Source organism: Serratia sp. CY84636 (assembly GCF_052166245.1).
In the GTDB taxonomy this organism is placed as follows: domain Bacteria; phylum Pseudomonadota; class Gammaproteobacteria; order Enterobacterales; family Enterobacteriaceae; genus Serratia; species Serratia nevei.
Genome location: NZ_JBJNOX010000007.1, coordinates 56,449 through 171,791 on the forward strand (window position 1 = coordinate 56,449; position 115,343 = coordinate 171,791).

Annotated in this window: 96 protein-coding genes, 6 tRNA genes, 3 other RNA genes and 1 pseudogene (2 of these 106 only partly in view); 27 read left to right on the forward strand and 79 right to left on the reverse strand. The window is 60.6% G+C overall.

Annotation, left to right across the window (positions count from 1 at the left end):
* Positions 1-1,533, forward strand: partial view of a zinc/cadmium/mercury/lead-transporting ATPase gene (locus ACJ8QI_RS19200; RefSeq protein ID WP_308381372.1) — the 3' portion only. It extends 786 nt beyond the left edge of the window; the window shows 1,533 of its 2,319 coding nt (coding positions 787-2,319); the start codon falls outside the window, past its left edge; the stop codon is at positions 1,531-1,533.
* Between the two features lie 88 nt (positions 1,534-1,621).
* Here ACJ8QI_RS19200 and tusA read toward each other — a convergent pair whose 3' ends face one another.
* Positions 1,622-1,867: a sulfurtransferase TusA gene (tusA, locus tag ACJ8QI_RS19205; RefSeq protein WP_025304890.1), complete on the reverse strand. Its 246-nt coding sequence runs from the start codon at positions 1,865-1,867 to the stop codon at positions 1,622-1,624.
* A gap of 220 nt (positions 1,868-2,087) precedes the next feature.
* On the opposite strand from tusA, the gene ACJ8QI_RS19210 reads away from it, so the two are divergent.
* The 3 genes from ACJ8QI_RS19210 (at position 2,088) to ACJ8QI_RS19220 (ending at position 3,866) form a co-directional block, all read left to right on the forward strand.
* Complete coding sequence (locus ACJ8QI_RS19210) at positions 2,088-2,747, forward strand: 7-cyano-7-deazaguanine/7-aminomethyl-7-deazaguanine transporter (protein ID WP_308381371.1); 660 nt, start codon at positions 2,088-2,090, stop codon at positions 2,745-2,747.
* A 40-nt stretch (positions 2,748-2,787) separates the two neighbouring features.
* Positions 2,788-3,222, forward strand: a complete 435-nt coding sequence (locus ACJ8QI_RS19215) for a GNAT family N-acetyltransferase (RefSeq protein ID WP_442532948.1) — start codon at positions 2,788-2,790, stop codon at positions 3,220-3,222.
* A gap of 80 nt (positions 3,223-3,302) precedes the next feature.
* Positions 3,303-3,866: a DcrB family lipoprotein gene (locus ACJ8QI_RS19220; protein WP_025304887.1), complete on the forward strand. Its 564-nt coding sequence runs from the start codon at positions 3,303-3,305 to the stop codon at positions 3,864-3,866.
* A gap of 35 nt (positions 3,867-3,901) precedes the next feature.
* Here the strand turns inward: ACJ8QI_RS19220 and glpC are convergent, their stop codons facing one another.
* Genes glpC through glpA form a run of 3 tightly spaced genes read right to left on the reverse strand, consistent with a single transcriptional unit; the run spans position 3,902 to position 8,005 of the window.
* A complete protein-coding gene (gene glpC / locus ACJ8QI_RS19225) occupies positions 3,902-5,101 on the reverse strand; it encodes an anaerobic glycerol-3-phosphate dehydrogenase subunit GlpC (protein WP_060441205.1) in 1,200 nt (399 codons plus the stop codon).
* Positions 5,098-6,366: a glycerol-3-phosphate dehydrogenase subunit GlpB gene (gene glpB, locus ACJ8QI_RS19230; protein ID WP_202670259.1), complete on the reverse strand. Its 1,269-nt coding sequence runs from the start codon at positions 6,364-6,366 to the stop codon at positions 5,098-5,100. Before glpB ends, glpC begins: the two co-directional genes overlap by 4 nt.
* Positions 6,356-8,005, reverse strand: a complete 1,650-nt coding sequence (gene glpA, locus ACJ8QI_RS19235) for an anaerobic glycerol-3-phosphate dehydrogenase subunit A (protein ID WP_147823500.1) — start codon at positions 8,003-8,005, stop codon at positions 6,356-6,358. The genes glpB and glpA overlap by 11 nt, the downstream gene beginning before the upstream one ends.
* Before the next feature lie 364 nt (positions 8,006-8,369).
* Between glpA and glpT the strand changes: the two genes are divergently transcribed.
* Together glpT and glpQ are read left to right on the forward strand one after the other, a co-directional pair.
* On the forward strand, positions 8,370-9,725 hold the full coding sequence (gene glpT, locus ACJ8QI_RS19240; RefSeq protein ID WP_025304883.1) for a glycerol-3-phosphate transporter: 1,356 nt from the start codon (positions 8,370-8,372) through the stop codon (positions 9,723-9,725).
* A gap of 82 nt (positions 9,726-9,807) precedes the next feature.
* Positions 9,808-10,887: a glycerophosphodiester phosphodiesterase gene (gene glpQ, locus ACJ8QI_RS19245; RefSeq protein WP_033636662.1), complete on the forward strand. Its 1,080-nt coding sequence runs from the start codon at positions 9,808-9,810 to the stop codon at positions 10,885-10,887.
* Positions 10,888-10,941: 54 nt separating this feature from the next.
* On the opposite strand, the gene yigL is transcribed toward glpQ, so the two are convergent.
* Positions 10,942-11,739, reverse strand: a complete 798-nt coding sequence (gene yigL, locus ACJ8QI_RS19250) for a sugar/pyridoxal phosphate phosphatase YigL (RefSeq protein ID WP_019452532.1) — start codon at positions 11,737-11,739, stop codon at positions 10,942-10,944.
* A gap of 4 nt (positions 11,740-11,743) precedes the next feature.
* Positions 11,744-12,787 (reverse strand): lysophospholipase L2, encoded by a 1,044-nt coding sequence (gene pldB, locus ACJ8QI_RS19255; protein ID WP_442532949.1) that lies wholly within the window; start codon positions 12,785-12,787, stop codon positions 11,744-11,746.
* A 147-nt stretch (positions 12,788-12,934) separates the two neighbouring features.
* Between pldB and rhtB the strand changes: the two genes are divergently transcribed.
* Positions 12,935-13,555 (forward strand): homoserine/homoserine lactone efflux protein, encoded by a 621-nt coding sequence (gene rhtB, locus ACJ8QI_RS19260; RefSeq protein ID WP_025304879.1) that lies wholly within the window; start codon positions 12,935-12,937, stop codon positions 13,553-13,555.
* Between the two features lie 48 nt (positions 13,556-13,603).
* Here the strand turns inward: rhtB and rhtC are convergent, their stop codons facing one another.
* Genes rhtC through pldA form a run of 3 tightly spaced genes read right to left on the reverse strand, consistent with a single transcriptional unit; the run spans position 13,604 to position 16,991 of the window.
* Complete coding sequence (gene rhtC, locus ACJ8QI_RS19265) at positions 13,604-14,224, reverse strand: threonine export protein RhtC (RefSeq protein ID WP_142109126.1); 621 nt, start codon at positions 14,222-14,224, stop codon at positions 13,604-13,606.
* Positions 14,225-14,236: 12 nt separating this feature from the next.
* Positions 14,237-16,069 (reverse strand): ATP-dependent DNA helicase RecQ, encoded by a 1,833-nt coding sequence (recQ, locus tag ACJ8QI_RS19270; RefSeq protein WP_033649642.1) that lies wholly within the window; start codon positions 16,067-16,069, stop codon positions 14,237-14,239.
* A 43-nt stretch (positions 16,070-16,112) separates the two neighbouring features.
* Positions 16,113-16,991 (reverse strand): phospholipase A, encoded by an 879-nt coding sequence (gene pldA / locus ACJ8QI_RS19275; RefSeq protein ID WP_004934270.1) that lies wholly within the window; start codon positions 16,989-16,991, stop codon positions 16,113-16,115.
* A 203-nt stretch (positions 16,992-17,194) separates the two neighbouring features.
* Between pldA and ACJ8QI_RS19280 the strand changes: the two genes are divergently transcribed.
* A complete protein-coding gene (locus tag ACJ8QI_RS19280; protein ID WP_033649641.1) occupies positions 17,195-17,665 on the forward strand; it encodes a thioesterase family protein in 471 nt (156 codons plus the stop codon).
* Between the two features lie 66 nt (positions 17,666-17,731).
* The gene (rarD, locus tag ACJ8QI_RS19285; protein ID WP_060424204.1) at positions 17,732-18,619 is read left to right on the forward strand and encodes an EamA family transporter RarD; all 888 of its coding nucleotides are present in this window, start codon (positions 17,732-17,734) and stop codon (positions 18,617-18,619) included.
* Positions 18,620-18,635: 16 nt separating this feature from the next.
* Here the strand turns inward: rarD and corA are convergent, their stop codons facing one another.
* The gene (gene corA / locus ACJ8QI_RS19290) at positions 18,636-19,586 is read right to left on the reverse strand and encodes a magnesium/cobalt transporter CorA (RefSeq protein ID WP_004934262.1); all 951 of its coding nucleotides are present in this window, start codon (positions 19,584-19,586) and stop codon (positions 18,636-18,638) included.
* A 445-nt stretch (positions 19,587-20,031) separates the two neighbouring features.
* Here corA and ACJ8QI_RS19295 point away from each other — a divergent pair, with 445 nt between their 5' ends.
* Positions 20,032-20,505: a WbuC family cupin fold metalloprotein gene (locus ACJ8QI_RS19295; protein WP_025160392.1), complete on the forward strand. Its 474-nt coding sequence runs from the start codon at positions 20,032-20,034 to the stop codon at positions 20,503-20,505.
* Positions 20,506-20,550: 45 nt separating this feature from the next.
* Here ACJ8QI_RS19295 and uvrD read toward each other — a convergent pair whose 3' ends face one another.
* The 6 genes from uvrD to lptM form a co-directional block, all read right to left on the reverse strand.
* Complete coding sequence (gene uvrD, locus ACJ8QI_RS19300; RefSeq protein ID WP_038874108.1) at positions 20,551-22,713, reverse strand: DNA helicase II; 2,163 nt, start codon at positions 22,711-22,713, stop codon at positions 20,551-20,553.
* A 78-nt stretch (positions 22,714-22,791) separates the two neighbouring features.
* On the reverse strand, positions 22,792-23,508 hold the full coding sequence (yigB, locus tag ACJ8QI_RS19305) for a 5-amino-6-(5-phospho-D-ribitylamino)uracil phosphatase YigB (protein ID WP_100396582.1): 717 nt from the start codon (positions 23,506-23,508) through the stop codon (positions 22,792-22,794).
* Positions 23,508-24,419, reverse strand: coding sequence for a tyrosine recombinase XerC (gene xerC / locus ACJ8QI_RS19310; protein ID WP_442532950.1), 912 nt, complete (start codon positions 24,417-24,419; stop codon positions 23,508-23,510). The genes yigB and xerC overlap by 1 nt, the downstream gene beginning before the upstream one ends.
* On the reverse strand, positions 24,416-25,129 hold the full coding sequence (locus ACJ8QI_RS19315) for a DUF484 domain-containing protein (RefSeq protein WP_060424209.1): 714 nt from the start codon (positions 25,127-25,129) through the stop codon (positions 24,416-24,418). The genes xerC and ACJ8QI_RS19315 overlap by 4 nt, the downstream gene beginning before the upstream one ends.
* A complete protein-coding gene (gene dapF / locus ACJ8QI_RS19320) occupies positions 25,126-25,950 on the reverse strand; it encodes a diaminopimelate epimerase (RefSeq protein ID WP_049200051.1) in 825 nt (274 codons plus the stop codon). The genes ACJ8QI_RS19315 and dapF overlap by 4 nt, the downstream gene beginning before the upstream one ends.
* A gap of 71 nt (positions 25,951-26,021) precedes the next feature.
* Complete coding sequence (gene lptM, locus ACJ8QI_RS19325; protein WP_048232385.1) at positions 26,022-26,228, reverse strand: LPS translocon maturation chaperone LptM; 207 nt, start codon at positions 26,226-26,228, stop codon at positions 26,022-26,024.
* 78 nt (positions 26,229-26,306) lie between these two features.
* Between lptM and cyaY the strand changes: the two genes are divergently transcribed.
* Positions 26,307-26,627 (forward strand): iron donor protein CyaY, encoded by a 321-nt coding sequence (gene cyaY, locus ACJ8QI_RS19330; RefSeq protein ID WP_049200053.1) that lies wholly within the window; start codon positions 26,307-26,309, stop codon positions 26,625-26,627.
* Between the two features lie 36 nt (positions 26,628-26,663).
* Here cyaY and ACJ8QI_RS19335 read toward each other — a convergent pair whose 3' ends face one another.
* Positions 26,664-29,216 (reverse strand): class I adenylate cyclase, encoded by a 2,553-nt coding sequence (locus ACJ8QI_RS19335; RefSeq protein WP_019452546.1) that lies wholly within the window; start codon positions 29,214-29,216, stop codon positions 26,664-26,666.
* A gap of 316 nt (positions 29,217-29,532) precedes the next feature.
* On the opposite strand from ACJ8QI_RS19335, the gene hemC reads away from it, so the two are divergent.
* The 4 genes from hemC to hemY are packed head-to-tail and all read left to right on the forward strand — an operon-like array spanning position 29,533 to position 33,558.
* Complete coding sequence (hemC, locus tag ACJ8QI_RS19340) at positions 29,533-30,474, forward strand: hydroxymethylbilane synthase (protein WP_038874089.1); 942 nt, start codon at positions 29,533-29,535, stop codon at positions 30,472-30,474.
* Complete coding sequence (hemD, locus tag ACJ8QI_RS19345) at positions 30,471-31,211, forward strand: uroporphyrinogen-III synthase (protein ID WP_049200055.1); 741 nt, start codon at positions 30,471-30,473, stop codon at positions 31,209-31,211. The genes hemC and hemD overlap by 4 nt, the downstream gene beginning before the upstream one ends.
* A 22-nt stretch (positions 31,212-31,233) precedes the next feature.
* Positions 31,234-32,358, forward strand: coding sequence for a uroporphyrinogen-III C-methyltransferase (gene hemX, locus ACJ8QI_RS19350; RefSeq protein WP_442532951.1), 1,125 nt, complete (start codon positions 31,234-31,236; stop codon positions 32,356-32,358).
* A 3-nt stretch (positions 32,359-32,361) separates the two neighbouring features.
* Positions 32,362-33,558, forward strand: a complete 1,197-nt coding sequence (gene hemY / locus ACJ8QI_RS19355) for a protoheme IX biogenesis protein HemY (protein ID WP_442532952.1) — start codon at positions 32,362-32,364, stop codon at positions 33,556-33,558.
* A gap of 708 nt (positions 33,559-34,266) precedes the next feature.
* On the opposite strand, the gene ACJ8QI_RS19360 is transcribed toward hemY, so the two are convergent.
* From ACJ8QI_RS19360 to trxA, 20 genes are all read right to left on the reverse strand, one after another.
* Positions 34,267-34,395: non-coding RNA, RtT sRNA (locus ACJ8QI_RS19360), on the reverse strand.
* Between the two features lie 32 nt (positions 34,396-34,427).
* A tRNA-Pro gene (locus ACJ8QI_RS19365) sits at positions 34,428-34,504 on the reverse strand.
* A 74-nt stretch (positions 34,505-34,578) separates the two neighbouring features.
* Positions 34,579-34,665 (reverse strand) — tRNA-Leu (locus ACJ8QI_RS19370).
* Positions 34,666-34,706: 41 nt separating this feature from the next.
* Positions 34,707-34,782, reverse strand: a tRNA-His gene (locus ACJ8QI_RS19375).
* Positions 34,783-34,845: 63 nt separating this feature from the next.
* A tRNA-Arg gene (locus tag ACJ8QI_RS19380) sits at positions 34,846-34,922 on the reverse strand.
* 135 nt (positions 34,923-35,057) lie between these two features.
* Entirely contained in the window at positions 35,058-36,461 is a 1,404-nt protein-coding gene (gene thrP, locus ACJ8QI_RS19385) for a bifunctional threonine/serine APC transporter ThrP (RefSeq protein WP_038874078.1), read from the reverse strand.
* 366 nt (positions 36,462-36,827) lie between these two features.
* Complete coding sequence (gene wecG / locus ACJ8QI_RS19390) at positions 36,828-37,568, reverse strand: lipopolysaccharide N-acetylmannosaminouronosyltransferase (protein WP_060424217.1); 741 nt, start codon at positions 37,566-37,568, stop codon at positions 36,828-36,830.
* 14 nt (positions 37,569-37,582) lie between these two features.
* Positions 37,583-38,950, reverse strand: a complete 1,368-nt coding sequence (wzyE, locus tag ACJ8QI_RS19395) for an ECA oligosaccharide polymerase (protein WP_087762624.1) — start codon at positions 38,948-38,950, stop codon at positions 37,583-37,585.
* Positions 38,947-40,032 (reverse strand): TDP-N-acetylfucosamine:lipid II N-acetylfucosaminyltransferase, encoded by a 1,086-nt coding sequence (locus tag ACJ8QI_RS19400; RefSeq protein WP_100396584.1) that lies wholly within the window; start codon positions 40,030-40,032, stop codon positions 38,947-38,949. Before ACJ8QI_RS19400 ends, wzyE begins: the two co-directional genes overlap by 4 nt.
* Entirely contained in the window at positions 40,029-41,279 is a 1,251-nt protein-coding gene (wzxE, locus tag ACJ8QI_RS19405; protein ID WP_049198179.1) for a lipid III flippase WzxE, read from the reverse strand. The genes ACJ8QI_RS19400 and wzxE overlap by 4 nt, the downstream gene beginning before the upstream one ends.
* Before the next feature lies 1 nt (position 41,280).
* On the reverse strand, positions 41,281-42,411 hold the full coding sequence (gene rffA, locus ACJ8QI_RS19410) for a dTDP-4-amino-4,6-dideoxygalactose transaminase (protein ID WP_060441216.1): 1,131 nt from the start codon (positions 42,409-42,411) through the stop codon (positions 41,281-41,283).
* Entirely contained in the window at positions 42,398-43,129 is a 732-nt protein-coding gene (gene rffC, locus ACJ8QI_RS19415) for a dTDP-4-amino-4,6-dideoxy-D-galactose acyltransferase (RefSeq protein WP_159318821.1), read from the reverse strand. Before rffC ends, rffA begins: the two co-directional genes overlap by 14 nt.
* Complete coding sequence (gene rfbA, locus ACJ8QI_RS19420; protein ID WP_442532953.1) at positions 43,107-43,988, reverse strand: glucose-1-phosphate thymidylyltransferase RfbA; 882 nt, start codon at positions 43,986-43,988, stop codon at positions 43,107-43,109. The genes rffC and rfbA overlap by 23 nt, the downstream gene beginning before the upstream one ends.
* A 48-nt stretch (positions 43,989-44,036) precedes the next feature.
* A complete protein-coding gene (gene rffG, locus ACJ8QI_RS19425; protein ID WP_183907057.1) occupies positions 44,037-45,110 on the reverse strand; it encodes a dTDP-glucose 4,6-dehydratase in 1,074 nt (357 codons plus the stop codon).
* Complete coding sequence (wecC, locus tag ACJ8QI_RS19430) at positions 45,101-46,363, reverse strand: UDP-N-acetyl-D-mannosamine dehydrogenase (RefSeq protein WP_060441219.1); 1,263 nt, start codon at positions 46,361-46,363, stop codon at positions 45,101-45,103. The genes rffG and wecC overlap by 10 nt, the downstream gene beginning before the upstream one ends.
* Positions 46,360-47,490, reverse strand: a complete 1,131-nt coding sequence (wecB, locus tag ACJ8QI_RS19435) for a non-hydrolyzing UDP-N-acetylglucosamine 2-epimerase (protein WP_060424231.1) — start codon at positions 47,488-47,490, stop codon at positions 46,360-46,362. The genes wecC and wecB overlap by 4 nt, the downstream gene beginning before the upstream one ends.
* 85 nt (positions 47,491-47,575) lie before the next feature.
* On the reverse strand, positions 47,576-48,628 hold the full coding sequence (gene wzzE, locus ACJ8QI_RS19440; RefSeq protein ID WP_442532985.1) for an ECA polysaccharide chain length modulation protein: 1,053 nt from the start codon (positions 48,626-48,628) through the stop codon (positions 47,576-47,578).
* A 20-nt stretch (positions 48,629-48,648) separates the two neighbouring features.
* Positions 48,649-49,746: a UDP-N-acetylglucosamine--undecaprenyl-phosphate N-acetylglucosaminephosphotransferase gene (gene wecA / locus ACJ8QI_RS19445; RefSeq protein WP_004934192.1), complete on the reverse strand. Its 1,098-nt coding sequence runs from the start codon at positions 49,744-49,746 to the stop codon at positions 48,649-48,651.
* Between the two features lie 296 nt (positions 49,747-50,042).
* The gene (gene rho, locus ACJ8QI_RS19450; RefSeq protein ID WP_004934188.1) at positions 50,043-51,302 is read right to left on the reverse strand and encodes a transcription termination factor Rho; all 1,260 of its coding nucleotides are present in this window, start codon (positions 51,300-51,302) and stop codon (positions 50,043-50,045) included.
* 400 nt (positions 51,303-51,702) lie between these two features.
* Positions 51,703-52,029: a thioredoxin TrxA gene (gene trxA, locus ACJ8QI_RS19455; RefSeq protein WP_004934187.1), complete on the reverse strand. Its 327-nt coding sequence runs from the start codon at positions 52,027-52,029 to the stop codon at positions 51,703-51,705.
* Between the two features lie 131 nt (positions 52,030-52,160).
* Here trxA and rhlB point away from each other — a divergent pair, with 131 nt between their 5' ends.
* Together rhlB and ppx are read left to right on the forward strand one after the other, a co-directional pair.
* Positions 52,161-53,447 (forward strand): ATP-dependent RNA helicase RhlB, encoded by a 1,287-nt coding sequence (gene rhlB, locus ACJ8QI_RS19460; RefSeq protein WP_060424233.1) that lies wholly within the window; start codon positions 52,161-52,163, stop codon positions 53,445-53,447.
* 5 nt (positions 53,448-53,452) lie between these two features.
* Positions 53,453-54,949, forward strand: coding sequence for an exopolyphosphatase (ppx, locus tag ACJ8QI_RS19465; RefSeq protein WP_442532954.1), 1,497 nt, complete (start codon positions 53,453-53,455; stop codon positions 54,947-54,949).
* A 178-nt stretch (positions 54,950-55,127) separates the two neighbouring features.
* Here the strand turns inward: ppx and rep are convergent, their stop codons facing one another.
* Positions 55,128-57,152, reverse strand: a complete 2,025-nt coding sequence (rep, locus tag ACJ8QI_RS19470) for a DNA helicase Rep (RefSeq protein ID WP_004934177.1) — start codon at positions 57,150-57,152, stop codon at positions 55,128-55,130.
* Between the two features lie 109 nt (positions 57,153-57,261).
* Here rep and ppiC point away from each other — a divergent pair, with 109 nt between their 5' ends.
* Complete coding sequence (gene ppiC, locus ACJ8QI_RS19475) at positions 57,262-57,543, forward strand: peptidylprolyl isomerase PpiC (RefSeq protein ID WP_442532955.1); 282 nt, start codon at positions 57,262-57,264, stop codon at positions 57,541-57,543.
* A 25-nt stretch (positions 57,544-57,568) separates the two neighbouring features.
* Here ppiC and ACJ8QI_RS19480 read toward each other — a convergent pair whose 3' ends face one another.
* The 9 genes from ACJ8QI_RS19480 to bcsR form a co-directional block, all read right to left on the reverse strand.
* The gene (locus ACJ8QI_RS19480; protein WP_060424235.1) at positions 57,569-59,071 is read right to left on the reverse strand and encodes a M16 family metallopeptidase; all 1,503 of its coding nucleotides are present in this window, start codon (positions 59,069-59,071) and stop codon (positions 57,569-57,571) included.
* Positions 59,072-59,331: 260 nt separating this feature from the next.
* Complete coding sequence (locus tag ACJ8QI_RS19485; RefSeq protein WP_038874048.1) at positions 59,332-60,618, reverse strand: dicarboxylate/amino acid:cation symporter; 1,287 nt, start codon at positions 60,616-60,618, stop codon at positions 59,332-59,334.
* Between the two features lie 273 nt (positions 60,619-60,891).
* Entirely contained in the window at positions 60,892-62,898 is a 2,007-nt protein-coding gene (gene hmsP / locus ACJ8QI_RS19490) for a biofilm formation regulator HmsP (RefSeq protein ID WP_060424237.1), read from the reverse strand.
* Between the two features lie 228 nt (positions 62,899-63,126).
* Positions 63,127-66,600: a cellulose synthase complex outer membrane protein BcsC gene (gene bcsC, locus ACJ8QI_RS19495; RefSeq protein WP_442532956.1), complete on the reverse strand. Its 3,474-nt coding sequence runs from the start codon at positions 66,598-66,600 to the stop codon at positions 63,127-63,129.
* On the reverse strand, positions 66,582-67,694 hold the full coding sequence (gene bcsZ / locus ACJ8QI_RS19500) for a cellulose synthase complex periplasmic endoglucanase BcsZ (protein ID WP_080213330.1): 1,113 nt from the start codon (positions 67,692-67,694) through the stop codon (positions 66,582-66,584). Before bcsZ ends, bcsC begins: the two co-directional genes overlap by 19 nt.
* Positions 67,695-67,699: 5 nt before the next feature.
* On the reverse strand, positions 67,700-70,006 hold the full coding sequence (gene bcsB / locus ACJ8QI_RS19505) for a cellulose biosynthesis cyclic di-GMP-binding regulatory protein BcsB (RefSeq protein ID WP_197786441.1): 2,307 nt from the start codon (positions 70,004-70,006) through the stop codon (positions 67,700-67,702).
* 62 nt (positions 70,007-70,068) lie between these two features.
* Positions 70,069-72,672: a UDP-forming cellulose synthase catalytic subunit gene (bcsA, locus tag ACJ8QI_RS19510; protein ID WP_060424243.1), complete on the reverse strand. Its 2,604-nt coding sequence runs from the start codon at positions 72,670-72,672 to the stop codon at positions 70,069-70,071.
* Positions 72,669-73,409, reverse strand: a complete 741-nt coding sequence (gene bcsQ, locus ACJ8QI_RS19515; protein WP_060424245.1) for a cellulose biosynthesis protein BcsQ — start codon at positions 73,407-73,409, stop codon at positions 72,669-72,671. Before bcsQ ends, bcsA begins: the two co-directional genes overlap by 4 nt.
* 3 nt (positions 73,410-73,412) lie before the next feature.
* Entirely contained in the window at positions 73,413-73,604 is a 192-nt protein-coding gene (gene bcsR / locus ACJ8QI_RS19520) for a cellulose biosynthesis protein BcsR (protein WP_033649881.1), read from the reverse strand.
* A 189-nt stretch (positions 73,605-73,793) separates the two neighbouring features.
* Here bcsR and bcsE point away from each other — a divergent pair, with 189 nt between their 5' ends.
* From bcsE to bcsG, 3 genes are read left to right on the forward strand one after another with little or no spacing between them, the layout of a single operon-like run.
* Complete coding sequence (gene bcsE / locus ACJ8QI_RS19525; protein WP_100396589.1) at positions 73,794-75,362, forward strand: cellulose biosynthesis protein BcsE; 1,569 nt, start codon at positions 73,794-73,796, stop codon at positions 75,360-75,362.
* The gene (bcsF, locus tag ACJ8QI_RS19530) at positions 75,349-75,552 is read left to right on the forward strand and encodes a cellulose biosynthesis protein BcsF (protein ID WP_004934139.1); all 204 of its coding nucleotides are present in this window, start codon (positions 75,349-75,351) and stop codon (positions 75,550-75,552) included. Before bcsE ends, bcsF begins: the two co-directional genes overlap by 14 nt.
* Complete coding sequence (gene bcsG, locus ACJ8QI_RS19535) at positions 75,549-77,204, forward strand: cellulose biosynthesis protein BcsG (protein WP_180547989.1); 1,656 nt, start codon at positions 75,549-75,551, stop codon at positions 77,202-77,204. Before bcsF ends, bcsG begins: the two co-directional genes overlap by 4 nt.
* Before the next feature lie 298 nt (positions 77,205-77,502).
* On the opposite strand, the gene dppF is transcribed toward bcsG, so the two are convergent.
* The 15 genes from dppF to ACJ8QI_RS19610 all read right to left on the reverse strand — a co-directional run bounded on the left by dppF (position 77,503) and on the right by ACJ8QI_RS19610 (position 93,089).
* Entirely contained in the window at positions 77,503-78,492 is a 990-nt protein-coding gene (gene dppF, locus ACJ8QI_RS19540; RefSeq protein ID WP_060424251.1) for a dipeptide ABC transporter ATP-binding subunit DppF, read from the reverse strand.
* A complete protein-coding gene (gene dppD / locus ACJ8QI_RS19545; protein ID WP_038874024.1) occupies positions 78,489-79,469 on the reverse strand; it encodes a dipeptide ABC transporter ATP-binding protein in 981 nt (326 codons plus the stop codon). The genes dppF and dppD overlap by 4 nt, the downstream gene beginning before the upstream one ends.
* Before the next feature lie 15 nt (positions 79,470-79,484).
* Positions 79,485-80,387 (reverse strand): dipeptide ABC transporter permease DppC, encoded by a 903-nt coding sequence (dppC, locus tag ACJ8QI_RS19550; RefSeq protein ID WP_141971733.1) that lies wholly within the window; start codon positions 80,385-80,387, stop codon positions 79,485-79,487.
* A gap of 11 nt (positions 80,388-80,398) precedes the next feature.
* Complete coding sequence (gene dppB, locus ACJ8QI_RS19555) at positions 80,399-81,418, reverse strand: dipeptide ABC transporter permease DppB (RefSeq protein WP_043129106.1); 1,020 nt, start codon at positions 81,416-81,418, stop codon at positions 80,399-80,401.
* Positions 81,419-81,588: 170 nt separating this feature from the next.
* On the reverse strand, positions 81,589-83,196 hold the full coding sequence (gene dppA, locus ACJ8QI_RS19560) for a dipeptide ABC transporter periplasmic-binding protein DppA (RefSeq protein ID WP_107227504.1): 1,608 nt from the start codon (positions 83,194-83,196) through the stop codon (positions 81,589-81,591).
* Between the two features lie 601 nt (positions 83,197-83,797).
* Positions 83,798-85,489, reverse strand: coding sequence for a glycosyl hydrolase family 18 protein (locus ACJ8QI_RS19565; RefSeq protein ID WP_442532957.1), 1,692 nt, complete (start codon positions 85,487-85,489; stop codon positions 83,798-83,800).
* A 424-nt stretch (positions 85,490-85,913) separates the two neighbouring features.
* A non-coding RNA gene (locus ACJ8QI_RS19570) (RtT sRNA) lies at positions 85,914-86,042 on the reverse strand.
* A gap of 36 nt (positions 86,043-86,078) precedes the next feature.
* Positions 86,079-86,207: non-coding RNA, RtT sRNA (locus tag ACJ8QI_RS19575), on the reverse strand.
* Positions 86,208-86,244: 37 nt separating this feature from the next.
* A tRNA-Pro gene (locus ACJ8QI_RS19580) sits at positions 86,245-86,321 on the reverse strand.
* Between the two features lie 119 nt (positions 86,322-86,440).
* Positions 86,441-87,772: an MFS transporter gene (locus tag ACJ8QI_RS19585; RefSeq protein ID WP_089181519.1), complete on the reverse strand. Its 1,332-nt coding sequence runs from the start codon at positions 87,770-87,772 to the stop codon at positions 86,441-86,443.
* Positions 87,773-87,867: 95 nt separating this feature from the next.
* A complete protein-coding gene (gene uhpB, locus ACJ8QI_RS19590) occupies positions 87,868-89,412 on the reverse strand; it encodes a signal transduction histidine-protein kinase/phosphatase UhpB (protein ID WP_141971737.1) in 1,545 nt (514 codons plus the stop codon).
* Entirely contained in the window at positions 89,409-89,999 is a 591-nt protein-coding gene (gene uhpA, locus ACJ8QI_RS19595; RefSeq protein ID WP_141971739.1) for a transcriptional regulator UhpA, read from the reverse strand. The genes uhpB and uhpA overlap by 4 nt, the downstream gene beginning before the upstream one ends.
* Positions 90,000-90,118: 119 nt before the next feature.
* Positions 90,119-91,813, reverse strand: a complete 1,695-nt coding sequence (eptB, locus tag ACJ8QI_RS19600) for a kdo(2)-lipid A phosphoethanolamine 7''-transferase (RefSeq protein ID WP_141971741.1) — start codon at positions 91,811-91,813, stop codon at positions 90,119-90,121.
* A 225-nt stretch (positions 91,814-92,038) separates the two neighbouring features.
* Positions 92,039-92,464, reverse strand: a complete 426-nt coding sequence (locus tag ACJ8QI_RS19605) for an organic hydroperoxide resistance protein (RefSeq protein ID WP_004934114.1) — start codon at positions 92,462-92,464, stop codon at positions 92,039-92,041.
* Positions 92,465-92,624: 160 nt separating this feature from the next.
* A complete protein-coding gene (locus ACJ8QI_RS19610; RefSeq protein WP_049202597.1) occupies positions 92,625-93,089 on the reverse strand; it encodes a MarR family winged helix-turn-helix transcriptional regulator in 465 nt (154 codons plus the stop codon).
* 95 nt (positions 93,090-93,184) lie between these two features.
* Between ACJ8QI_RS19610 and ACJ8QI_RS19615 the strand changes: the two genes are divergently transcribed.
* Positions 93,185-93,784 carry an HD domain-containing protein gene (locus tag ACJ8QI_RS19615; protein ID WP_025304829.1) on the forward strand — a complete coding sequence of 200 codons (600 nt, stop codon included), beginning with the start codon at positions 93,185-93,187 and terminating at the stop codon, positions 93,782-93,784.
* Here ACJ8QI_RS19615 and ACJ8QI_RS19620 read toward each other — a convergent pair whose 3' ends face one another.
* The 4 genes from ACJ8QI_RS19620 to ACJ8QI_RS19635 all read right to left on the reverse strand — a co-directional run bounded on the left by ACJ8QI_RS19620 (position 93,785) and on the right by ACJ8QI_RS19635 (position 99,609).
* Complete coding sequence (locus tag ACJ8QI_RS19620) at positions 93,785-95,107, reverse strand: carbohydrate porin (RefSeq protein ID WP_442532986.1); 1,323 nt, start codon at positions 95,105-95,107, stop codon at positions 93,785-93,787.
* A gap of 199 nt (positions 95,108-95,306) precedes the next feature.
* Entirely contained in the window at positions 95,307-96,710 is a 1,404-nt protein-coding gene (locus ACJ8QI_RS19625; RefSeq protein ID WP_442532958.1) for a glycoside hydrolase family 1 protein, read from the reverse strand.
* A gap of 14 nt (positions 96,711-96,724) precedes the next feature.
* The gene (bglF, locus tag ACJ8QI_RS19630; protein WP_141971745.1) at positions 96,725-98,587 is read right to left on the reverse strand and encodes a PTS beta-glucoside transporter subunit IIABC; all 1,863 of its coding nucleotides are present in this window, start codon (positions 98,585-98,587) and stop codon (positions 96,725-96,727) included.
* 263 nt (positions 98,588-98,850) lie between these two features.
* Positions 98,851-99,609, reverse strand: coding sequence for an SDR family NAD(P)-dependent oxidoreductase (locus ACJ8QI_RS19635; RefSeq protein ID WP_442532959.1), 759 nt, complete (start codon positions 99,607-99,609; stop codon positions 98,851-98,853).
* Positions 99,610-99,723: 114 nt separating this feature from the next.
* Here ACJ8QI_RS19635 and ACJ8QI_RS19640 point away from each other — a divergent pair, with 114 nt between their 5' ends.
* Positions 99,724-100,587 (forward strand): LysR family transcriptional regulator, encoded by an 864-nt coding sequence (locus ACJ8QI_RS19640; RefSeq protein ID WP_288399891.1) that lies wholly within the window; start codon positions 99,724-99,726, stop codon positions 100,585-100,587.
* Between the two features lie 93 nt (positions 100,588-100,680).
* Positions 100,681-101,430, forward strand: a complete 750-nt coding sequence (locus ACJ8QI_RS19645) for an NAD-dependent epimerase/dehydratase family protein (RefSeq protein WP_141973057.1) — start codon at positions 100,681-100,683, stop codon at positions 101,428-101,430.
* 51 nt (positions 101,431-101,481) lie between these two features.
* On the opposite strand, the gene ACJ8QI_RS19650 is transcribed toward ACJ8QI_RS19645, so the two are convergent.
* The 9 genes from ACJ8QI_RS19650 to ACJ8QI_RS19690 form a co-directional block, all read right to left on the reverse strand.
* Entirely contained in the window at positions 101,482-101,718 is a 237-nt protein-coding gene (locus ACJ8QI_RS19650; protein ID WP_019452598.1) for a DUF4282 domain-containing protein, read from the reverse strand.
* A 184-nt stretch (positions 101,719-101,902) separates the two neighbouring features.
* On the reverse strand, positions 101,903-103,069 hold the full coding sequence (locus tag ACJ8QI_RS19655; RefSeq protein WP_442532960.1) for an MFS transporter: 1,167 nt from the start codon (positions 103,067-103,069) through the stop codon (positions 101,903-101,905).
* Positions 103,070-103,243: 174 nt separating this feature from the next.
* The gene (locus ACJ8QI_RS19660) at positions 103,244-103,987 is read right to left on the reverse strand and encodes a nucleotidyltransferase domain-containing protein (RefSeq protein WP_149571864.1); all 744 of its coding nucleotides are present in this window, start codon (positions 103,985-103,987) and stop codon (positions 103,244-103,246) included.
* Between the two features lies 1 nt (position 103,988).
* Complete coding sequence (locus ACJ8QI_RS19665; protein WP_442532961.1) at positions 103,989-104,501, reverse strand: Mpo1 family 2-hydroxy fatty acid dioxygenase; 513 nt, start codon at positions 104,499-104,501, stop codon at positions 103,989-103,991.
* A 71-nt stretch (positions 104,502-104,572) separates the two neighbouring features.
* Positions 104,573-105,016, reverse strand: a complete 444-nt coding sequence (locus tag ACJ8QI_RS19670; protein ID WP_442532962.1) for a universal stress protein — start codon at positions 105,014-105,016, stop codon at positions 104,573-104,575.
* A gap of 21 nt (positions 105,017-105,037) precedes the next feature.
* A complete protein-coding gene (locus tag ACJ8QI_RS19675; protein ID WP_060423466.1) occupies positions 105,038-105,811 on the reverse strand; it encodes a siderophore-interacting protein in 774 nt (257 codons plus the stop codon).
* Positions 105,792-107,237 (reverse strand): efflux transporter outer membrane subunit, encoded by a 1,446-nt coding sequence (locus ACJ8QI_RS19680; RefSeq protein ID WP_442532963.1) that lies wholly within the window; start codon positions 107,235-107,237, stop codon positions 105,792-105,794. The genes ACJ8QI_RS19675 and ACJ8QI_RS19680 overlap by 20 nt, the downstream gene beginning before the upstream one ends.
* Positions 107,234-108,277 carry an HlyD family secretion protein gene (locus ACJ8QI_RS19685; protein ID WP_060424277.1) on the reverse strand — a complete coding sequence of 348 codons (1,044 nt, stop codon included), beginning with the start codon at positions 108,275-108,277 and terminating at the stop codon, positions 107,234-107,236. Before ACJ8QI_RS19685 ends, ACJ8QI_RS19680 begins: the two co-directional genes overlap by 4 nt.
* Before the next feature lie 41 nt (positions 108,278-108,318).
* Positions 108,319-109,854, reverse strand: coding sequence for an MFS transporter (locus ACJ8QI_RS19690; protein WP_089186643.1), 1,536 nt, complete (start codon positions 109,852-109,854; stop codon positions 108,319-108,321).
* Between the two features lie 140 nt (positions 109,855-109,994).
* Between ACJ8QI_RS19690 and ACJ8QI_RS19695 the strand changes: the two genes are divergently transcribed.
* The gene (locus tag ACJ8QI_RS19695; protein ID WP_070915673.1) at positions 109,995-110,897 is read left to right on the forward strand and encodes a LysR family transcriptional regulator; all 903 of its coding nucleotides are present in this window, start codon (positions 109,995-109,997) and stop codon (positions 110,895-110,897) included.
* A 245-nt stretch (positions 110,898-111,142) separates the two neighbouring features.
* Positions 111,143-111,880 carry a DUF6216 family protein gene (locus ACJ8QI_RS19700; RefSeq protein ID WP_176326443.1) on the forward strand — a complete coding sequence of 246 codons (738 nt, stop codon included), beginning with the start codon at positions 111,143-111,145 and terminating at the stop codon, positions 111,878-111,880.
* A 35-nt stretch (positions 111,881-111,915) separates the two neighbouring features.
* Here the strand turns inward: ACJ8QI_RS19700 and ACJ8QI_RS19705 are convergent.
* The 4 genes and pseudogenes from ACJ8QI_RS19705 to ACJ8QI_RS19720 all read right to left on the reverse strand — a co-directional run.
* A pseudogene (locus ACJ8QI_RS19705) lies at positions 111,916-112,159 on the reverse strand (hydroxyacid dehydrogenase); the annotation flags it as partial.
* Positions 112,160-112,328: 169 nt separating this feature from the next.
* Positions 112,329-112,423 (reverse strand) — tRNA-Sec (locus tag ACJ8QI_RS19710).
* A 98-nt stretch (positions 112,424-112,521) separates the two neighbouring features.
* Entirely contained in the window at positions 112,522-113,865 is a 1,344-nt protein-coding gene (locus ACJ8QI_RS19715; RefSeq protein ID WP_197757519.1) for an esterase-like activity of phytase family protein, read from the reverse strand.
* Between the two features lie 75 nt (positions 113,866-113,940).
* Positions 113,941-115,140, reverse strand: a complete 1,200-nt coding sequence (locus ACJ8QI_RS19720; RefSeq protein ID WP_072270056.1) for a cyanate transporter — start codon at positions 115,138-115,140, stop codon at positions 113,941-113,943.
* A gap of 126 nt (positions 115,141-115,266) precedes the next feature.
* Here ACJ8QI_RS19720 and ACJ8QI_RS19725 point away from each other — a divergent pair, with 126 nt between their 5' ends.
* On the forward strand, positions 115,267-115,343 hold the start of the coding sequence (locus ACJ8QI_RS19725) for a LysR family transcriptional regulator (protein WP_070914487.1). It continues 778 nt past the right edge of the window; 77 of the gene's 855 nt are visible here — the first part of the coding sequence; its start codon is at positions 115,267-115,269; its stop codon lies off the right edge, out of view.

Here is a 115,343-nt window from a genome sequence, read left to right on the forward strand (position 1 = left end):
GTGACGGCGCTGATGGAGCTGGTGCCGGAAGATGCGCTGCTGCTGCAAGGCGCGGAGCGCAAACGCGTGCCGGTCGCCAGCCTGCGTCCGGGCGATGTGATTGAAATCGCACCCGGCGGGCGCCTGCCGGCCGACGCCGAGCTGCTCAATCCGTTCGCCAGCTTCGACGAAAGCGCCCTGACCGGCGAATCGGTGCCGGTCGAGCGCCAACAGGGTGAGAAAGTGGCCGCCGGCAGTCTGTCCGTCGATCAGGCGGCACAGATGAAGGTGATCTCCGAGCCCGGCAAAAACGCCATCGACCGCATTCTGCAACTGATTGAAGAGGCCGAAGAGCGCCGCGCGCCGATCGAACGCTTCCTCGATCGGTTCAGCCGTTATTACACCCCGGCCATTATGCTGCTGGCCGTCGCGGTGATCCTGGTGCCGCCGCTGCTGTTCTCACAGCCGTGGGATACCTGGATCTATCGCGGCCTGACGCTGCTGCTGATCGGCTGTCCATGCGCGCTGGTGATCTCGACCCCGGCGGCCATTACCTCCGGACTCGCGGCCGCCACGCGGCGCGGCGCGCTGATTAAAGGCGGTGCGGCGCTGGAGCAACTGGGCCAGATACAAACTATCGCCTTCGATAAAACCGGCACCTTGACCGAAGGCAAGCCGACGGTGACCGACGTGCTGCCCATCGGCGCGCTGACCGAACAACGGCTGCTGCAGCTTGCCGCAGCGGTAGAGGCCGGATCACATCACCCGCTGGCGCAAGCGATCATCAACCGCGCCGCCGAAAGCGGGGCTGAGCTGCCGCTGGCACAGGCGCGCCGCGCGCTGGCCGGCGTCGGCGTGGAAGGGATCGTAGATGGCAAGACCGTGCTGATCAGCGCGCCGGGCAAGTTGACACCGGGCCTGCTCGACGCCCAATGGCAGAGCCAGGTGGATAAGTTGGAAAACGCCGGTAAAACGGCAGTGGTGGTGCTGGAAGACGGCGTGCCCATCGGCTTGCTGGCGCTGCGCGATACGCTGCGCAGCGATGCCAAACAGGCGATAGCCGAACTGAACGCGCTGGGTATTCGCGGCGTGATGCTGACCGGGGACAACCCGCGCGCCGCCGCGGCGATTGCCGGCGAGCTGGGCCTCGACTATCGTGCCGGTCTGTTGCCGGAAGATAAGGTCAGCGCGGTCACCGAACTGAGCGAACTGCGCCCGACGGCGATGATCGGCGACGGCATCAACGACGCCCCGGCGATGAAAGCCTCCAGCATCGGCATCGCCATGGGCAGCGGCACCGACGTGGCATTGGAAACCGCCGACGCCGCCCTGACCCACAACCGGCTGGTGGGCGTCGCGGAGATGATCCGCATCTCGCGCGCCACCCACGCCAATATCCGGCAAAACATCACCATCGCGCTGGGGTTGAAAGGGGTCTTCCTGATCACCAGCCTGCTGGGGTTAACCGGGCTGTGGCTGGCGGTGCTGGCCGACTCCGGCGCCACCGCGCTGGTCACTGCCAACGCGCTGCGGCTGTTGAGAAAGCGCAGCTAAGTTCGGAAACAAACACGGGCGCGGCATACCGCGCCCGTTGTCATTTCGGGAAAGGGACTTTTCTTTCATCGACACGACCGTGCCGCCGTTATACGCCTTTACGCAACAAATAACGGTATGGCGCCTGCTCGGTCTCCTGCGCCACCAGCGTGTGTTCCATAAAGCGGCAGAACCCCGGGATATCGCGGGTGGTGGCCGGATCGTCGGCGATAATCAGCAGCGTTTCGCCGTTGTCCATATGGCGCACGGTTTTACGCACCATCATCACCGGTTCCGGGCAACGCAGGCCCAGCGCGTCGAGCGTCTGGTCTGCCTGGGCAAATAAGTCAGTCATGCAATTTTTCTCGTTCAAAAACGATCGGCGAACGCTCGCCGCATCTCATTAGCGCCTAGTTTACGCCGGTAGTTTTTCTGCGCAAGATGCGTTAACGTTTGCGTTAAATTTAACCATTGCATTGGTTGCGCAAACGCGTATCATGCCGCCGCGCAGCGTTTTTTGCTGTTTTAACAAGACACACTGGGTTCCCTCACCCCACTGCTAAAAAGGCTACAACATGTATTCGTTTACCGCACAGCAGCGCTTCACCGCGTTGGTCTGGCTTTCGCTGTTTCATATCGCCATCATTACCTCCAGCAACTACCTGGTGCAGCTGCCGATCACCGTTTTCGGCTTCCATACCACCTGGGGCGCCTTTACCTTCCCGTTTATCTTCCTGGCGACCGATCTGACCGTGCGCATCTTCGGCGCGCCGCTGGCGCGACGGATTATCCTGGCGGTGATGGTGCCGGCGCTGTTCATCTCTTATGTGATCTCCACCGTCACCTATCAGGGAGAATGGCAGGGCTTCGCGGCGCTGAGCAGTTTTAACCTGTTCGTGGCGCGCATCGCCGTGGCCAGCTTTATGGCCTATGTGCTCGGCCAGATCCTCGACGTATATGTGTTCAACCGCCTGCGCCAACGCAGCGCCTGGTGGGTGGCGCCCGCGGCGGCGATGTTCCTCGGCAACATCAGCGATACGCTGGCGTTCTTCTTCATCGCCTTCTATAAGAGCAGCGATCCCTTCATGGCCAACAACTGGGTGGAGATCGCGCTGGTGGATTACAGCTTCAAGGTGATGATCTGCCTGCTGTTCTTCTTGCCGATGTATGGCGTGTTGCTGAACATGCTGCTCAAACGCATCGCGGCGCGCAGCGGCAGCCTGCAGCTGAGCTGAGTCATGCTATTCTGGGCGGCCTTATCCTTGGAGGCCGCTCATGACCCCAATCGTCCGCACCGCCACGCTCGAAGAAATCCACCGCCTTTATCAACGCATCCCCGAATTCGGCGGCCTGCATAGCCTGGCCGATCTGCAGCAGCGTATCGGCACCGCCCCCGCCAGCCTGTTGATTGCCGAGATAGACGGGCAGCCGGCCGGTTTCAAACTCGGTTATCAACGGCAGGAAACGGTGTTTTACAGCTGGCTGGGTGGCGTGCTGCCGGCATTCCGTCGCCACGGCGTGGCGCAGGTCTTGTTGGCCGAACAGGAACGCTGGGCGCGGGCGCAGGGCTATCTCCAACTGACGGTCAAAACCCGTAACCGGTTCCGCGCCATGCTGACGATGCTGCTCACCCACCACTATCAGATTGTTCAGCTGGAAAAGAAAGGCGAAGTGGCTGATTATCGGCTATTACTGGAAAAAAACTTGTGACAACATCTGCCTTGCATTTCAACCTGGAATAGGTTGCGATACGACAGTGAATCCCTACCGGAAAGGAAGAAGGAAGCCCGATGCGTAAAGTAGCGAAATTGATGGGTATCAGCCTGCTGGCGCTTGGCCTCGCGGCCTGCGACGGCAACACCAAAGACACCAAGGCAGCGCCAGACGGCGCGGCGGCCAGCGCGCCGGCCGGGCAGCAGGTGAGCCTGCTGGACGGTAAACTGGCGTTCACCCTGCCGGTCGGCATGGCGGATCAGAGCGGCAAGCTGGGCAACCAGGCTAACAACATGCATGTTTACGCAGACAGCACCGGCCAGCGCGCGGTGATCGTGATCCTGGGCGACAAGACCGCCGACAGCCTGGAGACCCTGGCCAAGCGCCTGGAGAATACCCAGCGCGCGCGTGACGCCAACCTGCAGGTGATCACCAACAAGGCGCTCGACGTCAACGGCGTGCCGCTGCGTCAGTTGGACAGTATCATCACCAGCGGCGGCGAAAAAGCCTATTCCTCCGTTCTGATCGGCTCGCTGAACAACAACATGCTGACCATTCAGGTGACGCTGCCGGCGGACAATCAGCAGCAGGCGCAGACCGAAGCCGAAGGCATCATCTCCACCCTGAAGCTGAAGCAGTAATCCCACAGAGGGCCGGTTTGCCGGCCCTTTCGTTTTTACGCCAGTGCCTGCGCCAGCAGGGTGATCGGATGTTCACAGCGCTTGCTGGTGGACATTTCTATCTGCCATTTGCAGGTCTCGCAGTCGGTCACCACCAGATCCACCCCGCTCTCTTCGATCTGCCGGAACAGCGGCGCGCCGATGCCTTGCGAAGTGGCGTAGTTCTCCGATTTGAACCCGTAGGTGCCGGCGATGCCGCAGCACTGCGAATCCAGCACCACCAGCTCCAGCCCCGGTATCTGCCGCAGCAGCTCCAGGGTGTAGGCGGTCCAGCCCATCTTTTCCATATGGCAAGGCGTGTGATAAGCCACCCGCAGCGGCGTGTGCTTCAACGGCAGGCTACGCCCCTGATTGATCAGGCGATAGAGATAGCGCGTCGCCAGCTCCACCCGATCGCGCACCGGGGTGGTGTCCACGTCCAGCAGATGAGGGTATTCGTCGCGCAGGGTGAAGGTGCAGCTCGATGAGGTTGCCACCACCGGGATGCCGCGCTCCAACACCGTTTCATGCAGCGATTCTGCGTTGACCCTGGCCTGCTTTTTGGCCTGCTCGATAAACCCGTTGGCGATCAGCGGCACGCCGCAGCATTTCTCGCGTTTCAGCAGCTGCACGCCGATATCCAGCGCGTTGAACACCCGGATCAAATCCTTGCCCAGCTGCGGATGGTTATAGTTGACGAAGCAGCCGTGGAAAAACGCCACCTGCTCGGCGTAACGCTGCTGAGCCTGCGCCTGTTGCCGGTACCAGCGGCGGAAGGTGCCGAACGAGTATTTCGGCAGTTCGCGGCGGTGATCGATCTTCAACGCCTTGTCCAGCAGCTTGCGCACCGGTTTCAGCCCGGTAGCGGCGTTGACGATCGGCGCAAACGGCGTCGACAGCGAGCCCATGATATCGGTGTGGCTGAGGATGGCATCGCGCAACGTCGGCTTGCTTTGGGCGAAGTCGGCGCGGGCGCGCTGAATGATGTCGCCGATTTTGACGTCGGACGGGCAGGCCACTTCACAACGCTTGCAGTTGGTGCAGTATTTCAGCGCTTCGTCGTACAGCGCCGGGTCTTTCAACCGCAGCCGCTCGCCGTCCGGCCCCGCCTGTTTCGGCCCCGGATAGAGCGGGTTCACTTTGGCGACCGGGCAGTAGGTGGTACAGACGGTACATTTGATGCAGCTTTCAAAGCTGTGATCCTGATGCAGGCTCATACGCACTCCTCCGCGGCGATCTGCTGCGCGACGTGCAGCGCACCGATCAATGACACGCCGGCGCCGCAGCCCTGCTGCAGCGGATCGTAGCCGCCGGCGACCGCGCCGATGGCATACAGATTGTCGAACGGCATTCCCTGTTTCATCGCCCGCAGCCTGCCGTCGGTGCGCACGCCAAACTGCAGATAAGGCTGCGGTGCAAACAGCTCGCGCTGGCTCCAGTCGGCGCGATCGGCGCGGCTGTGCACGTCCAGCCCGAAGATCGGCTCGCGTACCCCGTCGAAATCCGCCACCAGCCCATTGCTGAAGAAGCTGCCGCTGGCCAGCACCACCTGCTGCGCCCGCAGCGGAATATCGCCGTGGTTGCGGGTATACAGGCCGGTGACGCGGCCGGCTTCGCACTCGGCGCGCAGCACGCTGTCGCCAGGCATGAAAACGCCGCCCAGCTGTTGAAAACGCCGCCGCAGCGCCTGATGCAAACGCATGCCGGGCACCGAAGGCGGCAGCGTCGGCAGCAGCCGGATCGGTTTGCCGACCGCATCCTGCAGCACCGCCAGCGACGTATCGTCCTCCAGGCCCAGACAGGCCGGCAGGAAGAGCGCGTCGGCCTCGCCCGCCAGCCGCCGCAACTCCTCGGCCATCGGCGGCAGGCTTTCCATCAAATCCAGTACCCGGGCGATGTTCACCGCGCGGAACTCGCTGGGGTTATTGCGCAATCTGTCCAGCGCCGGCATGTGCAGATAGGCCACGTCCGTCTGCACACCGAGCTCCCGGCTCAGAGAGTCGGCGGCCATCTGCGGCTGGAAGTCGAGGAACCCCTCGATGCCGATCACCGCGATGCGCCGCCACGGCAGTTGGCCGGTCAGCGGCAGCGTCGGGATCGCCTGCGGGCTGAGCCAGGTGGCGCGGCGCGTGCCCAGCGGCGTGATGCGCAGATGGTTATTGGTGCCCTCGCCCTGCAGGTTCAACCCGCAGCGCGCCAGCAGCCGCTGGGCGGCGGCGGACAGCGCCGCCACCCGGCCGGGCCCGATCAGGGCATACGGATGCTGCGGCGCCTGCTGCGCCAGCTGCGGCAACGCCGCCAGCGGCATCTCGACCGGCGTGCCGTCCGGCAATCTCGCCAACAGGTCGAGCGAGCCGGAGGAGAAGTAGAGCGCGCTCTGGCCGGAACTGACCACCGCGCAGCGTTTGCCCTGTTCGGCCACGGCAATGGCGCAGCTCAGGCCCGCCAGGCCACCGCCAATCACCACTACGTCAAATCGCATCATCCGCCTCCTGCTCCTTGTCGGCCTGGGCCTCAAGCCCGCATAACCCCTGGTAAACCCAACTGGTAAATTCGCTCTCGCGCAGCGCATCGCCCCAGGCGATCGGCCGTACGCCTTTCCACCGTTCGTTGAGGAACTGCGACAGCTGCGCGATAGATTGCTGCGGCGTGCTGACGTTAAAGCGCGTCAGCAGCCCGGCGGCGCGGCAGGCGCAGAGTTCGCCTTGGCAGGTGCCCATGCCGACGCGGGTGCGGCGGCGCAGATCCACCAGGTTATTGACGGTCAGCGAATTGACCGCATAGCGCACTTCCCCGGCAGTCACCGCCTCGCATTCGCACACCAGGCTGGTGTCGAGCCGATCGGCCGCCGGCACCTGGCTGGCGCGATCGCCGTGGCGGTAAATTGCTGAGCCGCGAATACTGGCGGGCAGAGAAACCACGCTGCGCACCGTTTCCTCCGCCGACTGGCGAGATCCCGGCAACGCGTCCTGCGCGGTGGTGCACGGACGGTTTACGCCAAGCTTTTCGCACACCTTGTCGGTGGCCCACTCCGCCATCAGGCGGTAGGTCATCAGCTTGCCGCCGGTGATGGTGATAAACCCTTCCAGCCCGTCGCGGGCGGCGTGATCGAGCAGCACGATGCCGCGGCTGACGTTGCGCCCGCTGGGATCGTCATCGCTGGCTACCAGCGGCCGCACCCCGGCATAGGCACGCAAAATGCGGGTCTGCGCCAGGGTGGGCGCCAACAGCGCCCCCTCGCGGATCAGAATGTCCACCTCCTGCGGGGTCACCAGCATGTTGTCAATTTGGTCGTAGTCGATATGGGTCGAGGTGGTGCCGATCAGCGAGATGGTGTCGCCCGGCACCAGGATGTCGGCGTCCGCCGGTTTGCGGCAGCGGTTGATCACCATGTTGTTGATGCGATGGCCGAGGATCAGCAGCGCCCCCTTGGCCGGGAACATGCGGATGCGCAAATCGGCGTATTCGGCGATCTGCTGGCCCCAGATGCCGGCGGCGTTGACCACCACCGACGCGTGCAGCTCATAGCGCCGCTGATTCTGATGGTCGTAAACGCGCACGCCCGTTACCCGATCGCCGCTGCGCAACAATCCCACCACCTGGTGGTAGGTCAGGATCTGTGCGCCGTGTTCGCGCGCGTCCAACATGTTGGCGGCGGTCAGCCGGAAAGGATCGACGGTGCCGTCCGGTACGCGCACCGCGCCGATCAACGCCGGGTTAGCCGCCGGCTCCAGCCGCAGCGCCAGCTGCGGGTCGATCGCTTCGGCGTCGATGTCAGCCTGGCGACAGGCGGCGATAAACTGTTGCTGATAGTCCAGCGAGTCCTGCGGCAGGGTGATGAACAGCCCATCGGTGCGCTCGATACAGTGATGAGCGATACGTTTCAGGATGCGGTTCTCTTCGATGCACTCGCGCGCCGACTCGCCGTCGGTCACCGCATAGCGCGCGCCGCTGTGCAGTAAACCGTGGTTGCGGCCGGTGGCGCCGGTGGCGATGTCGTGGCGCTCCAGCAAGATGCAGCGCAGGCCGCGCCGCGCACAGTCGCGGGCAATGCCTGCGCCGGTGGCGCCGCCGCCGATGATGATCACATCCGTTTCGCCGCCGTCAAAATAGCTGCTCATGTCGCTCCCTCAGGATCGGTAGTTATGAGCCTATTGAGCCACGGTTATTGGGGTCTTTGTTTGATAAGGAACAATAACGAACATAAAACGAAATAAAAATGACCACAAAAAACCATCAATGTGATCATAATCACGATTTTTGGACGTTTTTCTATTTCATAACGTTAACGAATCGCTCAAAATCCGCCGTGGTTTCATGAAAGTGTAACAATTGCGCCATTCGTCACAGCGACACCAGGCGTATTTGATGACAATGGCGCTCGTTATGGAACACAAAAACACCACATTCGATATCCGCTCAATCATCAAATGAACGTAAAAGGTCATATTGATGTGATAACAGATAAAGCCATCGGAGGCGCTCATGTTGAGTATTTTTAAGCCAGCCGCACACATCGCCCGTGTGCCGAGCGATAAGGTAGATCCGCTCTACCGTAAGCTGCGCTGGCAAATTTTCCTGGGGATCTTCTTCGGTTACGCCGCCTACTATCTGGTGCGTAAGAACTTCACCCTGGCCATGCCTTACCTGATCGAACAAGGCTTCAGCCGCGGCGACCTCGGCTTCGCGCTGTCGGGCATCTCTATCGCCTACGGCTTCTCCAAATTCATCATGGGTTCGGTCTCTGACCGTTCCAACCCGCGGGTGTTCCTGCCTGCCGGCCTGATCCTGGCGGCGGCGGTGATGTTGTTCATGGGCTTCGTACCGTGGGCAACTTCCAGCATCGCGGTGATGTTCGTTCTGCTGTTCCTGTGCGGCTGGTTCCAGGGCATGGGTTGGCCGCCGTGCGGCCGCACCATGGTGCACTGGTGGTCGCAGAAAGAACGCGGCGGCATCGTCTCCATCTGGAACTGCGCCCACAACGTGGGTGGCGGCCTGCCGCCGCTGCTGTTCCTGCTGGGCATGGCCTGGTTCAACGACTGGCACGCGGCGCTGTACATGCCGGCCTTCGGCGCCATCCTGGTGGCCCTGATCGCCTTCGCCCTGATGCGCGATACCCCGCAATCCTGCGGCCTGCCGCCGATTGAAGAGTACAAAAACGACTACCCGGACGACTACAGCGAAAAAGACGAAGAAGAGCTGACCGCCAAGCAGATCTTCATGCAGTACATCCTGCCGAACAAGCTGTTGTGGTACATCGCTGTCGCCAACGTGTTCGTCTACCTGCTGCGTTACGGCATTCTGGACTGGTCACCGACCTACCTGAAAGAAGTGAAGCACTTCGCGCTGGACAAGTCTTCCTGGGCCTACTTCCTGTATGAATACGCCGGTATCCCGGGCACCCTGCTGTGCGGCTGGATGTCGGACAAAGTGTTCAAAGGCAACCGCGGCGCCACCGGCGTGTTCTTCATGACGCTGGTGACCATCGCCACCGTGGTGTTCTGGATGAACCCGGCCGGTAACCCGACCGTGGACATGATCTGTATGCTGGTCATCGGCTTCCTGATCTACGGCCCGGTGATGCTGATCGGCCTGCACGCGCTGGAGCTGGCGCCGAAGAAAGCCGCCGGCACCGCCGCGGGCTTCACCGGCCTGTTCGGCTACCTGGGCGGCTCGGTTGCGGCCAGCGCCATCGTCGGTTACACCGTAGACTTCTTCGGTTGGGACGGCGGCTTCATGGTGATGATCGGCGGCGGCGTGCTGGCGGTTATCCTGCTGCTGCTGACCATGCTGAACGAGAAGAAACACCACGCGGAAATCGCTGCCGGCAAGCGCGGCTAACCGTCACACGACTTTTGCATGATTTAAAGGCCGCCCTGCGGCCTTTTTACTACCCTGCCCCCAACAACACGGAGAAAACGGAATGCGGACTCAAGTCAAAGCCCTGCTGACAGGGATCATTCTCGCCACCTCAATGGTCAGCGCCGCCCAGGCGGCGGACAAAGTGGTGATCGCCCACCGCGGCGCCAGCGGCTACCTGCCGGAACACACTCTGCCGGCGAAGGCAATGGCCTACGCGCAGGGCGCCGATTACCTCGAACAAGATCTGGTGATGACCAAAGACAACGAGCTGGTGGTGCTGCACGACCATTACCTCGATCGCGTCACCGACGTCGCCGAACGCTTCCCGGACCGCGCGCGTAAAGACGGCCGTTATTACGCCATCGACTTTACGCTGGCGGAGATCAAATCGCTGAAGTTTACCGAAGGCTTTGACATCGAAAACGGCAAGAAGGTACAGGGCTACCCAGGCCGCTTCCCGATGGGCAAATCCGACTTCCGCGTACACACCTTCCAGGAAGAGATCGAGTTCGTGCAGGGTCTGAACCATTCGACCGGCAAAAACATCGGCATCTACCCTGAAATCAAGGCACCTTGGTTCCACAAGCAGGAAGGCAAAGACATCTCCAGCAAAGTGCTGGCGGTGCTCAAGCAGTACGGCTACACAGGCAAGAACGACAACGTCTACCTGCAGTGCTTCGACGCCAACGAGCTCAAGCGCATCAAGAACGAGCTGGAGCCGAAGCTGGGCATGGATCTGAAGCTGGTGCAGCTGATCGCCTATAACGACTGGCAGGAAACCTACGAGCAGAAAGCCGACGGCAAGTGGGTAGAATACGACTACGACTGGATGTTCAAACCGGGCGCGATGAAGAAAATCGCTCAGTATGCCGACGGTATCGGGCCGGACTACCACATGCTGGTGGTGGCGGATAAATCCAAGCCGGGCCACATCGTGCTGACCGACATGGTGAAAGAAGCGCACGCCAGCAAGCTGGCGGTGCATCCGTTCACCATCCGCGCCGATGCGCTGCCGAAGTACGTGACCGACGTAAACCAACTGTATGACGTGATTTACAACCAGGCCGGCGTCGACGGCGTGTTCACCGACTTCCCGGACAAGGGCGTGCAGTTCCTGCAGAAGCAGGGCCAGCACAAGTAATGCCAAGGGCGCCGCAAGGCGCCCTTGTTATTTCAGAGAAACGGCCTGGTTATTTCAGAGGAACATCTTGCGCAGGTAGTGCGGCACCGCGTTATCGACATTGGAGCCGATCACTTCCAGCTCCGGCAGCATATCCTTCAGGCGCTGATGCGCGTCGCGCATGATGCAGCCCTTGCCGGCCATCGACAACATCTCCAGATCGTTCATGCCGTCGCCGAAGGCGATGCACTCTTGCAGCGTATAGCCGATGATCTTGGCCACTTCTTCCAGCGCATGCCCTTTCGACACGCCGCCCGCCATCACTTCCAGGCAGGTAGGGAACGAGAAGCTGACGTTGACCCGATCGCCCCAGCGCGCGTTGATGGCGTCTTCCACCTGCAGCAGCCGCTCGTGATCTTCGCAGGTGAAGTAGACTTTGCAGACGCCGTCGGTTTCCAGTAGGCCCGGCTCGAACAGCTGATATTTGAACACCGACTCCTGGAAGAACTCTTCCTGCTCCGGGCTTTCGCGGTTGATGAACCAGTCATCGTTGCGGTAGACGTTAGTGGTGATCTCCGGATCGTCGTGCAGCATGCCGTACAGATCGCGGGCGATATCCCCGTCCAGGTTATGGCTGAAGATCAACTCGCCGGCGGTGTTATGCACCCGCGCGCCGTTAGAGGTGATCATAAAGGCGCTGATCTCCAGGCTGTCGCGGATCTGCGCCACGTCGATATGGTGGCGGCCGGTGGCGAACACGAAATGCACGCCGCGCTGGGTCAGCAACTTCAGCGTTTCTTTGGCGTACGGCGACAGGGTATGGTCGGGAGACAGCAGCGTGCCATCTAAATCGGAAGCGACGACGTGATACATAGCGTTATGTTCTAACCTCTGATGGAGTTGTCGGCGGCAGCGCGCCGCCTAAGTGTTGAGCAAAGAAGCGCAGGATTGCGTTCAGTGCTTCGGCGCGCATCGCGTCCCGCTCGAACAGGATCTCATGGCGTGCGCCGTTGATAACCCACGGGAGCCCCCCTTCGCAAGGGCGCCCCGCGTCTGACAGAGCCTGACAAAAAGCCTGATGCGAACGGTTGTCGACCACCCGTTCCTCACCGGCCTGCAAAAGCAACAGCGGCGTTGTTATCTCCCCGGCCTGAGCGATAATCTGCCGGCCGGCGCGGATGCTCTCCCGCACCCAATGGTAGGTCGGCCCGCCCACCTGCAGCTCGGGGTAATCGGCGTAATAGCGCAGGCTGCGCCGATAGCGCTCGCGGCTGTGGGTCAACACGTTGACCACATAGGGCAACGGACGCCACTGGCCGGTGCCCACCGCGTAGTAGTCGCGGATCGCCGGGCGCGTCTCCACCCAGTCGAGAATGCGATCGGCCAACCAGACCGGCATCGGCAACTGGATGCCGAACATCGGCGCGCAAAACGCCGCCGCGTCGAACGCCTGCGGCCGGCGCTGCAGAAACTGCGCCAGGATCGCGCCGCCCATCGAATGCGCCAGCGCGAAGCGCTGCCGATAACCGCGCGATTCGACCTCGCGCTGCCAAAGCTGCTCGAAATCGTCCACGTAGTCGGCGAAGTTTACCACATGACCGCGGTGCGTATCCGCCAGTAAACGGCCGGAGCGCCCCTGGCCGCGATGATCGACGATCACCACGTCGTAACCGCAGTGGAACAGATCGTAGGCCACCTCGGGGTATTTCACGTAGCTTTCGATGCGGCCGGGGCTGACCACCACCACCCGCTGATGTCGCGCGGAGCGAAAACGCACAAAGCGGATCGGCACGCCGTCCACGCCGCTGAACTCGCCCTCTTCCCGCAGCCGCCAGAAGTCCAGCAGCGGCCCGGTGGCGAAGGCAGCGAACTGCGTTTCACGCGTTAACCAGTCATCGGAGCTGAGAATGAACGAGGTCATCGAGAGCGTTTTCCTTGTGGGGCCGGCGGAAAATGTGACCGCTGGCACAAGAAATCATACTAGCGTATTGTGATTCAATTCTTACAAAAAACGGCGCCGCCTCGGCGCATTGTGGCACAAAACGACACTTTCAGGGAGCCGAGAACCATGACCTTGGACTGGTGGTTAACCTACCTGCTGACCACGCTTATCCTCAGCCTGTCCCCCGGCTCAGGCGCCATCAACACCATGAGCACCGGCATCAGCCACGGCTATCGCGGCGCCGCCGCGTCGATCGCCGGGCTGCAGGTCGGGCTAAGTGCGCACATCGTGCTGGTGGGCATCGGCCTCGGCGCGCTGATTTCTCAATCGCTGCTGGCGTTCGAGCTGCTGAAATGGCTGGGCGCCGCCTACCTGGTGTGGCTCGGCATCCAGCAATGGCGCGCCGCCGGGGCGCTGGATCTGCATGCGCTGGCGGGCAGCATGCCGCGCCGCCGTCTGTTCCGCCGCGCGGTGCTGGTCAACCTGACCAACCCGAAAAGCATCGTGTTCCTCGCTGCGCTGTTCCCGCAGTTCATCTTGCCTAATCAGCCGCAGGCCGAGCAGTATCTGGTGCTCGGCGTCACTACCGTGGTGGTGGATATTCTGGTGATGATCGGTTACGCCACCCTGGCGACGCGCATCGCCGGCTGGCTGAGAACGCCGCGCCAGATGCAGCTGCTCAACCGGGTGTTCGGTTCGCTGTTCATTTTGGTGGCGGGGCTGCTGGCGACCGCCCGCAAAGCCTGACAAAAAAGGCCGGGCATCGCTGCTCGGCCTTGGGCATGTCACTGCCGATCAGCGGGTAAAGATCAGGTGTAACCCGAAGCCGGTGAACAGCACGCCCGCCACCCCGTCGATCCACTTGGCCAACCGCTGGTAGCCGCGGCGCATCGCCGGCAGCGCGAACACCACTGCCACCAGGCTGAACCAGACGAAGGTCTCGGCGACGATCAGCAGGAACAGTCCCCAGCGCGCCCCGGCGCCGACGCTGTCGCCGACGAACAGCGAGAACACGCTGCCGAAATAGATCACCGCTTTCGGGTTGGACAGATTGGTCAGGAAGCCGCGAATAAAGCTGCGCCCGGCCTTCGGCAACGCCACCTGAGTCTCCGCCGCCGGCTGCGCTTGCTGCGCCCGCGCGGAGCGCAGCAGCTGCCACCCCATCCAGCACAGGTAAATGCCGCCGCCGACCATGATGATCTGATGCAGCCAGGCCATCTTCTGCAGGATCAGGTGCAGCCCCATCAACGCCACGCCGGCCCACACCACGATGCCGAGCGAAATGCCGACCACGCCCATCATCGCCTCGCGGCGCGAGCGGCTGGCGGCAGTTTGCGACACGAAAAAGAAGTCCGGCCCCGGGCTCATCAGCGCAATCAGATGTACCAGCGCCACGGTGAGAAACAACATCAGCATGATTTATCGCCCTCAGTCTTCGTCATTGTCGAGATGGTCGCGGATCATCGCCATAAAGGGCGCGCCGAAACGCTCCAGTTTGCGCTGGCCGACGCCGTTGACGCTCAGCAGATCGCCGGCCTTGATCGGCATCTGTTCGGCCATTTCCAGCAGCGTGGCGTCGTTGAACACCACGTAGGGTGGAATATTTTCTTCGTCGGCGATCGATTTGCGCAATTTGCGCAGCTTGGCGAACAGCTTGCGATCGTAATTGCCGCCGTAGGATTTCTGGTTGGCGCTGCCGCGCGACTTCAGGCTCTGGATACGCGGCACCGCCAGCTGCAGCGCCACTTCGCCGCGCAACACCGGACGCGCCGCCTCGGTCAATTGCAGCGCCGAGTGCATGGCAATGTTCTGGGTGATAAAGCCCAGGTGGATCAGCTGGCGCAGCACGCTGGTCCAGTGCTCGGTGGTTTGATCGCGGCCGATGCCGTATACCGGCAGCTTGTCGTGACCGTATTCGCGAATGCGCTGGTTGTTGGAGCCGCGCAGCACTTCCACGATGTACCCGAGGCCGAAGCGCTGGCCGACGCGGTACACGCAGGACAGCGCCTTGCGCGCGTCCTCCAGCCCGTCGTAGCGCTTGGGCGGATCGAGGCAGATGTCGCAGTTGCCGCAGTTCTCGTGCTTGCCTTCGCCGAAGTAGTTGAGCAGCACCAGACGGCGGCAGGTTTGCGCCTCGGCGAACGCGCCCATGGCGTTCAGCTTGTGGCGCTCGATGTCCAACTGCTGCCCGGCGGGTTTTTCCTCCAGGCAGCGGCGCAGCCAGGCCATGTCGGCCGGATCGTACAGCAGGATGGCTTCGGCCGGCAGGCCGTCGCGCCCGGCGCGGCCGGTCTCCTGATAATAGGATTCGATATTGCGCGGGATGTCGAAATGCACCACGAAGCGCACGTTGGGTTTATTGATGCCCATGCCGAAGGCGACGGTAGCCACCACCACCTGCAAATCGTCACGCTGGAACGCTTCCTGCACCTGCGCGCGGCGATCGTTGTCCAGCCCGGCGTGGTAGGCGCCGACGCTCAGCCCGCGGCTTTGCAGACGCGCGGCGGTGTCTTCCACCTTGGCGCGGCTGTTGCAATAGATAATGCCGCTCTTGCCGCGCTGATCCTGCACGAAGCGCCACAGCTGATCGAGCGGTTTGAATTTTTCCACCAGCGTGTAGCGGATGTTAGGCCGGTCGAAGCTGCTGACCTGCACCAGCGGGTCCTGCAGCGACAGCAGGCGCACGATATCGCCGCGGGTGGACTCGTCGGCGGTGGCGGTCAGCGCGATCACCGGCATCGACGGGAAGCGCTGTTTCAGCTGACCCAGCGCGCGATATTCCGGCCGGAAGTCATGGCCCCACTGCGAAATACAGTGCGCCTCATCCACCGCCAGCATCGCCGGCGGACAGTGATCGAGCAGGCTGAGGAAACTTTCCATCATCAGCCGTTCCGGCGCGATGTACAGCATCTTGATGGTGCCGTTGCGGCAGCCGGCCATAACGTCCAGCTGCTCCTCGCGGGTTTGCGTCGAGTTGTAGCAGGCGGCGGAAACGCCGTAGGCCAACAGTTGGTCGACCTGGTCCTTCATCAGCGAGATCAGCGGGGAAACCACCAGCGTCAGGCCGTCCATCACCAGCGCCGGGATTTGGTAACACAGCGACTTGCCGCCGCCGGTCGGCATCACCACCAGGCAATCCTGCCCGCCGATCGCGGCGTTGATAATCGTTTGTTGGCCCGGACGGAATTGCTGGTAGCCAAAGGTATCGCGCAATACCTGTTCGGCCAGCAACTCTCTGTTAATCACTGCTGCGGTTGACACACACTTCCCCATTTTTTAATCGGTACACACCCAGCGGGTATGATTACATAATATCGTTCAGCATGACACCAACGCCCACCCGTGTCTGCCGGAAGTTATAGTCGATCAGCGATTCGCCGTAGCCGCTGAACACCTGGGTATAGAAACGCACGTTGCGGGTGATCGGATAGCTCCAGCCCAGCTCCGCGCCGCCGTAGCCGCTGTTCCAGTTGTAGTGGCTGTCGACGCTGAACACGCTGTCGCCCCAGGCGTAACCGACCTTCAGCCGGTAGTATCCCATGTATTTGGTGATGTCCGGGTTGTCGTCGTTGCTCGAGCTCTCCGAGAAACGGAACCAGGGCTTGAGATCCACCTGCCAGTTGCCGTTTTGCGCCATCAGCCGCGCATAGCCGCGATTCCAGCTGCGCGACGTCGGATCCGAGCGGCCGTTAGACTGATGGTTAACGCCGATTTCAACATCGCGCAGCGTCCAACCGGCAAAGCGGTAATCGGTCGCCCACCCCACGAACAGCTGCGGCTCGTAGTTGGTTTCGCGGAACGGCGAAGACTCGCCGCGGTTGGACAATTGCCACCAGGAGCGCTGAGTATAAGACGCGCCGAGCACCGAGTTGTCGCCGGCAATGCCCCGCCACAGCGGAAACGCCAGGCTAAGCTGGTATTTCACCTCGTCCTTGCGCGCCTTGTCGGCCCAGTTGTACGTCTTGATGGCCTCTTTGTTGATATCGCTGGTGTCGGTGTACAGCAGATAATTGGGATCGTAAGGATACAGCGTGAACGGATTATCGTGCTCCTGCAGCAGGTTGGCGATAATGCTGCCGCGCACCGCCGGCTTATCGTGAATCTGCTGCTCTTTGGCTTCCTCAGCCAATGCCAGCGCTGGCATCAGCAGCGTGGCGGAAACGATCCCTGACAAAATGCGCATAACCTCTCCTCACTCCAACGAAAAAGGGCAAGCCCGGAAAAAATCAGGCCATTTTACACACAAAGGAGGCGTTACCGCAGCGCAGGTCGGTTTTATTGGAATAGTCTGGAAAGCAACAAAGGTTAAGCATAAAATCAACATTCCATTAACCTGGACTGACCAGTTAGCTCCCTTAAAACGCAAAAGAAAAACGGAAACCCGCTATGTCGACCACACCACTGACCCTGGAAGCCGCCCGCCGCAAGATCGGCGAAATCTTTGTCTACCACATGCCGTTCAACCGCGAGCTTGGCCTAGAGCTACGCCGCTTCGACGATGATTACGTCGAGCTGAGCTTCACCAACCAACGCAAGCTGGTGGGCAACGCGGCACAGGAAATTCTGCACGGTGGCGTGATCGCCGCGGTGCTTGACGTCGCCGCCGGATTGGCCTGCGCCGGCGGCGTGCTGACGCGCCTGGAGCCGCTGATCGAAGAGGAGATCGCCGCCAAGCTGTCGCGCATGGGCACCATCGATCTGCGCGTCGATTACCTGCGCCCTGGCCGCGGCGAGCACTTCGTCGCCTCCGCCAGCGTGCTGCGCAGCGGCAACAAGGTCGCCGTCGCGCGCGTAGAGCTGCATAACCACGACGGCCTGCATATCGCGAGCGCCACCGCCACCTATCTGGTCGGCTGATGATTGTGTGCGGTGAGCGTCTTCAGTACACTCACCGCATCTTACGTTCCCCACCCGAGTGACGTCATGGACGCAAAGCAAACGCGTCAGGGCATTTTCTTCGCCCTGGCCGCCTATTTTATGTGGGGCATCGCCCCGGCCTATTTCAAACTGATTCAGCAAGTGCCCGCCGATGAGATCCTCACCCACCGGATCATCTGGTCGTTTTTCTTCATGCTGGCGCTGATCTCGCTGGGCCGCAGCTGGCCGAAAGTGCGGGCCGCCTGTCAAAATCGCAAACGGCTGCTGCTGCTGGCGGTCACTGCGCTGTTGATCGGCGGCAACTGGCTGCTGTTCATCTGGGCGGTGAACAACCACCATATGCTCGAGGCCAGCCTGGGCTACTTCATCAACCCGCTGGTTAACGTGCTGTTGGGGATGCTGTTTCTCGGCGAACGCTTCCGCCGCATGCAGTGGGTGGCGGTGGCGCTGGCGTTCACCGGGGTGCTGGTACAGCTCTGGCAGTTCGGCTCGTTGCCGATCATCGGTCTGGGGCTGGCGTTCAGCTTCGCCTTCTACGGCCTGCTGCGCAAGAAAATCGCCATCGACGCCCAGACCGGCATGCTGATCGAAACGCTGTGGCTGCTGCCGGTGGCGGCGGCCTATCTGTTCCTGTTCGCCGACAGCCCCACCAGCCACCTGAGCGCCAACCCGTGGTCGCTGAACCTGCTGCTGGTCGCCGCCGGCATCGTCACCACCGTGCCGCTGCTGTGCTTCACCGCGGCGGCCACCCGGCTGCGCCTGTCGACGCTCGGTTTCTTCCAGTATCTCGGCCCGACGCTGATGTTCCTGCTGGCGGTCACCTTCTACGGCGAAACCGTCGGCCAGGACAAACTGGTGACCTTCGGCTTTATCTGGGCGGCGCTGATCCTGTTCACCCTCGACGCGCTCTATACCCAGCGCAAGCTGCGCTGAGCCCGGCGCCGCCGGGTTACAGCCAGTTCTTGCGCTTGAAGTACAGGTAAGGGGCCAGGCCGGCCAGGATCATCAAGGTGATGGCGCCCGGGTAGCCGAACGACCATTTCAGCTCCGGCATGAATTCGAAGTTCATGCCGTAGCTGGAGGCCACCAGCGTTGGCGGCAGGAACACCACCGACACCACCGAGAAGATCTTGATGATGCGGTTCTGCTCGATGTTGATGAAGCCCATCGCCGCCTGCATCAGGAAGTTCACCTTCTGGAACAGCGATTCGTTGTGCGGCAGCAGGGATTCGATGTCGCGCAGCACTTCACGCGCCTGCTCCAGTTGGCCGGTCGGCAGACGCGCCTTGCGCACCAGGAAGTTGAGCGCGCGCTGGGTATCCATCAGACACAAACGCACCTTCCAGCCGATATCTTCCAGCTCCGCCAGCGTCGACAGCGCGGCGTCGTATTCGTCGCCCTGATGCCCTTCCATGATCACCCGGCTGAGCTGTTCCAGATCGCTGTAGATGTTCTCTATCTCGTCCGCCAACTGCTCAATCTTGGTTTCGAACAGATCCAGCAGCAGTTCGTAGGCGTTGCCTTCGAGCATGGTCTGGTTGCGGGCGCGCATGCGGTACAGGCGAAACGCCGGCAGTTCACGCTCGCGCAGGGTATACAGGCGGCCGTCGCGGATGGTGAACGCCACCGTGGAGTTGCCGGCGTGATCTTCCGCATCTTCAAAGTAGAAGAAGGAGTGGATATGCAGACCGTCTTCGTCTTCGAAGAAACGGGCGGAGGCTTCGATGTCGTCCAGCTCGGGACGCGTCGCCAGGCTTTGTCCCAGCTCATTCTGCACGCGCTCACGCTCGCCCTCTTCCGGCTCGACCAGGTCAACCCACAGCGATGACGTGAGATCATCCGAGTCGTCCAGCTCCAGACGGGACAAGCGGCGGTTATCTAATTTAAAAGCGCTCAGCATGTGCCAAAACTCCGTGAAGGTAACGGGTGCGGACAACGCGTTGAAGCACAGAAACAGAGGGGATGCGTATCACCGATTTGTTTCAGACCATGAAGAGATCTGACTCATAGCGACGCTTTGCGGGGTCGCCGACAACCACGAAGGCTATCAGCAAAAACGGAGAGCCTTAGAAGTTATACCTGCGGCGCAGGTCAGTGAGCCAGTATCTACTGGGTGTGTCCAAGGCGTCTGTCCTCAATGATAATAGTGCGCGCATGTTACGCCGAGAGGAAAAAGCCTGTCAACACGTTAGGCGGGATAATTGCGCAACAAATCATCACGATGATCAATGGTAAAAATGGCGCTTAAACCGTGCTGAAAAAGTCGCGGCGATCGCTTACCGCCACCAAGAATGTTGTTAAGATGACATCACCCTAATGGTACGACAAGCATGCGGATTTAAATGATGAAACAGATTACCGCCCATGAACTGACCGCGATGAGCGAACAGGCCGCCAGCGTGGCCCGCCTGCGCGCGCACCGCACTTTACACGAAGAGTTGAGCGACCCGGTGCAACGCCTGGCGATCGCCATGGAACCCGGCACCTATATCCGCCCGCACCGTCATCCGCAAACCTGGGAATTGCTGACGCCGCTGCGCGGCCGTTTTGTCGTGTTGCAGTTCAACGATGACGGCGTCGTCACGCAGCGCACCCTGCTCGGCGAAGAAACCAAAGTGCTGGAGATGCCGGCATTTACCTGGCATGCGGTGCTGTCGGTCGATGCCGGCGGCGTGGTGTTCGAAGTGAAGCAGGGCCCGTATCAGGCACTGACCGAAGAGGACTGCATGCAATGGGCGCCGCAGGAAGGCGGCGAAGGCACCGAAGCGGTGATGCGCTGGTATGCCACCGCGCAGGTCGGCGATCGCTACCCTCACTGATAATGAACGATTGCAGGGGCGTGCCCCTGCAACTCTCCCCTCTCTTTATACCGTTTCCAGGCGAGCGTAGGCCGCCACCAGCCACTTGATGCCCTCGCCCGGGAAAGCGATCTGCAGCCGGCTGTGCTCGCCGCTGCCCTCCAGATTGACGATGGTGCCTTCGCCAAACTTGGGATGGCGCACGCGCTGGCCCAGCTTGTAGCCGGTATCGTTCTCGCTGATCGGCGTGCCCATGCGGCGGTGATTGACCGGGCGCGATACGCTGGCGCGCAGGCGCACTTCTTCCACACACTCTTCCGGCAGCTCGCCGATAAAGCGCGACGGCCGATGGTAAACCTCTTTGCCGTACAGACGGCGCGTTTCGGCATAGGTCAGCGTCAGCTTCTGCATGGCGCGCGTTACGCCCACATAGGCCAGGCGGCGCTCCTCTTCCAGACGGCCGCCTTCATCCAGCGACATCTGGCTCGGGAACATGCCTTCTTCCATGCCGACGATAAACACCAGCGGGAACTCCAGGCCCTTGGCGGAGTGCAGGGTCATCAGCTGCACCGCGTCCTGGTAGGCGTCGGCCTGGCCTTCGCCCGCCTCTAGGGCCGCATGCGACAGGAACGCCTGCAGCGGCATCAGATCCTGATCTTCTTCCTGATAGCTGAACTGGCGCGTCGCCGTCACCAGTTCCTCAAGGTTTTCGATGCGCGCCTGCCCCTTTTCGCCTTTCTCCTGCTCATACATGATGAACAGCCCGGAATCGCGGATCACCCGGTCGGTCTGCACGTGGAGCGGCATGTCGGCGGTTTCATGCGCCAGCGACTCCACCAGTTCGATAAAGCGCTGCAGCGCCGACGCGGCGCGGCCGGCCAACACTTTGTCCTGCATCAGCTCGCGCGTCGCCTGCCACAGCGTCAGCTGGCGATCGCGCGCCGCCTGGCGCACCACGTCGAGGGTACGATCGCCGATGCCGCGCGTCGGGGTGTTGACCACGCGCTCGAAGGCCGCATCGTCGTTGCGGTTGGAAATGAGGCGCAGGTAAGCCAGCGCATCCTTGATTTCCTGGCGTTCGAAGAAGCGCTGGCCGCCGTAGATGCGGTACGGCATCGCCGTCTGCAGCAGCGCCTCTTCCAGCACGCGCGACTGGGCGTTGCTGCGGTACAGGATGGCGCAGTCGTTCAGCGCCCCGCCGTTGTCCTGCCAGGTCTTGATGCGGTTGACCACGAAGCGCGCTTCGTCGAGTTCGTTAAAGGCGCAGTAGATGGAGATCGGTTCGCCTTCGCCGCCTTCGGTCCACAGGTTTTTGCCCATGCGCCCGTCGTTGTTGGCGATCAGGGTGTTGGCCGCTTTCAGGATGTTGCTGGTGGAACGGTAGTTCTGCTCCAGGCGGATGGTTTCCGCGCCGGGGAAATCTTTCAGGAAGCGCTGGATGTTTTCCACCTGCGCGCCGCGCCAGCCGTAGATCGACTGGTCATCGTCACCGACGATCATCACGTTGCTGTTGCCGCCCGCCAGCAGACGGATCCAGGCGTACTGGATGCTGTTGGTATCCTGGAATTCGTCCACCAGCACGTTGGTGAAACGTTCGCGGTAGTGGTTGAGGATATGCGGCTTGTTCAGCCACAGCTCGTGCGCGCGCAGCAGCAGCTCGGCGAAATCCACCAGCCCCGCGCGATCGCAGGCTTCCTGATAGGCCTGGTAGATGCGCAGCCAGGTGGCCTCTACCGGGTTGTTGTAGGTCTCGACGTGCTGTGGCCGCAGGCCCTCGTCTTTCTTGCCGTTGATGTACCACATCGCCTGACGCGGCGGCCACTGCTTCTCGTCGACGTTCAGCGCCTTGATGATGCGCTTGAGCAGCCGCAGCTGGTCGTCGCTGTCGAGGATCTGGAAATCCTGCGGCAGGTTGGCTTCCAGGTGGTGGGCGCGCAACAGACGATGCGCCAGGCCGTGGAAGGTGCCGATCCACATGCCACCCTGACTGGTGCCGATCAGATGTTCGATACGGTGGCGCATTTCCGCCGCCGCCTTGTTGGTGAAGGTCACCGCCATGATCGAATACGGCGAACAGTTCTCCACCGACAGCAGCCAGGCGATGCGATGCACCAGTACCCGGGTCTTGCCGCTGCCCGCCCCGGCCAGAACCAACAGGTTGCTGCGCGGCGCCGCCACGGCTTCACGTTGTTTTTCATTCAGGCTGTCGAGCAGATCGGAGACGTCCATAGGCACCACTAATGGTTAAGGGAAAACCCGCCGCTGACGGGTTTTTCACTGGAAATTTATACAGAGTTCTGGCAGGGATTATAACAATGCTGTCAGCGATGCCAACTGCGAAATCTCAATATGCGGCAGCAGGCGGCTGTCGGCGGCCCGCATCAGGCAGCGTTGCCGATCGTTGATCCAACAGGCCTGCAGCCCCGCGCGCAGCGCGCCGGCGACGTCGGTAGTCAGATCGTCGCCCACGTGCAGAATCTGCTCGGGCGCCACGCCCAGCCGCTCGACGGCCAGGTGGTACATGTCCTGGTACGGTTTGGCGCGGCCGTCCGGCCCGGAGCGCAACACGAACTGGAAGTAGCCGTCCAGGCCACACTGTGCCGGATCGGCGTTGCCGTTGGTGATCGCCACCAGCGGATAGCGCGCGGCCAGCGCCTTCAGCGTGGCGTGGGTCGCTTCCGGTACCTCGATGCGGCTGCGCCACAGCGCGAAGTTTTGCATCGCCGCATCGGCCCCGATCGCCGCGTCGGCATCGCGCAGCCCCTGCCGGCTCAGCGCCAGATGAATAGCGCGCCAGCGCCACTGGGTGACGTCGTGGTAGATCTCCGGATCCTGCTCGCGCAGCTCCTGACGCAGGCGGTGGAAATCCGCCGACTGGAAGCTGTTCAGACCGGGATGGTAGCTCTGCAGGAAGGCCACCGACTGTTGTTCGGTCTGTCTAATCACCGGGCGATTGTCATACAGCGTGTCGTCCAGATCGAAAGTCAGCGCCGCCAGCGGGCGCAGCGGGCGATAAAAATGCATCAGGATTTCCCCCGTTTGGCGCGCGGATGCGCGGCATCGTACACGTTCGCCAGATGTTGAAAGTCGAGGTGGGTATAAATTTGCGTGGTGGTCAGGTTGGCGTGGCCGAGCAGCTCCTGCACCGCGCGCAGATCGCCGCTGGACTCCAGCATGTGGGTAGCGAAGGAGTGGCGCAGCTTGTGCGGGTGGATATGGCTGTTGACGCCCTGTTTCACGCCCCATTCGGCGAAGCGCTTTTGCACGTTGCGCGTCGAGATGCGCCGCCCCTGATTGGACAGGAACATCGCGTCATCTTCCGGCCCGAACAGATCGCGCATCGCCAGCCAATGTTCCAGCCAGGTGACGGCGGTGCGCCCGATCGGCAATTTGCGCTCTTTGCTGCCTTTCCCCATCACCCACACCTCGCCGGCGGCCATGTCGACATGGCGGCAATCCAGCCCCACCAGCTCGGAGAGGCGCAGGCCGGCGCCGTACATCACCTCCAGCATGGCGCGATCGCGCACCGCCAGCGGATCGTTAAGATCGATCTCCAGCAGCTGGTTCATTTCATCGACGTCGATGTTTTTCGGCAGATGGCGGCCGCTGCGCGGCGTGCGGATGCCTTTGGCGGGGTTGGCGTGCAATACGCCCTGGCTGACCAGCCAGTCGAGGAAACTGCGCAACGAAGAGAGCCGCAGCGCCAGGCTGGCGGACTGCAGGCCGGCGCGTTTGCTGCGCGCCGCCAGCATGCGCACTCGGGCGGCGTCCAGCGCCGTCCAGTCGGTGACGCCGCTCTCCTGCGCCAGGCGCATCAGCGCCGCCAGCTGGCGCGAATAGCTGAGCTGCGTCAGCGGGCTGAGTTGCCGTTCTACCTTGAGATAACGCAGAAAAGCGTCCACCGGCTGCTGCAGGCTGGGCGCAATCGGCGTCATGCGCGTTCGACCCAGCGTTCCAGCAGTTCCGGCAGCATGCGCGCCAGTTGATTGAGCATCACCGTGCCCATGCCCTGCTGATAGTGTTGCGTATCGCGGCTGCTGAAGATCACCATGCCCAGTTCGCCGTCGTCGCCCAGCATCGACAGCGCCACCGAGCCAATCTGGCCAATCTGTTTGGCCTGCGGCAACAGCAGCAGCAGTTCGGGGCCGTTCAGGCCGCCGAGGTAGTGTTGTTCGCTGCCCAGCCGCTGAATGCGGAACGGCTCGAACGCCGAACGCGTCAGCGCCAGGTGGGTAAAGTCGGAAGGCGCGCCAATCTTCCAGCGTTCGGCGAACAGGCGCACCGTGGCACCGGCCAAACCGAAGCCGCGCGCCCAGCGCTGCAGCCGGTTGAGCATGTCCTGCAGGCTATCGGCGGTGGCCAAATCGGCCTGCAGGTGCAGCAACCGGGCGAACAGCGCTTCGTTGGCGCTGGCCTGTTCCATCAACAGCGTGATCTCTTCTTCCAGCCGTTCGATGTGATTGCGCTGGCGGGCCAGATGCCATTCCACCAGCGAAACGGTGCCGCGCACCGGGTGCGGCACGCGCATCTGCTCAACCTGGCGTGCGTTGCGAATAAAGAAATCCGGGTTCTGCAGCAGATACTGCATTACGGTGTCGTCATCCAGCGCCAGGCCGGCGACGCTCTGTTCTTCTACGCTCTTCATAGATGAATAAATCCGTCATAGACATGGGTTGCCGGGCCGGTCATAAACAGCGGGTTGCCCGGCCCTTTCCAGCGAATATGCAGGCTGCCGCCCGGCAGTTCTACATGCACCTCTTCTGACAGCAATTCCTGTTGGATCCCCACCGCCACCGCCGCACAGGCGCCGCTGCCGCAGGCCTGCGTTTCGCCGGCGCCGCGCTCGTAAACGCGCAGCTTGATGTGATCGCGGCTGACCACCTGCATAAAGCCGATGTTGGCCCGTTCCGGGAAGCGCTCATGCCCTTCCAGCACCGGCCCGAGCAGCTCCACCTTGGCGGTTTTTACATCATCCACCTGCAAAACACAATGCGGGTTGCCCATCGACACCACGCCGCACAGCACGGTCTGTTCCGCCGCGCGCATGATGTAGGTCTTTTCGGCCTTGGCGGCGCGGAACGGCACCGCCTGCGGATCGAAGTTCGGCTCACCCATGTTGACGCACACCAGATCGTCGTCGGTGACGCTGAGCACCATGCGCCCGGTTTGGGTGCTGACGCGGATATCGCGCTTGTTGGTCAGCCCTTTCAGCCGCACAAAGCGCGCGAAGCAGCGCGCGCCGTTGCCGCACTGCGCCACTTCGCTGCCGTCGGCGTTGAAAATTCGGTAGTGAAAATCCAGCTCGGGATCGTAAGGCGGTTCTACCACCAGCATCTGGTCAAAGCCGACGCCCAGGTGCCGATCGGCCAGCCGGCGGATCAGCTCAGGTGAAAAATAGACATTCTGTGTAACGGCATCGACCACCATAAAGTCGTTGCCCAGACCGTGCATTTTGGAGAACTGCATATCATACTCCGCTATCTGGACGCGCTATCCGTCTTGATTTTGCGGCGGCGCTCGCCACCGCAAACAGGGTGTTACTGGTCGACCATCGACGGTTTTTGCTGAGAGCCAGACTGCTCCTGCTGGTTCTTTTGCACCTGATCGCCCGTTTGCACCGGCGGCTTGGCCGGTTTTTGGCCGGCGGAATCGGCAGGTGGGAAGTAAAGCGGGCCCTTCAGACCACAGCCGGCGAGGCCGGTAAGCAGAACTGCCATCAGCGCATAGCGTAGTTGTTTTTTCATTTGCATTAATGCCTGTAATTCATGCGTCCAAGGTCTCTATAATCGCAGGTGGATCATGAAAAGCAATAGGAATTGAATATGAACGACAGCGAGTTTCATCAGTTGGCCGACCAGCTGATGCTGAATATTGAAGAGACACTGGACGATTTTGACGGCGATGCGGACATCGATTACGAAACCAATGGCGGCGTGATGACGCTGAGCTTCGAAAACGGCACCAAAATCGTCATCAACCGCCAAGAGCCGCTGCACCAGGTGTGGCTCGCCACCAAGGCCGGCGGTTACCACTTCAACTACCGCGACGGCGTCTGGCTATGCGATCGCAGCGGGCAGCCGTTTTATCAGCTACTCAGCGAAGCGGCCAGCGCACAGGCCGGTGAGGAACTGCAGTTTTCCTGAGGCGATGCAGGGCTCGGCAACCGAGCCCTTGCGGCGTCAATGCAGCTGGAACTGCTGTTTGAGCGGCTGTGCGGCGCCATCGGCCACCGTCACGCACAGGCTGGACAGCACGTTGCTGCGGAACGGGATCACCTGCGTGCGCCCGTCGAGCTGCACGATCTGATAGAACTGCGGCAGGTTGAAGTTGATGAAGCTGGAGCCGTAGGTAAAGCGATCGTGCGATGAAGAGTAGAAGCGGCTGACGTCGCGCACCAGCTCCTCTTTACTGCCCTCGCAGTGGTGATACACCTCCACCCGATTCGACTCGTCCAGAATATAGATGTTGAAGCCCTTGTCGTCCGAGGTGTCTTCGAAGAAGAACTGGATGATCCCCTCGCTGGCGAAGCCATCCACCACCGGCGGCAGATGCACCTGATCGGTTTCCACCTTGATAGACAGGCCGTGCAGCTTGTTGTTGGAGATGGCGCCGTAAAACTCCACCGCGTTCTCCAGCTTTTGCACCGACACGCTCAGGCGCTCGAAGAACAGCCCCCAGGTCTGCCCGGCGACGCGTACCGCCTTGAAGCGGCCAGGCTCCAGGCGGGTGCTGGACAGGCGCAGCTCAATGCACTCCGACACCAACTGCTGGATGCGGGTGCGGATCAGGCCACGCAGGTGCTGGCTGTAGCAGAACACTTCCACCGACTCCGGCGGCGCGGCGTCCTGGTGCATTTTGCCGAGAATGGTTTTCAGCGCTTCCAGCACCGACTGTTCACCGCTGAAATGCAGGGTGCGCACTTCGTTCCAGGAGTTGCGATACAGCAGATCGATGCTGCCCACCAGACACTGCTGCTGTTGGCCGAAGCTGAACACGTCCAGCTTGCGGAAATCGAAGTGCACCACCTGATTGCGGAAGGCGGCGGTCGGATCGTTTTCCAGATTGACGATGATCGCCAGATGGCGAATTTCGCACGGGCTGTACAGCGCTTTCGGCGTCGGCGCCGGCAGGCGCAGCGGGAAGTGATGAGAAACGTCGGCCACCAGTTCCTGCAGCTTGGCGGTGTCGCACAGGTTGCCGCTCTTGATGTGCAGGCGGGTCTGCGGAGTCAGCAGGCCGTTGAAATAGGCCCAGGCCACCAGCTTGTTCAGGTAGCGGTTATATTCCAGCGGCTGATGGCTGACGATCGAATCCATGGCCGGCGCCTGATTATACAGGTACCAGCCGGTGCGGTTGGCGCGGCCAACCGGCACGTGAATAAAGGTTAAATCGTTTTCCGACAGGTCCGGCGAAATCTGCGGGTTCACCAGCGTCACCTTGCCGGGCAGCGCCTCGAACGCCGCGTACAGTTTGCGGGTCAGCACGCCGATATCCTGCGGGCTGGCGCTGACGCTGAGGTTGTTGCGGCGGGCGAAACGGATCAGGTTGCGGTAGCTTTGCATCATCGCATCGAGCAACTCGTTATGCGCTTCACGCACCCGTTCGATTTTCCAGTTGGCGCGGTTGTCCAGCATCGCCAGACGCTCTTCGCTCCAGCCCCACTCGCTGACCAACTGGCTGAGGATCTCGCGCCGCCAGCCGACGCAGGCCTTGGCCAGCGACAGTTTTTCACACACTTTCAGGTAGAAACAGCGGCGGGCCAGATCGAGGCGGGTGGTGTCGTTGATGTCGGTCAGGTAGCGGGTCACGCGCTCGAGCATCATGCAATAGGCATCGAGCCCGAAGCTGACGATCTCCCCCTGATGCAGGCGGTGTTTGATGTCCGTCGCCAGCAGCTGGGTATTGGGGTATTCCCAGGAATAGGCTTCCAGCAGCAGGGTCTTCAGCACCGCCTTGTAAGGCGAATCGATGCTCTTGTACAGCTGCCACAGGCTGGCGCCGAAATACTCTTCCGCCGACAGCGAACTCAGGCCGCCGAGATCCAGCCACTCGTTCGGCGTCAGCGCGCCCTGCGCGTACAGCGACAGCACGTATTCATCGTAGTGCGCTTCTTCTTCGCCCGGCACCATGTTCCACAGGATGCGTTTGCCGGCCAGGCGCACCGCGGTGCGGTAGAATTCGTCGAGCAACAGGATATGCTGCGTCGAGCCGCAGTCTTCGCCGCCCAGGCTGCCGCTTTCATTATGGCGGAAGCGGTTTTCGTCGATCAGGAAGAAGCTGACTTCCACCCCCATCGAGGCGGCCCACTTCTCAAGCAGGCTGCATTTTTGCTGCAGGCGGGTGCGTTCTTCGTTGTCCAGCCAGGACTGGTGGCAGACCCAGATGTCGAGATCCGAGCTGCAGCTTTGGCCGATAGACGAGGTGCTGCCCATCGAGTAGACGCCGGTGATCGGCAGCTCACCGCTGGCCGGTTTGTCAAACGGGCTGCCCCATTTGTCTTCTAAATCGTTCAGGTAATCTTGTTGAGTTTCATCAGGCGTGTAGAGGCAAATGCCGTGGGGAACGTTACCGTTCAGGTAACCCGGCATCAGCGGGTGGTGGTGGTGCAGTAAGGTGGGCAGCAGACTGTATACCCGTTGAAACGCGGGCTTCATAGCCGCCAGGGCGCGATCGACGCGTAGCTGATTGATCGCATCCAGTCTCTGCTTCAATGTCTCGATGTAGAGGTACAAGACGTCTCGCCTGATTATCCCGGTGTTTAGAAAAAAACCCGTATTCCATAAGCGCCGTTAGTGTAAGAAGAATATTTGGCGACTTATTGCTGGAAACGTGATCAATTTAACACCTTGCTGATTGACCGTAAAGGAGGTAACGCTTCACAATTATTGTAGCGCTTCCCTAAACGATTTACCCGCAGTGTTAACTGCCCCAAAGCACATCACACGTCCCTTTGATTCCGTTGTCCTTTTTCCGCCTCCGGCTTCTTGCACTGACAGTATTGGCTCTCAGTGGTAGGATGGATGGCGAAATATAAAAACGGTAACAAGCATGTTAGACAAAATTATTCGAATTGCCACCCGACAAAGCCCGCTTGCACTTTGGCAAGCACATTATGTGCAGCAACGTCTGATGGCCTGCCATCCCGGCCTGCAGGTCGAGTTGGTGCCGATGGTCACGCGCGGCGACGTTATTCTGGATACGCCGCTGGCGAAAGTCGGCGGTAAAGGCCTGTTTGTTAAAGAACTCGAGCTGGCACTGCTGGAAGGCCGCGCCGACATCGCCGTGCACTCGATGAAAGACGTGCCGGTCGATTTCCCTGCCGGCCTGGGTTTGACCACCATTTGCGAACGCGAAGATCCGCGCGACGCTTTTGTTTCCAACCGTTTCGCCTCGCTCGATCAGCTGCCGCAGGGCAGCGTGGTCGGCACTTCCAGCCTGCGCCGCCAGTGCCAGCTGCGTGAACGCCGCCCGGATCTGATCGTGCGCGACCTGCGCGGCAACGTCGGCACTCGCCTGGCCAAGCTGGACAACGGCGACTACGACGCGATTATTCTGGCGGTGGCCGGCCTGAAACGCCTGGGGCTGGAGCAACGCATCCGCAGCCCGCTGAGCGCCGAAGAGTGCCTGCCGGCGGTCGGCCAGGGTGCGGTCGGCATTGAATGCCGCCTCGACGATAGCGTCACCCGCGCGCTGCTGGTGCCGCTAAACCATGCGGCCACCGAAACCCGCGTACGCGCCGAACGGGCGATGAACACTCGTCTGGAAGGCGGCTGCCAGGTGCCGATCGGCAGCTATGCCGAACTGGATGGCGACAGCCTGTGGCTGCGTGCCCTGGTCGGTGCGCCGGACGGCAGCCAGATGGTGCGCGGCGAACGCCGCGGCCCGGCCGCCGAGGCTGAACGGATGGGCGTTGAGCTGGCGGAAGAGCTGCTGGCGCGCGGCGCACGCGAGATCCTGCGCGAAGTTTACCAGGGAAATCCGCCGGCATGACGATCCTGGTAACCCGTCCATCGCCTTCGGGCGAGCAGTTAGTGAGCCGGCTGCGCGCACTCGGCCGGGTTGCCTATCATGCACCGCTGATCGACTTCGCCCCCGGCGGCGATCTGCCGCAGCTGCCGCAGGCGTTGCAGCAGCTTAGCGCCGGCGATCTGGTGTTCGTGCTGTCGCAGCATTCGGTGAACTATGCCGATTCGGTCATCGGCCGCGCCGGGCTGAGCTGGCCTGCGCACCTGACTTATTACGCCATCGGCCGCACCACCGGGCTGGCGCTGCACCGCATCAGCAGTTTGCCGGTGGAATACCCGCGTGAACGCGAGATCAGCGAAACGCTGCTGCTGCTGCCGGCGTTGCAAAAGCTGGCGGGCAAACGCGCGCTGATTTTGCGCGGCAACGGCGGCCGCGAGCTGCTGGGCACGACGCTGAGCGAGCGCGGCGCCGACGTCAGCTATTATGAATGCTATCAACGCAGCCCGGTGCACTACGACGGCAGCGAGCAAAGCGCCCACTGGCAGCGCGCCGGTGTGGATACGCTGGTAGTGACCAGCGGTGAAATGTTACAACAGCTCTATACTTTAGTTCCTGATTACTATCGTTCTTCATGGCTGCTGCGTTGCCGCCTGGTAGTAGTGAGCGAACGCCTGGCTACCCTCGCCCGGGACTTGGGCTGGCGTACGATTCGGGTAGCTGACAACGCCGATAATGACGCGCTGATCCGCGCGCTACAATAATCTGACTATGGGATGTGCCACTATGACGGAACAAAATACCCCATCCGCCCCGGTTGAAGAGCCAACCACCGCGGTTGAGAGCTCCCAGCAGCCAGCCGCTGCCAGCCGCAAAGGAAAGAACACCGGCCCGGTGCTCGGCGCGATCGCTATCGTGCTGGTCATCGCCCTCAGCGCGGGCGGCTATTACCACACGCACAAGCAGGCGCAACAGCTGATCGCCGCCAATCAGGCGCTGCAGCAGCAGCTTGAAGGCGTGAAGCAGAGCCAACAGCAGGAAAGAAATGCGCTGGAGGGCCTGTTGCAGCAGCAGGGTAAAACCCTGGACGCCGCCGATCGCGAGCAAGCGAATCTGGCGCGCCAATTGAGCGAACTGCAGGAAAAAGTGGCGACCATCTCCGGCAGCGACGCCAAAACCTGGCTGCTGGCGCAGGCCGATTTCCTGGTGAAAATGGCCGGCCGCAAGCTGTGGAGCGATCAGGACGTCACCAGCGCCGCCGCGCTGCTGAAAAGCGCCGACGCCAGCCTGGCGGACATGAACGATCCGAGCCTGCTCGACGTGCGCCGCGCCATTACCGAAGACATCAGCACGCTTTCTACGCTGACCCAGATCGATTACGACGGCATCATCCTCAAGGTCAATCAGCTGTCCAATCAGGTGGATAACCTGCGTCTGGCGGATAACGACACCGACGAAGCGCCGATGGATCAAAACAGCAGCGAACTCTCCAGCTCGATCGGCGAGTGGCGGCAGAACCTGGCCAAGAGCTGGCGCAATTTCATGGCCGACTTCATCACCATCCGTCGCCGCGACACCAGCGCCGAGCCGCTGCTGGCACCGAACCAGGACATCTACCTGCGCGAAAACATCCGTTCGCGCCTGCTGGTGGCCGCGCAGGCCATCCCGCGCCACCAGAACGAGACCTACAAGCAATCGCTGGAAACCGTCTCCACCTGGGTGCGCGCCTATTTCGACACCACCGATCCGGCGACCAAGGCCTTCCTGGAAGAGCTGGACAGCCTGAGCCAACAGTCGATCTCGATGGACGTGCCGGATCAGCTGAAAAGCCAGCCGCTGCTGGAAAAAGTGATGCAGACCCGGGTGCGCAACCTGATGACCCAGTCCCCTGCCGCTCACCAGGAGGGTTAAGCCATGTTACGCGTGCTATTTCTGTTCCTGGTGGTGATCGCCAGCGTGGTGCTCGGGCCGATGCTGGCCGGGCATCAGGGCTATGTGCTGATCCAGACCGATAATTACAATATTGAAACCAGCGTCACCGGCCTGGTGATTATGCTGGTGCTGCTGTTCGTGGTGCTGCTGGCGATCGAGTGGATCCTGCGCCGCATCTTCCGTACCGGCGCCCGCACGCGCGGTTGGTTTATCGGCCGCAAGCGCACCCGCGCGCGCCAACAAACCAAAGCCGCGCTGATCAAGCTGGCGGAAGGCGACTACAAGCAGGTCGAGAAGCTGATGACGCGCAACGCCGACCACGCCGAACAGCCGGTCGTGAACTACCTGCTGGCCGCCGAGGCCGCACAGCAACGCGGCGACGACTTCCGTACCAATCAGTATCTGGAGCGCGCCGCCGAAGCGGCCGACACCGATCAGCTGCCGGTGGACATTACCCGGGTTCGCATCCAGCTGGCGCAGGGCGAGAACCACGCCGCGCGCCACGGCGTCGATCGCCTGCTGAACCAGGCGCCGCGTCATCCGGAAGTGCTGCGTCTGGCGGAACAAGCCTATCTGCGCACTGGCGCCTACGCGTCGCTGCTGGAAGTGCTGCCGTCGATGCGTAAAATCGAACTCCACAGCGAAGAACAGCTGCAGGCTCTGCAGCAACAGGCGTACATCGGGCTGATGAATCAGGCGATGGCGGACGAAGGCAGCGAAGGCCTGAAGCGCTGGTGGAAAGATCAGAGCCGCAAGACGCGTCACGAAGTGCCGCTGCAAATCGCGATGGTGGAACACCTGATCGAATGCAACGACCACGAACTGGCGCAGGAGATTGTGCTCGACAGCCTGAAGCGCCAATACGACGAGCGCCTGGTGCTGTTGCTGCCGCGGCTGAAATCCGGCAACCCCGAGCAGTTGGAAAGAGCGCTGCGTCAGCAGATGAAACAACACGGCGCGACGCCGCTGCTGAACAGCACGCTGGGGCAGCTGTTGATGAAGCACGGCGAGTGGCAGCAAGCGGCCGACGCCTTCCGTGAAGCGCTGAAACAGCGCCCGGATGCCTACGACTACGCCTGGTTGGCCGATACGCTGGAGAAACTGCAACGTTCGGATGAAGCGGCGCAGATGCGGCGTGAGGGGCTGATGTTGACACTGAAACAGAACGGCGGCGAATAACGCCCTGCCTGAGAGAGAAAAGCGCGGCCCCGATGCCGCGCTTTTTTTTTGCCCAATGGCTTTCTGAAGCGCAAAAAAAACACTTGCCGCAGGGCAAGTGTATAAAGAAGCAATCAGGTCTAGGACAACAGGGGCGGTGCCTCACTCAACGTTCTGCCCTGAGCGTGATGACGGGTTAGTCATCGTTCTCGTGGGCGATAGGCACCCTAAATCGGCTCTGCGTCATTCCCAGGGTTTATGAGGCCTAAGGCGAACATAAGAGGTGGAATGAGCATCTACGCAATAGATATTGCATTTGGCGTGCCAACTTTTAAATCCAGGCTCTAAAATAGAAAAATACATCTCAATACATTGAAATTATTGGCCTTTTATTTAACCCTTTCTTTCCCGTCACAAATCACTCTCTGGTGTTCCTTGCCGGCGGCCTTTATCAGGTTGTCGCCTCGAAACGACGACTTAAGTCAAAGCTATTTTTTATCTTTTAAAATCAATTAATTATTTGTCTCAACTTGACGACAGCGCAGGATGGTATTGTCGCTGAAAACCAACACGTTTGCAGGCCGACACCAGATACTCCCCCAGGAAGGCAAAAAGCCCGTGCGGTGCTGCACGGGCTTGTCGATGTTCCCTTCGTCATGCTGAGAAGAACTTGCTTTCATAAACGACAGACGAAAAAAAACCTGCTTTAAAAAGCAGGCTTTTCGAATGTGGTCGGCGAGAGAGGATTACGCGCATCTTTGATGCGCGCCCTGCGGGCCGTTGCTGAAGCAACGTTGTCTCGCTACGCGAGGCTCGAACCTCCTGCGGAGGTGCTCATCCTCATAAACTGCAGGCGTAAAAAAACCGACTTGCGTCGGTTTCTTTGAAAGTGGTCGGCGAGAGAGGATTCGAACCTCCGACCCACTGGTCCCAAACCAGTTGCGCTACCAAGCTGCGCTACTCGCCGATTTGTGTTGCTCATACTACCTGATTTATCAGACCGTTGTCCATATAAATCTTATATTTATCAGATATTTTGCGTGGTGCGAAGAGAGGGACTTGAACCCTCACGTCCGTAAGAACACTAACACCTGAAGCTAGCGCGTCTACCAATTCCGCCACCTTCGCACTGTCACAAAATACTGCTAAATCTTCACTTCGTTAGGAAGTGGGGTGGCTAATGGGACTCGAACCCACGACAACTGGAATCACAATCCAGGGCTCTACCAACTGAGCTATAGCCACCATTACTACTTCTTCTTACTCACGCGGTAATATTACCACCGCAGCTCCTGCGCACAAACTTAATGGCGCGCCCGACAGGATTCGAACCTGAGACCTCTGCCTCCGGAGGGCAGCGCTCTATCCAGCTGAGCTACGGGCGCGTAGCGCCGTTGCGGGAGGGGATACTACGGATTTACGCCAATTCTGTCTAGTGCTTTTTCGCAGAAATGTTGCGTTTGATTACGCTTTGCTCACTCCCGCGCACAAAAGCGCACTCCGTAGCCCCTTTTCACCGTTTATTGGCGCGTTTCTACCCGATTTTCAGCCGGATGATGTTTCTTGTGCATGCCGAAAGCGAAGTAGCACAGGCTGACGCCGGCTAAGAAAATCGCCCCGACCAGCAGGGAAATCCGCGTATCCGGGTTGATTCCCATGCCGACCAGCACGCAAATCAGAAAAGCGATGGTCAGATAGTTCACATACGGGAACATGATCGACTTAAAGCTGTGATTTTTGATCGCTTCCTTATGGGCGCGGCGGAAATAAAGCTGGCTTATCAGCACCACGAACCACGGCACCATGCCCGGCAGCACGCTCGCGCTGTAGACATAGACGAACACCTGCTCCGGATTCGGGATGATGTAGTTCAGCGCGGAACCCACCAACAGGCAGCCGATGGTGACGGCGATGCAGTTCACCGGCACGCCGCTGGCGGAAAGCTTGGTCAGCGCCGCCGGCAGCTGGCGGTTCTTGGCCAGGGCGTACAGCATGCGGCCGCCGCTGTACATACCGCTGTTGCAGCCGGAGAGCGCGGCGGTCAACACCACGAAGTTGATGATGCCGGCGGCGGCAACGATGCCGATCTTGGCGAAGGTCAGCACGAACGGGCTGCCGGTAGTGCCGATGCCGTTCCACGGGAAGATGGTCACGATGACGAAGATTGCGCCGACATAGAAGATCAGGATGCGCCACAGGATATTGTTGATCGCGCGTTTCAGCGTCACCTGCGGGTTCTTGGCTTCCCCGGCGGTGATGCCTACCAGCTCAACCCCCTGATAGGACGCCACCACGATGCACAGCGCAAACAGGAAGCCTTTCCAGCCGCCGGCAAAGAAACCGCCGTGCGCCGTCAGATTGGCGAAACCGATAGGCTCACCGCCGTTGCCGAAGCCGAAGAAGATCACCCCCAGCCCCACCAGAATCATCACGATGATGGTGGTGACCTTGATCATGGCGAACCAGAACTCCAGCTCACCGTACAGGCGCACCGCCGCCAGGTTGGCCAGCGCCACCATCGCCACGGCGATCAGCGCCGGCACCCACTGCGGTATTTCCGGGAACCAGAACTGCACATACACCCCGATGGCGGTGATCTCAGAAATGCCGACGGCAATCCACATAAACCAGTAGCCCCAGGCGGTCAGGTAACCGAAATAGGGATTCATGTATTTATGCGCGTAAACGGCAAACGACCCGGCGACCGGCTCGAGGAACAGCATCTCCCCCATCGAACGCATAATAAAGAACACGAACAGCCCGGCGATGATGTAGGCCAGCAGTACCGACGGCCCCGCCCATTTCAGCGTACTGGCCGAACCCATAAACAGGCCGACACCGATGGTGCCCCCCAGAGCGATAAGCTCGATGTGCCGGGCCTCAAGGCCCCGGTGTAGCCCTTGCGGTTTCTCTTTGTGTGCCATAAGTCCTCAATAATTTTTCTCGGGTTGTGTTTGCCTGCCGGCCGCTGCCGGTCGTTATTGTCATTATTAAAAGAATAAATCATCCCCTGCCGTTCGGGTTGGCATCAACGGGTAGTCGGAGCGAAGTTACCGTGAGAAGAACATCGTTCAGCGCTGTCGCATCAGGCTTCAGCGGCCGGGGATAATTTCCGGGCGGTATCGTTTCGCATTTCGCCGCTATAAGCAAACCGCAATTTAAAACTTTATGGAATAAATGCGGCTGCGTTTAGGGCTGAGGGTTATAGATATGCGGGAGAAACGTGCAAAAGCAGATTATTGGTACAGCAGACCGGAGCGGAACAGCACTTTCCGCCCCGGGTGTAGAGGTTACATCTTGCCGCTGTAGTAGTAGCCGACAAACTTCAACAGTTTCAACTGCCGGCCGATGCGGCTGGGCTGGCTGAGCAGGCGGTAGAGCCATTCCAGACCGAGGTTCTGCCACACCTTGGGCGCACGCTTCACATGGCCGGTAAAGACGTCGTAGGTACCGCCCACGCCCATGTACAGCGCCTGCGGATGCACCTTGCGGCAGTCGCGCATCAGAATCTCCTGCTTCGGCGATCCCATCGCCACCGTCACGATAGCGGCGCCACTGGCGCGAATACGCTCGAACAGCGCCTCTCGCTGATCCGGTTTAAAATAGCCGTCCTGGCTGCCCACCAGGTTGACATTCCACTGGCTGCGCAGCTTTTGCTCGGTTTCCGCCAAGACCTCGGGCTTGCCGCCGACCAGGAAGACTGGCGTGCCTTCACGGCCGGCGCGCTGCATCAAGGCTTCCCACAGATCGGCACCCGCCACGCGCGAAACGTCCGCCGCCGGGTATTTGCGGCGAATCGAACGCACCATGCTGATGCCGTCGGCGTACTTGTACTCCGCCTCATCCAGCAACGCATGCAGCGCCGGGTCCTCTTCCGCCTTCAGGATCTTTTCCGCGTTCATGGCTACCAGCGTGCCCTGTTTTACCCGGCCGCCGTCGAACAAAAAGTCCATGCAGTGCGCCATATCGCGAAAGCCCCACAGGCTGAAACCGCGCAGCTCATACTGCGGCACCGAAATCTTTGCTTCCATCGTTCTCATTACCCTTACAAAAGACCGTTCGCCCGAGGCACAGACGCCAGCGCGCGGGCGCGCGTCACTCTGGCCTTGATCAGCCCGGCGGTATCGAACAGCCAATACAGCAACTTCGCCAGCACCAGACAGGCGCCGAAAATAATGCAGAAAAACACCACGCGCGACACGAAAGAGTCCACCCCTTCGCGCGCCAGCACGATGATGTTGAACACCGCACCGAAGCAGAAGCCCTGCAGAATGGCCGCCTTATAGCGGTTCGGTTCGGTTTTGCCCAACTCATACAGCCAGTCGAACCACTTGATGATCATGCCCACCAGAATCGCGCCGAGCGGGATAAACAGCGCGCCGCCCATCACCACCAGTGAACCGATCAGCGTCGGGGAAATCGCCAGCCCGGAGTGATTGTTCAGCACTTCCCAGGTGAAATAGTTGGCCGAGTTCAGCACCACGTCCGGACGGCCCGGCCATAGCCAGGTTGGAATAAAGACGTAGAAATCACGCACGATCGGCGCCAGGCCCTGGAAATCGATCTTGTCGTAATTTTGCAGCAGCAGCGCCAGGTTTTCCCACGGCGAGAAGGTATCGCGGGTCAGGTAGAGGAAGGTATAGAACGCTTCCGCGCCGCTGACGTCCAGGCTGTAACGCTTCAACGCCAGCCAGAACATGCCGACTACGCCGAATATGCCCGCCGCCGCCAGCATCCACAGCGTGATCCAGCCGCGCACGATGCCGATAAACAGGAACAGCGCGAAGGCGATGATGATGTTGGCGCGGGTGCCGCCGACGATCACGTAGGTCAGAATACCGAACGCCACCGTCGCCACCAGGAACAAGAACCAGGCGCGCAGATCCTGCCGCAGGAAATAGACCACCAGCATCGCCGGAATGAAGAAGTAGAAGAACCGCTTGAGCGCCACGCCGGACACGTCGCTGGAGAAAATCTGGCTGTAAGAATTGAGCTTGAACAGCAGGAAGCCGTTCTGCATGAAGAAGATCCCAACGGTACCGATCGCCACCAATGCCAGCAGCACCCAGGTCATATGAGTCTCTACCCGGTTCATGGTAAACAGCGCCGCACGCGGCTCTGTGCGGCGCTTGCGCAGTCGGGTCTTGTAGGTGACGTAATAGATGGCGTAAAACGCCGTCGCCGACAGCAGGGCGTACAGCAGAAACTCCACCGGCACCACCTCGACGTCAAACTGGAACACCAGCAGGCAGGTCAAAGGAAAACCGAAATAGAACGTCAGTAAATACAGCAGCGAGAAGAAGACGTTGAAGTTAAAGCGCACGCGCCGAAACTCCTGGTAGGTCAGCGTCAGAATAAACGTCAGGCTGACCAGATAGACGACAAACAGGCCGCCGAATTGCGCCAACGTCATGAGTGTTCTCCCGCCGCCAACGCCAGGGCTTGCTGCCAGCCGTCGACATAGTTCGGATTGAAGAAGGCGATCGCCTGTTTATCCACCGCCGCCAGCTGACGCTGCGCTTCGCGCACCACCGCCTCGTCCAGCGAATCGCCGTAGAACAGCACCGGCAGGTGCTGTTCCGCCAAATCTTGCCAGAACGGGTTTTGCCGGCTGAGCACGAAAGGCACGCCGAACTGAATCAGCAGGCACAGGGTGCCAATCCCCTGCTGGCGATTGAAAATGAAATAGCCCAGATCGCAGGCGCGTAAAATATTGAGGTAGTCCTCAAACGCCACCTGCTGCGTGAGCAGCTGCAGGTTTTTCTCGCCGAAAAGCGGCAACCCGGCGGCGCGCACCTGCTCGATGTAGGCATCGTTGTTGGCCGGATAACCCATCGGCAGGATCACGCGCACGTCGGCGCCGAACTGCTGATGAATCGCCTGCAGCGCTTCGATATGCCGATTGCTGCGATCGCCGGAGTTGCCCACCAGAATCGTCATCGGCCCGGCCAGGTTTTTCTCGACGTGAACGTCGGTCAGCGCCGGATCCATGCGGGTCGGGAAGTACAGCAGCGAGGCCGGCACCCGCGCATGGCGCTGCTGGTAGTGAATCACGTCGCCGCGAGTAGCAAACACGTTCCCTACTCGCCCCTGCGCAATGCGGCGCAGCAGATAGAACAGCCGGAATTTCCAGCTGGTGGCGTCTTCATACAGATCGGCGCCCCAAATATGCCAACTGACCTGACGCGCCTTGATCTTGCCGCTCAGCAGCGCCAACCACAGCCCCGGATTGAACTGGCCGTGCAGGAAGAAGCGCGCATCGCGATCGGCCTGGGCACGGGCGATGACCGCCGCCGCCAGGCTTTTCTTGTCTGCGTAGGGCTCAATGTTCAGGGCGGGGAAATCACCCAGTGCCGCCACATCCTTGGCCGCCACCATAAAATGCCGCGTCTGCTCAGCCGGCAAACGCGGCGCCAGCACGTCGTTGAAGAAGCGCAGCACCGTCTGGTTATGATGCGGGATATCGGATCCCAGAACGTGAATCAGTATGGTCATACTCGTCTACGATAAATAAGGAACACGCAGCTACAGAGCGCGAAATACACGATGTAGGTTGCCATATAGGCCTGAGCCGCCCCCAACGCGCCGTGCAGCGGGATCAGCCAGTGCGAGAACAGCGTCAGCAGCAGAAACTGGCTGACTTCCGTCAGGATATAGAAGCGCAGCGACGCTTTGGCGATCACCAGATAGCCGAACACATAGGCCCCGACTTTCAGCACGTCGCCCACCAGCTGCCAGGCAAACAGATCGCGCATGGCGACAAACTTGTCCGAGAACAGCAGCCAAATAGCGAAATCGCGCAGCACCCAAACCGTAAAGCTCGCCGCCGCTACCGCCGGCAGCACGAATTTCAGCGAACGCACGATCTCCCGTGAGATGGCGCCCTTGTCCGTCAGCCGCGACAGCGTCGGCAGCAAATAGACGGTAAACGAAGCGGTGATAAACTGCAGATAGGCATCGGAAATGCTGCTGACGCCCTGCCAAATCCCCACCTCATCCCAGCCGTAATGGGCGGCCAACAGGTTACGCATCATCACGTAGGCCACCGGCAGCGTCACCGACGTGATCAACGCCATGAGGGTGAATTTGCCTAGGTTACCGGCCACGAGTTTGTCCCAACGCGGCGCCAGATAGCGCAGCGGCAGCGTTTTGCGCCGCCACAGCATCAGCCCGGCAGGCAACACCACCAACGCCGGCACCAGCGCCAGCCCCGCCAACGCGCCTTCATAGCCACCCAGCGTGAAGCACAGGTAATAAGCCACCACGCCAATCAGGCTGCCGCCGATCACCGCCAGCGCATTGCCCATCGCGTCGCGGTAGCCTTTCAGCACCGCCATGAACAGGTTGGCGTAGGCGATGCCCATCTGAATGAAGGCGACGGCGCGCACCACATCGACGTAATCGGCATGCCCGAACAGCCCGATGCTGATCGGTTCGGCGGCGAACAGAAACACCAGCGCCAGCAAGGTCGAAAAACCCAGCACGATACTCGACGCAGTGCCTACCGCCAGACGCAGACGCTGCGGATCCTGGTGGTACTCCGCCACGTATTTGGTGATGCCGTTAAAAATGCCCGCGCCGGACAGCACGCCCAGCACGGTAATCAACTGGCGGAAGTTACCCGCCTGCCCCACCCCGCTGGGGCCAAACGCCACCGCCAGCAGCTTCACCACCAACAACCCCACGCCGATTTTGATCAGCGTGGAGCCGGCAGTCCATATCGATGCTTTTGCCAGCGACATATCAGGCAAAGAAGCTCAGGATGGTATTGATTACCGTACGCTGATTGACATCGGACATATTGTAGAACAGCGGCAAGCGCACCAGGCGCGCGCTTTCCTGCGAGGTATAACGGTCTTCGCCGGCAAAGCGACCAAAACGTTCGCCGGCCGGGCAGTCATGCAGCGGGATATAGTGGAACACCGCCATGATCTCGGCTTCCTTCAGGTAGTCGATAAAGGCCGTGCGATCGTCGATATCCCGCAGCTTGATATAGAACATGTGCGCATTGTGCCTACAATCTGCCGGTATGCTCGGCAGCTCGATGCGGCCGGCCTTCGCCAACGGCAGGAAACTGTCGTAGTACTTCTGCCACAGCGTCAGGCGGCGCTGGTTGATGCGTTCCGCCACTTCCAGCTGGCCCCACAGGTAGGCGGCCTGCAGGTCAGACATCAGATAGCTGGAGCCGATGTCGCGCCAGGTATATTTGTCGACCTGACCACGGAAGAACTGGCTGCGGTTGGTGCCTTTCTCGCGGATGACTTCCGCCCGATCGACCAGAGCCGGATCGTTCACCAGCGTCGCACCACCTTCGCCGCCGGCGGTATAGTTTTTGGTTTCATGGAAGCTGAAACAGCCGATGTGGCCGATGGTGCCCAATGCCTTGCCTTTGTAGGTCGACATCACGCCCTGCGCGGCGTCTTCCACCACGAACAGGTTATATTTCTTCGCCAGCGCCATGATGGTATCCATCTCGCAGGCGACGCCGGCGTAGTGCACCGGCACGATCGCGCGGGTTTTATCGGTGATCGCCGCTTCGATTTTGGTTTCATCGATGTTCATGGTATCCGGACGCAGGTCGACGAACACCACTTTAGCCCCGCGCAACACAAAGGCATTGGCGGTAGAAACGAAGGTAAAACTCGGCATGATCACTTCGTCACCCGGCTGAATATCCAGCAGGATGGCGGCCATTTCCAACGACGCGGTGCAGGAAGGCGTCAGCAACACTTTCGCGCTGCCGAAACGCTGTTCCATCCACTGCTGGCAGCGGCGGGTAAAGCCGCCGTCGCCGCATAGCTTGCCGCTGCCCATAGCAGCCTGCATATATTCCAGTTCAGTGCCAACAACCGGTGGAGCGTTAAATGGAATCATGTCTACCTCTGTATAACCAGTACGCGGTGCTTTCAATCACGGCACCCTGTCGTTGATAGAGTCGTAATGCGGCGATATTGCTTATCTGGGTCGCGACCCGCAGGCGCTGCATACCTTGACGTCGACATTCGGCGATCGCCGCCGTCATCAGCCGAGTGCCAATGCCCCGGCCGGATACGCCGGGGAAAGCCGCCAGCAGGCCGATACGCATTTCCTGGCCGCCAATGTCACGCAGGCTGACAAAGCCTTCGGGTTGCCCCTGGTTGTCCAGAGCCAACAGGCACTGATGATCGAACGTGCCTAAAACGGCCTTTTCAATCCACAAAGCATAAAACCGGCCGCTGTCATCAGGTTGATACCAAGGTGCGCGAAAACGGCTGACGGTGAACGCCTGAGCCGCCGCGGCACGCAATGCCGGGATATCGGACTCGGTTGCCAGACGGGAAGTCTCGGCTCCATCGCCGGGTTCCGCCGCTCGTTCACGCTCAAGAGCCAGGACCAGATCGACCTCACCCTCAACCAGACGAAATCCCAAGCCGGCGAGGCCATCCGCCAATGCCAGTTGCTGCGCGGGAATTTTTGCCTGCACCAGGGCATAAGCCGCCAAGTCGGCTTCGGCAAGCGCCGGGGCCGAGGAGGAGAAGCCGAGTTTCGCGCTGTCTAGCGCGAAAAACTCGCTTTCCCACGCCAAAGGCTCAATAGTGGCGTGGACGCACATGCAGCAGGTCCAACAAATACTTGCCGTAGCCCGTTTTGGACAATGAGGTGGCGGCGCGTTTCAGCCCCTTGTCATCCAGCCAGCCGTTACGCCAGGCGATCTCTTCCAGACAGGCGATTTTAAAGCCCTGGCGCTTTTCTACCGTCTGCACGAAGCTGCTGGCTTCCAGCAGGCTGTCGTGAGTCCCGGTGTCCAGCCAGGCGAAACCACGCCCCAACAGCTCGACGGTCAGTTCACCGCGCTCCAGATACATCTGGTTGATGCTGGTGATTTCCAGCTCGCCGCGTTCGGAAGGCTTCACCTGCTTGGCAAACTCCACCACCTGGCTATCGTAGAAGTACAGGCCGGTCACCGCCCAATCGGATTTCGGTTTCCTCGGCTTTTCTTCGATCGACAGCGCGCGGAAATTTTCGTCAAACTCCACGACGCCAAAGCGTTCAGGATCCATCACCTGATAACCGAACACGGTGGCACCTTCGGTGCGAGCCGCGACGGTTTTTAATTTCGGGCTGAAAGATTGGCCGAAGAAGATGTTATCTCCCAACACCAGGCAGCAAGAATCGCCGTTGATAAACTCCTCGCCGATCAGAAACGCCTGCGCCAGACCTTCCGGCTTAGGCTGCGCAGCGTAGCTGAGATTGACGCCGAACTGTTCGCCGTTACCCAACAAACGCTCGAAGGACGGCAGATCTTCCGGGGTCGAGATGATCAAAATGTCACGGATCCCCGCCAACATCAGTACCGACATCGGGTAATAGATCATCGGCTTGTCATAAATCGGCAGCAGTTGCTTGGACACGCCACGAGTAATCGGATGCAGACGCGTACCGGAACCGCCAGCCAGAATAATACCTTTCATACTTACTCCAAAACCCACCGCGCCGGCGCAAAGCGGCGCGGCGTTAAATTAATCTGACAGCCCCAAACGCTCACCGGCATAAGAACCGTCTTGCACCCGGCGCCACCAGGTTTCGTTAGCCAGATACCAGGCCACCGTCTTGCGAATGCCGCTTTCGAAGGTTTCCTGCGGCCGCCAGCCCAACTCACGATCGATTTTGCCGGCGTCGATGGCATAACGCATATCGTGGCCCGGGCGATCCTTCACGTAAGTGATCAGATCGCGGTAGTTCGCCACGCCCTGCGGCTTGTTCGGTGCCAGTTCTTCCAGCAGATCGCAAATGGTCTGCACCACTTCGATATTCTTGCGCTCGTTATGGCCACCGATATTGTAAGTTTCGCCCACCACACCTTCGGTCACGACCTGATACAGCGCGCGCGCGTGATCTTCGACATACAGCCAGTCACGCACCTGCGCGCCGTTGCCGTAAACCGGCAGCGGTTTGCCGGCCACCGCATTCAGGATCACCAGCGGGATCAGCTTCTCCGGGAAGTGATAAGGGCCATAGTTATTCGAACAGTTGGTCACGAGAGTCGGCAAACCGTAGGTGCGCAACCAGGCACGCACCAGATGATCGCTCGACGCCTTGGAGGCGGAATACGGACTGCTCGGCGCATACGGCGTGGTTTCGGTAAACAGATCGTCGGTACCGTGCAAGTCACCGTACACTTCATCGGTGGAGATATGATGGAAACGGAAAGACTGCTTCTTCTCCGCCGCCAACGGCTGCCAGTAATGGCGCGCCGCTTCCAGCATAGTGTAAGTGCCAACCACGTTGGTCTCGATAAAGGCCGCCGGGCCGTCGATAGAGCGATCGACGTGGCTTTCCGCCGCCAGGTGCATCACCACGTCCGGCTGATACTGGGCAAATACCCGATCCAGCTCGGCGCGATCGCAGATGTCGACCTGCTCGAAAGCATAGCGCTCGCTATCAGCCACCACCGCCAAAGACTCGAGGTTACCGGCATAGGTCAGCTTATCCACCACCACCACGCTATCGCCGGTGGCCTCAATGATGTGCCGCACGACTGCGGAGCCAATGAAACCGGCACCACCGGTAACTAAAATACGTTTCAACGCCATACTCCTTTGGTATCAACAACCCATGTTTGTTTTACATCTTCCGGCCGGATGGCCTTGAACTGCTGGTGATCGACCAACATCACGATCACATCGGCCTGCTGCAACGCCTCAGCGATTGGCGTCAACGTCACATGGCCCGCCAGCGACTTCGGCAGCTGTTCGACGTTCGGTTCCACCGCCAGCGTTTCGCCGACGTGCCATTCGGCAATCAGATGTGCGACCTCTACCGCCGGGCTTTCACGCAGATCGTCGATATTCGGCTTGAAGGCCAGGCCGAAGCAGGCAATTTTGACCTCGGACGCGCGCTTGTCGGTGGCGGCCAGGCAATCGGCCACCGCCGCTTTCACCCGGTCGACCACCCACAGCGGTTTACCGTCGTTCACCAGGCGAGCGGTGTGGATCAGGCGCGCCTGCTGCGGGTTCTGCGCCACGATAAACCACGGATCGACGGCGATGCAGTGACCGCCGACGCCCGGCCCCGGCTGCAGAATATTCACCCGCGGATGGCGGTTCGCCAGGCGGATCAGTTCCCAGACGTTGATCCCCTGTTCGGCGCAGATCAACGACAATTCGTTGGCAAAGGCGATATTCACGTCGCGGAAGCTGTTTTCCGTCAGCTTGCACATCTCGGCAGTGCGCGAGTTGGTGATCACGCATTCGCCCTCGAGGAAAATCTTGTACAGCGCGCTGGCACGTTCCGAACACTTCGGCGTCATGCCACCGATCACGCGGTCGTTTTGAATCAGTTCCACCATGACCTGCCCCGGCAGCACGCGCTCCGGGCAGTAGGCAATATTCACGTCCGCCGCTTCGCCCGCTTGTTGCGGGAAGCTGAGATCGCTGCGCGCCTGCGCCAGCCATTCCGCCATCTGTTCGGTGGCACCCACCGGCGAGGTGGACTCAAGGATCACCAGATCGCCCTTTTTCAGCACCGGCGCCAGCGATTTCGCCGCCGCTTCGACATACGCCAGATCCGGCTCGTGATCGCCCTTGAACGGCGTAGGCACCGCGATCAGGAACGCATCGGCCGCCAGCGGTTTGGTCACCGCCTGCAGAAAACCACCGTCAACGGCGTCCTTGACCACTTTGTCCAGATCCGGCTCGACGATGTGGATCGCACCGCGGTTAATGGTATCTACTGCATGTTGGTTAACATCTACACCCACCACTTTTTTCTTGCGGGAAGCGAACGCCGCCGCCGTTGGCAAGCCGATATAACCCAGGCCGATAACCGAAATAGTGTCAAAACTCATAGTGTCACCTGATGATTCTTTAAAGCTTCGAGGATACGCTGGCAGGCATGCCCGTCACCGTATGGGTTGTGCGCCCGACTCATCGCGTGATATTCGCTTTCGTCCGTCAACAGCCGGGTCACCGCTTCAACAATTTTGGCTACATCGGTACCGACCAGGCGTACCGTGCCCGCATCTATCGCTTCCGGGCGTTCGGTGGTGTCGCGCATCACCAGCACCGGTTTGCCTAACGATGGCGCCTCTTCCTGAATACCGCCGGAATCGGTCAGGATCATATAGGCCTGAGTCATCAAATAGACAAACGGCAGATAATCCTGCGGCTCGATCAGCATGACGTTGTCGATGCCTTTCAAGATGCGATTCACCGGCTCACTGACGTTCGGATTGAGATGCACCGGATACACTACCTGCACTTCCGGGTGGTTGCGGGCAATCTCCGCCAGCGCGCTGCAAATTCGCTCAAAGCCGCCGCCAAAACTTTCGCGGCGATGGCCGGTGACCAGAATCAGTTTCTTGTCGGCGTCGAGGAACGGGTAACGCTGCGCCAGGCCAGCCTGCAGCGCGGCATCGCTCATCACGCGGTCGCGCACCCAGAACAACGCATCGATCACCGTATTGCCGGTCACGAAAATACGGTTGTCCGGCAGCAGTTCGCGCAGCAGATTCTGGCGCGAGTTTTCGGTTGGCGCAAAATGGTACATCGCCAGATGGCCGGTCAGTTTGCGGTTGGCCTCTTCCGGCCAGGGAGAATACAGATTGCCGGTGCGCAGCCCGGCTTCGACATGCCCGACGGGGATGCGTTGATAGAACGCCGCCAGGCTGGTCGCCAGCGTGGTGGTGGTATCGCCATGCACCAGCACCACGTCCGGTTTGAAGTCTTCCAGCACCCCTTTCAGCCCTTCCAGGATGCGGCAGGTGATTTCCGTCAGCCCCTGACCGGGTTTCATGATGTTCAGGTCGTAATCCGGCGTAATCTCAAACAACCGCAATACCTGATCCAACATCTCACGATGCTGTGCCGTTACGCAGACTCTTGCGTCAAAGGCCTCATCCTGGGCCAGTGCATGTACCAGCGGCGCCATTTTAATGGCTTCCGGCCTGGTGCCGAAAACAGTCAACACTTTCACAGCGAATCTCTTTTGGTCGGTTAATCGCAGGCCCCGCCTGCGAATGGGGCGCTCACGCGCCCTGCATCAGATTATTATATTATTTTTAACTACGCGGCCGACGCGCCAAGGCAACACCCGCGCCAACCAAAGCGCCCATCGCACCCCACAGAATCAGCCAGAAGACCCGGCGTGGGCTGTCGCGTTTTACCGGCTCTTCCGGCGTACGCAAATAGCGATAGGTCTGGAACTTCTCATCCAACGTTGGGCCAACGTTCAGCGTCGCCAGCATCGCGCGGTTCTGATCGTAATCCAGGTCATAGGTCGGGCCGGAAGCCTGTAGGCCTTCCAGGCGCGCCTGCAGCATTGGCCGGCCCAGCAGGAACAGATCCGAATCCGGCAGTTGCTCGGCCGGGGTGTCGGTTTGCGTGCGGCTTATCCCCTGGCTCTCGGCGATTTTCAGCGCCTGCTGCGTGGTGTTCAGCTCACGCTTGTAAACCGACTCCGCCACCGCTTCCTGACGTTTGACCTGCGCCTTCATCGAGGTGGTGCGGGCGGCCCACGCCCCCTGGATCTCTTCGTTCAGGTGCAGGGCTGCGCGGTGGCTGGCGAAGGCCACGTATTGACGCAGCAGGCGGTTGGCGTCGGCGGCGGTTTCCGCCGTCAGCTTCACGCCGTCGTTCGGCACTTTCTTGTCGTCGCGCGGCGTGAACAGGATGTTGTTGATCAGCTCGTCGAGCAACGCCGCATCGGCGCGGGCATCCCCTTCCTGACGCTGCTTGTAGTAATCGCTCTGCAGCCAGAAATCGCGACGCGTATCGTAAGCCGCCAGCTGCATGATGAACTCATTGTACGCTTCATCCGCGATGCTCGGCTGATCGCCGGCCGTCGCCGGCAGCGTGCGCACGTCCAGATTACGCAGGAACTGCTGCTGCGAGTAGTAACCGCCCAGCGCATTCACCGTCGGTCTGTCGGTGATGGCGGTCGCACTCCACTCTTGCTTAACCAGATAAGAGACGATCAGCGCGACCGCCGCGAACAGCACCGCAATGCCGATAATCCACGCTTTGCCGCGCCACAGGGTGCAGCACAGGCCGCGGATATCGAGTTCGTTATCCACCGCCGGGGTATGCTTGTCAGACGTTGTTTCTGGATTCATCACAGCCAAAAAGCCTCTGGTTAAGATACTTGCTTGTTATCGCTCGAACGCCGCAGGCGACGCTTGATACGCTTAATGTACCGCGCAACCCGCCAGGCGCGCTTGATGCAGTAACCGTACAGGAAGAAAGCAAGCAAGAATAATGCCAACATAACCCACTCTGGGATAAAAGTCAGGCGTTCGCCGATCACGCCAACCGCCGCCAGCAATGCGGCCGCCAGGGTGATCAACACGAAAGCCTGCCGCGGCGTAAAGCCGGCGCGCATGATCAGGTGGTGAATATGTTGACGATCGGGGGAGAAGGGGCTCATCCCCTTGCGTAAACGACGATACATGATTGCTATCATGTCCATCAGCGGAATAGCGATGATCCACAGCGCGGTCACCGGGTTAATCGAGTGTGCCTTTCCCTGCGAGCTTTGCAGCAGCAGCCAAATGGCGGTAAAGCCGATCAGGGTACTACCGGCGTCCCCCATGAACACCTTATAACGGCGGCCAAGGATGCCGAGGTTGAGCAAAATATAGGGAACGATGGTGGCAATCATCGCAAAGCACCAGAACGCCAGCTCATGATGGCCGCTCAGGTACAGCAACAGGCCCAGCGCGCCGAAGGAGACGCACGACAAGCCCCCCAGCAGGCCATCGATGCCGTCGACCATGTTGAAGGCGTTGATCGCCGCCCATACCGCGAACAGCGTCACCAGATAGCCGAACGGCCCCAGCAGCATCTCCCAGTCGCCCAGCACATGGCCGAAGCTGCGCAGATAGAGGCCCGCGAACACCATCATGGCGATGCCGACCAACGCCTGCACCAGGGCGCGGATTTTAACGCTGATGTCGAAACGATCGTCGAGCGCGCCCACAAACACCAGAATGCCGGCGCAGGTAAGATAAAGCTTGGCGTGCGCGATAGGTTGTTCAGAAATCCAAAACGCGAAGCACAGCCCGGCATAAACGGAAATACCGCCGACCAGCGGAATCAGCCCCTGATGGCGTTTGCGATAATTGGGTTTATCTACCAGACCAATACGTTTTGCCGCCTTGCGGGCAACAAAGAGAAAAGCCAAAGAAAACAGGAAAACAAATAGAATTTCAGTACTCATAGTGAGTAAGTTCACAGTTAACAGATCTCTGTAGAAGATAAGGCAGCTTACCACGGGCAATAGCTTGTGCCATCGGCCCCCGCCACCTTTCGGTCATTTCCTATGACAACGGTGATTCATGCCTATTTTCTTCGCTTCGGCTGACAAAACGACAGCAGCAAAGCCGACCGGCGAGAAACCGACCGACAAACAAGATGAATTCTCAATAAGTCGAGGAAACAACTTACTTTTCCATTACTGCTACTTATCGTATCCGCCAAAAGCGAAAAACGCCACGACTAGGCGTGGCGTTCAGCGAATTTTTTAACGAATTATGAGCGTTTCATCATATCGAAGAATTCATCGTTGGTTTTAGTCATCGCCAACTTATTAATGAGGAACTCCATCGCGTCAATCTCACCCATCGGATGGATGATTTTGCGCAGGATCCACATTTTTTGCAGCTCTTCGGAGGTGGTGAGCAGCTCTTCTTTACGGGTACCGGAGCGGTTGTAATCGATCGCAGGGAATACGCGTTTCTCGGCGATTTTACGCGCCAGATGCAATTCCATGTTGCCGGTACCTTTAAATTCTTCGTAGATCACTTCGTCCATCTTCGAACCGGTATCAACCAGCGCGGTCGCGATGATGGTCAGGCTGCCGCCCTCTTCCACGTTACGTGCCGCACCGAAGAAACGCTTCGGACGATGCAGGGCGTTGGCATCCACACCACCGGTCAGCACCTTGCCTGAGGCCGGTACCACGGTGTTGTAGGCACGCGCCAGACGAGTGATGGAGTCGAGCAGAATGATCACGTCTTTTTTGTGTTCAACCAGGCGCTTGGCCTTCTCGATCACCATTTCGGCCACTTGCACGTGACGCGAAGCCGGTTCGTCGAAGGTCGATGCGATCACTTCGCCTTTCACCAGACGCTGCATCTCGGTCACTTCTTCCGGACGTTCGTCGATCAGCAGCACCATCAGCACGCAGTCAGGGTGGTTGTAGGCGATGCTCTGCGCAATGTTCTGCAGCAGCATGGTTTTACCGGCTTTCGGCGGTGCCACGATCAGGCCACGCTGGCCGCGGCCAATCGGCGCCGCCAGATCCAGTACGCGCGCCGTCAGGTCTTCGGTCGAACCGTTGCCGCGCTCCATCCGCAGACGGGAATTGGCGTGCAGCGGGGTCAAGTTCTCGAACAGGATCTTGCTGCGGGCGTTTTCCGGCTTGTCGTAGTTGACCTCGTTGACTTTCAACAGGGCAAAATAGCGCTCGCCTTCTTTTGGCGGACGAATCTTACCGGAAATGGTGTCACCTGTGCGGAGGTTGAAGCGGCGGATTTGGCTAGGGGATACATAGATGTCGTCGGGACCGGCGAGGTAGGAACTGTCTCCAGAGCGGAGGAAACCGAATCCATCCTGCAATATCTCGAGCACGCCGTCGCCGAAGATATCTTCTCCGCTTTTCGCATGTTGCTTCAGAATGGAGAAGATAATGTCCTGCTTGCGCATGCGGGCAAGGTTTTCCAGCCCCATATTTTCGCCGAGAGTAATCAGCTCAGAAACCGGCGTATTCTTTAATTCGGTAAGATTCATAGTGGTGGGTTCTTAAACTCGGGGTATGTCTCGAACTTGTATCGTGAATGGTATGGCAGCGAGATGCGTGCCTGTTTACTGGACGTTCGATCACCGGGCGCAGAGCCGTCGCGGTAAGAAATGGCTTACATCGGGCGCACGCATTGACGGTTGAAGATCGAAGGTACCTTAAAAATGATTTTTGCAAAACCGTTTGATTGCCAAAACACGGGCTGAGTTCAGTTTACTTTCAACGCCAGTGGTTCGACACAGAGTATAGCTTTAGATTCAAACTCTTTAGATTTAAAACTTCGGGCAAGTTCTATATGCAGTGTGGTTAAACTTAACACGCTTCTTGGCAGGCGTCTAGCGGTGAATTGAACATCACCGCCAGGCGCCTGATACTGGGCTTCCCGCCCGATTACAGATTCGCGTTCAGGAAATCTTTGAGCTGACCTTTGGACAACGCGCCAACCTTGGTCGCGGCCACTTCACCGTTCTTGAACAGCAACAGCGTAGGGATACCACGGATACCGTACTTAGGCGCGGTAGCCGGGTTCTGATCGATATTCAGCTTGGTGATGGTCAGTTTGCCTTCGAACTCTTCGGCAATCTCATCCAGAATCGGAGCAATCATCTTGCACGGCCCACACCATTCAGCCCAGAAATCGACCAGGATCGGCCCTTCCGCTTTCAGCACATCGGCTTCGAAGCTGCTGTCAGTCAGGTGAATAATTTTATCGCTCATGTTCTACTCCACAGGATTATGTCTACCTTGTTGGTGTAGCATTAACCAACTCAAGGTGATTTTATTGCACCGCGTTTATTTCAACGGATGTGCTTTCGTAAAGCAATAGTTAGCTGATATTCTACCACACTATGAGCAAAACACACTTGACCGAACAGAAGTTTTCCGACTTCGCCCTGCACCCGTTAGTCCTTGAAGCCCTTGAGAAAAAAGGGTTTCACAATTGCACGCCCATCCAGGCGTTAGCATTGCCGCTCACGCTCTCCGGGCGTGACGTTGCAGGTCAGGCGCAAACCGGTACCGGAAAGACGCTGGCGTTTTTGGCGTCTACTTTTCACTATTTGCTGACTCACCCGGCGAAACAGGATCGCCAGACCAATCAGCCGCGCGCCTTGATCATGGCGCCTACGCGTGAACTGGCGGTGCAAATCCACTCCGATGCAGAAGCGCTCTCCCAGAGCACCGGCCTGAAACTGGGCCTGGCCTACGGCGGCGACGGCTACGACAAACAGCTGAAAGTGCTGGAAAGCGGCGTGGACATTCTGATTGGCACCACCGGCCGTTTAATCGATTACACCAAACAGAACTATGTCGATCTCGGCGCGATGCAGGTCGTCGTGCTGGATGAAGCCGATCGCATGTACGATCTCGGCTTTATCAAAGACATCCGTTGGCTGTTCCGCCGTATGCCTACGGCCGATCAACGCCTGAACATGCTGTTCTCCGCCACCCTGTCCTATCGCGTACGCGAACTGGCCTTCGAGCAGATGAACAACGCCGAATATGTTGAAGTGGAACCGGAACAGAAAACCGGCCACCGCATTAAAGAAGAGCTGTTCTACCCGTCCAACGAAGAAAAAATGCGCCTGCTGCAGACGCTGATTGAAGAAGAGTGGCCGGATCGCGCCATCATCTTCGCCAACACCAAGCACCGCTGCGAAGACATCTGGGGCCATCTGGCCGCCGACGGTCACCGCGTCGGCCTGCTGACCGGTGACGTGGCGCAGAAAAAACGCCTGCGTATCCTCGACGACTTCACCAAAGGCAACCTCGATATCCTGGTCGCCACCGACGTCGCCGCGCGCGGTCTGCACATCCCTTCCGTCACGCACGTTTTCAACTACGATCTGCCTGACGACTGCGAAGACTACGTGCACCGCATTGGCCGTACCGGCCGCGCAGGCGCCAGCGGCCACTCCATCAGCCTGGCGTGTGAAGAGTACGCGCTCAACCTGCCGGCGATCGAGACCTATATCGACCACAGCATTCCGGTGAGCAAGTACAACAGCGATGCGCTGCTGACCGATTTGCCGGCGCCGAAGCGCCTGTCGCGTCCGCGCGGCGGCAACGGCCCACGTCGCAACTCCGCGCCTCGTCGCGGCGGCGCGCCGCGCAGCAACCGTAAACGTTCGAGCTGATCGCCATGCTCAGTTCCAGCACGCTTTATGCTGCCATCGATCTCGGCTCCAACAGCTTCCACATGTTGGTGGTGCGCGAGGTGGCCGGCAGCATTCAGACTCTGGCGCGGATCAAGCGCAAGGTGCGCCTGGCGGCCGGGCTGGATCAGAACAATCACCTGTCGCATGAGGCCATGCAACGCGGCTGGCAGTGCCTGAGGCTGTTCTCCGAACGCCTGCAGGACATTCCGCGCGAGCAGATCCGCGTCGTCGCCACCGCCACGCTGCGCCTGGCGTCCAACGCCGATGAGTTTCTGCAGGTCGCCGAGCAAATCCTCGGCTGCCCGGTGCAGGTGATCAGCGGCGAAGAAGAAGCGCGGCTGATTTATCACGGCGTTGCGCACACCACCGGCGGGCCGGATCGGCGGCTGGTCGTCGACATCGGCGGCGGCAGCACCGAACTGGTCACCGGCACCGGCGCACAGGCATCGCAGCTGTATAGCCTGTCGATGGGCTGCGTCACCTGGCTGGAGCGCTACTTCAGCGATCGCAACCTTGGGCAAGAAAACTTCGAGCGCGCCGAACAGGCCGCACGCGAAATGGTGCGGCCGATCGCACCGCAGCTGCGCCAGCAAGGTTGGCAGATCTGCGTCGGCGCTTCCGGCACCGTGCAGGCGCTGCAGGAGATCATGGTGGCGCAAGGCATGGATGAACGCATCACCCTGCCCAAGCTGCGCCAGCTGAAACAGCGCGCCATTCAGTGCGGCAAGCTGGAAGAGCTGGAGATCGAAGGGTTGACGTTGGAGCGCGCGCTGGTGTTCCCGAGCGGCCTGTCCATTCTGTTGGCCATCTTCCAGGAGCTGGGCATCGAGAGCATGATGCTGGCCGGCGGGGCCCTGCGTGAAGGCCTGGTTTACGGCATGCTGCATCTGCCGGTGGAGCAGGATATTCGTATCCGCACCATCCGCAACCTGCAGCGTCGTTACCTGATCGACACCGAGCAGGCCGAACGCGTCAGCCAACTCGCCGCCAACTTCTCGCAGCAGGTCGCCAACGAGTTGCGGCTGGATGCGCGATGTCGCGAACTGTTGCACAGCGCCAGTCTGATCCACGAACTCGGCCTCAGCGTCGATTTCAAGCAGGCGCCGCAACACGCCGCCTACCTGATCCGCCACCTGGACTTACCCGGCTTTACCCCGGCGCAGAAAAAACTGCTGGCCACCCTGCTGCAAAACCAGAGCAACACCCTCGACCTGTCGCTGTTGAACCAGCAAAACGCCCTGCCGCCGCGCACTGCGCAGCGTCTGTGCCGCATTTTGCGCCTGGCGATCATCTTCGCCAGCCGCCGCCGCGATGACACGCTGCCGGCGGTGCGGTTACGCGCCAATCAGGACGACGAACTGACGGTGATCTTGCCGCCGGGTTGGCTGGAACAGCATCCGCTGCGCGCCGAGGCGCTGGAGCAGGAAAGCCACTGGCAGAGCTACGTCCATTGGACGCTGCGGTTGGAAGAACAGCGTTGAAATGACCAGGGCGCGATTCGCGCCTGAAGGTTAATGGCAAACCTGATGACATTGCCAGGTTTACAGAAGACAGCATATAAAAAATAAGGAAAATCAATTCATTGATTTTCGGCTGATAACCTCAAAGGAGGAAAAACCACGCTTTTTCCTCCTTTGTCAGTAATCTAGCCCTGTCTTTTTAATTCCCGCCTTTGGCCTTGGCCAGCTGGGCGCGGATATTGGCCAGATGGCTCTGCCCCTTCTGCATCCGCTCCTGCGGGCTCACCACTTTACGCTCGGTTTCCCACGCCAAATCGTCCTGCGGCAGTTCCAGCAGGAAGCGACTCGGCTCCGGCCGCACCAGTTCGCCGTACTGACGGCGCTCGCGGCACAGGGTGAAGATCAGCTCTTTTTGCGCGCGGGTGATCCCCACATAGGCCAGACGCCGCTCTTCATCGACATTGTCTTCATCGATGCTGCTCTGGTGCGGCAGCAGGCCCTCTTCCATGCCCACCAGGAATACGTAGGGGAACTCCAGCCCTTTGGAAGCGTGCAGCGTCATCAGCTGTACCTGATCCAGCTCTTCTTCGCTTTCACCGCGCTCCATCATGTCGCGCAGGGTGAAGCGCGTCACCACCTGGGTCAGCGTCATCGGCTCGTCCAGATCGTTGCCTTCCAGCATCTCGGTCATCCAGCCGAACAGCGTGTTGACGTTCTTCATCCGCATTTCGGCGGCCTTCGGGCTGGTCGAGGTTTCAAACAGCCAGCTCTCATAGTCCACGCCGCGGATCAGATCGCGCACCGCCGCCACCGGCTCACGTTCCGCCTGCTGGGCGATACCGCCGAGCCAGTGGGTAAAGCGCTGCAATGACTCCAGCCCGCGCCCGGTCAAGTGCTGGCTCAGCCCCAGATCGAAACTGGCGTGGAATAAACTCTTGTTGCGCTGGTTGGCCCATTCGCCGAGCTTCTGCAGCGTCGCCGGGCCGATCTCGCGCTTGGGGGTATTGACGATGCGCAGGAAGGCGCTGTCGTCCTCCGGGTTGGTCAGCACGCGCAGGTAGGCCAGCAGATCCTTGATCTCGGGGCGCGAGAAGAACGAGGTGCCGCCGGAAATCTTGTACGGGATGCGGTTCTGCATCAGCATCTTTTCAAACACCCGCGACTGGTGGTTGCCGCGGTACAGGATCGCATAGTCGCCGTAGTTGGTCTTTTTCACGAAGTGGTGGGCGATCAGTTCCCCCACCACCCGCTCGGCTTCGTGATCCTCGTTGTTGGCGGTCACCACTTTCAGCTCTTCGCCATATCCCAGCTCGGAAAACAGCCGTTTTTCAAACACGTGCGGGTTATTGGCGATCAGAATGTTGGCCGCCTTCAGGATACGCTCGCTGGAACGGTAGTTTTGCTCCAGCTTGATCACCTGCAGCGCCGGGAAATCTTCCTTCAGCAGCACCAGGTTCTGCGGCCGCGCGCCGCGCCAGGAGTAGATCGACTGGTCGTCGTCACCCACCACGGTAAAGCGCGCGCGGTTGCCCACCAGCAGCTTAACCAGCTCGTACTGGCTGGTGTTGGTATCCTGGTACTCATCCACCAGCAGATAGCGAATACGCTGCTGCCAGCGTTCGCGCACCTCTTCGTTGCGTTGCAGCAACAGCGTCGGCAACAGGATCAGGTCGTCGAAGTCCAGCACGTTGCACGCCCGCATATGGGCGTGGTACAGGCCGTAGCAGTGGGCGAACAGCTTGTCGCGCTCCGAGCGCGCCAGCTCCGCCGCCCGCTGGGGATCGATCAGGTCGTTTTTCCAGTTGGAGATGGTCGAGATCAGCTGCGCCACCAGCGTTTTGTCGCTTTCCAGCCACTTTTCGGTCAGCTCTTTCAACAGCGCCAGCTGATCCTGGTCATCGAACAGCGAGAAGTTGGACTTCATCCCCAACGCCACGTATTCCCGTTTGATGATCTCCAGCCCCAGGGTATGGAAGGTGGAAATCATCAGCCCGCGCGCCTCTTTACGCCCCAGGGTTTGCGACACGCGCTCTTTCATCTCGCGTGCGGCCTTGTTGGTAAAGGTCACGGCGGCGATGTGCCGCGCCTGATAGCCGCAGTGGTGGATCAGGTGGGCTATCTTGTTGGTGATAACGCGCGTCTTGCCGGAACCGGCACCGGCCAACACCAGGCAGGGCCCGGTAACGAATTCGACGGCTTGTTGTTGGCTGGGGTTTAATCGCATGGTGCTGGCTTGCTCGACTGTAAAACGTGGAAGGGAATTGTAGCAGAAAGCGCCGATGAGATTTAGCGGGTATAATCAGCGCAATTTTCGCATCGACAAAGGCATTACCATGGCAAAAACGGCGTGCGCCCTGCACATTCTGGTAGACAATGAAAAGCTGGCCAACGAGCTGCTGGCCAAGCTGAAGCGCGGCGTCAGCTTCGACACGCTGGCGCGCAAATACTCGAGCTGCCCGTCAAAACGCAACGGCGGCTCGCTGGGCGAATTCAACAAGGGCGCGATGGTGCCGGCGTTCGATAAAGCGGTGTTCAGCATCCCACTGCTCAAACCTTACGGCCCGGTCAAAACCCAGTTCGGTTACCACATCATCAAGGTGCTGTACCGCAGCTGAGGGGGCCTGAGCCCCCTGCTGTGCATTACTGCGCGCCGGCGTCCGTCGCCGGCGCAGCCACCGCGGTGTCGGCCGGTTTGGCTTCTTCCGTCACCACCGCCGGCGCCGGCATCATGATGCCGTCATAGGTTTCCTGCAGCTGCTTCATGCTCATTTCCGGCTCGCCCTTCGGCTGCATCAGCACCAGCGTCGCCTCCTGAGAAAGCTGCAGCTTCAGCGCCTGATTCAGCGTCTCCAGCGTCAGGCTGGACAGGAACTCCTGACGCAGCTTTTGATACAGCTCCGGCGCGATATCCACCACCCCGCTCTGCTGCGAACGCAGGCGCTGGCTCATCAGCACGTCGGTATCGGTACGGGCGTAGGTCGCGAACAGCTTGCTCAGCTGATCGTTTTTCTGCGCCAGCAACGCATCGAATTCCTCTTTGGACAGGCCGTTGTCACGCACGTTGGCCAGCTCGCGGGCGATAAAGCCCAGGCTGCCGTTCAGATTGTTGTTCGGCGTATCCAGATGGATGGCGCACTGCCCGCGCTGGTACTGCACGCGGCAGTCAAAGCCCAGATGCAGGTTCTTCTGGTCGCTTTTTTCCAGCGTCTGCTGGAGATGCCAGAACAGCGCCTCGCGAGCAAGATCGCCACGCCAGTAGCGGAGCAGGCTCTGCGAATCGCGAATCGGATGCCACGGCGAATCCCACATGATAGACAGCGTATCCTGCTTCACCTGCTCGCTGATCAGGCTTACCGGCTGCTGTGGCAGCGGCGTCAGCGTCGGCATCGGGGCCGGGGTTTCACGTTTGCCCTGCAGCGGCGAGAACGCCTTGTTGATCTGTTCGCCCAGGCTGCGGCTGTCCACCTTGCCGACCACGAACAGCGTCATGGCGTCCGGGGTATACCACTGTTGATAGAATTTCTTCAGCTGCTCGAGATTGACCGGCCGTTTCGCCGGCTGCGCCGGATCGTGCGCCAGCAGCGTCGAGCCTTTCAGGCGGTAACGCCACCAGGCGTCTTTGGTATTGGGCGGGAAAGTGCCGACCGGATTGATGCTGGAATTCATCACCGCGTGCACCGTATGCTCGTCGATCGCCAGTTTGCCGGTGGTGTCCGCCAGCCAGGCCAGCGCTTCTTTCAGCAGGTCGGGCCGGTTGTTCGGCAGGCTGAGGTTATACATGGTGAAATCATACGAGATGATCGCCGGCGGCAGCGGCCGCTCGTTATCCACGCTCTGTTGCCACAGGGCGCGCAGCTGCGGCGCGGTAAAGCTTTCGCTGCGCGCCAACGCCAGCCGCGGCAGCAGATGGGCGAAGCCGGTCTGCTGCGAAGACTCCACCAGGGAGCCGGTATTGACGATCAGCCGCAGTTCCACGCGGTCGCTTGGCCGCTGCGGCGTATCGAGAATCTGCCATGAAAACCCGTTGGCCAGCGACCCCTGCTGCCAGGCAGGATCGGGTTGTAGTGCTTCAGCCTGCACGCTGCTACTGGCGGCAGCCAATAGCAGCCCACCAACTATAAGATGAATTCTGGTGCCCTGCATGTGAACCCCTACTTAATGACTATCCAATTTCTTATGCAAATGCGTGTATTCCATTCAATGGAATCATAAAAATACGCCCTGAGTTTCACAGTGGGGCGGAAAGCAGAAAGTGTACCATCGTGTTAGACCGCGCGCCTTTGCGGATGTCACTCATTAGAGTGAAAAATAATAGATAGCGGGGTTTTTAATGCAAGAAATCGTTACGAGGCAGGGGGTTTCCCTCACCGGCCGCGGCTGCGGCCGGTGATTCGCCGCCAATATCAGGCGGAAGGCTGCGTTTTGTCCGCGCCGGCGTTTTTGTTGTTCAGCGTGTCTTTCAGCTGTTTCTCATCCAGTTGGTCGCACCACTTCGCCACCACCACGGTCGCCACCCCATTGCCCACCAGGTTGGTCAGCGCGCGGGCTTCCGACATAAAGCGATCGATGCCGAGGATCAGCGCCAGGCCGGCCAACGGCAGATGGCCGACGGCGGAGATGGTGGCGGCCAGCACGATAAAGCCGCTGCCGGTCACGCCCGCCGCCCCTTTGGAGGAAAGCAGCAGCACCACCAGCAGAGTAACCTGATGCATGATGTCCATGTGGGTATTGGTCGCCTGCGCGATAAACACCGCGGCCATGGTCAGGTAGATAGACGTGCCGTCCAGGTTAAAGGAGTACCCGGTCGGGATCACCAGGCCCACCACCGATTTCTTGCAGCCCAGCTTCTCCATTTTATCCAGCATGCGCGGCAACGCGGACTCGGACGACGAGGTCCCCAGCACGATCAACAGTTCTTCTTTGATGTAGTTGACGAATTTGAAGATGCTGAAGCCGTTGGCGCGGGCGATGCTGCCCAACACCACCACCACGAACAGGATACAGGTAATGTAGAAGCACACGATCAGCTGGCCGAGTTGCACCAGGGTGCCGACGCCGTATTTACCGATGGTAAACGCCATGGCGCCGAAGGCCCCCAGCGGCGCCAGGCGCATGATCATGTTGATGATGCCGAAAATCACCCGCGAGAAGCTGTCGATCACGTTGAAGATCAGCTGCCCTTTCTCACCCAGACGATGCAGGGCGAAGCCGAACAGCACCGCGAACAGCAGCACCTGCAGAATGTTGCCGCTGGCGAACGCGCCGATCACGCTGCCGGGAATGATATCCAGCAGGAACGGAATGATGCCCTGCTGCTGCGCCTGCTCGGCGTAGACCGCTACCGCTTTGGCGTCCAGCGTGCCGGGATCGACGTTCATGCCAGCGCCCGGTTGCACCAGGTTGACGATCACCAGGCCGATAATCAGCGCGATGGTGCTGACGATTTCAAAATACAGCAGCGCGATGGCGCCGGTGCGGCCCACCGCCTTCATGCTTTCCATGCCGGCGATGCCGGTCACCACGGTGCAGAAGATCACCGGGGCGATAATCATCTTGATCAGTTTGACGAAGCCATCGCCCAGAGGTTTCATCTCGGCGCCGAGGTCAGGGTAGAAATGGCCAAGCAGGATACCCAGCGTGATCGCCGTCAGCACCTGAAAATAGAGGCTCTTAAAGATTGTTGTTTTCATATGAACGTCCTATGGGGGGAAGACACGCACCAGGCAGCAGTCTAAACATCCAGCCTGTTCATCGCTTGCGCGGAAAATAACACCCACTTAACAACATGGAAATAATTTGTTGCACCCGCCCCACGGGGTTGATGTGAATTTAAGAGCTGAAACGCGTCAGTCTGGGTGCAAAGCTGAAAATTGCGTAAGCCTTTGTTTGCACTAACGCAAAAGAGGTAGGGAGAGAATGGCGATTTTCGGACGGGGAAAAGTACCGGAAAGGTAACGCGACGCTCACGGCGCCGCGCGGCAAAACTCGGCTTCGAACGCTTCGCGCGGCAGCGGCCGGGCAAACAGGAATCCTTGCCCGCTGCGAATGCCGTGCTTCAGCAGCCAGTCGCGCTGCTCGGCGTTTTCCACGCCTTCGGCCATCACCGGCAACGCCAGCACTTCAGAGATCGAGCTGACAATGCGCACCATCGCATCGTCGGCCGGCAGCCCCTGAATGAAACTGCGGTCGATTTTAATCAGGTCAATCGGCAGGGATTTCAAGCGGTTCAGGTACTCCAGGCTGGAGTAGCCCATGCCGAAGTCGTCCAGCGCGATCGACAATCCCAGATCGTGCAGCTCACGCAGCAGCGCCAACGCACGGTCGAGATCGTCGATGCGTACCGTCTCGGTGATCTCCAGCAGCAGCTTGCGCGGATCGATCCGATACTGCGCCAGCAGGTTTTTCAGATGCGGAACGAACGCCTCATCCTGCATCTGAATACCGGAAACGTTGACCGCCAGCGGCAGCTCAATGCCGCGTTGCTGCCAGTCCGCCAGGATACGGCAGGACTCTTCCAGCACCCAGTTGCCGAGGGGCACGATCACGCCCAGTTCTTCCGCGAGCGGGATAACGTCGGCCGGCAGGGTATAGCTGCCGTCATACTGCTGCCAACGCAGCAACGCTTCGGCGCCGATCACCTCGTTGGACTGCATGTCGATCTGCGGCTGCAGGAACAGCGTAAAATGCCGCTGTTCGATGCCGTGCAAGATCTCGCTCTCCTGCGTCAGCCGCTTCTGCGTGCGTTCCGTCAGGCTGGGTTCGAAGAACAGGATCTGATTTTTTCCTTCGCGGTGCGCGGACATCATCGCCGAGGTGGCGCTGCGCAGCAGCTGTTCCGCACTTTCCCCCTGATTGAGGTAGTGCGCGATGCCGATGCTGGCGTTGGGCCGCAGCGCCAGCCCCTCCAGCGTCAACGGCGCGTTGATCTCCGCCATGATGCGCCGCGCCAGCTGCATGGCGTGGAACGGCCGCTCGATGCCCTTGGCCAGGATGGCGAATTCGGTATTGCTCAGCTGCGCCAGCACGCCGTTTTCGTCGATGCAGCCGCGCAGCTTCTTCGCCAGCGCCAACAGCAACGCTTCACGCATCGCCGGGCTCATCACGCCCGAGGCCTCATGCAGCGTCTCGATGCCGATCACCAGCAGGTTAAAACGCTCGGGGCGCAGGCTGGAAGCGATATGCTGTTCCAGCAACGCGTTCAGCAACGCCGGATTCGGCAGTTCGGTCACCGGATGGCGGGTGCTGAGGCGGCTCATGTCGGCATGCGCCTTGGCCAGCGTCTGTTGATTGCGGTTGTAGTTGCGCACCAGCAGGCCGAGCTCGTCGTCCTGGTGCAGCGCCGGCAGCATCAGCTGGTGATAGGGCGCTTCGTCCTGCGAGATGTTTTCCAACTCTTTGGCCATCGCGCGCAGCGGATGCACCATCAGCCGGTTCATGCACCAGGTGATGGCCACCGACAGGATCAGCGCCAGCAGCAGGTAGGTCGACAACATGGTCGACAAAATACTGAGGATAAACTGGTACATGCGGAACGAGTCGGCCTGCAGCACCAGATAGGCCAGCGGCTGCTGGTTGGCCGGCACCCGCTCCAGCGAATAGAGCGGTACGGAAATTTGGATCGGCAGTTCAAACAGCCGGGCGATCAGCGTCGGCACCGGCCTCTCAGGCGGGAAATTGGCGTGCAGCGCCTGAAACTCGTTCGGCAAGACGATATCCGCCCGGCTCAAAATGCCGACCGGCAGCAGCGTATTCAGCACCTTTTTGGCTTCCGGCACGTCCATGCGCAGCACCGCTTCCGCCAACGGCTGGCGCACGGAATGAGCGATATTCTCCAGTTGCTGGGCGTAGTCATCCCTGCGCTGCTGCACAAAGTGGAATAACTGGATCACGATAAAGATACAGATCGTGACCAGCGCCACGCCGGACACCGTCGCCATCTGCTTAATCGTTAACGAACGCCTGACCCGCAAACCTGCTCTCCGTGAAATCGGGCTGAAACAAAAAGGGGGCTGACTCTCACCCGCCCCCTCGAACCGGGCTGAGTATACTCGATCATCGGCTGTTTTAATCTGGCTATGCCGCAGGCAAAGCCAAGAAAATCGCGGGTTTCAGTCTTTTCCTAAAGCGAACAAACGCGACCCGGACACAGGGTAACAAAACTCCCCGGTGTCCGACACTCCGAATCTTTCCCCTCCCGGTTACTTGAAGTCGGCGTAAGGCGTCAGCGGTTGCGGCGGCAAATCGAGATCTCCCTGCCAGCCGGCCAGGGAATAACGCAGATAAATCAACGCGTGGCTCGGCGTATAGTCCTTCGCCTGCTGAATGTCGATGCCGGCGCCGAGCGTCCAGTGCGAACTGAGGCGGCGTTCGACGATCGCCCGCAGCGTATAACCGACGCCGCTCGAAGCGCTGCCGTCCTCGACGGCGAACTTATCGGGCAGTGAATCCGGGATCAGCCCCTGCAGCGGATAGCGGCGCTGGCTGTCGGTTTTCGAATGGGACAGCGAAACCGAACCGCCCAGCTCCCACGACCAGTTCTCGGTGCGCTGGCGATAGTTGACCGGCAGCGACAGCGACAGGTATTGCTGCGGGCTGTAATAGCCGCCCTGCCCCAGCGAGTAGCCGCTCAGATCCTTCTGGTAGTGCCACAGCATGGTATTGAGCCCGACGCTCAGGCGGCGATTGTCTTCGTTGATCAGCTTGTAGTAGTAGCCGGCCATCAACCGCTGCCGCTGGTTGTCCGCCACGTTCTTGCCGGTAATCTGGTGCGCGCTGAGATCGGCCCACACGCCGTTCGCCTCGCCGCGATCGTAGCTCGCGCTCAGGCTGACGCCGGTGGCGCGCACGCCGCCCCAGGTGGTGCCGGTATTCGGGTCTTTGGCGCCGCCGAACGCCAGCAGCGAGCTGGAGATCGGCCGCCGCGAGGCCGCCAGCGTCCAACCGATGTGGTTCCAGTCGCCGCTGTAGGCCAGGCCGCCGGTCCAGTCGACCACCTCAAAGCCCATCGGCGTCGTGCCGATGTCGGCGGCCCAGCGGTCGTTTTTCCAGCCGGCCGCCACGCTGGTGCCGGTGGTTTTCTGGTGTTCATCGCCGCGGCACCCTTGCGTATTGCAGGTGCCGAAGGTCTCGTAGTATTTGCCGCTGCCGTCGGTCGAGAAGCGGCCGGCGTCCAGCTGCACGGTGTCGGTGCGCAAGAAGGCGCGCCCGTCATACAGCGGCATGTCCACCTGCAGCATGGTGTCGTGCGCGTTGAAGTCGGAAATGCCGCCGGTGCCGCTCGAGCGCCAGTAATCGTGATCGAGCGTGACGTTCACGTCTTGCTGCCGATACAGATCCGCGGCGTCGGAACGGATGCCGCGTTTCAGCCAGTCGTCGCTCGGGTTATTGCGCGTCAAATAGGTGTAGCTGTCATTGTCCTGCGGCAGCGTCGGCGTGATGCCGCCGGCCACCATCGCCTGGCGGTAGTCCTGCTGCGCCCGCTCCGGCTGCCGCTGCGCCCGTTCCAGACGGGCGGCGTCGCGGTAGATCAGCGCCTTGGTCTGCCCCACGGGCTCCGAGGCCGCCGCCGTTTTCAGCCGGTTGAAGAGCGCGTCGGCCTGCTGCGGATCGCCGACCGCACTCCAGGCGTTGGCCACCCGCCGTTGGCTATTGAGCGAAGCGTCTTGCGGCTGCGGTTCGGTTTTCAGCCGCTGGCGCGCCGCGTCCAAATCCCCTTGCGCGACATAGGCTTCGATCTCGCCCAGTTGCGCATCCGGGTTGTTCGGTTCGCGCCGTTTCACCCGCTGATAATCCTCCAGCGCCGCCGCATACTCCCCGCGCGCCAGCGCCCAGTCGGCCAGCAGTAAATCGATGCGGGTGTCCGCCGGCTGCCGGCGCAGATAGGCTTCCGCCGCCGGTTCGTCGCCGGCCGCCCGCAGCCGTTCGGCCTGTGCGATCACCGCCTGCATTTTCAGCCGCTGCGCCAGTTCGCGCATGTTATCGTTCCACTGCGCCACAGGCAGCGTATTGAGCTGCGCCAGCGCCTGGTCGTCGCGATCGCTGCCGGAAAGGTAGAGCGCATAGGCATAGGCCAACTGCGGATTGACGCGCTGACGCTGCGCCAGCTGCCGGAACAGAGCGTCCGCCGGCTGCGGCTGCCCGGCCTGACGCAGCGCCTGCGCGTAGCGATAGGTCAGCCAAACATCGTCGGGATCCATCGGCTGAGCGCGGCGATAGATTTCCGCCGCCTGCTGCCACTGCTGCTGCGCCGCCAGCGCCTCCGCCTGCTGTTTCAACATATCGAGCCGCAGCCCGTCGAGGGTGCTACGCAGCTTGGCCTGTTGGCTGCGCGGCAGGCCGTTGAGGTAGGCCAGCGCTTTTTCCGGCGACTGCCGTTGATAGAGATTCACCAGGCCGCGCAGCGCGCTGCCGTTGCCGGGGTCGCGCCGCAGCGCCTGCTGATAAAATCCTTCCGCCGCGGCGTCATCCTTGCTCGCCACCGCCACATCGCCCAGGCCGATAAACGCATCGCCGTCGCTGTCGTCGAGCTGGCGCGCCTGCTGGTATTTCTGCCTGGCCAGCGCGAGATTGCCGGCCTTCAGCGCCTTGTCGCCTTCGTCGATCGCCAGCCAGTAGCCGGTGCTCTTGATCAGGCTTTGCCACTTGCCGCTGTCGTAGCCGTTCTTGTCGGCGGCCAGCGCCTGGCGGAACAGTTTCAGCGCCTGCGGGCGGTTGCCGGCGCGCGAATAGGCCTGGCCGAGCGCGCCCAGCACCTCGGCGTCGTTCGGCGCCGCCGCCAACGCCTTTTGCAACTCCGGAATGGCCGCCCGGCTGCCGCCTTTATCCACCTGCGCCAGGCCGCGTACCCGTGCCTGATACGCCGGATCGGCCAACAGTTTCTGCTGTCTGGCCAGCTCTTCGCGGGCGCTGGTCGCCTGATCGCCGGTGTCGAACACGCCGAGGAAGCGGTTGAGCGCCGCCACGCTTTGCGCGCTGACCGGCATCGCTTTGACCTTGTCCAGCCACAGATCGGCGGCATCGCCGCGCCCGGCCGGATCGGCGGCGATCTTCTGCAGCAGCTCATAGGCCTGCGCGTCCTGGTTCTGACTGAACAGCATGCGCGCCAGCGACATACGCAGCGCCACGTTGCCGGAATATTGCTGATCCAGCGCCTGCAGCTGCTTCAACGCCTTCGCCTCCTGCCCCGGCAAACGCGCCACCAGCCGCCAATATTCCACCGCCAGATCGAGCGTCGGCGGCTCGCCGTGGAACAGCGCATCGTACTGCGCCTTGGCCTCCGGCAACCGGCCGGCGGTCGCCATCAGGCGCGCCTGCTGCAGCTTTTGCCGGGTTTCCGGCTGGGTCAGCAGCATGTTCATTTCCGCCTGGCGATAGGCGCTGGACTGCGGCGCGAGGGTTTTCAGCTTATCCAGCTGCTGCTGCGCCAGCGCCATGTTGCCCTGCCGCAGCGCCAAACGCATGCGCGCGGCGATCACGTCCGGGTTGTTCGGATCCATCAGCTCGAGCCGGTACAGCGACTGGCGCACCAGATCGTCCTTGTTGCCGGCCTCGCCGATGCGCACCTGCTCCAACAGCCACTGCTCCGGGGCCACGGCCTCCGCGGCGCGCGCCTGCGGCAGCATCGCCAGGCTCAGCGGAATCAAATTCAGCCAGTTTATTTTGAAGTTGTGCATTGGCCGTCCCACGAGGGTTGCAATTCACCCTGACGATTAAAGCGATAACGTTGTTGATCCCACCCCTGACCGAACAGCGTCAGCGAGGCGCTGAAATAGGCGTCGTCACCCGGCGGATGTTCGCTGATGCGTTGCCGCTGTGTCGTCAGCGCCTCGGCCTGCGTCGCCAACATCGGCAGCATCGAGGCAGAAAAGCCGACCGGGCCGGTGCCGGTGGTTTTGCCGCTGGCGGTATCGGTTTTTTCCGGCGGCACGCCCTGTTTGGCGGTGAGCTGCGCCATCGGCTGGAAGCGTTCGAGCAACGCCGCCTTGTGCTCATCGTCGTCCGCCAGCATGCCGGCCCACAGATAAACCCGAATGGCGTCGTAGCTGCCGACGTTCGGCTTGACGGTATCCGGCTGCCAGCCGGCACCGACCCGCCACACCACCCAGTCCGGTGAGAAGCCGTGCGGCGCGGTGTCCAGCCACAGCCGCTGATTGACCTGGCGCATCGCGCGCCACGGGCCGTTCAGCGCCGCAAAACGCGCCAGCAGCTGCGGCGGCAGGTAGCTGGGGTTCAGCCGCCAGCGATCTTCCGCCACGAACCCGACTTTGCCCGGCAACAGCATCAGGCCCAGGCCGGGAATGTCGGCCACTTCCTCACGGCCGATGCGTTGCAGCAGCAGCGTGCCCAGGGTTTGATAACGCCGGCTTTTCCACAGGCGGCCGGCTTCGAGCAGGTTGTAAGCTATCCACAGATCGGCATCCGACGCTGAGTTGGCGTCCAGCACCTTCCACTGCTTGTCGTCGCTCTCGCCCCACAGCCAGGCGGGCAAACGGGCGCTGAGATCGCCCGCCGCCAGGTTGTTCTCCGTCCAGGCCAGCAGCCGATCGAAAGTCGGCCGGTCGTTGGCCACCAGGGCGAAGAACAGGCCGTAACTCTGTCCCTCTGAGGTGGTGATTTTGTTCGGGCTGCTCGGATCGATCACCCGCCCCTGCGGGCTGATGTAGTACTGCTTGTACTGTTGCCAGCCCGGCCACTCGCAGGCCGCCGCCGCGCTGAACGCGCACAGCAGCAGCATGCCGAGCGACAGGCGTTGCAGCATCGCGCTCACCGCCGTCAATCCCGATCTTCAGGCGCCAGACGACGCCGGCTGAAGGCCTTCAGGCCGCGCCACAGCATCAGCCCCAGGATCACCACCAGCACTACCGCGATCACCGCCAGCAGCACCGGATGGGTGGACAGGGCATACCACAGCCGCTCCCACCACGGCAGGTGGCCGACATAGTAAATATCGCCGACGCGCAGGCTATTGACCCCCGATTCGCGGATCACCGCCACCGAGCCGAACACCGCGGCGCGCTTGCCGCTGTCCAGCAGGGCATCGTTCAGCAGCTCATAGCCGCGCGGGCTGTCCGCCAGCAGCGCCACGATGCTGCGCTGGTCGCTGAACGGCGACTGCACGCCGATGATCGCCGACATCGCCCCCTCGGAGCTGACGGTGGTCTTGCTATCCGGTTTGGTATCTTCCGCCAGCACTTCCGCGCTGGGCAGCGGCGGCTGCCGCGTCGGCTGTTTCACCCAGCTTTGGGTCGCGTCCACCAGCAGGCTGATTTTCTTGTCGTCGCGCAGCTCCGGCGGGATGGTGCCGACCATCAGGATATCGTCGTCGCGATCCTTGGCCTGCGACCAGTCGTCGCTGAGCGTGAAGGCCAGCGCCGGGTAGCCGGTTTGCGCGCCGATCACCCCCAGCGCGTTCAGCAGCGCGCTGACCTGCGCCGGCTGCGGTTTCTGGTTCACCAACACCAGCGTTTGCGACAGATCCGCCAAACGGCTGAACGGGAAGCCGGCGTTGGCGAAGGCGCGCAGGTCCGGCATAGCCATAAAGTGGCGGTAGCCGGAGAAATCGATGGTGGACGCACCGTCGATCACCGCGTGGTTTTGCGTGAAGGAGTAGGTTTCGCAGCGCCCTTCCGCGCCGCTGGCCAGCAGCGTGGTGTAATCGAAGTCAAAGCGCAGCTGGTTGGTGGCGCCCAGCCGCAGCGCCGGAATGCTGACGTTTTTGTCGGAATCGAGCAGCCCCTGCGTCAACGGCAGGCGCAGCAGCTGTGCGCCCTGTTCGTGTTCCGGCACCAGCGAGTAAGCCTGCACGAACTGGTTGTTCAGACTGACGCTCAGCCGCGAACCGTCCTGAATGCGCGGCGCCGTATAACGGTATTTCAGGTGCATGTCGATGCCGGTGCTGCGGATCAGGAACAGATCCGGCGGCAGGTTCATGGTCAGCGAGATCGGGCCGGGTTCGATGCCGCTGGTTTGCAGTTGCTCGGCGTATTGCTGCAGCTCGGCGAAGGTCATCGGCCGATCGGTGCGCACCCAGTTCGGCGCGTCGTAAGGCTGGCGCGGCGCGAGCTGTTCTACCTTGTCCACCGTCACGTTCTGGCCGCGGAACAGAATGTTGCCCTGCGCGATGCCTTTCACCGCGGTGATCAAATCGTTGTCGTCACGCCCCTGAATCAGCAGCAGTTTGACGTACGGATTGTCCGGGTGGCTGATCATCTCCACCGTCGGGCCGTTGACCGCCGGATAATCGCGCAGGAAATCCGGGCGCTGCTGGTTGGTGGCGAACACCACCGCGTGCTGCGTCGGCAGCGCGTTGTACAGCGCCGGGAAGGATTGCCCGCGCCACTGCGCCTTGCTGCCGAACCAGGACGCCAGAATGCCCGCCGCGCGCTGCTGGGCGAGATCAGGCTGGCCGGCGAACACCATCGGCAGCGTCAGCGGCCGATTATCGCGGCTGTCGAAGAACGGCTCAGGGAAGTGCGACAGCTCGTTTTTCACCGGCAGCGTCTGGAAACGCAGCTTCAGCGCGCTCGATTTGCTGACGTCGAGCCACAGCGAGGTGCTGGCCGGGTTTTCGCAGATGTTCTGATAATGGCCGACGAACACCAGCCGGACGCGGTTAAAATCGGTGATATAGCGCGGATCGATCGCCATCTGGATGCGATTGGGCTTACCCAACTGCTCCTTGGCGATCGTGGTCACCCCCATCAGCTCGTCGTTCAGGTAGACCTTGACGTGCGACTCCACCGGGATCAGCGCCGGCGACGGCGTAAACTCCATATCGAGCATCGCCTGCGAGACCACCTCATCGCTGCGCACGCCGAATTCGATCTGCCCGTCCGGCCGGGTGCCGCGCAAAACAAAGGTGCCCGGCGGCGGCGCTATCTGCGCAAACGGCAGCGACACGTCGCGCACCGGCGCATTCGGATCCTGCGGCGCGGCGGCCGGCGGTGGCGCGGTCGCCGTATCGGCCGCCGCGGCGATCGGCGGCTGGGCCGCCACGGTCGGCGCGGTGGCGGTTTCGGCCTGCGACAGGGTGCTGATGCCTAAGGCCAGAGCAGTTAACCAGGTTATTTTTCTCGTCATCGTATCATCATCAATGTTGGAGCCTGTTCACCGGGCGAGTGAGCGGGCGGTTGAACTCGCAGCTAACCCACTGTTTCTTGTTGACCCAAGGTCGGATCCCTGCCGACGCCGCGCGGAATAAACGACACTACCCAGGCGGTCAGCGAAGTGACCCCGACCAGCAGACCGCGCACCAGCGGCGGCGCGTAGTCCGCCATGCGCACATACCCCCGAAAGCCCAGCGCCAGCACGTCGCGCAGGCTTTCGATCGGCCGGTCTTCAGGGAACCCGTCCTGCCACAGCGCCCAGGTATCGGCGCGGGCGAAGGTGCACTGAATGAAATCGATGTGTTCACGGGTGGAGAGGTCGACCAGGCGCACCCCCACCTTGTTGCCGAAGGCGCGCGTCACCACGCAGGGGAAGCTGTACTCCTGCTGGCCGCGCTTGAGCAGCAGCGAGGCTTTGTCGCCGTCTTTCAACGCGTTTTCCACCCGCATCTCGATGCCCACGCCGCCGTCGGAGTAATCGCGCAGCGTGCAGGGATACAGATGGCCGTCGGCACGCGCGATCGCCGCCGGCATGGCGATTTCCACGCGGTGCGCCTGACGCACCTGCTTGGCCTCCACCGCCACCGCCACCGCGCCGCCGAGAATCGTCATGTTGTACAGCACCCACACCAGGCTGATGATCACCGTCATCACCTCGTCCGTCGGGCCATAGGCCAACCGCCAGACGCCGAACGCCAGCCCGGCCAGGTTCAGGATCACCAGGAACATGTAAGGCCGGGTGATCACCCAGTCGACGTGCTCCTCCTCCACCAGCCCGCCCTTGGCGGTGACGTTGAATTTGCCCTTGTGCGGATTGAACAGCGCCACCGTCGTCGGCCGCGCGATATACCAGGCCAGCACCGTTTCATAGATTTCGCTCCAGAACGAATGGCGGTATTTCCCCTGGATACGTGAGTTGGTCAGGCTGGCGTGGATCATGTGCGGCAGCACATAAAGCGCGATCGCCAGCGCCGGTGCGAAGATGATGTAGGCATGCAGCAGCAAAAACGCCAGCGGCGCGGTGAGGAAGATCAGCCGCGGAATGCCCGACAGGAAGTGCAGCATGGCGTTGGCGTAGCACAGGCGCTGCGCCAGTTTCAGCCCCTTGCCCAACAGCGGGTTGTCCAGCCGGAAGATCTGCACCATGCCGCGCGCCCAGCGAATGCGCTGGCCGATGTGCGCCGACAGGCTCTCGGTCGCCAGCCCGGCGGCCTGCGGAATGCGGATGTAGGCCGAGGTGTGCCCGCGCCGGTGCAAGCGCAGCGAGGTGTGGGCGTCTTCGGTGACGGTTTCCACCGCAATGCCGCCGATCTCGTCCAGCGCGCTGCGGCGCAGGATGGCGCAAGAGCCGCAGAAGAAGGTGGCGTCCCACATGTCGTTGCCGTCCTGCACCAGCCCGTAGAACAAGGTGCCCTCGTTGGGCGTCTGGCGGAAGCGGCCGAGGTTGCGCTCGAACGGATCCGGCGAGAAGAAGTGGTGCGGGGTTTGCAGCATCGCCAGCTTTTTGTCTTTGAAGAACCAGCCCATGGTCAGCTGCAGGAAGGAGCGCGTCGGCACGTGGTCGCAGTCGAAAATCGCCACGAACTCGCCGGTGGCCTGCTTCAGCGCATTGTTGATGTTGCCGGCCTTGGCGTGTTCGTGGGTCGGCCTGGCGATGTATTTCACCCCCACTTCGTCAGCGAACGCCCGGAATTCGGGACGGTTGCCGTCATCGAGGATATAGATGTTCACCTTCTCTTTCGGCCAGTCGATGCCCAGCGCCGCGTAGATGGTGGGCTTCACCACCCCGAGATCTTCGTTGTAAGTCGGCACCATCAGATCGATAGTCGGCCAGGTGGCGCTATCGGCGGGCAACGGCACCGGCTGCCGGTTAAGCGGCCAGACGGTCTGGAAATAGCCCAGCACCAGCACCACCCAGGCGTAGGTTTCCGCCACCAGCAGCAACAGGCCGCACACCAGGCTGAGCGGATCGTCCCAGTTCAGCGTGGCGGTATAGCGCCACCACAGGTAACGACAGGATACGGTCAGCGACAGCACGATCAGCATCAACCCCGGCAGGCGCCCCGGCACCCGGCGCACCACCATCGCGATCCCCCACAGCAGCAGGACGAACACGAACTGCGCCGGCAGATCGAACGGTTGCGAGATGCACAGCATGGCGAGGATCGCCGCCAGCACGCTGACCAGAATAAACAGCGCGCGCCGCATGCCGCGGCTCATGCGGCCGAGGCGCTCCACCGAACGCTGCTCCACGCCGGCGTTCTTCAGCCGCTGCGGCAGGCCCTGCAGCCAGTCGGCATAGCGCTGCTGCAGGCGGCGCCAACCGGCGAAATAGTCGCGCTGCACCGGCGCGCGGCCGCTGCGAAACAGCAGCAGCCACAGCCCCTGCAGCAGATAACGCAGCGCATCCGCCGGGCGCGGGCGGTCGGCGGAGAGATGCGGGAACCAATAAGCGCGGCCGGCGCGCACGCGCTGCCAGGCCGGCGATTCGAAGCGCAGCAGCAGCCAGCCCAACGCCACCAGCAGCGTGGCGAAAAAGGCGGTTAGCGCCGACGCGCCGTTGCGCCGATAGCCGCGGTAGCGCGTCTGCACCGCCTGACGCACCGGCGGCACCAGCAGCAGGCTCAGCACCCGGCTCATGGCGCAACGCCCCGCTTGAGGTTGATCAGGCACCAGTTGGCCAGCGTCAGCACTTCATCCGCCGCCAGACTCTCGGGGCGGTACTCGCCCAACGGCTGCTTGACCGCCAACGCTTCCGCCAACGCTTCGTCGCGATGGATCACCACCGGCAACAGGCCGCTCAGCGTTTGCAGCCACAGCTGATGCAGATCCTGCTGCAGCTGGCTGGCGGAGGAGTAGTGATTGACCAAGAAACGGCAGTCGTTCGGCAGCGTCTGCTGATGGAGCCGTACCTGGCAGTTGGCGTCGGGGTTCAACAGCACGAACACGCTGTCGGCAAGCTGCAGCGCCTGCTGCGCCAGCACGCCGTCCCCGACCGGAACATCCAGCAGGATCCAGCGCAGCGGATCGCCGGCGATCAGCTGGCGCACATTGTCGCGCCAGCGTTCCGGCTGTTGCTGACACTGGCGCTGCACTTCCAGCCGTTCCGCTGCATTCAGGCGGCCAAAGGGCAGAAAGTTGAGGTTTTCACAGTAACGCAGCGCCCCTTCCTGCCAGCGCCCGCCGTCCCGCTCCGCGCGGGCCCAGCCACGCGCCAGCTCGAACGGCGTGTTGAAATGCAGGCGCAGCAGATTGTCCGGCGTGAAATCGATCGCCAACACCGACTCACCCAGCTGCTGCAACGCCCAGGCGAGCGCCGCCGTGACCGACGTCGTCCCCATTCCACCCCGCAACCCTTGCAGCGCGATCACCGGCATAGATCAGTGGCTCCCCGTGGTCTGCGCCAATTCGGCCAACAACGGCCAGCGCGTCATCATTTGCGTTAACCGCTCCTGCCGCGAAATATCGACATAGCTTAATTTCGGCAATGAAAAAGCCTGGCTGAGCGCCTGCAGGTCATCCTGGCTCTCCCCAGGTGCCGCTGCACGAAAATGGGTGGGTGCGTTATTCATTCTTCCGCCTTGGCGAAAATAGGCTATGTTAATTAACTATAGCAACGATACAAAAAGAGATAGGCAATAAGATGATTCTCAACAAATATTGTTGCAGAGCGTCGGAGATTTGTTATTGCCAGAGTAAAAATGGCTATCTTTAAATATAAACGCCTTTAGTCGGCTTTCAACGAAAGTAGAACACATCCTATGGCGCACTCTTTTTCTCTAGGCATTCGGCAGATTTGGGAAGAGCTGTCGGTGATGCAGGCCCCCGGGCTTTATTGGATCAATATCGACAGGCAAAGCGACGCCGCGCTGCTGTGTCGCCAGGTCATCGCCGCCCAGCCGGCCACCCATAAAGTCGCCCTGATCTGCAGCGGCGATAAACCCGATCGCCTGCTGGCCGAGCTGGCTTCGCCTGCTTTGCAGAAGCTGCCGCTGTATCAATTACCGGAGAAAAAAGCCGCGCTGACGCAGCTGAGCGACGATCTGATGCGCGCCCTGCGGCCGCAAAATCGCTTACTTATCCTGCTGGCCCACGCCAGCCTGTGGCAAACCTTCACCACCGAAGAGCTGCGCGAGTGGACCCGTACCCTCGCCGCCTGGCTGCGGCGGCAGGGGTGTACGCTGTTGATCCTCAGCCACGGCGGCGGCATCAATAAGCTCAAGGGGCAGCTCAGCGCGCAGCATCGCATCCTGAACGGCCTGTCCAGCCTGCAATGGCAGCAGGACAGCGCGCAGTATCTGGTTAACTGGTGGAGCACCGAAAACGGCATCAATGCCAATCAGCTGCTGACGCTGTACGCCGCGGAAGGCGGCTGGCAGGGTGAGGATGAAAATAGCCAACCCTCCCCCACCGCCTTGCGCAGCGACGAAGGCCTGTATCTGGCCGAGCGCAGCATCCTGGAAGGCGCGCCGCCGCTGTCCGCCAACTGGCAGCTGCTGGAGAGCAACGACGAACTGGCGCAGCACGGCATGCTGAGACTCTCGGCGACGTTGATTTTCGCGCTGTACCAAAGCGACCAAATCGATCACCTGGCGCACCAAATCCACACCCTGCGCCGCAGCCGCGGCAACGGCTTGAAAATCGCGGTGCGCGAGATGAGCGCCAGCCTGCGCTACAGCGACGAGCGGCTGCTGCTGGCCTGCGGCGCCAACCTGATCGTACCGCACGTCGCGCCGCTGTCGCGTTTTCTGACCATGCTCGAAGGCATTCAGGGGCAGCGCTTCTCGCGCCATGTCCCCGCCGACATCGATGCGCTGCTGGCCGGCTTGCGCCCGCTGCAGCTCAAAGGCTATATGCGGCCGGAACCGTTCAGCCAGGCGGTGCTGTCGCTGATGGGCAACACGCTGCTGCCCGAGGACGGCAAAGGGGTGATGGTGGCATTGCGACCGGCCACCGGCCTGCGCGCCGAACAAGCGATGACCCTGTGCCACCTGCGGCGCTTCGGCGACGTGATGACCGTCGTGCAGGGGCGGCTGGTGCTGTTCCTCTCCACCTGCCGCATCAACGATTTGGATACCGCGCTGAAGTTCATCTTCCGCCTGCCGGTGGATGAAGCCTTCAGTAACCGGGTGGTGTGGCACCAGGACGTCGATATCATTTCGGAAATCAAACGCATGGCCCAGGGGCGCTGGCAGATTTCGGCCACCGGCACCGCCGGCACCGCGCCGCGCCCCAGCGTGAAAGCGGCCGAAGTGCCCGCAGAACGGCGCCAGCCGGTCGCCTTCACGCTGCCGCTCGGCCCGCAGGAGGAACCGCATGCTGAACCTTAACGACATCGTGCAACTGATCCTGCTGTGTGCGCTGATCTTCATTCCGCTGGGCTACGCCTTTCACCGGCGTTTTCCGCATTTGCGTCAATACTGGCAAAACCTGTTGTTATCGCCGCGCTATTTGAAATCCGCCGGTTTGTGGGTGCGCACAGGCTCCTCATCTCAGATTAAACGTAAGAAGCAGCCATGAATCCAAACTCGAAGACGCAATCCGATAACGCTCTGTGGCGCTACTGGCGCGGGCTGGGCGGCTGGAACCTCTACTTTCTGGCCAAATTCGCCCTGCTGTGGTTCGGCTACCTGAATTTCCACGCGCTGCCGAACCTGGTGTTCATGGCATTTCTGCTGATGCCGATCCCATCGCCGCGCCTGCACCGCTGGCGCCATTACCTCGCTATCCCGATTGGCATCGCGCTGTTCTACCACGACACCTGGCTGCCGGGCATCAACAGCATTCTCAGCCAGGGCTCGCAGCTGGCCGGCTTCAGCGCCCAGTATCTGCTGGAGCTGATCAACCGCTTTATCAACTGGCAGATGGTCGGCGCGGCCTTCGTGCTGCTTATCGCCTACCTGTTCGTCGCGCAGTGGGTGCGCGTCACGGTGTTCACCGTGGCGGCGCTGGTGTGGCTCAATATCGTCAACATCGCCGGGCCGGCGGTCTCACTGCTGCCCGCCACCTCCACGGCCTCGGCCGGCGGCGCCAATACGCCGGCCACGTCGGCGCCGGCGGCGGGGGACGCTGCGCCAGCAGACAGCCTGCCGCCGACCAGCGCCAACCTGACGGCCTACCTGAATCAGTTCTACGAGCGGGAAAAAGGCCGCGCCACCGCGTTCCCGGCCACCTTGCCCGCCGACGCCCAGCCGTTCGATCTGCTGGTGATCAACATCTGTTCGCTGGCCTGGGCCGATATGGAGGCGGTCAACCTGCAGAATCACCCGCTGTGGTCGAAGATGGACATCATGTTCGACAGCTTCAACTCGGCCACCGCCTACAGCGGCCCGGCGGCCATACGCCTGCTGCGCGCCAGCTGCGGCCAGCTTTCGCATCACGACCTGTATCAACCGGTGAACCAGCAGTGTTACCTGTTCGACAACCTGGCGAAGCTCGGCTTCAAGGAACAGCTGATGCTCGATCACTCCGGGGTATTCGGCAACTTCCTGAAAGAACTGCGTGAACAGGGCGACATGCAGGCACCGCTGATGTCGCAGGCCGGCATCGGCAACGAGCTGACCTCGTTCGACGGCGAGCCGATTTATAACGATCTTGAATTGCTGACCCGCTGGCTGGATCAGCAGCAAAAAGGCGGTGACGGCCGCACCGCCACCTTCTTCAACATCATTCCGCTGCACGACGGCAACCGCTTCGTCGGCTCCAGCAAGAGCGCCGACTATCAACCGCGCGCGCAGAAGCTGTTCGATCAGCTGAACACCTTCCTCGACCAGCTGGAGAAATCCGGCCGCAAAGTGGTGGTGGTGATTGTGCCGGAGCACGGCGCGGCGTTGGTGGGCGACAAAATGCAGATGTCCGGCCTGCGCGATATTCCCAGCCCGAACATCACCCATACGCCGGTCGGCATCAAACTGATTGGGATGAAGGCGCCACATCAGGGCAGCCCGCTGCAGATCAAAACGCCGAGCAGCTATCTGGCGCTGTCTGAACTGGTGTCGCGCCTGGTGGACGGCAAGGTCTTCAGCGAATCCAGCGTCGACTGGCAGGCGCTGACCCAGGGGCTGCCGCAGACCCCGGTCATCTCCGAAAACGACAACGCCATTGTGATGCAGTATCAGGGCAAGCCCTACATTCGCCTGAACGGCGGTGACTGGGTGCCTTACCCGCAATAAGCGCGGCCTCATCCCCCCAAAGCACGCCGCCGGCGTGCTTTTTTATTGGGTTTTTATAATAAAAACAGTGAAACCGCTCGACCGAAAGAATGTTATTAACAACAAACCGTTGAATTATATTATTCGATTATTATTTCCATACGAAGATTCTTAAAAAATAACGATTTATCAGAATAGGGTTAAGGGCAGAATTTAAAAAACGGGTTGTCGCGATCGTTTACTGACTAACACATTGATTGAATAATAAAAAACGCCGGCGCAGTGCCGGCGTTTGGTTTAAGCAGGAAAATCCGACGCTTTACGTCCCCGGATGCTCGTCCTGATCGACCGCAAAGCAGGCCACCATCTGCTCACCGTACTGTTTCAGCTGCGGCTGCAGCTGCACGCAGGTGCCGAAGGCGCGGCGGCAGCGGGCGTTGAACGCGCAGCCCGGCGGCGGGTTCATCGGGCTGGGCAGTTCGCCGGTCAGCTTGATGCGCTCGCGGCGCATATCCGGGTTCAACCGCGGCGTCGCCGACAGCAGCGCCTGGGTATAAGGATGGCGCGGGTTGTTGAAGATCGCCTCTTTGCTGCCCTTTTCCACGCAGCGGCCGAGGTACATCACCATCACCTCGTCGGCGATGTGTTCCACCACCGACAGATCGTGCGAGATGAACACATAGGACAGCCCCAGCTCCTGCTGCAGATCCATCATCAGGTTCAGCACCTGAGCGCGCACCGACACGTCCAGCGCCGACACCGGTTCATCGGCGATCACCACGTCCGGGTTCAGCATCAGCCCGCGGGCGATGGCGATACGCTGGCGCTGACCGCCGGAAAACATGTGCGGGTAGCGGTCGTAATGCTCGGTCTTCAGGCCGACCTTCGCCATCATCTCCAGCGCTTTTTCCCGCCGTTCGGCGGCGCTGAGCGGGGTATTGATCAACAGCGGCTCCTCGAGGATCTGCCCGACCTTCTTGCGCGGGTTGAGCGATCCGTAAGGATTCTGGAACACGATTTGGATCTTCTGGCGGCGCAGTTTCTCGGCCGAGACGTCCGGCTTCAGCAAATCCTGCCCCTGATAGTACAGCTCGCCGCCGGTCGGCACTTCGATCATCGTCAGCAGGCGGCCGAGCGTCGATTTGCCGCAGCCCGACTCGCCGACCACCGCCAGCGTTTTGCCGCGCTCCAGGGTGAAGGAGACGCCGTCCAGCGCCTTGACCAGCCGCTCCGGCGCGAACAGGCCCTTTTTCACCGGGTAATGCTTCTTCAGGTCGATCGCCTGCAGTAAAGGTTGATTCTGGCTCATACGGTCGGCCTCCCCGCATCATCCAGCGGTGTGTGACATTTAACCTGACGGCCGGGAATGCTGCGCAGTTCCGGCTCCTCGTTACGGCAGCGCTCGTTGGCGTAGGGACAACGCGGGTTGAGCAGGCAACCGGTCGGGCGATCGTATTTGCCCGGCACCACGCCCGGCAGCGAAGCCAGGCGCGCCTTGTCGGCGGCGAACTCCGGCAGCGCGCGCAGCAGCGCCTGGGTATAAGGATGGCGCGGCGCGCGGAAAATCTCCGCCGCCTTGCCGGATTCCACCACCTGGCCGGCATACATCACGATGATGTGGTGCGCGGCTTCGGCCACCAGCGCCAGATCGTGGGTGATCAGCACCAGCGCCATGTTTTCGCGCTGCTGCAGGTCCAGCAGCAGTTCGATGATCTGCGCCTGGATGGTCACGTCGAGCGCGGTCGTCGGCTCATCGGCGATCAGCAGCTTCGGCCGACAGGCGATGGCCATGGCGATCATCACGCGCTGGCTCATGCCGCCGGAAAGCTGGTGCGGGTACACGTCCAGCCGCGAGGCCGGATCGGGAATGCCCACCTGGGTCAGCAGGTCGATAGCGCGCTGGCGGCGAGTGCGGCGGTTGCCGCCCTGATGCACCTTCAGCGCCTCCATGATCTGGTAACCGACGGTATAGCACGGGTTCAGGCTGGTCATCGGATCCTGGAAGATCATCGCCACTTCAGAACCCACCAGCTGGCGGCGCTCTTTTTCGGAGATCTTGCGCAGATCCTGGCCGTTGAACTCCAGCTTGTCGGCCATTACCTTGCCGGGGAAATCGATCAGGCCCATGATCGCCAGCGAGCTGACGGATTTGCCGGAGCCGGATTCACCGACGATGCCGACCACCTGGCCTTGCTCCACGCTGTAACTGATGCGGTCTACCGCGCGGAACGGGGTGCCTTCGTCACCGAAGTGCACCGAAAGCTTGTCTACATTCAATAACGCCATCTCTCTCGTCCTCTGTTACTGCTTGAGTTTGGGGTCGAGAGCGTCACGCAAACCGTCCCCCATCAGGTTAAATGCCAGCACCGTCAGCAGGATCGCCACGCCGGGGAAGGTCACTACCCACCAGGCGCTTTGCGCGAACTGCAGCACGTCGGAGAGCATGGTGCCCCACTCCGGCGTCGGCGGTTGCGCGCCCATGCCCAGGAAGCCGAGAGCGGCCATGTCCAGAATGGCGTTCGAGAAACCGAGAGAAGCCTGAACGATCAAGGGCGCCAGGCAGTTAGGCAGAATGTTGACGAACATCTGACGCAGCGCACCGGCGCCCGCCACCCGCGAAGCGGTGACGTAATCGCGGTTCACTTCCGCCAGCACCGCCGCGCGCGTCAGACGCACATAGTGCGGCAAGGCGACGAAGGTCAGCGCCAGCGAGGCGTTGACGATCGACGGCCCGAATACCGCCACCAGCACCAACGCCAGCAGCAGGCTCGGCAGGGCCAGCATGATGTCGACGACGCGCATGATCACCGCGTCCACCGCGCCGCCGAAGTAGCCGGCCAGCAGGCCGAGCACCACGCCCATGATCAGCGACAGCACCACCACCAGGCAGCCGACCAGCAGCGACAGGCGCGCACCGTACATCAGGCGCGACAGCACGTCGCGGCCCACGTCGTCGGTGCCGAGGAGATATTGCCAGCTGCCGCCCTCTTGCCACACCGGCGGCTTGAGCAGCGCGTCGCGGAACTGGTCCGCCGGCGCATGCGGCGCCAGCACCCCGGCGCCGAGCGCGATCACCAGCATCAGAACGATATACACCAGGCCGACCACGGCCCCTTTATTGCGCTTGAAATAGTGCCAGAACTCCTGAAACGGGGTCATTGGCTTCGGCGCACCTTTAACTGCAGACTCAGTGATTTGAGACATGAGAGCGCCCCTTATTTCTTGTGGCGAATACGCGGGTTGACCACGCCGTAGAGCACGTCTACCAGCAGGTTAACCAGAATGATCATACAGGCGACCAGCAACACCCCGCCCTGCACCACCGGGTAATCGCGGCGCTGCAGCGCGTCGATCAGCCAGCGGCCCAGTCCCGGCCAGGAGAAGATGGTTTCGGTCAGAATGGCGCCGGCCAGCATGGTGCCGACCTGCAGCCCGATCACCGTCACCACCGGCAGCAGCGCGTTGCGCAGCGCATGAACGACGATCACCCGCATGCGGCTCACGCCCTTGGCGCGCGCGGTGCGGATATAGTCTTCGCCCAACACTTCCAACATCGAGGAGCGGGTCATGCGCACGATCACCGCCAGCGGGATGGTGCCCAGCACGATGGCCGGCAGGATCATGTGCATCACCGCGTCGATAAAGTCGCCCGGCTCGCCCCAGATCAGGGTGTCTATCAGCATGAAGCCGGTCAGCGGATGGCTGTCGTCGAGGAATACCGTGTCGCTGATGCGCCCCGACACCGGCGTCAGGTTAAGCTGCACCGACACCAGCATGATCAGCATCATGCCCCACCAGAAAATCGGCATCGAATAGCCGGTCAGCGAGATGCCCACCGCCGTGTGATCGAACACCGAGCCGCGTTTGACCGCCGCCAGCACCCCGACCGGGATGCCTACCAGCACCGCGAAAAGCATCGCGCAGAAGCCCAGCTCCAGCGTGGCCTGAAAGCGCGGAACGAACTCGCTCCAGACGGAGATGCGACTTTTGAGTGAGGTGCCCAGATCGCCGTGCAGCACGTTGGACACGTAGGAGAAATATTGTTGATAGAGCGGCTTGTCCAGCCCCATTTCCGCCATCAGCTGCGCGTGGCGCTCGGCGGAGATACCGCGTTCCCCGGCCATGATGGTCACCGGGTCGCCGGGGATCATATGGACGAATGCAAAAGTCAGCAAGGTAATGCCGATAAACGTTGGGATAACTAACCCCAAACGTCGGAGTATGAACTGCAACATATCCCGAACTCTCTGTATCAATGCCCGGCAGCTCATCGTCCGCCAGGCTTATTAACGCTCACATGCCTTTGAACGATTCGACGGCCATACGCCGGAGACTGGTCAGCAGGGGCGCAAACCTGTTGCGCCCCTGCAAGTCCATTCGTGCGTCTCCGGTAAAGCGGTCGAAATCAGTCTACAGAGACATTCTCGAAGTGATGCTTACCGAGCGGATCCACGACGTAGCCTTTCACTTCCTTACGCACAGGCTCGTACACGGTGGAGTGTGCGACAATCAGCGCCGGAGCCTGATCGTGCATCACCACCTGCGCCTGTTTGTACAGTTCGATGCGCTTGTCGTGGTTGGATTCGGCGCGCGCCGGTTGAATCAGATCTTCAAACGGCTTGTAGCACCAGCGGGAGTAGTTGGAGCCGTCTTTCGCCGCTGCACAGCTGAACAGCGTGGCGAAGAAGTTATCCGGATCCCCGTTGTCGCCGGTCCAGCCCATCATCACCGTCTGGTGCTCGCCCGCTTTGGCGCGCTTGAGGTATTCACCCCACTCATAGGTCACGATTTTGGCTTTCACGCCGATCTTGGCCCAGTCGGCCTGGATCATTTCCGCCATGCGGCGCGCGTTCGGGTTGTAAGGACGCTGTACCGGCATCGCCCACAGGTCGATGCTGAAACCGTCGGCCATGCCCGCTTCTTTCAACAGTGCTTTCGCCTTGGCCGGATCGTAAGCGTAATCCTGCACCGCGTCGTTATAGCCCCACATGGTCGGCGGGATCAGGTTCTTGGCCGCCTGGCCCGCGCCCTGATAAACCGCATCGATGATCGCCTGCTTGTTGACCGCCATGGTCAACGCCTGGCGCACTTTCAGGTTATCCAGCGGCTTTTTCTCGACGTTGAACGACAGGTAACCCACGTTCAGGCCCGGCTGTTCCATCAGGTTGATGGACTTGTCTTGTTTCATGCGGGCGATATCGGCCGGGTTCGGGTACGGCATCACCTGGCACTCGTTTTTCTGCAGTTTGGCGTAACGCACGGAGGCGTCAGGCGTGATGGAGAACACCAGGCGATCGATCTTCGGCTTGGTGCCCCAGAAACCGTCGAACGCCTTGTACAGGATCTTGGAGTCTTTCTGGTATTGCAGCAGCTGGAACGGCCCGGTGCCGATCGGGTTCAGGTCGACTTTTTCCGGCGTGCCGGCTTTCATCATCACGTCAGCGTATTCTGCGGACAGGATGGACGCGAAGTCCATGCCCAGGTCAGCCAGGAACGGCGCTTCCGGCCGGTTCAGCACGAAGCGCACGGTGTTGTCGTCCACTTTTTCGATCTTGGCGATCAGCTTAGGCATGTCCATGCCTTCAAAGTATTCGTAACTGCCACCGGACACTTTGTGATAGGCGTTGTTCGCATCCAACTGGCGTTCAAAGGAGAACACCACGTCGTCGGCGTTGAAATCACGCGTCGGTTTGAAGTCTTTATTGCTCTGCCACTTCACGCCTTTGCGCAGGTGGAAGGTGTAGGTTTTGCCGTCTTCGCTGACGTCCCACTTCTCAGCCAGGCCCGGCTGCAGTTCGGTGGTGCCGATTTTGAATTCGACCAGGCGGTTGTAGATCGGTACCGAGCTGGCGTCGTAGGTGGTGCCGGAGGTGAACAGCTGCGGGTTGAACCCTTCCGGGGAACCTTCAGAACAGTAAACCAACGTCTTGGCCTGTACGCTGGCCGCCACGGTCAGCGCGATCAGCCCAATACCGAATTTCAGAATCCCCGATTTACCCAAGGAACGTGTCATCGTTAGTGCTCCATTGTGTGATGTGATGTGTGTAATTGCCGCCAGACCTGTATTTTTTATTGCGTGGCCTGTGCGATCGGCGCCCGAAGGCAGAAGGCGTACGAGGAGAGAATGCCGGATGGAACGCATCGCGGCGGGGACGTCTGAGCGCGTGGAATTCACTCAAACAACTCTCGCTCTTACCCCTGAGGCTATCAAGTTGCCAACTGTTTGGGGTGTCGTCAATATAACCAGTGGGGATTTACGCAGACTGTGAGAAACAGCAAACAAACATAAAAAAAACCTTTTGTTAACAGTTCCAGCATGAAAATTTATGCTAAGCGGTCATTTTTAGCGCATTGGTCTGACCCTCACAAACTTACTGGTTTTTAACTCCGTTAAAAAACCCCAAAACTTTGTTGCTGAATGATGAATATCTGAACGGTTATTTTTGTGATCGCCGTTAAAGACAGGAGGAAATGCTGAGGAATTACCCAAAAGGGTGAGTCCGATGAGCGCGTTTTGCACCGGGCAGGCCCACAATCTGTGCGGCGTAAAAAAACTTTCGGCGGTGAAAAAGCCGGGGGCGAAAGGATATCCCCCGGCAACGCACTGCAACCGATTATTGAACGCCGGCGCTGTTGCCCAGGCTGGCGTTCATGCTGTTGAGAATATCGCCGTTGTCCGCGTCGATCTCCCAGGAGAACAGGCCACCCAACTGCTTATCCAACACGTACTGGCCTTTGGCCTGCACCGAGCGGGCATCGTCGAAGGTGATCAGATCGCCGGTGGAAGGCTTGAACACGTAAGGCGCTTCCGCCGTGGCGTCGTAGGTATACTGCCACTCGCCGCTCATGAACTGGCTGGCGATTTGGCGGTAGTCCACGATGCCGTTCTCCCAGGTGCCTTTTACCGGCCCGGTGGCGGTACCGGTGAACGGAATATTGTTCTGGTAGCCGTTCACCCCGGTCCAGCCGCGGCCATACATGGCGGTGCCGACCACGATCTTGCCCGGCTTGACGCCCTGCGCCAGCAGCGCATTGACGCCGTTCACCGTCGTATAGGCAGTGTCCGGTTTCCAGGCAGGCGCATTCAGCGCGCTCTGATGCCCCAGGTTCTTCAGATCGAAGGCGCCGTAGAAGTCGTAGCTCATCAGGAAGATGTGATCCATCGAGTTCTGTGCGACGTTGTAAGCCACCTTGTCGATCTTGTCCTTGCCGGCGCTGATGGCGGAGGTTAGCTCATACTTGCGGCCGGTTTCCGCCGACAGCTGATCCAGCATCGCCCGCAGCTCTTTCATCAGCAGCACATAGGTTTCCCCGTCTTGCGAGCTGCCCAGGTTAGGGTTAGCGCCTTTGCCGCCCGGGAACTCCCAGTCGATATCCACACCGTCGAAGAACTTCCAGGTCTGCAGGAACTCTTTCACCGAGCCGACGAAGCGATCGCGCTTCACCTTGTCACCCATGAAGAAGAACGGGTCGGACAACGTCCAGCCGCCGATCGACGGCAGAATTTTCAGGTCAGGACGCGCCTGCTTCAGCGCCATCAGCTGGCCGAAGTTGCCCTTGTAGGGGTCATCCCAGGCGGTGACGCCCTTCTGCGCTTTTTGCAGCGCGGCGAACGGATCGTGGATCGAGACTTTGAAGTCCTCCCGGCCCTGACAGGAGCGCTGCAACGCCTGGAAACTGCCTTCGATCTCTTTCAGGCTGTCGTTGATGCCGTTGCCGCCGCAGATCGGGATAAAGCCGTACAGCAGGTGGGTCAGGTTTTGCGCCGGGATCTTGTCGACGGTGAAATTGCGCCCGTAAACGCCCCACTCGACGAAATAAGAACCGACGACTTTGCCGGAGTTTTGTTTATAAGGTTTGTTCTTTTCCAGCAGCGGCTCTTTCAACGGCGCCAAATGGCTACCGTCGGTATCGGCCACCACAATTTCGGTGGCGTCGCTGGCGGTGCAGCCGTCGGCATTACACAGTGCCACCTGCATTTGATAACGGCCGCCTTTATTCACTTTAAAATTCGCCGTACCGGAAGAACCGGTTGAAGGGCCGCTCCACGCCTCTTTGCCATTTAATAAAATTTTTGCCGTCGTGCCGGTGTCGCCATTCCATAAATTCCAGGAGACAGAAACGTCGGCGGCATTTTTTACCTTCACCAGATTATTATAAGCGGTGGCCGCCTGATCGACTTCGACAATGGCGAACTTGGTGTTGCCCCAGGCTATGGTCGGCTTGCCCGGCGCGGCGGCCTGCGCCGCGGAACACAGCGTACTGCCGATCAACAGCGCCAACAGCGGTTTATTAAATTTGCGCATAACTGATTCCTTTATTCCGAGAGGATAAACATAAAAGAGTTAATCGTCGCTACGCATTGCCGAAGCGAAAAAATTCCGCAATAATCCACGAAGATTAACGTTAATAAATAATCACGGTATTTCCCACGCGACGGGAATAAGAGTTCCCGCGTTGTCCATTTAGACTATAGGTAAAAAAAACGTGAAAACAAGAGCGCTATCAATCGGGTTTTATTTGGCAAGCATGAATTTATTTAAACATGAAAATAAGAACCTAATGGGAATAAGGAATGTGAATTAATTAAGCGTAAAGGATAAATATATTTCACGAGGACGGCAGATTGAGGCACGCCATAAAGCGAAGCCGGTCGTAGCGAGGAGGTACTCATCCTCATAAACTGCAGGCGAAAAAAAACCTGCTTTAAAAAGCAGGTTTTTCGAATGGTGGTCGGCGAGAGAGGATTACACGCATCTTTGATGCGCGCCCTGCGGGCCGTTGCTAAAGCAACGTTGTCTCGCTTCGCGAGGCTCGAACCTCCTGCGGAGGTGCTCATCCTCATAAACTGCAGGCGAAAAAAAACCTGCTTTAAAAAGCAGGTTTTTCGAATGGTGGTCGGCGAGAGAGGATTACGCGCATCTTTGATGCGCGCCCTGCGGGCCGTTGCTAAAGCAACGTTGTCTCGCTTCGCGAGGCTCGAACCTCCTGCGGAGGTGCTCATCCTCATAAACTGCAGGCGAAAAAAAAACCTGCTTTAAAAAGCAGGTTTTTCGAATGGTGGTCGGCGAGAGAGGATTCGAACCTCCGACCCACTGGTCCCAAACCAGTTGCGCTACCAAGCTGCGCTACTCGCCGATGCGGGGCGCATCTTACTGCTGGCGGTTATAGGCGTCAATCACTTTTTTGCCCCTGCATTTCAAGTGATGATAAAAGCGCCATAATGCGCTGCGCCGGGGCTGCGCAGCGCATTTTACTCAGGCGTTGGCCGGTTTCAGCGCCGGCGTCTGCGCACGCAGGAACGGCAGCAGGAACAGCGCTGACAGGCAAGCGGCGATGGAAATCACCACGAAGAAGCCGTTCCAATGCCAAATCTCCATCACCCGTGCAATCGGGTAGCCGGACAGCGCCGCGCCCAGGTAGGCGAACAGGCCGACGAAACCGGTCGCCGCGCCCGCCGCATCCTTGTGCGAGCACTCCGCCGCCGCCATGCCGATCAGCATCTGCGGGCCAAAGATGAAGAAGCCGATGGCGAAGAAGCAGCAGGCCTGCAGCAGGTAGGTCACGCCCGGCATCAGCCACAGCGCCGCCACCGACAGGAAGATACCGATGGCGAAGATCAGGTTCATCGGGCCGCGGTTGCCGCGGAACAGCTTATCGGAACCCCAACCGGCTACCAGTGAACCGATAAAACCGCCCACTTCAAACAGCGAGATGGCTGAGTTGGCGGTCATCAGCGAATAGCCCTTTTCCTGCGTCAGATAGAGGTTGCCCCAGTCGTTGATCGCGGTGCGCACGATATACACCAGCACGTAAGAAACCGCCAGCAGCCAGATGTACTTGTTGGTCAGCACGTAGCGTTTGATGATCTCGCGGTTGCTCAGCCCCTGGCCTTCCGATTCCTGCACCAGCTCCATGGCGTCGTTACGCCATTTGCCGACGCTCGGCAGCCCCAGGGTGGATGGCTTGTCGCGCAGGCGCCAGCACATCAGCAGGCCAAGCACCACGCCGATGATACCGGGAATGATCATGCCGTAACGCCAGCTGAAGTGCAGCGAGATAAAGCCCACCAGCAGCGGGATCAGCGCCCCACCAACGTTGTGCGAGGTGTTCCAGATCGCCCACCAGCTGCCGCGCTCGGAGCGCGAATACCAGCTGGTGAGGATTTTCGAGCACGGCGGCCAGCCCCAGCCCTGGAAGAAGGCGTTGAGGATCCACAGCGTGCCCAGCATCAGCAGCGACGAGCTGAGGCCGAAGAAGATATTCAGCACCCCGGTCATGATCAGACCCAGCCCCATAAAGTAACGCGGGTTGGAGCGATCGCTGATCATGCCGGAAATGAATTTCGAGCAGCCGTAGGTGATGTAGAACAGCGTGCCGAGGATGCCGACGTCGGACATCGTCAGGCCCAGATCGCTCAGCATCGCCGGCATGATGAAGTTGAAGCTTTTGCGCGTGAAGTAAAACGCGGCGTAGCCGATGTACATGGTGCACATCAGCTGGATGCGCCAGTATTTGTAGCTGGCGTCGATCTGCCGTTGATCGGTGACCTGCGGCGCGTCCGAGCGGCTTTTAAGGAAAGACCACATGTGGAACCTCAGAGGATTGAATAAAGTGCCGCTATGATGCTCCCCGCGCGCGCGGGAGGCTTACGCCAGATTCCCGACGCGGTTAGGAGTTTTTCCTAGTTTTGCGCTTGCGCCGGTGAAACTGTGGGCAAGATCACACTCAAACAGGCGCCCCGTTCAGCGGTGAACCGCAGGCTGCCGCCGAGGGCGCTGATGCGCTCCTGCATGCCCCGCAGGCCGTACCCCGGCTGATGGTTGTCCGCATCGAAGCCCACGCCGTTGTCGCGGATGGTCAGGGCGATCAGCGGCGCGGCGCCTTTGCGCGGCTGCAGGCGCGCGTCCAGCTCCAGGCGGCTGGCGCCGGCGTGCCGGCACACATTGGTCACCCCTTCCTGACACACCCGGTACAGCGTGATCTTCAGCGTTTCATCCAGCAGCTCGTCCGGCACCTGCCATTGCAGGCTGCTCACCAGCGACGCGTCCTGCGGCAGCGACTCCCGCAGCATCGCCGCCACCGCCGCCGACAGCGGCAGGTTGTTCAGCGCCGCCGGCCACAGTTGGGTCAGCACGTCGTGCACCCCGTCGTAGACCCGCAGCGCCAACGCATCGATGGTGTCGGCGCAGCCGATCACCGCCGGCTCCGGCGCCAGGCGTTTGACGATGCTGGCCTGGGTACGAATCACGGTGATGGTCTGCCCCACCTCATCGTGCAGCTCGCGCGCCACCTCGCGCCGGGTTTGCTCCTCCGCCGTCACCAGCGCCCGCGCCAGCTGCCGGTTCTCCGCCAGCCGCAGCCGCAGCTGCTGATTCAGCTCGCGCTGGCGCTGAATGCCGGCGCCCAGCAGCAGCCCGGTCAGGCTTTGGGCCAGCAGCGACAGCAGCAGATCGCGGTGCGACTCCGGCTGCGGCGGCTCGTTGACCATCAGCGCCACGCCGTTGAGCAGCGTCGCCAACAGCGCGCCCTGCCAGCCGTAGCGATAAGACATGAACACGATAGGAATGGCCAGGCAGAAAGGCGCGAAACGCCGCAGCTCGGCGGCGTTCACCTGCTGCTGCAGCCAGATGCTGAATGCAAACAGCAGCAGATAGCTGGCCAGGTGGCCGAGGCGCAGCTCCACCGGCTTGTGGATTAGCCCCGGCTCCAGCGGCACCCAGATTTGGCGCGCCAGATAGTGCCACAACAGCAGGCAGGTCGGCGCGATGGTGAAACCGCCGGTCAGGCCGAGCAGCAGCGCACGGGCGCCTTCGCCGCTCACCAGCTGCCACACCAACGCCTGCAGCAAGGCGGCGGCCACCACCACCGCGCCCTGCAACAGCGGCCAACGCCATTCGCTGTCGCTCTGTTGATGGCGCAACAGCCACGGCGAGGCCAGCAGGCTGAGCAACACCGTCAACACCAGCACCGCCACCGACGCCCACAGCGCCGGGCCGTAACCGAACTGGTCCGCCAGCAGCGCCATCAGCAACAGATCGGCCAGCAGGATCCCCGGCCAGAAACGGTACGGGCTCTGCAGCAAAATGCCCATGCGCAGGCCGAACGGGAACAGCAGCAGCGCCTGCCAGGGCGGGTCGATCAGCGCGGTGCCGATGCCCCACAGGCAAAACGCGCTGGCGGCGTAGATGAAAAACAGCGCCAGCTGGGTGATCAGGCGCTGCGTCACAGGTTCAGCATCCGTCTGGCCAGTTCGACGTTGTTGGTGATGCCCAGCTTGGCGAACAGGTTGGCGCGATGCACATGCACCGTCTTCGGCGACAGCCCCAGTGCGGCGGCGATCTCGCGCACTTCCTGGCCCTGCGCCAGCAGCAGCGCGATCTCACGCTCGCGGCGGGTCAGCGGATCGACCCTCACCCGCGCCAGCTGCTGGGCGATTTCCGGCATCAAATAGACACCGCCGCCGGCGACGGTGCGCACCGCGGTGATCAGATCTTCCGGCTTGCAGCGCTTGGAGAGGAAGCCGCTGGCGCCGCGATCCAGCGCCATTTCCACCAGCGCCGGGTTATCGTGCATCGACAGCATCACCACGCGAATGCCGGAAGGAATGTCTGCCAGCAGATCCAGCCCGCTGCCGTCCGGCATCGAAATGTCGCAAATGCAGATTTCCGCCTCCAGCCCCGGTAGGCCGGCGCGCGCCTGCGCCGCGCTGCTGAACTCGCCCACCACCTGAATATCGGCCTCCAGCGACAGCAGCTGCACAAAGCCCGAACGCACAATGTCATGATCGTCGATAAACGCCACGCGCAGGGTCATGGAAATCTCCGGTTAGAAGGGGAAGTGCGCAAGTATACCGTATGCACACACCGGAATAATTGATGAAGAGAATGTATTGGCGGAAATTACCGGGTGCGCAAGGCACCCGGCGGGCGGGATTACAGGCGGGCAGGCGCCGTTTTATTCTGCGGGAGATGGCACCAGTTGTTTTTATCCACGATGCCGCCGTTCGGCGAGGTGTAGCCGAGGCAGCCGAGGATGGTGTCGAACAGCTCGACGTGGCGATGCGTTTTGCCGATGCGCTGCTGCGCCTGCAGTTGCTCAAAGGCGCTGAGGTGCTGCGGGTTCTCGAGGAACTTGTCCGACGCCCATACGATCATCGGCACGCGGAACTGCTCCGGCGGCGCCATTTCGCGCGGCGTGCCGTGCAGGTGCGTATTCTCGCCGATCGATTCGCCGTGATCGGCGGCATAGAACACGATGGCCTTCTTGTCGCGCACCTGGTCGATCACATTACTGATAAAGCTGTCGGTGTACAGCACCGTATTGTCGAACGCGTTGATCAGCTGCGCCTTGGTGCAAGAGTCGTCCACCCCCATGCACTCCGGCTGATAGCGCGCATAGCTGCGCGGATAACGCTGCGAGTACAGGTAGTGCGAGCCTTTGGTATGCAGGATCACCAGGTGTTTGCCCTTCGGATAACGCGCCAGCGACTCCTTCATCTCGTTCACCAGCAGCATATCGTCGACCGCCTTGCCGTCGTTGCGCTTCTCGGACGCGATCATCTCGCGGAACGAATAGTTGTTCACCTCGGTGTTGTTGTAGAACCACACCTCGCTCTGCATGGCGAACAGCTCGGAAGAGAAGCCCAGATCCTTCAGCACCGCGAACACGTTCTGCTCTTTCAGCGTGCGCTGCGGATTATCCTCGGTGCCGCCTTCGCGCACAAACATGCAGCGCAGCGACAGCTTGGTGGCGGTGTCGCACGACTCACCGCGAAACGCCACCAGGTTCTTCTCTTTCGACAGCCGCGGCGTGGTATCGCGCTCATAGCCCAGCATGCCCATGTGATCCCAGCGCGTGGTCTCGCCGATGATGAACACCACGTAGGTATCGTCGATATCCGCCGGCGGTACATAGGTGAAGTGTTTGCCCGGATCGAACATCGTGCTCTGGTCCTGGCTTTCGTCATAGCGGGTATAGGCAAACAGCCCCAGCGCCGACAGCCAGTTGGACGGCAGATACGAGTGCGCTACCACGCCGCCGTAGCTCGGCAGATCGACGTTGGCGAGCTTCTCCTGCACGCTCTGCTCGTCGTCCAACATGCGCAGCGGCAGCCAGACCAGCGCCACCACCGCCAGCAACACCAGCAGCGGCTTGATGCGATGACCGGGGGTTTTCAGCTGTTCAATCAGGGTGTAGCGCAGGCTGTTTTTCCAGATCAGCAGCAGCGGCAAGGCGCTGAGCGCCACCATCCACAGCACGAAGTGCAGGCCGACCACCTCTTTCGACAGATCGATATCGGTAGTCATCACCGACACCACGATGCCGTAGCCGATCACCACGTTAAAAAACGTCATGTAGTAGCTGGCAGCCACCGAAATCAACACCAGCAGCGAGGCGACGATGCGATAAAACAGCCGGCCGCCGAGCGATACCAGCCGCATGATGAAGAATGTGAACAGGACGATAGCGATGACTTCCGTCACCGCCGAAATCAGCTTAATTCCCTGAATGCCATGCGCCAACGAATCAAAACGGCGATAGAAAACGGACAGGTTTAGAAAGATGCCGATATAGATCGCTAACAATAACGATAAATTCTGCTGTGATAGCGATTTAACTTTGTTCATGTAACGCGGTGGCTCCGGGGACGGTGTAGCGGTTCTGACTCAGTCAGACACTGATTGCGGCTTCTGGTTCAGCCAACCGGCAATAAGCGTTATTTTGCGGGTAATAATCAAGAGAATTCTCACAAAAAGGACAAAATTTACCGTTTTTTTGAGCGATTTTCAGGCAGGGCACACAAGAAAATGGAGGGACAAACCCTCCATTTTTTCCAGATATCGGCAAAAATCTTACTTAACGTTCAGAGTCACATCGATATTTCCACGGGTGGCGTTGGAGTATGGGCACACCACGTGCGCCTTTTTCACCAGATCTTCCGCCACGCTGCGCTCGATGCCCGGCAGCGAGATATCCAGCTGCACTTCGATGCCGAAGCCGTTGGGGATCTCACCGATGCCGACGGTGCCGTCGATCTTGGCTTCGGCCGGGATTTTGACCTTTTCCTTCGCCGCGACAAACTTCAACGCGCCGAGGAAACAGGCGGAGTAACCGGCGGCGAACAGCTGCTCGGGGTTGGTGACTTCGCCGCCGGCGCCGCCCATCTCTTTCGGCACGCCCAGTTTCACGTCCAACACGCCGTCGGAGGAGGTCGCACGGCCGTCGCGGCCGCCGGTTGCGGTGGCGTGAGCGCGGTAAACCACTTTCTCAATAGACATCGTTCATTCCTTCTTGCTGGTTGGCGAGATGACTACGGCTTCCACGAGGTAAAGCCGGTCACATATTTATCTTTTGCGATTAAATCGCGCACTACTTATATTTAACACTTATTAACCAGTGTAGACCACCCGCGCCGTTCTTGCGTCCGGCGGCGGCGGGTCAAATCTGATCGATCAGGCTGCCGCGCAGCTTTTCCAGCTGCTGTTTGAGCGAGACGATCTCGTCCAGGCTGCAGTCGGTGGCGCACATCACCGCCTCGGGCACCGATTGAGCCCGCTCGCGCAGCGCGCGGCCGGCTTCGGTCAGGGCGATGATCACCTGCCGCTCGTCGGTGGTGGCGCGATAGCGCACCAGCAAACCGGCGGTTTCCAGCCGCTTCAGCAGCGGCGTCAACGTGGCGGAATCGAGGAACAGCCGCTCGCCGATATCCGATACCGTCACCCGATCGCGCTCCCACAGCACCATCATCACCAGGTATTGCGGGTAGGTGAGTTCGAGCTGACTCAACAGTTTGCGGTAGACTTTGTGCAACGCCAGATTGGCGGAGTACAGCGCGAAACAGAGCTGCTGATCGAGCTGCAGCAGGTTCTTCGCCTTGGGTTGTTCGGTCTCGGTGCTTTTCATGTGTATGAATATAGATAGTGCACGATGTAATCGCAAGCTATTTCTTGTGAGGTATGCTACCTTTTTTATGCAGAGGATGCTCGGAGGGAAAGGAAATGACGAATACGCTTGTAGAACGCGCGCGCCGCTACGCCACCAAGGCGCATGCGGCCATCGATCAGCGCCGCAAATACACCGACGATCCGTACATCGTCCACCCGCAGGCGGTGATGGAGCTGGTGCGCAGCGTGCCGCACACCGAAGAGATGCTGGCGGCCGCCTGGCTGCATGATACGGTGGAAGACACGCCCACCACCCTCGGCGATATCGACAGCCATTTCGGGCCGAAGGTGGCGGAGCTGGTGCGGATGTTGACCAACGTCAGCCACGCCGAGGACGGCAACCGCTTCGAACGTAAAAACCGCGATCGGCGCCACAGCGCCGGCGCGTCGCCGCAGGCCAAAACCATCAAGCTGGCGGATCTGATCGACAACACCCGCTCGCTGCTGGACTACGACAGCCACTTCGCCCAGACCTACCTGATCGAGAAACAGCGCCTGTTGGAGGTACTGACCGAAGGCGACCCGACGCTGTGGCGCCAGGCCAGCCATATCGTTGAACAGGGGCTGCTCAGGTTGCAGCAGCCACCGCACAACGTTCCGGCCAGCTGGTTCGAACACGCCCGCCGGCGCTACCGCGAGAGCGACGCGGCCTGATCAGAAGGTCACCACCGTTTTCAACGCCGTCACCCAGGCGTCCTGCGTCTCACTGACGCCCGCCGGGTGATGCCAATACTGCAGGCCCGGCTGCAGCTGTAGCCACGGCGTGACGTTAACGCGGTAATACAGCTCCGCCGTCACCGAGTGGCCCGGTACCGGCCGGTAGTTCGGATCGTGATAATCGCTGATGCCGCTCATCTGGTTGAGATACCGCTGATTGTCTTTGTAGCGGTCGCTCAGTTTCACCACCGAGACACCGAGCCCCAGCCAGTCGTCCGGCCGCGCATCGAACAGCCCGCGATAGCGAATGCCGGTCGAGGTAGACCAGTGCAGGTAGTTGCTGCGCTGATCCCCCAGGCCCAGGCTGTAGAACACGCTCAGGCCGCGGTTGACGTCATCCGCATGGCGCGTCACCTGCTGGTTAAAACCGGTATACAGGAACCAGGTGCGATCGTGGTTGCGATAACCCTGCGGATCGCTGGCGCCCGGCCCGCCGGACACCCCTTCATAAAGATCGCGCTGGCGCGCGTTGGTGAACAGCACACCCAGGTTATACACCCCCGGCAGCTGGTTGACGGCGTGGGTTTTCAGCTCCAGCTCCATCGGCAACAGGAAGCCTTTGCTGCCCTTGGTGGACCAACTCCAGGCGTGGCTGCGGCTGGGGGCGCTCGGGTTCTGCTCCATCACCCCGCCCTTGAGCGTCAGGCCATCGGTCAGCTTGTATTGCAGCGTGGTGCCCCAGTAATGCACGTTCCAGTTGTACCAGGTCAACGAGTTGGCAGACTTGCCGCCGCACAGCGTCAGCGTCTGAAAATCGCAGGGGATGATCTGATCGAAATCCTGCACCTTGTTCATCATGCCGATGCGCCACTGCAGCCGCTGCTCGAGGAAGGAACGGCTGAAGGTCAGCCAGCCCAGGCGGGTAATCGACTGCCCGCCAAAGCTCTCCTGCGACAGATCGGTCAGGCCGACGCGCGAGTCCTGCAAGCGATCGCGGGTCAGGTTATTGTCATGGTTGCGGTTGACGATATTGCCTTCGATCGCCGCGTCCGGAATGCCGGTCAGCGCCTGCAGATCCTGACTGAAGGTCAGCGAGAATTGGTCGATGTACGACGCCTGTTTATCGTGGTTGTAACCGCCGCCGGCGTTATACGACAGCTGGCTGAGGTAGCCGAGATTATAGTGGAAACCGTGATCCTCCAGGATCGGCCTGATCCCCAGCATATCCCCCAACAGCCCGGGCTGCGGCGGCTCAAAGCCGAGCGCCACCCCTTCCCATTTGACGGTAGGGGCTTCGACGTCCTTGCCGGTTTGCAGCATTTCCGCCTGCGCCTGGCTGCACCACAGCGCCAGCGCCGCCAGAGTCATGGAACGAGGTAATAAGCTTTTCATCATTATTATATTTCTCCGCATAACGGCTGACTGCGGGCAACAGCATTCCCTGGGAGAGAATTTCCCATCATGAACAGCAGCGAATAACGTTAGGTTAACGCCCGGCGCTTGCCGCCGGGCTTAGAGATTAGCGCCGGTCTTTCAGGCTGGCGCCGTTGCTGTGGATCACATCGCGATACCAGTAGAAACTTTTCTTGCGGCGGCGCTCGAGGCTACCGTTGCCAGCATCGTCTCTGTCGACGTGAATGAAGCCGTAGCGCTTCGACATTTCGGCCTTCGAGGCGCTGACCAAATCGATCGGCCCCCAGCTGGTGTAGCCCATCACCTCGACGCCGTCGTCGATGGCTTCCGCCACCTGCACCAGATGGTCATTGAGGTAGTTGATGCGGTAGTCGTCGTTGATACTGCCGTCCGCCTCGACGCGGTCTTTGGCGCCCAGCCCGTTCTCAACGATGAACAGCGGCTTCTGATAGCGGTCATACAGCACGTTGAGCAGGTAGCGCAGCCCGATCGGATCGATTTGCCACCCCCACTCCGAGCTGGCCAGGTGCGGGTTCGGCACCATATCGAGAATGTTGCCGCGCGCCGTCTCGAACTGCTCCGGGTCGGCGGTGACGCAGCCGCTCATGTAGTAGCTGAACGAGATGAAATCGATGGTTTCGCGCAGCGTTTGCCGATCTTCCTCGGTGATCGCCACCTGGATGCCGTTTTCACGGAAAAAGCGCTGCATATAGGCCGGATAATAGCCGCGCGCCTGCACATCGCCGAAGAACAGCCAGTCGCGGTTTTGCCGCTGGGTTTCCAGCAGATCTTCCGGCTTGCAGCTCAGCGGATACAGAATGCCGCCCAGCAACATGTTGCCGATTTTGCCCTCCGGCACGATCTCGTGGCAGGCCTTCACCGCTCTGGCGCTGGCCACCAGCTGATGGTGGATCGCCTGATAGACGGCGCTCTTGTCGCTTTCCTGCGGCAGGCCGACGCCGGTGAAGGGCGCATGCAGCGACATGTTGATCTCATTGAAGGTCAGCCAATGTTTGACCTTGTGCTTATAGCGTTCGAACACGGTGCGCGCATAGCGCTCGAAGAAATCGATGGTGCGCCGATCGCCCCAGCCGCCGTAGTGCTTCACCAGGCCGTAAGGCATCTCATAGTGCGACAGCGTGATCAGCGGCTGAATGCCGTACTTCGCCATCTCGTCGAATAACCGATCGTAAAACGCCAGCCCGGCTTCGTTCGGCGTCTCTTCGTCGCCCTGTGGAAAAATGCGCGTCCAGGCGATCGAGGTGCGCAGGCACTTGAAGCCCATTTCGGCGAACAGCGCGATGTCCTCCGGATAACGATGATAGAAATCGATCGCCACGTCCTTGATGCCGCTGTCGCCCGCCATGCGCGGCGTAATGGCGCCGAAGATGCCCTGCGGCTGCAGATCGGAGGTCGACAGCCCCTTGCCGTCGGCCTGATACGCGCCTTCTACCTGGTTCGCCGCTACCGCGCCGCCCCACAGAAAATGTTGCGGAAACTTGCCGTTCATCGCTTGCTCCTCAATTAACGTAATAAAGTCAGCAGCGGCGCCTGTTCCTGCACCGGAGACAGGCCGCTGGTCAACACGTCCACGTAGTCATCGCTGTTGCTGATGATGATCGGCGTGGTGGTGTCATAGCCGGCGGCATGGATCGCCGCCTGGTCGAACTCGATCAGCAGATCGCCCGGGGCGACCCGCTCGCCTTCCCGCACGTGGGCGGTGAAATGCGCCCCGTCCAGCTTCACGGTATCGATGCCGACGTGGATGAGAATCTCCGCACCGTCGTCCGATTCAATACCGATGGCGTGTTTGGTCTTGAACAGCGACGCCACGCTGCCGCTGACCGGCGCCACCACGCGCCCCTGCTGCGGCGCAATCGCCACCCCTTTCCCCAGCAGGCCGCTGGCGAAGGTCGCGTCGTTCACCTGATCCAGCGGCACGATGTCGCCGGCGATCGGGCTGAGGATGGCCTGTTTGCGGTTTAGCGGCGCGGCGGCTTCAGGCTGCACCGTCTCTTCCGCCGGTGCGACGCCGAACAGATAGCTGGCCAGCGCGGCGAACACGAACGACAGCAGGGTGCCGCCGATCGCGCCCCATACCGTGGCGTCGATGCCGCCGCCGGGGATGATCTGCGCGAAGGTGAATACGCTCACCAGGCCGAACGAGTAGACCGAGGTATGGAAGTAGCCGATCACCGCACCGCCCAGCGCGCCGCCGATGCAGCCGAAAATGAACGGGCGCTTGTTCGGCAGGGTGACGCCGTACACCGCCGGTTCGGTGATGCCGAAAATCCCGGCGCCGATGGCCGAAGCGGACAGCGCCCGCAGCTTGGCGTCGCGGGTGCGCAGCATCACGCCCAGCGTGGCGCCGACCTGCCCCATTACCGCCGGCAGCAGCAGCGGCACCATGGTGTCGCGCCCCAGCACGCTCAGGTTATTGATCATCAACGGCACCAATCCCCAATGCAGGCCGAAGATCACGCACACCTGCCACATCGCCCCCATAAAGGCGCCGGCGATGATCGGGTTAAAGGCGTAAATGCTCTGATAGCCGTTGGCCAGCAGGTGGCTGAGCCAGGTCGCCGCCGGGCCGATCAGCAGGAAGGTCAACGGCACGGTGATCGCCAGGCACAGCAGCGGCGTGATGAAATTGCGCAGCGCGCTGTGGATCACCCGATTAAACAACGGCTCCAGGCGGCAGGATACCCAGGCCGCGAAGATGATCGGGATCACCGACGAACTGTAGTTGATGAAGGTCAGCGGAATGCCGAAGAAATATTCGCGCACCGCCCCCGGCTGCTGCGCCGCTTCGAACGCCGCCATCATCAGCGGATGCGTCAACGCGCCGCCGATCGCCATGGTGACAAACGGGTTACCGCCGAATTTTTTCCCGGCGGTGTAGCCGAGCATGATCGGGAAGAAGTAGAACAGCGAGTCGCTGGCGGCGAACAGCATTTTGAAGGTGCCGCCGCTCTCCAGCAGCCAGCCGCAGGCCAGGCTCAGCGCCAGGAAGCCTTTCAGGATCCCCGAAGCGGCCATCACCCCGAGCAGCGGGGTAAAAATGCCGGACACCAGATCGATAAAGCGGCTGAGCAAGCTGTCTTTTTTACCGCCCGCGTCGTCGCTCGGCGCGCCCTCGGCCAATCCGCCGACCCGGTTGACCGCGTCGAACACCTCCGCCACGTGGTTGCCCACCACCACCTGGAACTGGCCGCCGCTCTCCACCACCATGATGACGCCGGGGTTTTTCTTCAGCGCTGCCGCGTTGGCGCGAGTGTCGTCACGCAGCTTGAAACGCAGGCGGGTGGCGCAGTGCACCAGGCTTTTCACATTGTCGCGGCCACCGACGCCGGCCAAAATCTCACTGGCTAATGTGTCATATTTCATACGGTTATCCTTAGACTTCGCGTTCTGCCGCTCCCCCCCCCCCCGCACTGGCCTGGCGCTGAGGCGGAATTCGGCGCAAAAAAAAACCTAAACCTCGCGGCCTCTGCCCTATCGGGGAACAGAAACGCGAGGTTTAGGTTTTGCCTGCCGCAGCAGTAACAACCCTAAATCGGTTGAGCTATGACGTTAACACCGCGGATTTTACCGGGGCAAGCCTTTGCATCGGCAAATTGCCGAACTGTGATCGCGGGGGCAAAACGGCCTCAATGCGCGAAATAATGCATGCCACCATCTACCGGGATCACCGCGCCGGTGATATATCGCGCGAGCGGGGAACAAAGAAACGCCGCCAGATAGGCCATATCTTCCGGTTCGCCGAAGTAGCCAATCGGGATATGTTGCGCAATGAACGCCTGGCGTGCTTCATCGCAAGCGTATAAGCGCTCGCGGATCTGTTCACTGTTGATGCGCCCCGGCTGTAGCGTATTGACGGTAATCCCCTGCGCAGCCACGTCGCCGGCCAATCCTTTGGCCCACAGATGCAGCGCGCCCTTGGCGGCGCTGGCGGCGCTCAGGCTGCGCGGCTCCATCGAGCCGCTGATGTTGATCACCCGGCCCCAGCCTTGCGCCTGCATGGCCGGCAACAGCGCCTGGGTCAACCGCCGGGCCGGTGTGAAATTCAAAGCAAAGGCGTCATCCCAGCTGCGATCGCTGTCGTTCAGCGTTGTGGGGTGAAACGCGCCGACCGCGTTGATCAGGATATCGATTGTCCCCACCTGACGCAGCGCCTGCACCGCCAACTGGGCTATCGCCTCAGGGTCGGTCACGTCTGCAACGGCTACCCACGGGCGCACCGCCCCTTGCCGTTCTACCTCATCCGCCAGCGCCTGCAGCCGCTCACCGCGTCGTGCGGTAGCCACCACCGTGACCCCTTGAGCGGCCAATACTCTGACCATGCCGGCACCGATCCCTTCACTGGCGCCCGTGACCAATGCCGTGCGTTGCTGCAGTTGCAAATTCATAAGAAACCCTAATTGAATAATTCAATTTAAAAGGAAACGTTCACACATTGAATCACACCGTTATTCGTGTGAATATTCCCTAAAATCTCATCATCAATGTGCAGGAATTCACCGATGTTTGACTGGCAGGATTTAAAACACTTCATGGCGCTGGCGCGTACCGGTTCGTTGTCGGCGGCAGCGCGGGAGCTGGGTTGCGATCACGCCACCGTCGGGCGACGCGTAGCGGCGCTGGAACAGGCGCTCGGCCTGCGTTTGATCGTGCGTCTGCCGCGCAGCACGCCCTTGACCCAGGACGGGCAGGCGATTGCCGGGCTGGCGGCGGAGATCGAGGAGCAAAGTCAGGCTATCGCCCGCCATGCGCGCAGCGCCGGCGCAACGCCACAGGCCGGCGTGCGCATCAGTGCGCCGCCGTCGATCGCCGCGCATATTCTCGCGCCGCGCATCGCCGCATTTAACCAGGCTTTCCCGCAAATCGTCGTCACGCTGGCGGGTGAATCGGCGCTCGCCGAGCTGGATCGCGGTGAAGCCGACATCGCCGTGCGCATGGTGCGCCCACAGCAACCGGAGCTGTTGACGCAGCGCATCGGCATGATGCGCTACGCGCTGTATGCCGCACCGGAGCACGCCGCACTGCCCGACGCGGCGCGCCGCTTTCTCGCCTATGACCATCACTATCGGCAGCAGCCGCATCAGCAATGGCTGCAACAGCTGTTGCAGGGCCGTCCGGTGGTCTTTCAGGCCAGCGATCTGTTTTCACTGCAGCAAGCGGCGCGTTCGGGGCTAGGTGCTGCCGTTTTGCCGACGTTCGTCGCCGATGGCGATCCGGATCTGGTCGCGTTGCCCACGGCCAACGCCGCGCCAACGCGCGAGCTTTGGCTGGTGACGTATCCCGATTTAGCGCGCACCGCTGCCGTGCGCGCGGTGATGAATTTCCTGGTCGAAACGCTCGGCAAAACATGCCCATTGCCGGCATAAAGCATCAGAATGACTAATATAAACACTGGACAAAAGTCACGCGGGGGATTATTACTGGTCAACGCTTAATCGAGAGTAGGGATGGCAGTCACCATGGTGTTGCGTACTGATGTAGGACGGATTTTGATCACCGGCGCCGGCGGCCGGGTAGCCACGGCGTTTCGTCAGGCGATGGGCGACCGCTACGCGCTGCGCCTGGCGGAACGCGACATCAGCCTGCTGCGCGATCTGCAGCCCGGCGACGAAGTCATCAGCTTCAACATCGCCGATCTCGACGCCTGCCGCGCGGCTTGCGCCAATATCGACACCGTGCTGCACCTGGCGGCCGACCCCTCCCCCGACGCCGACTTCTGCAGCTCGTTGATGGACAACAACATTCTCGGCACCTTCAATATCTTCCGCGCGGCGAAAGACGCCGGCTGCCGCCGGGTGGTGTTCGCCAGCAGCGCGCAGGCGGTGGAAGGCTATCCGCTCGATTACCAAATCCGCCCGGACGACGCGCCGAAACCGAAAAACCTGTACGGCGCCAGCAAAGCCTTCGGCGAAGGCATCGCCGCCTATTTCGCCCATCAGGAAGGGCTTTCCGCCCTGTCGGTGCGCATCGCCAACTTCACCACCCTGAGCCGGGGCGAACAGCTTAGCGCCCGCGACATGAGCGCTTTTCTCAGCCATCGCGACGCCGCCGATCTGTTGGAGCGTTGCATTCGTGTCGAAGGGGTGCAATATGCGGTGGTGCACGGGGTTTCCAACAACCGCTACAAACGTTTATCGCTGGAAGAGACCCGTCGCCTGCTGGGTTACACCCCGCAGGACGATGCGTTCAGCCTGCTCGGCTTTGAATAGCCTGGGCGGAAAGAGAAACAACGCCGGGAGGAACCCGGCGTTGGGGCAGCATTACGGTTTTTCGGCGATCTTGCGCAGGTATTCGTTATTTTTAAACGCGATGATGATCATCTCGAACGCCACACGCACGAACACGCCGCCGACGATGATGCCGAACAGGCCGCGGAAGAACTCGCCGTAGAACATCATGCCGATGCCGCTGATCAACACACCCAACAGCGCCAGCCAGTAAACGGCGGTGATGATTTTTGGCGTGAGCATCGCGTCGAAGAAGAAGATATTTCTCATGTGGATCTTTCCTTAGGCAGGTCTTTCATTATCCCAGAGGGGCCGTGCAAGCGGCCACCATGCATATACATGGGTAATGATAGCGGCTAAGCCCCTATTACAGTACATAAATAGAGACGATCCTTCGCCCGAATACTTACGCTAAAAATCTGCACGGCGGAGAGTTCCGCCGTGCAGGTACAACTTAGTTGCTGGCGTAGGCCACTTTTTCGGCCTGACGGTGGGTGAACAGCACCAGCAGCAACGCCAATCCGGCAATAATTGCGCCCATCACCGGCACGAAGCTGTATCCCAGCCCGGCGGAGACCACCGCACCACCGGCGGCGGCGCCCAGCGCATTGCCCAGGTTAAAGGCACCGATGTTGACCGAGGACGACAGGCCCGGTGCTTCGCTGGCGACGCGCATCACGCGCATCTGCAGTGGCGGCACCACGGCAAAGGTCGCCGCCCCCCAAATCACCATGCTGACTGCCGCGCCGATTTCACTGCGCGCCAGGAACGGGATCACCAGCATAATAACCACCAACAGCAGCAAGAAGCCCTTCAGCGTCGCGCTCTCGGAACGGTCGGCGAATTTGCCGCCCAGGTAGTTGCCGATGGAGAAACCGACGCCGATCAACACCAGCATGGACGTCACGAACAGCGGCGTCGCATCGGTGATTTGCTGCAATACCGGCGAGATATAGGTATAGAGCGTGAACATCGCGCCCGCGCCCAGCACGGTCGTCAGCAAGGCGGACAGCACCTGCGGGCGTACCAATACCGACAGTTCGCGTTTCACATCCGGGCGCGCGCCGGCGCTGCCTTTCGGCAACGAGAACCACAGCCCCAACATGGCGATCACCCCCAACCCTGCGGTGGCCAGGAACGACATGCGCCAGCCGATGGTTTCACCCAGCCAGGTCGCAGCAGGCACCCCGCCGATATTGGCGATGGTCAACCCCATAAACATGGTCGCCACGGCGCTGGCCTGTTTCTCCTTCGGCACCACGCTGGCGGCCACCACGGAACCGAGACCAAAGAAAGCGCCGTGGTTCAGGCTGGTGATGATGCGCGACAGCATCAGGGTGGTGTAGTCAGGCGCAATGGCCGACAGCACGTTACCCAGGGTAAAGATCGCCATCAGGAAGATCAGCGCGCTTCTGCGCGCCCGGTGCGAGAGCAGCAGCGTCATCAGCGGTGCGCCGACCATCACGCCAACGGCGTAGGCGCTGATCAACATGCCGGCCATCGGAATGGAGACGTCCACCCCTTTGGCGATGGTCGGCAGCAAGCCCATGGGAGAGAATTCGGTGGTGCCGATGCCGAACGCCCCCACCGCCAGCGCTAACAAGGGATAATTCACTTTCATGCAACAACTCCGGTTTACCGCTGCCGAAGCGCGGGAACAGTTAAGATGCCGAAAGTATGACATTGATCACAACAAAGATAAGCAGGCGGGAGGCTAAAAGACTTTTGCAAATTTGTTAAAAGTGCGGCGGGAGGGGGCATCCGTCATCCGGTGTGATCACGCATGGCAGCCGCCCTACCGCTGCCCTTCCATCCACGCAAGAAAATCCATCATCCGGTCGGCAAAGGCAGCGTCGTTCGCCTCGCCAACCGCATGAGCCAGCAAGTACGTCATGTCAGCCTGCTGTGCCGGATAGCGCGCCAGCAGCTGTTCGGCATAGTCGGTTAACGTTGTCGGCCAGAATGCGCTGCCCTCGGCGCGCAGCATGTTGGTGGCGCGGATCAGCTTTCTGGCCGCTTCGCGCTTTAAGCGCTTCTCATCCGGCACCGGGCTTGCCTGCAGCAGTAGCTGCTCCCGATAACGCACCAACACGGGCCGTAAATCGGCATTGACCGCCAGCGCGATGCGCCGATCGGGCCGAAACAGCGGAAAAGCGGCGGACACGTCTTCGCCCCACAGGCAGCGGCAGTGATGCTTCAGCCAAAATCCCCAGGAATGGCAATGCTCGGGGTTCAACGCCTCCTCGACGCTGCCGATGTCAAAGTCGACCTTGCTCACGATCCGCTGCTCCAGCTGAAAAGCCTGCCGCCACGCCTCAAGGCGCTGCAACGCCTCGCTATCGGCCGGCTTGATGAGCAACAGCGTGATGTCCAGATCGGACACGCCGGGAATGGCTTCGCCGCGCGCGACGCTGCCGTAGAGGTAAATGCTGTGGATGAGCGTCGGGAATTGGCGCGGTAGCCCTGTCGTCAGCGCCTCCAGCAGCGGGATAAAAGCCTGCTGCAGCGGAAAGGCCGTCACCGTAGGAATCAAGCCCACCTCATGCCCTCCCGCTACGCACTTTGCCCGAGCGCATTTCGATGTTCCGCTGCAGTTCACGCAGCCCGCCGGCCAGGAAGCAGGCTTCCGCCAGCACGAACAGCGGGCCGATGATAAGGCCCGTCACATCGTCCATAAACGCCGGTTTTCTCCCCTCCCAGAAATGCCCGACAAACTGAAACAGCCAGCCGATAACGAAGCCGCCGATGCCGACGCTCAGCCACGCCGCCGTCGACAGCGACGCCACCCAGGCGCCGAACCCGAGGCACAGCAGCAGCAACGCCAGCATCATGGCGCCAAGGCGCAGGCTCAGCCGCAGGTAATAGAGGGCCGCGACAATAACCACCGCGCAGGCCGGCGAAAACGGCAGCCCTCCCGTGCCCCAAGCCGGCCGGGAAAGCAGCGCCAGCAGGCTGACGACGATCAGCGGGATGCCGATAAAATGCGTGGCAATATTGCGCGCATCGCGGTGATAGGCGGCATAAGCGGCAAGTTGATCTTCCAGACTTCGCATGTTGACCTCCGGTATGTACGGCCTTCGTCGCCGAACGCGCGCCGCCGCATGCGGCTGCCCTTACCCATAGCTTAGCGCGGGATCACCAAGACCGGTTGGCCAATCTCATCCAGCAGGCCGCGCGTGACGGAGGCGTTCAGCCAGCGCCCCAACGAAGACAGGTGGCGGTGCGAGATGATCAGCAAATCGCAGTTGAACAAAGCCATCTGGTCCGGGATCACCTCGATGGGCGCCCCCGCAGCCACCAGGCCCTGGGCGTTGAAGCCCATCTGTTTCAACGCCCGCGTCACCTGCCCGACCTGCTTTTCCGCCAGCGCCTCTTCGCGCTGGGCGGCGGGATATTCTTCGCGCTCGTCGCTGTCGAAGCGCAGGCCGCTGCGGCTGAGCGTGAAGGCATTGTCGACCACCGTCAGTACGATCACGCCGCCGATGCTGCCTTGCAGACGCGCCATAAAATCCAGCGCGTTGCCGCTGTGTTCAAAGCAGTCCACCGCCAATAACACTCTCTCAATCATAACCATCCTCATTCTCCCGAGTTACATCGCGCCCTTGAAATTAGCTTCGCCCTTTTTCCAATAACCTTTGGCAAACAAGGCGGCGCGGGAGATGCCCATTTCGTTGATAAAACGCGCCTTCAGATACGCGGCGACCTGGTGTTCGCAGGCCAGCCACACCTGCCCTTCCCCGGCCGGCAGTTCGCAGTGGCTGACGGCCTGCACCAGCGGGCTGTTCATCACGCTGTCGAAATGCCGGGTGCGTATTTGCCAGCTGTTCATCTGCAAAAAGGAGCAATCGACATCCTGAATCTCCTGCGCATCGCCCACTTCGGCGAACCACAGCACCGGCAGCGGGGTAGACAGCGAGGCGAGGATAGTGCGCATGGCGGGCAGCGCGGTCTCATCGCCCAGCAACAGTAGCCAGCGAGTTTGCGGCAACAGCCGGAAGCCGCCGGAGCAAGGGCCGGCGAACCCCAGCTTGTCGCCCGGCATCGCGTCGCGCGCCCAGTTCGACGCTGGGCCTTCGCCGTGCAGCACCATATCGATATCGAAGGTGCGGGCGAGTTTGTCGATGCCGCTCAGGGTATAGGCCCGCCCGGCCAGCGTGTCGCGCCACGGGAAGAACACCTTGATCCAACTGGCCGGCTCCTGCGCGCGCGGGTCGGCGATAAACTTATCCACATCGTCGCCGCTCAACGTGATGCGGCGGATCCGGGCGGTGACTTGCCGCACGGCGCTCACCCTGGCCTCGCGTTTACGGCGGGTATCCCTTTCCAGCATCTCGTCGACAATCTTATTCAGCGTGTTGTGCATCAGCCTTCTCCTGTGGCGCCGCAGACGGGTAGGTGTGTTCCCAGCCGCCGCCCAGCGCTCGATAGATATTCACCACGGCGATCGCCGTCTCCTCCTGTGAAACAATTTGCGCGGACTGCAGATCCAGCAGCGCGCGCTGCGTGCTCAGAACGTGGATAAAATCGCTGGCGCCGTTCAGATAGCTGTCGCGCGCCAGCGCAAACGCGTGTCGGTTGGCGGCCAGCGCCTCGGCCAGATGCGTCTGGCGGCGCTGCTGGGCGCGGTAACCGGAAAGCGCGTCGTCGATCTCATGCCAAGCGCGCAGCACCGTTTGCTGATAGGCGATGGCCATTTCCTGCTGCCGGTATTCGCTCAGGCGCACCCGCTGGGTGATTTTTCCCCTGTCGAACAGCGGCAGATACAGGGCGGGGCCGATGGCGAAGGTATGCGTGGACCAGTTGCCCATATCCGCCAGCGCCAATGCCTGGTAGCCCGCGTTGCCGGTCAGCGTGATGCGCGGATAGTAGTCGGCGGTGGCGACGCCAATCTCGGCGGTCGCCTGATGCAAACGCTCCGCTGCTTCGCGAATATCCGGCCTGCGCAGCGCCAGATCCGACGGCACGCCCATCGGCACCGCGCGCGCCAGCACCGGCAGCGGCCCCGTCGGCGACAACCTAGCTTTCAGCGCGCCCGGCCGCTCGCCCAACAGCAGGCTGATGGCGTTGATCAAGCGTTCCTGTCGATCGAACAGCGTCGGCAGCAGGGCATCTACCTGCGCCAACTGCACCTGCGCCTGATCGATATCCAGTTCGTTGCCTGCGCCGCTTTGATAACGGCTTTGCGTCAGCTGCAGCGTGCGCAGCGCCGTGGCGCGGTTTTCCTGCGCCACCGCCAGCTGCTGCTGCGTGGCACGCAGACGCAGATAGTCGCTCGCCACCTCCGCCGTCACCGACGTCAGCAGCGCGCGCCGATTCTCCTGCGAAGCGGCGAAGCCGGCGCGCGCGCTTTCCGATGCGCGACGCAGCTTGCCCCACATGTCCAGCTCCCAGGTGGCGCTGAATCCGCCGCGCCAGAAGTTGTAATCCGCCTCTCCGCCGTTGCCGGACGGATCCATGCTGCCCACCGAGGTGGCACGCTGGCGGTGATAGGCGCCGTCCAGGCTCAGATCCGGCATCAGCGCCGCCTCGGTCACGCCCAGCAGTGCGCGGCTTTGCTGCATGCGCGCCGTGGCGAGCTGCAGATCCAGGTTGCCGGCCGCCGCGCGCTGCACCAGCTGCGTCAGCGACGCATCGTTGAATATCGACCACCAGGCCACCGGCAGCGCCCCGCCGCCGGCCTGCTCACCCCAGCTCTCGGGCAGCGCGTTCTGCGGCCGAGCGTAGTCCGGCCCTACCGCCCGGCAGCCGCTCAGCGCCATCAACAGCAGCGGGATCACGGCCCTGTTCATTGCACGCCTCCGTCCAGCGTATTGATGCTGACGTCCGCGGACATGCCGACGCGCAGGGCGCTCAGCAAGGCGGCATGCTCTTTATTGATATCAAAAACAATCTTCACCGGGATGCGCTGAACGATCTTGGTGAAGTTGCCGGTGGCGTTCTCCGGCGCCACGGCCGCGAAGCTGACGCCGGAAGCCGGCGCAATGCTGTCCACCTGCCCTTTCAGCGTTTGGCCGGGAAAGGTATCGATATGGATGTCTACCGACTGCCCGTGCGCAATTTTTTCCAGCTGGGTTTCCTGGTAGTTGGCGATGATATACAGCTTGTCCTGCGGCACGATGGCCAGCAGCGCATCGCCCGGTTTGACGAACTCCCCGACCCGCAGGCTTTTCTTGCCGACCACGCCGCCGATCGGCGCGGTGATGCGGGTATAAGACAGGTTCAGTTCAGCCATCGCTTTCTTCGCCTGCGCCAACATCAGCTCGGCATCGCTGTCCGCCAGCTTGGCTTGTAGCACCTGCTCCATGTTTCGCGCCGCTTTGAGCGTCGCCTCCGCCTGCGCCACATTGGCGGAAAGCGTGTGCACCCGCGTTGTCGCCTGCTGCGCCGCCTGCTGCGAACCCGCGCCGCTGCTGGCCATTCTCTGGTAGCGGTTCTGCTCCTGGCGTGCAAACGCCAGCTCCGCCTGCGCCGCCTGCCGCTCCGCCAGCGCGGCGGCGATCAGCGCGCTCTGGCGGGTGAGGTTAGCCCTGGCGTCGTCCTGCCGGGCGCGGGCCGATTGCTCCTGCGCCGTCGCCTGCGCTAGGGCAACGTTGAATTCACGCGGGTCGATCACCGCCAGCAACTCCCCCTGTTTGACCCACTGATTGTCCCTGACCAACACCTGCGCAATTTCACCGGCAATCTGCGGAGAAATACGCGAGATATCGGCGCGAATATAGGCGTCGTTGGTATTCTGCTGTGTCTCTTTAATAAGGAATTTATTGATTAATAATCCCAGCGTAATGACGGTAACCGCCAATACGGCGACGGCGACTTTCTTGTTAGCCATAAAAGTGACTCCACTTAATATTTATTTCTGATGATAAAATGTCAGGCGGCGACCGAACGCGGCGGATAAATACGGGTCGGCATAAATAAAATCAGCACGGTCAGTAATAACGCCAGGCCGGCAACCAACAGATAAAGATCGGCGCTGGCCAGCACGTGGCCCTGCCGAGCGGCAAGCTGCGCCAACTGCTCCGCCGACCCCGATGCGCGGCTGTAGGCCGAGCCAAAACCGTCGGCGATCGTGCCGGCGTGATAGTCCCCACGCTGTCGGCTGAGCAGCGCGATGGCGCCGCCGGCTGCGGTGGCAGCGAAACCCTTCACCGCGTTGAACCAGGCCGCCGCAAACGGCCCGTCGGTCGGCAACAGCCCACCGGTCGCCTGCATGAGCAACGGGATGATCGCCATCGGTTGAGCGACCGCCTGCAACAGCGCGATAACGCGAAACGTGTCGCCGTTCCATTCCGGCGTCAGCTGGGCAGCCAGCACGCAGGCGGTGGCCATCAACAGCAGGCTGATCGCCAGCACCCAGCGGCAATCCACCCGCGGCGTATTGCATATCATGGCGACAATCGGCAGCGTAATTAATTGCGGCAACGCCACCCACAGCATTAAGTCGGAAGTTTGTTCCTGACGATAGCCCTGAATCGCGGATAAATATCCCGACGTGATATTGACCAGCGACACCATAATTAACAGCACGCCACCCAGCGTAATTAAGGAGAAGGACAAATTCCTTTTGCTTAATAGCTGCAAATTGAAAAAAGGCAGCGGGTGATACCATTCGTTAATCAGAAATAACGCCAATAATCCGCCGCCACCCAATAATAAAACGTAGATCAGCGGCGAGTTCAGCCAGTCGAGGCGCTCCCCCTGTGAAATGCCCACCGTCAGCATGCCGAGCGCCACGCCGCCGAGCAGCAGGCCGCGCCAGTTGAACTGCCGCAGGCGCTCCAGCCGCAGCGGATCCTGCGGCAGACCGTAGCCGATACACACCGCAGCGATCGCCATCAGCGGCAGGTTCCAGTAGAAGTACCCGCTCCAACCCCAGTGAAAGGCGAAGGCGGCGGCGGTGGCGCCCAGCGTGGCGCTCCAGGCGGAGACCCAGCCGTAGGCACCCAGCCCCAGCACCTTGATCAGCGGCGGCATAAAACGCAGCACCACCGTCATCAGCATCGGCGGCAACGCGCCGCCGGCGAAGCCCTGCAGGCTGCGCACCGCCAGCAGCACGCCATACTGTTCTCCCAGCCAGGGCGTCAGCAGCCCACCGGCCAGGTAAATGCCGCACATCGTCAACGCCACCCGGCGCAGCGAAAAGGTCGGCCAAAAACAGGGCGTGAACCCGGAACCGATCACAAAGCCGGTGACGTAACAGGTGGTCAGCCAACTGCCGGCATCGAAGCTCAGCAGCATGCCGCCCTGTATATCCGCCAGCGCGAACTTGCTGGCGTTTTCCCCCACGCCGCTGGCCATCACCGCCAAAAACACGCCGAACAGCCCCAGCCAGGTGCGGCCGTTGATTTCGCCGGCGCTGGCGAGCCATCGATTTTTGTGGTGCGGCGTAACAGACACCTCAACCATTCCCCACTCCTGCTGTTTCAGCCTCAATCTTTGTTGTCGTGGGCAGTATCCGGGCTTATTTCGATTGTTTAAAATGAAATGATGTAATTAACTAGTTGCACAAAACGCAATCCATTGAGCGCACCACCACCGGAGAGGCCATGCCGCAAAAAATTGATTTCAACCTGATCTATGCGCTGAATCTGCTGCTGGAAGAAGGCAGCGTGAGCGGCGCCGCCGAGAAGATGAATCTGAGCGCCCCGGCGATGAGCCGCATTCTGGGGCGCATCCGCCGGCAGTTCGACGATCCGATCATGGTCAGGGCCGGCAAGCATCTGGTGCCGACGCCGCGCGCGCTGGAGTTGAAACGCCAGCTCAGCGATATCATCGAACAGGCCGCCGCGCTGATCGCGCCGAGTGAATCCTTCGAGCCCGGCAAGCTGACCCGAACCTTCACCATTCGCGCCAACGACATTTTTATCGGCGCGCTGGCGGGCGGCTTGCTGGAGACGCTGCGGGACATGGCGCCGTTAAGCGGCCTGAAGTTTATCGCCGAAAGCGACGGCGAAGATGACGCGCTGCGCAGCGGCAAGGTGGATCTGGTGATCGGTTCCTCACGCGACTGGCACCCGGAAATTAAGACGCAGAGCCTGTTCACCAGCACCTTTCAGGCGCTGGTGCGCCCTGGTCACCCGATCATCGGCCAGGTAACGCCCGAAACCCTGACCCATTACCCGCATATCAGCGTCTCTCGCCGCGGACGTACGCAGGGGCCGATCGACGACGCGCTGCGCGATCTTGGCCTGCAGCGCAACGTCGCCCTGACCCTACCGGGCTTCCATTCGGCGATGATGCTGACCATGAAATCAGACTTTATCCTGCCGCTGCCGCGCCACGTGCTGCAGGGAGTAAGCAACATCCACCTGCCGTTGGCGGAGATCGAGCTGCCGCTCGAGCTGGAATCGGTGTTTATCGTGCAGGCCTGGCATCCGCGCCTCGATCGCGACCCGGCACACCGCTGGCTGCGGCAGACCATCAAGCAGTTCTTTTTGCAAAGGGAGTGAGGGGTTAGGTGTTGGGGACTTATAGCAAATCGCATTTCAGATATATTATGCTGTTACTAAAATAGCCGCTTAGCTAAATTAGGAAGACATTTCGTATAGTAACCACTAATCATTTACCAACTCAATGAATTTCATATCAATAACACCATGTACTTATCATAGACTAAATAGCTGTTAACAACTTGAAAAAATCATAAGAATAATAAAAAATCAACAAAACGTAACAGTCACAATGAGGAAAAAATATGAGTAACGCACTATCTATCACTGAATTATTTACTGACGAAAGCTTCAAGTCAACTATTGAAATATTTGCAAGCATCCTTGGAATATTAGGGAGTATATTCGCGGCAGGAATGATAATACTTAAATATTTAAACAAACCATTAAACGGCGAATCTGAATACTTGAGTAAAGCAGGCATCCCCAATTGGACAATTAGATTATTCTCCATATCTATTCCTCTAAAAAAAACACCCCAGAACACGTTCATTGATAAAATACTGTCTGGCTTTATTATTTTTTCAGTGACCATTGGGCTTTTATTTGTTTTTCACATGCACATACAAACATTGCGCATTCAAAATGGGTGGACTCTTTTGACGTTAAAAACAACAAATGAAAGCTTCTTTATCACCAACCATTCCGCCAAGGAATCATCTTTGTTTTCCCGTCACCCTTGGTCTATTGACAAAAAACAATGCATTGGAAATAGCAATCAACTAAAAAGAATAAAAAATATCTCTCCAGAGTTGTCATCATTGATTTGCGAAATATTTAATGATGAAAAAAACCAGGTTGAACTAAATAAATACATAGATGAAGTAAAAAAAGACAAGATAATTATATACCCAATACTGACCATCATAGAAATCATTCTTTTCTGGTTAATAATCAGTATTTCTCTTACTCTTTCCCTTAAGAGAAAAGTAAGGAACTACATCATCAAACAACAAGAAAGAGCGTATTACTATATCACATAATCGCTTAGATTAAATATTGCGACTTTTCTGGCGCCCCCCTCCTCTTGAACCTGTAAGTAAGACTTACAGGTTGCGTTTTGTTCAAGTTCCGCTTCTTCGTAGATCGCTTTGATGTGTTGCGTAATCGCCTGGGGTCACCTGATAAAGATTCGCGATGGTCGCCTGGGGCAACCACAGCGTTTCTTGCTCAAGACGACATTCAACGCGCACTTCGCCATCATCGCTGGCAAACATAACAAACTCACCTGCCGGTGATTGGGTTAAGTGTTTGTCTGCCATGTCGCCTCCGCTTTAATCTGACTTACAACGCTGTAATTCGCTTAGTATGCCAGAGAAGCTCATCGAAGCTCATTACTCGAACAACGGTTATTTTCTCAAAAAATGTCTGCGAGGTGATTCGCTTGGATAGGATTTTTTTGAATTCAAGAAAGTGTGGGAAACAATAATTTGGCGGAAGATCACAGGAGTCGAACCTGCCCAGGACCGCTGGCGGCCCCAACCGGATTTGAAGTCCGGCCGCCCCACCGGGGACGAGGATCTTCCTTGGAGAAGAGAAGAAGCAAGGCGCTGATTATAGCGCAGTTTGTTCGCTGCGCTAAGCGGGAAATGGCGGCCGCCGGCGATTCGGCGGCCGGGGAGCGCTACTTCAGGAAATCCTTCACGTCCAGCAGGATGAACTCGTTGTCATCCGCCATATTGGGCTGGCGGCTGGAAGAGAACGGGAAGTTGTTGTCGTTACCGACGATGATGTGGTTGGCGTCCACCACGTCCACGTTCTCGATGGTGAAGAACGGGAAGGTCAGCACGCCGTCGTTCAGCGGCTTGCGCGCCAGCTTGTTCGGATCCTGAATGTTCATCAGGTCGATATAGGCCAGTTTCTCGACCGGTTTGCCGACGTTGGCGTCCGAGAAGGCGATTTTATATACCCGCTTAAACTTGGCCACCTGGCTGAAGCAGTTGTCGGTCGGCGCGCCGGCGGCGCAGGCTTTATCCGGCGTGCCTTCGCCGTTGTCGCGCTCGATCACCAGCCCGTGGGTGGCGTCGATCATGTTGAAGTCGCCGATGGCGTTCTGGTTGTCTTCCAGCACGTACTGCCAGCTGCGGCCGGTCCAGGCCTGCTGTTTCACGTCGAACTCCAGCACCCGCAGGTAGCGTTTGCCGCCGACGTTCTCGAACTGCTCGCCGTCCCACAGCGCCCCTTCCAGCAGCGGGTACAGCTTGCTGCCGTCCGGCGAGGCGGCCATACCTTCAAAGCCTTTGGAGCGCGCCACCTGGAAGTTCTGCTTGCCATCCGGCGCGCCCGGCAGGGTCAGCGTCGGGTTGTCCGGCGATTTCACGACTTTGCCGTCCACCAGGGTGTCGAACACCGCCAGCACTTTGCCGTTCAGGTCGGCCTTGATCAGGTAAGGCCCAAACTCTTCGCCGATCCATAAGGCATCGTCGGCAAACTGGAAGCTTTCCGGATCGAAATCGCTGCCGGTCAGATAACGCTTCTCGGTGCTCTCGTTGATGATATGGAACGGCACCTTTTTATCCGGATCGTGCAGGAACACCGTCTTCAGCGGCGCGACCGTGCCGTCTTTAAAATCGATCTTGTAGTGATTGAGGTACAGCATGGCGTCCGGCGAATTGGCCTTACTGCCGAAGCCGTTGTCGGTCAGCACCCAGTAGGTGCCGTCGGGCATGTGTTTGATGCCGGAGTGGCCCTGCAGCGGCTGACCGTCGATCGGCAGGCCGAGGCCGGTCAGGCGATCGGCGGATTTGCCCGCCACGCTGCCCAGCTCGGTGACGCGTTTGCCGCTGGTGTACTTGCCGCTCTGCTGCAGATCGCTCGGCGCGTCCTTCGGTGTGGAAACGGCGGATTTCACCGGCAGCAGCGCATGCCCAGCCAACGTCGCTTGCACCGGCTGCGCGTCGGCCCACAGGTTGGCGCTCAGCGCCATGCAGCCGACCAGCAGCGCCAGCCGGGTTTTGGTGTTGTGCATGTCATTGTCCCTTTTCGTTGTTATCGCCCAGAAGTAAAAGCAACGTCACTATAGGGAGCGGCAATGACAGAAATATTATTCGGCGAACGCCCGCCGGTAGCTGTGCGGATGGAAGCGCCAGGTGATGACGATCAGCACCACCACCAGCAGCGCATGGATCTGCCAGTCCAGCACGAAGCCGCCGCTGTAGTCGCGCAGCAGGCCGGAAAGGTAGGGCGTCACGCCCGCCAGCAGGAAGCCGACGCCCTGCATAAAGGCCACCAGTCGCCCGGCCGCCGCCGGCTGATGCAGGTGATCGAGCGCCAGCACCAGGCACAGCGGGAACGCGCCGCCCAGCCCCAGCCCGGAGAGCAGCACCCACAGCCACGGCAGCGTCTGCGGCAGGTAAATCAAGCCGATAAAGCCGATCAGTTGCATCATCAACGCCAGCAGCAGCAGCGGCCGCCGGTCATGATTGCGCGCCAGCGCCGGCAGCAGCAGCGCGCCCACGACCTGGCCGAAGGTCATCAACGCCAGCAGCGAACCGCTGGCCTGCGGCTGCCAACCGAGCTGCATGTAATACGGCGGCAGCCAGGCGATCAGGCTGGTATAGCCGCCGTTGATCAGGCCGAAATAGGCGCCGAGCAGCCAGGCGCGCCGGTTGCGCAGCAGGCTTGGCCCGCGGTTTTCACCCGCCGCGCTCAGGCGAGACAACCCGCGGCTGACCGGCCACCAGGCCAGCAGCGCCACCAGGGCCGGCAACGCCCACCAGGCCAGCGCGCTGTGCCAGTCGTGCCCCGCACTCATCAGCCACGGGGTGATCGCCGCACCCAGCCCGCCGCCGCCCATCAGCGCCGCCGACCACAGCCCGGCCACCAGCGCCATACTTTTGAGGAAATGATGCTTGATGATGCCGGGCATCACCGCCTGGATCACCCCGATGCCGAGCCCGCCCAGCACCGCACTCATCAGCAGCTGCACGCTGCCGGGGGCCAGTTCGCGCCAGAGCGCGCCCAGCCCGATCGCCAACAAACTTAACGCCACGGCGCTGCGTTCGCTGAATAGCCGGTTGATGGCGCCACCCGCCAACGCCATCAGGCCCATCATCAGCACCGGCAGCGTGGTCAGCAGCGCCGCGCCGCCAAAGCTCAGCCCGGTAGCCTGGCGCAGCGTCGGCAGCAACGGGCCGATCGAGGTCAACAACGGCCGCATGTTCAGGCCGATCAACACCAGCGCCAGCAGCAGAGGGTTGAACCAGCGGCGCGAAGAGGATGAATTAACAGAATGATTTAACACGGTATATTCCTGGTACTGCAAAATGAAGAGTGCGGCGTCACAGCGCGATCGCCACAGCGTTGCGTTACTGTAGGCAACGCCGCTAGTATTGGGAAATTAAATAATAAAATAGCCGACAGTGGGAAAATGAATCGCTACCCGATGTTCAATCCGCAGCTGCTGCTCAGCTTCGTCGCCGTGTGCGACAGCAACAGCTTCACCCG

Coding starts and splice junctions, on each gene's coding strand:
- tusA (WP_025304890.1), bottom strand. CDS start 1,867: ATGACTGACTTATTTGCCCAGGCAGACCAGACGCTCGACGCGCTGGGC.
- ACJ8QI_RS19210 (WP_308381371.1), top strand. CDS start 2,088: ATGTATTCGTTTACCGCACAGCAGCGCTTCACCGCGTTGGTCTGGCTT.
- ACJ8QI_RS19215 (WP_442532948.1), top strand. CDS start 2,788: ATGACCCCAATCGTCCGCACCGCCACGCTCGAAGAAATCCACCGCCTT.
- ACJ8QI_RS19220 (WP_025304887.1), top strand. CDS start 3,303: ATGCGTAAAGTAGCGAAATTGATGGGTATCAGCCTGCTGGCGCTTGGC.
- glpC (WP_060441205.1), bottom strand. CDS start 5,101: ATGAGCCTGCATCAGGATCACAGCTTTGAAAGCTGCATCAAATGTACC.
- glpB (WP_202670259.1), bottom strand. CDS start 6,366: ATGCGATTTGACGTAGTGGTGATTGGCGGTGGCCTGGCGGGCCTGAGC.
- glpA (WP_147823500.1), bottom strand. CDS start 8,005: ATGAGCAGCTATTTTGACGGCGGCGAAACGGATGTGATCATCATCGGC.
- glpT (WP_025304883.1), top strand. CDS start 8,370: ATGTTGAGTATTTTTAAGCCAGCCGCACACATCGCCCGTGTGCCGAGC.
- glpQ (WP_033636662.1), top strand. CDS start 9,808: ATGCGGACTCAAGTCAAAGCCCTGCTGACAGGGATCATTCTCGCCACC.
- yigL (WP_019452532.1), bottom strand. CDS start 11,739: ATGTATCACGTCGTCGCTTCCGATTTAGATGGCACGCTGCTGTCTCCC.
- pldB (WP_442532949.1), bottom strand. CDS start 12,787: ATGACCTCGTTCATTCTCAGCTCCGATGACTGGTTAACGCGTGAAACG.
- rhtB (WP_025304879.1), top strand. CDS start 12,935: ATGACCTTGGACTGGTGGTTAACCTACCTGCTGACCACGCTTATCCTC.
- rhtC (WP_142109126.1), bottom strand. CDS start 14,224: ATGCTGATGTTGTTTCTCACCGTGGCGCTGGTACATCTGATTGCGCTG.
- pldA (WP_004934270.1), bottom strand. CDS start 16,991: ATGCGCATTTTGTCAGGGATCGTTTCCGCCACGCTGCTGATGCCAGCG.
- ACJ8QI_RS19280 (WP_033649641.1), top strand. CDS start 17,195: ATGTCGACCACACCACTGACCCTGGAAGCCGCCCGCCGCAAGATCGGC.
- rarD (WP_060424204.1), top strand. CDS start 17,732: ATGGACGCAAAGCAAACGCGTCAGGGCATTTTCTTCGCCCTGGCCGCC.
- corA (WP_004934262.1), bottom strand. CDS start 19,586: ATGCTGAGCGCTTTTAAATTAGATAACCGCCGCTTGTCCCGTCTGGAG.
- ACJ8QI_RS19295 (WP_025160392.1), top strand. CDS start 20,032: ATGAAACAGATTACCGCCCATGAACTGACCGCGATGAGCGAACAGGCC.
- uvrD (WP_038874108.1), bottom strand. CDS start 22,713: ATGGACGTCTCCGATCTGCTCGACAGCCTGAATGAAAAACAACGTGAA.
- yigB (WP_100396582.1), bottom strand. CDS start 23,508: ATGCATTTTTATCGCCCGCTGCGCCCGCTGGCGGCGCTGACTTTCGAT.
- xerC (WP_442532950.1), bottom strand. CDS start 24,419: ATGACGCCGATTGCGCCCAGCCTGCAGCAGCCGGTGGACGCTTTTCTG.
- ACJ8QI_RS19315 (WP_060424209.1), bottom strand. CDS start 25,129: ATGAAGAGCGTAGAAGAACAGAGCGTCGCCGGCCTGGCGCTGGATGAC.
- dapF (WP_049200051.1), bottom strand. CDS start 25,950: ATGCAGTTCTCCAAAATGCACGGTCTGGGCAACGACTTTATGGTGGTC.
- lptM (WP_048232385.1), bottom strand. CDS start 26,228: ATGAAAAAACAACTACGCTATGCGCTGATGGCAGTTCTGCTTACCGGC.
- cyaY (WP_049200053.1), top strand. CDS start 26,307: ATGAACGACAGCGAGTTTCATCAGTTGGCCGACCAGCTGATGCTGAAT.
- hemC (WP_038874089.1), top strand. CDS start 29,533: ATGTTAGACAAAATTATTCGAATTGCCACCCGACAAAGCCCGCTTGCA.
- hemD (WP_049200055.1), top strand. CDS start 30,471: ATGACGATCCTGGTAACCCGTCCATCGCCTTCGGGCGAGCAGTTAGTG.
- hemX (WP_442532951.1), top strand. CDS start 31,234: ATGACGGAACAAAATACCCCATCCGCCCCGGTTGAAGAGCCAACCACC.
- hemY (WP_442532952.1), top strand. CDS start 32,362: ATGTTACGCGTGCTATTTCTGTTCCTGGTGGTGATCGCCAGCGTGGTG.
- thrP (WP_038874078.1), bottom strand. CDS start 36,461: ATGGCACACAAAGAGAAACCGCAAGGGCTACACCGGGGCCTTGAGGCC.
- wecG (WP_060424217.1), bottom strand. CDS start 37,568: ATGGAAGCAAAGATTTCGGTGCCGCAGTATGAGCTGCGCGGTTTCAGC.
- wzyE (WP_087762624.1), bottom strand. CDS start 38,950: ATGACGTTGGCGCAATTCGGCGGCCTGTTTGTCGTCTATCTGGTCAGC.
- ACJ8QI_RS19400 (WP_100396584.1), bottom strand. CDS start 40,032: ATGACCATACTGATTCACGTTCTGGGATCCGATATCCCGCATCATAAC.
- wzxE (WP_049198179.1), bottom strand. CDS start 41,279: ATGTCGCTGGCAAAAGCATCGATATGGACTGCCGGCTCCACGCTGATC.
- rffA (WP_060441216.1), bottom strand. CDS start 42,411: ATGATTCCATTTAACGCTCCACCGGTTGTTGGCACTGAACTGGAATAT.
- rffC (WP_159318821.1), bottom strand. CDS start 43,129: ATGTGCGTCCACGCCACTATTGAGCCTTTGGCGTGGGAAAGCGAGTTT.
- rfbA (WP_442532953.1), bottom strand. CDS start 43,988: ATGAAAGGTATTATTCTGGCTGGCGGTTCCGGTACGCGTCTGCATCCG.
- rffG (WP_183907057.1), bottom strand. CDS start 45,110: ATGGCGTTGAAACGTATTTTAGTTACCGGTGGTGCCGGTTTCATTGGC.
- wecC (WP_060441219.1), bottom strand. CDS start 46,363: ATGAGTTTTGACACTATTTCGGTTATCGGCCTGGGTTATATCGGCTTG.
- wzzE (WP_442532985.1), bottom strand. CDS start 48,628: ATGAATCCAGAAACAACGTCTGACAAGCATACCCCGGCGGTGGATAAC.
- rho (WP_004934188.1), bottom strand. CDS start 51,302: ATGAATCTTACCGAATTAAAGAATACGCCGGTTTCTGAGCTGATTACT.
- trxA (WP_004934187.1), bottom strand. CDS start 52,029: ATGAGCGATAAAATTATTCACCTGACTGACAGCAGCTTCGAAGCCGAT.
- rhlB (WP_060424233.1), top strand. CDS start 52,161: ATGAGCAAAACACACTTGACCGAACAGAAGTTTTCCGACTTCGCCCTG.
- ppx (WP_442532954.1), top strand. CDS start 53,453: ATGCTCAGTTCCAGCACGCTTTATGCTGCCATCGATCTCGGCTCCAAC.
- rep (WP_004934177.1), bottom strand. CDS start 57,152: ATGCGATTAAACCCCAGCCAACAACAAGCCGTCGAATTCGTTACCGGG.
- ppiC (WP_442532955.1), top strand. CDS start 57,262: ATGGCAAAAACGGCGTGCGCCCTGCACATTCTGGTAGACAATGAAAAG.
- ACJ8QI_RS19480 (WP_060424235.1), bottom strand. CDS start 59,071: ATGCAGGGCACCAGAATTCATCTTATAGTTGGTGGGCTGCTATTGGCT.
- ACJ8QI_RS19485 (WP_038874048.1), bottom strand. CDS start 60,618: ATGAAAACAACAATCTTTAAGAGCCTCTATTTTCAGGTGCTGACGGCG.
- bcsC (WP_442532956.1), bottom strand. CDS start 66,600: ATGCACAACTTCAAAATAAACTGGCTGAATTTGATTCCGCTGAGCCTG.
- bcsB (WP_197786441.1), bottom strand. CDS start 70,006: ATGACGAGAAAAATAACCTGGTTAACTGCTCTGGCCTTAGGCATCAGC.
- bcsA (WP_060424243.1), bottom strand. CDS start 72,672: ATGAGCCGGGTGCTGAGCCTGCTGCTGGTGCCGCCGGTGCGTCAGGCG.
- bcsQ (WP_060424245.1), bottom strand. CDS start 73,409: ATGCCGGTGATCGCGCTGCAAGGGTTGCGGGGTGGAATGGGGACGACG.
- bcsR (WP_033649881.1), bottom strand. CDS start 73,604: ATGAATAACGCACCCACCCATTTTCGTGCAGCGGCACCTGGGGAGAGC.
- bcsE (WP_100396589.1), top strand. CDS start 73,794: ATGGCGCACTCTTTTTCTCTAGGCATTCGGCAGATTTGGGAAGAGCTG.
- bcsF (WP_004934139.1), top strand. CDS start 75,349: ATGCTGAACCTTAACGACATCGTGCAACTGATCCTGCTGTGTGCGCTG.
- bcsG (WP_180547989.1), top strand. CDS start 75,549: ATGAATCCAAACTCGAAGACGCAATCCGATAACGCTCTGTGGCGCTAC.
- dppF (WP_060424251.1), bottom strand. CDS start 78,492: ATGAGCCAGAATCAACCTTTACTGCAGGCGATCGACCTGAAGAAGCAT.
- dppD (WP_038874024.1), bottom strand. CDS start 79,469: ATGGCGTTATTGAATGTAGACAAGCTTTCGGTGCACTTCGGTGACGAA.
- dppC (WP_141971733.1), bottom strand. CDS start 80,387: ATGTCTCAAATCACTGAGTCTGCAGTTAAAGGTGCGCCGAAGCCAATG.
- dppB (WP_043129106.1), bottom strand. CDS start 81,418: ATGTTGCAGTTCATACTCCGACGTTTGGGGTTAGTTATCCCAACGTTT.
- dppA (WP_107227504.1), bottom strand. CDS start 83,196: ATGACACGTTCCTTGGGTAAATCGGGGATTCTGAAATTCGGTATTGGG.
- ACJ8QI_RS19565 (WP_442532957.1), bottom strand. CDS start 85,489: ATGCGCAAATTTAATAAACCGCTGTTGGCGCTGTTGATCGGCAGTACG.
- ACJ8QI_RS19585 (WP_089181519.1), bottom strand. CDS start 87,772: ATGTGGTCTTTCCTTAAAAGCCGCTCGGACGCGCCGCAGGTCACCGAT.
- uhpA (WP_141971739.1), bottom strand. CDS start 89,999: ATGACCCTGCGCGTGGCGTTTATCGACGATCATGACATTGTGCGTTCG.
- eptB (WP_141971741.1), bottom strand. CDS start 91,813: ATGAACAAAGTTAAATCGCTATCACAGCAGAATTTATCGTTATTGTTA.
- ACJ8QI_RS19605 (WP_004934114.1), bottom strand. CDS start 92,464: ATGTCTATTGAGAAAGTGGTTTACCGCGCTCACGCCACCGCAACCGGC.
- ACJ8QI_RS19610 (WP_049202597.1), bottom strand. CDS start 93,089: ATGAAAAGCACCGAGACCGAACAACCCAAGGCGAAGAACCTGCTGCAG.
- ACJ8QI_RS19615 (WP_025304829.1), top strand. CDS start 93,185: ATGACGAATACGCTTGTAGAACGCGCGCGCCGCTACGCCACCAAGGCG.
- ACJ8QI_RS19620 (WP_442532986.1), bottom strand. CDS start 95,107: ATGCTGCAAACCGGCAAGGACGTCGAAGCCCCTACCGTCAAATGGGAA.
- ACJ8QI_RS19625 (WP_442532958.1), bottom strand. CDS start 96,710: ATGAACGGCAAGTTTCCGCAACATTTTCTGTGGGGCGGCGCGGTAGCG.
- bglF (WP_141971745.1), bottom strand. CDS start 98,587: ATGAAATATGACACATTAGCCAGTGAGATTTTGGCCGGCGTCGGTGGC.
- ACJ8QI_RS19635 (WP_442532959.1), bottom strand. CDS start 99,609: ATGAATTTGCAACTGCAGCAACGCACGGCATTGGTCACGGGCGCCAGT.
- ACJ8QI_RS19640 (WP_288399891.1), top strand. CDS start 99,724: ATGTTTGACTGGCAGGATTTAAAACACTTCATGGCGCTGGCGCGTACC.
- ACJ8QI_RS19645 (WP_141973057.1), top strand. CDS start 100,681: ATGGTGTTGCGTACTGATGTAGGACGGATTTTGATCACCGGCGCCGGC.
- ACJ8QI_RS19650 (WP_019452598.1), bottom strand. CDS start 101,718: ATGAGAAATATCTTCTTCTTCGACGCGATGCTCACGCCAAAAATCATC.
- ACJ8QI_RS19655 (WP_442532960.1), bottom strand. CDS start 103,069: ATGAAAGTGAATTATCCCTTGTTAGCGCTGGCGGTGGGGGCGTTCGGC.
- ACJ8QI_RS19665 (WP_442532961.1), bottom strand. CDS start 104,501: ATGCGAAGTCTGGAAGATCAACTTGCCGCTTATGCCGCCTATCACCGC.
- ACJ8QI_RS19670 (WP_442532962.1), bottom strand. CDS start 105,016: ATGATTGAGAGAGTGTTATTGGCGGTGGACTGCTTTGAACACAGCGGC.
- ACJ8QI_RS19675 (WP_060423466.1), bottom strand. CDS start 105,811: ATGCACAACACGCTGAATAAGATTGTCGACGAGATGCTGGAAAGGGAT.
- ACJ8QI_RS19680 (WP_442532963.1), bottom strand. CDS start 107,237: ATGAACAGGGCCGTGATCCCGCTGCTGTTGATGGCGCTGAGCGGCTGC.
- ACJ8QI_RS19685 (WP_060424277.1), bottom strand. CDS start 108,277: ATGGCTAACAAGAAAGTCGCCGTCGCCGTATTGGCGGTTACCGTCATT.
- ACJ8QI_RS19690 (WP_089186643.1), bottom strand. CDS start 109,854: ATGGTTGAGGTGTCTGTTACGCCGCACCACAAAAATCGATGGCTCGCC.
- ACJ8QI_RS19695 (WP_070915673.1), top strand. CDS start 109,995: ATGCCGCAAAAAATTGATTTCAACCTGATCTATGCGCTGAATCTGCTG.
- ACJ8QI_RS19700 (WP_176326443.1), top strand. CDS start 111,143: ATGAGTAACGCACTATCTATCACTGAATTATTTACTGACGAAAGCTTC.
- ACJ8QI_RS19715 (WP_197757519.1), bottom strand. CDS start 113,865: ATGCACAACACCAAAACCCGGCTGGCGCTGCTGGTCGGCTGCATGGCG.